This window comes from Chlorogloeopsis sp. ULAP01, assembly GCF_030381805.1.
Classification (GTDB): domain Bacteria; phylum Cyanobacteriota; class Cyanobacteriia; order Cyanobacteriales; family Nostocaceae; genus Chlorogloeopsis.
Genome location: NZ_JAUDRH010000002.1, coordinates 286,356 through 401,698, shown reverse-complemented (window position 1 = coordinate 401,698; position 115,343 = coordinate 286,356). Strand labels below are relative to the sequence as shown.

118 protein-coding genes, 1 tRNA gene, 2 pseudogenes and 1 riboswitch (2 of these 122 cut by a window edge) are annotated in these 115,343 nt (G+C 40.5%); of the genes and pseudogenes, 66 read left to right on the top strand and 55 right to left on the bottom strand.

What is annotated here, in order from left to right:
- Positions 1–231: the end of a WD40 domain-containing protein gene (locus QUB80_RS05425; RefSeq protein WP_289788463.1), read on the top strand. The gene continues 3,318 nt to the left of window position 1, outside the view; only the last 231 of its 3,549 coding nucleotides appear in the window; its start codon lies off the left edge, out of view; it ends in the stop codon at positions 229–231.
- A gap of 155 nt (positions 232–386) precedes the next feature.
- On the opposite strand, the gene QUB80_RS05420 is transcribed toward QUB80_RS05425, so the two are convergent.
- Complete coding sequence (locus QUB80_RS05420) at positions 387–599, bottom strand: hypothetical protein (protein ID WP_289788462.1); 213 nt, start codon at positions 597–599, stop codon at positions 387–389.
- A gap of 333 nt (positions 600–932) precedes the next feature.
- Between QUB80_RS05420 and QUB80_RS05415 the strand changes: the two genes are divergently transcribed.
- The 9 genes from QUB80_RS05415 to QUB80_RS05375 all read left to right on the top strand — a co-directional run bounded on the left by QUB80_RS05415 (position 933) and on the right by QUB80_RS05375 (position 10,029).
- A complete protein-coding gene (locus QUB80_RS05415) occupies positions 933–1,280 on the top strand; it encodes a hypothetical protein (protein WP_289788461.1) in 348 nt (115 codons plus the stop codon).
- Between the two features lie 46 nt (positions 1,281–1,326).
- Positions 1,327–1,908 (top strand): hypothetical protein, encoded by a 582-nt coding sequence (locus QUB80_RS05410; RefSeq protein ID WP_289788460.1) that lies wholly within the window; start codon positions 1,327–1,329, stop codon positions 1,906–1,908.
- Positions 1,909–2,194: 286 nt separating this feature from the next.
- Complete coding sequence (locus QUB80_RS05405) at positions 2,195–2,746, top strand: hypothetical protein (protein WP_289788459.1); 552 nt, start codon at positions 2,195–2,197, stop codon at positions 2,744–2,746.
- A gap of 390 nt (positions 2,747–3,136) precedes the next feature.
- Entirely contained in the window at positions 3,137–3,472 is a 336-nt protein-coding gene (locus QUB80_RS05400) for a hypothetical protein (protein WP_289788458.1), read from the top strand.
- 24 nt (positions 3,473–3,496) lie between these two features.
- On the top strand, positions 3,497–3,841 hold the full coding sequence (locus QUB80_RS05395; RefSeq protein WP_289788457.1) for a hypothetical protein: 345 nt from the start codon (positions 3,497–3,499) through the stop codon (positions 3,839–3,841).
- A 64-nt stretch (positions 3,842–3,905) separates the two neighbouring features.
- Positions 3,906–4,910: a sodium:calcium antiporter gene (locus tag QUB80_RS05390; RefSeq protein ID WP_289788456.1), complete on the top strand. Its 1,005-nt coding sequence runs from the start codon at positions 3,906–3,908 to the stop codon at positions 4,908–4,910.
- A gap of 699 nt (positions 4,911–5,609) precedes the next feature.
- Entirely contained in the window at positions 5,610–6,362 is a 753-nt protein-coding gene (locus QUB80_RS05385) for a response regulator transcription factor (protein ID WP_289788455.1), read from the top strand.
- 1,175 nt (positions 6,363–7,537) lie between these two features.
- Positions 7,538–8,068 (top strand): HMA2 domain-containing protein, encoded by a 531-nt coding sequence (locus QUB80_RS05380; protein WP_289788454.1) that lies wholly within the window; start codon positions 7,538–7,540, stop codon positions 8,066–8,068.
- 722 nt (positions 8,069–8,790) lie between these two features.
- Entirely contained in the window at positions 8,791–10,029 is a 1,239-nt protein-coding gene (locus QUB80_RS05375; protein WP_289788453.1) for a hypothetical protein, read from the top strand.
- An 18-nt stretch (positions 10,030–10,047) separates the two neighbouring features.
- On the opposite strand, the gene QUB80_RS05370 is transcribed toward QUB80_RS05375, so the two are convergent.
- From QUB80_RS05370 to QUB80_RS05345, 6 genes are all read right to left on the bottom strand, one after another.
- Positions 10,048–10,845, bottom strand: a complete 798-nt coding sequence (locus QUB80_RS05370) for an ABC transporter ATP-binding protein (protein ID WP_289788452.1) — start codon at positions 10,843–10,845, stop codon at positions 10,048–10,050.
- A gap of 24 nt (positions 10,846–10,869) precedes the next feature.
- Positions 10,870–11,718 carry an ABC transporter permease gene (locus QUB80_RS05365; RefSeq protein ID WP_289788451.1) on the bottom strand — a complete coding sequence of 283 codons (849 nt, stop codon included), beginning with the start codon at positions 11,716–11,718 and terminating at the stop codon, positions 10,870–10,872.
- Positions 11,715–12,734 carry an ABC transporter substrate-binding protein gene (locus tag QUB80_RS05360; protein ID WP_289788450.1) on the bottom strand — a complete coding sequence of 340 codons (1,020 nt, stop codon included), beginning with the start codon at positions 12,732–12,734 and terminating at the stop codon, positions 11,715–11,717. Before QUB80_RS05360 ends, QUB80_RS05365 begins: the two co-directional genes overlap by 4 nt.
- A gap of 379 nt (positions 12,735–13,113) precedes the next feature.
- Positions 13,114–13,824, bottom strand: coding sequence for a hydrogenase nickel incorporation protein HypB (gene hypB / locus QUB80_RS05355; protein WP_289788449.1), 711 nt, complete (start codon positions 13,822–13,824; stop codon positions 13,114–13,116).
- Positions 13,808–14,170: a hydrogenase maturation nickel metallochaperone HypA gene (gene hypA / locus QUB80_RS05350; protein WP_289788448.1), complete on the bottom strand. Its 363-nt coding sequence runs from the start codon at positions 14,168–14,170 to the stop codon at positions 13,808–13,810. The genes hypB and hypA overlap by 17 nt, the downstream gene beginning before the upstream one ends.
- Positions 14,171–14,173: 3 nt before the next feature.
- Positions 14,174–15,367: an agmatinase family protein gene (locus tag QUB80_RS05345; RefSeq protein WP_289788447.1), complete on the bottom strand. Its 1,194-nt coding sequence runs from the start codon at positions 15,365–15,367 to the stop codon at positions 14,174–14,176.
- A gap of 82 nt (positions 15,368–15,449) precedes the next feature.
- A riboswitch (guanidine-I (ykkC/yxkD leader) is annotated at positions 15,450–15,561 on the bottom strand.
- Between the two features lie 319 nt (positions 15,562–15,880).
- On the opposite strand from QUB80_RS05345, the gene QUB80_RS05340 reads away from it, so the two are divergent.
- Positions 15,881–16,108, top strand: coding sequence for a hypothetical protein (locus QUB80_RS05340; protein WP_289788446.1), 228 nt, complete (start codon positions 15,881–15,883; stop codon positions 16,106–16,108).
- Positions 16,109–16,328: 220 nt separating this feature from the next.
- Positions 16,329–16,814: a GNAT family N-acetyltransferase gene (locus QUB80_RS05335; RefSeq protein ID WP_289788645.1), complete on the top strand. Its 486-nt coding sequence runs from the start codon at positions 16,329–16,331 to the stop codon at positions 16,812–16,814.
- Positions 16,815–16,853: 39 nt separating this feature from the next.
- On the opposite strand, the gene QUB80_RS05330 is transcribed toward QUB80_RS05335, so the two are convergent.
- Positions 16,854–17,468, bottom strand: a complete 615-nt coding sequence (locus tag QUB80_RS05330; protein ID WP_289788445.1) for a class I SAM-dependent methyltransferase — start codon at positions 17,466–17,468, stop codon at positions 16,854–16,856.
- Between the two features lie 513 nt (positions 17,469–17,981).
- Here QUB80_RS05330 and QUB80_RS05325 point away from each other — a divergent pair.
- Positions 17,982–18,215 (top strand): annotated as a pseudogene (locus QUB80_RS05325) (con-10 family general stress protein); the annotation flags it as partial.
- 78 nt (positions 18,216–18,293) lie between these two features.
- Here the strand turns inward: QUB80_RS05325 and larC are convergent.
- Complete coding sequence (gene larC, locus QUB80_RS05320; protein WP_289788443.1) at positions 18,294–19,634, bottom strand: nickel pincer cofactor biosynthesis protein LarC; 1,341 nt, start codon at positions 19,632–19,634, stop codon at positions 18,294–18,296.
- A 147-nt stretch (positions 19,635–19,781) separates the two neighbouring features.
- On the opposite strand from larC, the gene QUB80_RS05315 reads away from it, so the two are divergent.
- Both QUB80_RS05315 and QUB80_RS05310 read left to right on the top strand, forming a co-directional pair.
- A complete protein-coding gene (locus QUB80_RS05315) occupies positions 19,782–20,441 on the top strand; it encodes an L-threonylcarbamoyladenylate synthase (RefSeq protein WP_289788644.1) in 660 nt (219 codons plus the stop codon).
- A gap of 355 nt (positions 20,442–20,796) precedes the next feature.
- Complete coding sequence (locus tag QUB80_RS05310) at positions 20,797–22,005, top strand: HetZ-related protein (RefSeq protein ID WP_289788442.1); 1,209 nt, start codon at positions 20,797–20,799, stop codon at positions 22,003–22,005.
- A gap of 108 nt (positions 22,006–22,113) precedes the next feature.
- Here QUB80_RS05310 and QUB80_RS05305 read toward each other — a convergent pair whose 3' ends face one another.
- Positions 22,114–22,314, bottom strand: coding sequence for a hypothetical protein (locus QUB80_RS05305; RefSeq protein ID WP_289788441.1), 201 nt, complete (start codon positions 22,312–22,314; stop codon positions 22,114–22,116).
- Between the two features lie 236 nt (positions 22,315–22,550).
- Here QUB80_RS05305 and QUB80_RS05300 point away from each other — a divergent pair, with 236 nt between their 5' ends.
- A complete protein-coding gene (locus tag QUB80_RS05300; RefSeq protein WP_289788440.1) occupies positions 22,551–23,060 on the top strand; it encodes a PD-(D/E)XK nuclease superfamily protein in 510 nt (169 codons plus the stop codon).
- Here QUB80_RS05300 and QUB80_RS05295 read toward each other — a convergent pair.
- Positions 23,057–23,899, bottom strand: a complete 843-nt coding sequence (locus tag QUB80_RS05295; RefSeq protein WP_289788439.1) for a DNA adenine methylase — start codon at positions 23,897–23,899, stop codon at positions 23,057–23,059. The genes QUB80_RS05300 and QUB80_RS05295 overlap by 4 nt on opposite strands.
- Positions 23,900–24,056: 157 nt before the next feature.
- Between QUB80_RS05295 and QUB80_RS05290 the strand changes: the two genes are divergently transcribed.
- From QUB80_RS05290 to QUB80_RS05275, 4 genes are all read left to right on the top strand, one after another.
- Positions 24,057–24,263 carry a DUF751 family protein gene (locus tag QUB80_RS05290; protein ID WP_289788438.1) on the top strand — a complete coding sequence of 69 codons (207 nt, stop codon included), beginning with the start codon at positions 24,057–24,059 and terminating at the stop codon, positions 24,261–24,263.
- A gap of 297 nt (positions 24,264–24,560) precedes the next feature.
- A complete protein-coding gene (locus QUB80_RS05285) occupies positions 24,561–24,752 on the top strand; it encodes a hypothetical protein (RefSeq protein WP_289788437.1) in 192 nt (63 codons plus the stop codon).
- A gap of 111 nt (positions 24,753–24,863) precedes the next feature.
- Positions 24,864–25,283: a 30S ribosome-binding factor RbfA gene (gene rbfA, locus QUB80_RS05280; protein WP_289788436.1), complete on the top strand. Its 420-nt coding sequence runs from the start codon at positions 24,864–24,866 to the stop codon at positions 25,281–25,283.
- Between the two features lie 967 nt (positions 25,284–26,250).
- On the top strand, positions 26,251–26,487 hold the full coding sequence (locus QUB80_RS05275) for a DUF4327 family protein (protein ID WP_289788435.1): 237 nt from the start codon (positions 26,251–26,253) through the stop codon (positions 26,485–26,487).
- A 401-nt stretch (positions 26,488–26,888) separates the two neighbouring features.
- Here the strand turns inward: QUB80_RS05275 and QUB80_RS05270 are convergent, their stop codons facing one another.
- On the bottom strand, positions 26,889–27,242 hold the full coding sequence (locus QUB80_RS05270; protein WP_289788434.1) for a hypothetical protein: 354 nt from the start codon (positions 27,240–27,242) through the stop codon (positions 26,889–26,891).
- A gap of 208 nt (positions 27,243–27,450) precedes the next feature.
- Here QUB80_RS05270 and cdf31 point away from each other — a divergent pair, with 208 nt between their 5' ends.
- Positions 27,451–28,356 (top strand): CDF family zinc efflux transporter Cdf31, encoded by a 906-nt coding sequence (gene cdf31, locus QUB80_RS05265; RefSeq protein ID WP_289788433.1) that lies wholly within the window; start codon positions 27,451–27,453, stop codon positions 28,354–28,356.
- Positions 28,357–28,838: 482 nt separating this feature from the next.
- On the opposite strand, the gene QUB80_RS05260 is transcribed toward cdf31, so the two are convergent.
- On the bottom strand, positions 28,839–29,285 hold the full coding sequence (locus QUB80_RS05260; RefSeq protein WP_289788432.1) for a response regulator: 447 nt from the start codon (positions 29,283–29,285) through the stop codon (positions 28,839–28,841).
- 479 nt (positions 29,286–29,764) lie between these two features.
- Between QUB80_RS05260 and QUB80_RS05255 the strand changes: the two genes are divergently transcribed.
- Together QUB80_RS05255 and QUB80_RS05250 are read left to right on the top strand one after the other, a co-directional pair.
- Positions 29,765–32,020 (top strand): ATP-binding protein, encoded by a 2,256-nt coding sequence (locus QUB80_RS05255; RefSeq protein ID WP_289788431.1) that lies wholly within the window; start codon positions 29,765–29,767, stop codon positions 32,018–32,020.
- Between the two features lie 5 nt (positions 32,021–32,025).
- Positions 32,026–32,514, top strand: coding sequence for a response regulator (locus QUB80_RS05250; protein ID WP_289788430.1), 489 nt, complete (start codon positions 32,026–32,028; stop codon positions 32,512–32,514).
- A gap of 70 nt (positions 32,515–32,584) precedes the next feature.
- Here QUB80_RS05250 and guaA read toward each other — a convergent pair whose 3' ends face one another.
- The 8 genes from guaA to QUB80_RS05210 form a co-directional block, all read right to left on the bottom strand.
- Complete coding sequence (gene guaA / locus QUB80_RS05245; protein WP_289788429.1) at positions 32,585–34,207, bottom strand: glutamine-hydrolyzing GMP synthase; 1,623 nt, start codon at positions 34,205–34,207, stop codon at positions 32,585–32,587.
- A gap of 446 nt (positions 34,208–34,653) precedes the next feature.
- Positions 34,654–35,226: a signal peptidase I gene (gene lepB, locus QUB80_RS05240; protein WP_289788428.1), complete on the bottom strand. Its 573-nt coding sequence runs from the start codon at positions 35,224–35,226 to the stop codon at positions 34,654–34,656.
- Positions 35,227–35,346: 120 nt separating this feature from the next.
- Entirely contained in the window at positions 35,347–36,690 is a 1,344-nt protein-coding gene (locus QUB80_RS05235) for an ABC transporter ATP-binding protein (protein ID WP_289788427.1), read from the bottom strand.
- A gap of 6 nt (positions 36,691–36,696) precedes the next feature.
- Positions 36,697–37,374, bottom strand: coding sequence for an energy-coupling factor transporter transmembrane component T family protein (locus QUB80_RS05230; protein ID WP_289788426.1), 678 nt, complete (start codon positions 37,372–37,374; stop codon positions 36,697–36,699).
- 266 nt (positions 37,375–37,640) lie between these two features.
- Positions 37,641–38,189, bottom strand: a complete 549-nt coding sequence (locus QUB80_RS05225; protein WP_289788425.1) for a hypothetical protein — start codon at positions 38,187–38,189, stop codon at positions 37,641–37,643.
- A gap of 209 nt (positions 38,190–38,398) precedes the next feature.
- Positions 38,399–38,647 carry a Precorrin-3B methylase gene (locus QUB80_RS05220; RefSeq protein WP_289788424.1) on the bottom strand — a complete coding sequence of 83 codons (249 nt, stop codon included), beginning with the start codon at positions 38,645–38,647 and terminating at the stop codon, positions 38,399–38,401.
- Between the two features lie 53 nt (positions 38,648–38,700).
- Complete coding sequence (locus QUB80_RS05215) at positions 38,701–40,029, bottom strand: cytochrome P450 (RefSeq protein ID WP_289788423.1); 1,329 nt, start codon at positions 40,027–40,029, stop codon at positions 38,701–38,703.
- A gap of 533 nt (positions 40,030–40,562) precedes the next feature.
- The gene (locus QUB80_RS05210) at positions 40,563–40,748 is read right to left on the bottom strand and encodes a DUF3096 domain-containing protein (protein ID WP_289788422.1); all 186 of its coding nucleotides are present in this window, start codon (positions 40,746–40,748) and stop codon (positions 40,563–40,565) included.
- Positions 40,749–41,085: 337 nt separating this feature from the next.
- On the opposite strand from QUB80_RS05210, the gene QUB80_RS05205 reads away from it, so the two are divergent.
- Both QUB80_RS05205 and frp read left to right on the top strand, forming a co-directional pair.
- The gene (locus QUB80_RS05205) at positions 41,086–42,045 is read left to right on the top strand and encodes an orange carotenoid-binding protein (protein ID WP_289788421.1); all 960 of its coding nucleotides are present in this window, start codon (positions 41,086–41,088) and stop codon (positions 42,043–42,045) included.
- Between the two features lie 130 nt (positions 42,046–42,175).
- A complete protein-coding gene (frp, locus tag QUB80_RS05200) occupies positions 42,176–42,502 on the top strand; it encodes a fluorescence recovery protein (RefSeq protein WP_289788420.1) in 327 nt (108 codons plus the stop codon).
- A 101-nt stretch (positions 42,503–42,603) separates the two neighbouring features.
- Here the strand turns inward: frp and QUB80_RS05195 are convergent, their stop codons facing one another.
- Positions 42,604–45,072: an ATP-dependent Clp protease ATP-binding subunit gene (locus QUB80_RS05195; RefSeq protein ID WP_289788419.1), complete on the bottom strand. Its 2,469-nt coding sequence runs from the start codon at positions 45,070–45,072 to the stop codon at positions 42,604–42,606.
- Positions 45,073–45,566: 494 nt separating this feature from the next.
- The gene (gene rimI, locus QUB80_RS05190; RefSeq protein ID WP_289788418.1) at positions 45,567–46,121 is read right to left on the bottom strand and encodes a ribosomal protein S18-alanine N-acetyltransferase; all 555 of its coding nucleotides are present in this window, start codon (positions 46,119–46,121) and stop codon (positions 45,567–45,569) included.
- Between the two features lie 57 nt (positions 46,122–46,178).
- Between rimI and QUB80_RS05185 the strand changes: the two genes are divergently transcribed.
- The 4 genes from QUB80_RS05185 to uppS all read left to right on the top strand — a co-directional run bounded on the left by QUB80_RS05185 (position 46,179) and on the right by uppS (position 50,080).
- A complete protein-coding gene (locus tag QUB80_RS05185; protein ID WP_289788417.1) occupies positions 46,179–46,577 on the top strand; it encodes a hypothetical protein in 399 nt (132 codons plus the stop codon).
- Positions 46,510–48,045, top strand: a complete 1,536-nt coding sequence (gene lysA / locus QUB80_RS05180) for a diaminopimelate decarboxylase (RefSeq protein ID WP_289788416.1) — start codon at positions 46,510–46,512, stop codon at positions 48,043–48,045. Before QUB80_RS05185 ends, lysA begins: the two co-directional genes overlap by 68 nt.
- 365 nt (positions 48,046–48,410) lie before the next feature.
- Positions 48,411–49,334, top strand: a complete 924-nt coding sequence (gene cdaA, locus QUB80_RS05175) for a diadenylate cyclase CdaA (protein ID WP_289788415.1) — start codon at positions 48,411–48,413, stop codon at positions 49,332–49,334.
- Entirely contained in the window at positions 49,331–50,080 is a 750-nt protein-coding gene (gene uppS / locus QUB80_RS05170) for an undecaprenyl pyrophosphate synthase (RefSeq protein WP_289788414.1), read from the top strand. Before cdaA ends, uppS begins: the two co-directional genes overlap by 4 nt.
- 154 nt (positions 50,081–50,234) lie before the next feature.
- On the opposite strand, the gene QUB80_RS05165 is transcribed toward uppS, so the two are convergent.
- The 4 genes from QUB80_RS05165 to dnaK form a co-directional block, all read right to left on the bottom strand.
- Positions 50,235–50,507 (bottom strand): DUF3143 domain-containing protein, encoded by a 273-nt coding sequence (locus tag QUB80_RS05165; protein ID WP_289788413.1) that lies wholly within the window; start codon positions 50,505–50,507, stop codon positions 50,235–50,237.
- Between the two features lie 233 nt (positions 50,508–50,740).
- On the bottom strand, positions 50,741–51,262 hold the full coding sequence (locus QUB80_RS05160; RefSeq protein ID WP_289788412.1) for a J domain-containing protein: 522 nt from the start codon (positions 51,260–51,262) through the stop codon (positions 50,741–50,743).
- Between the two features lie 124 nt (positions 51,263–51,386).
- Positions 51,387–52,379, bottom strand: a complete 993-nt coding sequence (locus QUB80_RS05155; protein ID WP_289788411.1) for a DnaJ C-terminal domain-containing protein — start codon at positions 52,377–52,379, stop codon at positions 51,387–51,389.
- Positions 52,380–52,734: 355 nt separating this feature from the next.
- Entirely contained in the window at positions 52,735–54,864 is a 2,130-nt protein-coding gene (gene dnaK / locus QUB80_RS05150) for a molecular chaperone DnaK (RefSeq protein ID WP_289788410.1), read from the bottom strand.
- A 115-nt stretch (positions 54,865–54,979) separates the two neighbouring features.
- On the opposite strand from dnaK, the gene QUB80_RS05145 reads away from it, so the two are divergent.
- Entirely contained in the window at positions 54,980–55,825 is an 846-nt protein-coding gene (locus tag QUB80_RS05145) for a M28 family peptidase (RefSeq protein ID WP_289788409.1), read from the top strand.
- Between the two features lie 421 nt (positions 55,826–56,246).
- Here the strand turns inward: QUB80_RS05145 and QUB80_RS05135 are convergent, their stop codons facing one another.
- The 3 genes from QUB80_RS05135 to QUB80_RS05125 all read right to left on the bottom strand — a co-directional run bounded on the left by QUB80_RS05135 (position 56,247) and on the right by QUB80_RS05125 (position 57,787).
- Positions 56,247–57,155 (bottom strand): bestrophin family protein, encoded by a 909-nt coding sequence (locus QUB80_RS05135; RefSeq protein ID WP_289788408.1) that lies wholly within the window; start codon positions 57,153–57,155, stop codon positions 56,247–56,249.
- 24 nt (positions 57,156–57,179) lie between these two features.
- Entirely contained in the window at positions 57,180–57,383 is a 204-nt protein-coding gene (locus QUB80_RS05130; RefSeq protein ID WP_289788407.1) for a hypothetical protein, read from the bottom strand.
- 221 nt (positions 57,384–57,604) lie between these two features.
- Positions 57,605–57,787 carry an FGGY-family carbohydrate kinase gene (locus QUB80_RS05125; RefSeq protein ID WP_289788643.1) on the bottom strand — a complete coding sequence of 61 codons (183 nt, stop codon included), beginning with the start codon at positions 57,785–57,787 and terminating at the stop codon, positions 57,605–57,607.
- Positions 57,788–58,229: 442 nt separating this feature from the next.
- On the opposite strand from QUB80_RS05125, the gene QUB80_RS05120 reads away from it, so the two are divergent.
- The 3 genes from QUB80_RS05120 to QUB80_RS05110 all read left to right on the top strand — a co-directional run bounded on the left by QUB80_RS05120 (position 58,230) and on the right by QUB80_RS05110 (position 61,779).
- The gene (locus QUB80_RS05120; protein WP_289788406.1) at positions 58,230–58,952 is read left to right on the top strand and encodes a hypothetical protein; all 723 of its coding nucleotides are present in this window, start codon (positions 58,230–58,232) and stop codon (positions 58,950–58,952) included.
- Between the two features lie 1,490 nt (positions 58,953–60,442).
- Positions 60,443–61,159, top strand: a complete 717-nt coding sequence (locus tag QUB80_RS05115; protein WP_289788405.1) for a carbonic anhydrase — start codon at positions 60,443–60,445, stop codon at positions 61,157–61,159.
- Positions 61,160–61,281: 122 nt separating this feature from the next.
- A complete protein-coding gene (locus tag QUB80_RS05110) occupies positions 61,282–61,779 on the top strand; it encodes a pentapeptide repeat-containing protein (RefSeq protein ID WP_289788404.1) in 498 nt (165 codons plus the stop codon).
- A gap of 226 nt (positions 61,780–62,005) precedes the next feature.
- Here QUB80_RS05110 and QUB80_RS05105 read toward each other — a convergent pair.
- Positions 62,006–62,079 (bottom strand) — tRNA-Arg (locus QUB80_RS05105).
- Positions 62,080–62,349: 270 nt separating this feature from the next.
- On the opposite strand from QUB80_RS05105, the gene QUB80_RS05100 reads away from it, so the two are divergent.
- From QUB80_RS05100 to QUB80_RS05090, 3 genes are all read left to right on the top strand, one after another.
- The gene (locus QUB80_RS05100; RefSeq protein WP_289788403.1) at positions 62,350–63,543 is read left to right on the top strand and encodes a phosphatase PAP2 family protein; all 1,194 of its coding nucleotides are present in this window, start codon (positions 62,350–62,352) and stop codon (positions 63,541–63,543) included.
- A gap of 190 nt (positions 63,544–63,733) precedes the next feature.
- Positions 63,734–63,859, top strand: coding sequence for a hypothetical protein (locus tag QUB80_RS05095; RefSeq protein ID WP_289788402.1), 126 nt, complete (start codon positions 63,734–63,736; stop codon positions 63,857–63,859).
- A 117-nt stretch (positions 63,860–63,976) separates the two neighbouring features.
- Positions 63,977–64,360, top strand: a complete 384-nt coding sequence (locus QUB80_RS05090; RefSeq protein ID WP_289788401.1) for a hypothetical protein — start codon at positions 63,977–63,979, stop codon at positions 64,358–64,360.
- A 138-nt stretch (positions 64,361–64,498) separates the two neighbouring features.
- Here QUB80_RS05090 and QUB80_RS05085 read toward each other — a convergent pair whose 3' ends face one another.
- Positions 64,499–64,900: a hypothetical protein gene (locus QUB80_RS05085; protein WP_289788656.1), complete on the bottom strand. Its 402-nt coding sequence runs from the start codon at positions 64,898–64,900 to the stop codon at positions 64,499–64,501.
- On the opposite strand from QUB80_RS05085, the gene QUB80_RS05080 reads away from it, so the two are divergent.
- Genes QUB80_RS05080 through QUB80_RS05070 form a run of 3 tightly spaced genes read left to right on the top strand, consistent with a single transcriptional unit; the run spans position 64,882 to position 67,608 of the window.
- Entirely contained in the window at positions 64,882–65,814 is a 933-nt protein-coding gene (locus tag QUB80_RS05080; RefSeq protein ID WP_336622309.1) for a 7-cyano-7-deazaguanine synthase, read from the top strand. The genes QUB80_RS05085 and QUB80_RS05080 overlap by 19 nt on opposite strands.
- A gap of 11 nt (positions 65,815–65,825) precedes the next feature.
- Positions 65,826–67,025 (top strand): XRE family transcriptional regulator, encoded by a 1,200-nt coding sequence (locus tag QUB80_RS05075; RefSeq protein WP_289788400.1) that lies wholly within the window; start codon positions 65,826–65,828, stop codon positions 67,023–67,025.
- Positions 67,026–67,044: 19 nt separating this feature from the next.
- Complete coding sequence (locus QUB80_RS05070) at positions 67,045–67,608, top strand: hypothetical protein (protein WP_289788399.1); 564 nt, start codon at positions 67,045–67,047, stop codon at positions 67,606–67,608.
- 32 nt (positions 67,609–67,640) lie between these two features.
- Here QUB80_RS05070 and QUB80_RS05065 read toward each other — a convergent pair whose 3' ends face one another.
- Positions 67,641–68,828, bottom strand: coding sequence for a murein hydrolase activator EnvC family protein (locus QUB80_RS05065; protein WP_289788641.1), 1,188 nt, complete (start codon positions 68,826–68,828; stop codon positions 67,641–67,643).
- A 302-nt stretch (positions 68,829–69,130) separates the two neighbouring features.
- On the opposite strand from QUB80_RS05065, the gene QUB80_RS05060 reads away from it, so the two are divergent.
- From QUB80_RS05060 to QUB80_RS05050, 3 genes are all read left to right on the top strand, one after another.
- Positions 69,131–70,396 carry an RNA-guided endonuclease InsQ/TnpB family protein gene (locus QUB80_RS05060; protein ID WP_289788398.1) on the top strand — a complete coding sequence of 422 codons (1,266 nt, stop codon included), beginning with the start codon at positions 69,131–69,133 and terminating at the stop codon, positions 70,394–70,396.
- A 577-nt stretch (positions 70,397–70,973) separates the two neighbouring features.
- Entirely contained in the window at positions 70,974–72,164 is a 1,191-nt protein-coding gene (thrS, locus tag QUB80_RS05055) for a threonine--tRNA ligase (RefSeq protein ID WP_289788397.1), read from the top strand.
- A gap of 298 nt (positions 72,165–72,462) precedes the next feature.
- Positions 72,463–72,774, top strand: a complete 312-nt coding sequence (locus QUB80_RS05050; protein WP_289788640.1) for a hypothetical protein — start codon at positions 72,463–72,465, stop codon at positions 72,772–72,774.
- A 156-nt stretch (positions 72,775–72,930) separates the two neighbouring features.
- On the opposite strand, the gene trmFO is transcribed toward QUB80_RS05050, so the two are convergent.
- Positions 72,931–74,253, bottom strand: a complete 1,323-nt coding sequence (gene trmFO, locus QUB80_RS05045) for an FADH(2)-oxidizing methylenetetrahydrofolate--tRNA-(uracil(54)-C(5))-methyltransferase TrmFO (protein ID WP_289788639.1) — start codon at positions 74,251–74,253, stop codon at positions 72,931–72,933.
- A 232-nt stretch (positions 74,254–74,485) separates the two neighbouring features.
- Here trmFO and QUB80_RS05040 point away from each other — a divergent pair, with 232 nt between their 5' ends.
- Positions 74,486–74,731: a type II toxin-antitoxin system prevent-host-death family antitoxin gene (locus QUB80_RS05040; RefSeq protein ID WP_336622307.1), complete on the top strand. Its 246-nt coding sequence runs from the start codon at positions 74,486–74,488 to the stop codon at positions 74,729–74,731.
- Complete coding sequence (locus QUB80_RS05035) at positions 74,712–74,870, top strand: type II toxin-antitoxin system YoeB family toxin (protein ID WP_289788396.1); 159 nt, start codon at positions 74,712–74,714, stop codon at positions 74,868–74,870. The genes QUB80_RS05040 and QUB80_RS05035 overlap by 20 nt, the downstream gene beginning before the upstream one ends.
- A 35-nt stretch (positions 74,871–74,905) precedes the next feature.
- Here the strand turns inward: QUB80_RS05035 and QUB80_RS05030 are convergent, their stop codons facing one another.
- The gene (locus QUB80_RS05030; protein ID WP_289788395.1) at positions 74,906–76,876 is read right to left on the bottom strand and encodes a protein phosphatase 2C domain-containing protein; all 1,971 of its coding nucleotides are present in this window, start codon (positions 76,874–76,876) and stop codon (positions 74,906–74,908) included.
- Positions 76,877–77,108: 232 nt separating this feature from the next.
- Between QUB80_RS05030 and QUB80_RS05025 the strand changes: the two genes are divergently transcribed.
- Positions 77,109–77,576, top strand: a complete 468-nt coding sequence (locus QUB80_RS05025) for an NfeD family protein (protein WP_289788394.1) — start codon at positions 77,109–77,111, stop codon at positions 77,574–77,576.
- A 99-nt stretch (positions 77,577–77,675) separates the two neighbouring features.
- A complete protein-coding gene (locus tag QUB80_RS05020; RefSeq protein WP_289788393.1) occupies positions 77,676–78,680 on the top strand; it encodes an SPFH domain-containing protein in 1,005 nt (334 codons plus the stop codon).
- Between the two features lie 57 nt (positions 78,681–78,737).
- On the opposite strand, the gene QUB80_RS05015 is transcribed toward QUB80_RS05020, so the two are convergent.
- Complete coding sequence (locus QUB80_RS05015) at positions 78,738–79,136, bottom strand: Fur family transcriptional regulator (RefSeq protein ID WP_289788392.1); 399 nt, start codon at positions 79,134–79,136, stop codon at positions 78,738–78,740.
- 146 nt (positions 79,137–79,282) lie between these two features.
- Here QUB80_RS05015 and purS point away from each other — a divergent pair, with 146 nt between their 5' ends.
- Together purS and purQ are read left to right on the top strand one after the other, a co-directional pair.
- Positions 79,283–79,561 carry a phosphoribosylformylglycinamidine synthase subunit PurS gene (purS, locus tag QUB80_RS05010; RefSeq protein WP_289788391.1) on the top strand — a complete coding sequence of 93 codons (279 nt, stop codon included), beginning with the start codon at positions 79,283–79,285 and terminating at the stop codon, positions 79,559–79,561.
- Between the two features lie 155 nt (positions 79,562–79,716).
- Positions 79,717–80,391: a phosphoribosylformylglycinamidine synthase subunit PurQ gene (purQ, locus tag QUB80_RS05005; RefSeq protein ID WP_289788390.1), complete on the top strand. Its 675-nt coding sequence runs from the start codon at positions 79,717–79,719 to the stop codon at positions 80,389–80,391.
- A 64-nt stretch (positions 80,392–80,455) separates the two neighbouring features.
- Here purQ and QUB80_RS05000 read toward each other — a convergent pair whose 3' ends face one another.
- Both QUB80_RS05000 and QUB80_RS04995 read right to left on the bottom strand, forming a co-directional pair.
- On the bottom strand, positions 80,456–81,136 hold the full coding sequence (locus tag QUB80_RS05000; RefSeq protein WP_289788389.1) for a uracil-DNA glycosylase: 681 nt from the start codon (positions 81,134–81,136) through the stop codon (positions 80,456–80,458).
- 119 nt (positions 81,137–81,255) lie between these two features.
- On the bottom strand, positions 81,256–82,236 hold the full coding sequence (locus QUB80_RS04995) for a tetratricopeptide repeat protein (protein ID WP_289788388.1): 981 nt from the start codon (positions 82,234–82,236) through the stop codon (positions 81,256–81,258).
- A gap of 300 nt (positions 82,237–82,536) precedes the next feature.
- On the opposite strand from QUB80_RS04995, the gene QUB80_RS04990 reads away from it, so the two are divergent.
- The gene (locus tag QUB80_RS04990) at positions 82,537–83,205 is read left to right on the top strand and encodes a class I SAM-dependent methyltransferase (protein ID WP_289788387.1); all 669 of its coding nucleotides are present in this window, start codon (positions 82,537–82,539) and stop codon (positions 83,203–83,205) included.
- A 56-nt stretch (positions 83,206–83,261) separates the two neighbouring features.
- On the opposite strand, the gene QUB80_RS04985 is transcribed toward QUB80_RS04990, so the two are convergent.
- From QUB80_RS04985 to QUB80_RS04975, 3 genes are all read right to left on the bottom strand, one after another.
- The gene (locus QUB80_RS04985) at positions 83,262–83,543 is read right to left on the bottom strand and encodes a hypothetical protein (protein ID WP_289788386.1); all 282 of its coding nucleotides are present in this window, start codon (positions 83,541–83,543) and stop codon (positions 83,262–83,264) included.
- Between the two features lie 232 nt (positions 83,544–83,775).
- Entirely contained in the window at positions 83,776–84,222 is a 447-nt protein-coding gene (ybiA, locus tag QUB80_RS04980; protein ID WP_289788385.1) for a riboflavin biosynthesis intermediates N-glycosidase, read from the bottom strand.
- A 422-nt stretch (positions 84,223–84,644) separates the two neighbouring features.
- Positions 84,645–84,971 (bottom strand): DUF6464 family protein, encoded by a 327-nt coding sequence (locus QUB80_RS04975; protein ID WP_289788384.1) that lies wholly within the window; start codon positions 84,969–84,971, stop codon positions 84,645–84,647.
- A gap of 570 nt (positions 84,972–85,541) precedes the next feature.
- On the opposite strand from QUB80_RS04975, the gene QUB80_RS04970 reads away from it, so the two are divergent.
- The gene (locus QUB80_RS04970; protein WP_289788383.1) at positions 85,542–86,870 is read left to right on the top strand and encodes a Sll1247 family protein; all 1,329 of its coding nucleotides are present in this window, start codon (positions 85,542–85,544) and stop codon (positions 86,868–86,870) included.
- Positions 86,871–87,126: 256 nt separating this feature from the next.
- On the opposite strand, the gene QUB80_RS04965 is transcribed toward QUB80_RS04970, so the two are convergent.
- A complete protein-coding gene (locus tag QUB80_RS04965; protein WP_289788382.1) occupies positions 87,127–88,041 on the bottom strand; it encodes a lysylphosphatidylglycerol synthase domain-containing protein in 915 nt (304 codons plus the stop codon).
- Between the two features lie 528 nt (positions 88,042–88,569).
- Between QUB80_RS04965 and QUB80_RS04960 the strand changes: the two genes are divergently transcribed.
- Complete coding sequence (locus tag QUB80_RS04960; protein ID WP_289788381.1) at positions 88,570–89,103, top strand: DUF6658 family protein; 534 nt, start codon at positions 88,570–88,572, stop codon at positions 89,101–89,103.
- A 124-nt stretch (positions 89,104–89,227) separates the two neighbouring features.
- The gene (locus QUB80_RS04955; RefSeq protein ID WP_289788380.1) at positions 89,228–89,794 is read left to right on the top strand and encodes a DUF6658 family protein; all 567 of its coding nucleotides are present in this window, start codon (positions 89,228–89,230) and stop codon (positions 89,792–89,794) included.
- Positions 89,795–89,915: 121 nt separating this feature from the next.
- On the opposite strand, the gene QUB80_RS04950 is transcribed toward QUB80_RS04955, so the two are convergent.
- Positions 89,916–91,337 (bottom strand): NADP-dependent isocitrate dehydrogenase, encoded by a 1,422-nt coding sequence (locus QUB80_RS04950; RefSeq protein WP_289788379.1) that lies wholly within the window; start codon positions 91,335–91,337, stop codon positions 89,916–89,918.
- Between the two features lie 547 nt (positions 91,338–91,884).
- Here QUB80_RS04950 and QUB80_RS04945 point away from each other — a divergent pair.
- Entirely contained in the window at positions 91,885–92,601 is a 717-nt protein-coding gene (locus QUB80_RS04945; RefSeq protein WP_289788378.1) for a GUN4 domain-containing protein, read from the top strand.
- A 154-nt stretch (positions 92,602–92,755) separates the two neighbouring features.
- A complete protein-coding gene (locus QUB80_RS04940) occupies positions 92,756–93,871 on the top strand; it encodes an ABC transporter ATP-binding protein (protein ID WP_289788377.1) in 1,116 nt (371 codons plus the stop codon).
- 262 nt (positions 93,872–94,133) lie between these two features.
- Here the strand turns inward: QUB80_RS04940 and QUB80_RS04935 are convergent, their stop codons facing one another.
- A complete protein-coding gene (locus QUB80_RS04935) occupies positions 94,134–94,550 on the bottom strand; it encodes a hypothetical protein (protein WP_289788376.1) in 417 nt (138 codons plus the stop codon).
- A gap of 130 nt (positions 94,551–94,680) precedes the next feature.
- Here QUB80_RS04935 and QUB80_RS04930 point away from each other — a divergent pair, with 130 nt between their 5' ends.
- The 8 genes from QUB80_RS04930 to QUB80_RS35190 all read left to right on the top strand — a co-directional run bounded on the left by QUB80_RS04930 (position 94,681) and on the right by QUB80_RS35190 (position 101,087).
- Positions 94,681–95,274, top strand: a complete 594-nt coding sequence (locus tag QUB80_RS04930) for a TetR family transcriptional regulator C-terminal domain-containing protein (RefSeq protein WP_289788375.1) — start codon at positions 94,681–94,683, stop codon at positions 95,272–95,274.
- Between the two features lie 192 nt (positions 95,275–95,466).
- A complete protein-coding gene (locus QUB80_RS04925) occupies positions 95,467–96,204 on the top strand; it encodes an SDR family oxidoreductase (RefSeq protein ID WP_289788374.1) in 738 nt (245 codons plus the stop codon).
- Between the two features lie 51 nt (positions 96,205–96,255).
- Complete coding sequence (locus tag QUB80_RS04920) at positions 96,256–96,681, top strand: acyl-CoA thioesterase (RefSeq protein WP_289788373.1); 426 nt, start codon at positions 96,256–96,258, stop codon at positions 96,679–96,681.
- A gap of 32 nt (positions 96,682–96,713) precedes the next feature.
- Positions 96,714–97,430 carry a glutathione S-transferase family protein gene (locus QUB80_RS04915; RefSeq protein WP_289788372.1) on the top strand — a complete coding sequence of 239 codons (717 nt, stop codon included), beginning with the start codon at positions 96,714–96,716 and terminating at the stop codon, positions 97,428–97,430.
- A gap of 210 nt (positions 97,431–97,640) precedes the next feature.
- Positions 97,641–98,726, top strand: coding sequence for an ATP-dependent 6-phosphofructokinase (locus tag QUB80_RS04910; RefSeq protein WP_289788371.1), 1,086 nt, complete (start codon positions 97,641–97,643; stop codon positions 98,724–98,726).
- A 279-nt stretch (positions 98,727–99,005) separates the two neighbouring features.
- Positions 99,006–100,649: a cation:proton antiporter gene (locus tag QUB80_RS04905; protein ID WP_289788370.1), complete on the top strand. Its 1,644-nt coding sequence runs from the start codon at positions 99,006–99,008 to the stop codon at positions 100,647–100,649.
- An 8-nt stretch (positions 100,650–100,657) separates the two neighbouring features.
- A complete protein-coding gene (locus QUB80_RS35195) occupies positions 100,658–100,798 on the top strand; it encodes a CrcB protein (RefSeq protein WP_502875276.1) in 141 nt (46 codons plus the stop codon).
- A 19-nt stretch (positions 100,799–100,817) separates the two neighbouring features.
- A complete protein-coding gene (locus QUB80_RS35190; RefSeq protein ID WP_502875281.1) occupies positions 100,818–101,087 on the top strand; it encodes a fluoride efflux transporter FluC in 270 nt (89 codons plus the stop codon).
- 290 nt (positions 101,088–101,377) lie between these two features.
- Here QUB80_RS35190 and folB read toward each other — a convergent pair whose 3' ends face one another.
- Positions 101,378–101,746: a dihydroneopterin aldolase gene (gene folB, locus QUB80_RS04895; RefSeq protein ID WP_289788637.1), complete on the bottom strand. Its 369-nt coding sequence runs from the start codon at positions 101,744–101,746 to the stop codon at positions 101,378–101,380.
- Positions 101,747–101,882: 136 nt separating this feature from the next.
- Entirely contained in the window at positions 101,883–103,184 is a 1,302-nt protein-coding gene (locus tag QUB80_RS04890) for a serine hydrolase (RefSeq protein WP_289788369.1), read from the bottom strand.
- A gap of 383 nt (positions 103,185–103,567) precedes the next feature.
- Here QUB80_RS04890 and QUB80_RS04885 point away from each other — a divergent pair, with 383 nt between their 5' ends.
- A complete protein-coding gene (locus QUB80_RS04885) occupies positions 103,568–103,885 on the top strand; it encodes a DUF8832 domain-containing protein (protein WP_289788368.1) in 318 nt (105 codons plus the stop codon).
- Between the two features lie 693 nt (positions 103,886–104,578).
- On the opposite strand, the gene QUB80_RS04880 is transcribed toward QUB80_RS04885, so the two are convergent.
- The gene (locus tag QUB80_RS04880) at positions 104,579–105,316 is read right to left on the bottom strand and encodes a 2-phosphosulfolactate phosphatase family protein (RefSeq protein WP_289788367.1); all 738 of its coding nucleotides are present in this window, start codon (positions 105,314–105,316) and stop codon (positions 104,579–104,581) included.
- Positions 105,317–105,813: 497 nt separating this feature from the next.
- On the opposite strand from QUB80_RS04880, the gene QUB80_RS04875 reads away from it, so the two are divergent.
- Together QUB80_RS04875 and QUB80_RS04870 are read left to right on the top strand one after the other, a co-directional pair.
- Complete coding sequence (locus QUB80_RS04875) at positions 105,814–107,028, top strand: ABC transporter substrate-binding protein (protein ID WP_289788366.1); 1,215 nt, start codon at positions 105,814–105,816, stop codon at positions 107,026–107,028.
- Between the two features lie 7 nt (positions 107,029–107,035).
- A complete protein-coding gene (locus tag QUB80_RS04870) occupies positions 107,036–107,986 on the top strand; it encodes a branched-chain amino acid ABC transporter permease (RefSeq protein WP_289788365.1) in 951 nt (316 codons plus the stop codon).
- On the opposite strand, the gene QUB80_RS04865 is transcribed toward QUB80_RS04870, so the two are convergent.
- The 4 genes from QUB80_RS04865 to QUB80_RS04850 all read right to left on the bottom strand — a co-directional run bounded on the left by QUB80_RS04865 (position 107,983) and on the right by QUB80_RS04850 (position 111,362).
- Positions 107,983–109,158 carry a hybrid sensor histidine kinase/response regulator gene (locus QUB80_RS04865; protein ID WP_289788364.1) on the bottom strand — a complete coding sequence of 392 codons (1,176 nt, stop codon included), beginning with the start codon at positions 109,156–109,158 and terminating at the stop codon, positions 107,983–107,985. The genes QUB80_RS04870 and QUB80_RS04865 overlap by 4 nt on opposite strands.
- Before the next feature lie 340 nt (positions 109,159–109,498).
- On the bottom strand, positions 109,499–109,723 hold the full coding sequence (locus QUB80_RS04860; protein WP_289788363.1) for a hypothetical protein: 225 nt from the start codon (positions 109,721–109,723) through the stop codon (positions 109,499–109,501).
- Between the two features lie 162 nt (positions 109,724–109,885).
- On the bottom strand, positions 109,886–110,737 hold the full coding sequence (locus tag QUB80_RS04855) for an FAD-binding domain-containing protein (RefSeq protein ID WP_289788362.1): 852 nt from the start codon (positions 110,735–110,737) through the stop codon (positions 109,886–109,888).
- 49 nt (positions 110,738–110,786) lie between these two features.
- Entirely contained in the window at positions 110,787–111,362 is a 576-nt protein-coding gene (locus QUB80_RS04850; RefSeq protein WP_289788361.1) for a Yip1 family protein, read from the bottom strand.
- A gap of 121 nt (positions 111,363–111,483) precedes the next feature.
- On the opposite strand from QUB80_RS04850, the gene QUB80_RS04845 reads away from it, so the two are divergent.
- Positions 111,484–112,503 carry a hypothetical protein gene (locus QUB80_RS04845; RefSeq protein WP_289788360.1) on the top strand — a complete coding sequence of 340 codons (1,020 nt, stop codon included), beginning with the start codon at positions 111,484–111,486 and terminating at the stop codon, positions 112,501–112,503.
- 241 nt (positions 112,504–112,744) lie between these two features.
- On the opposite strand, the pseudogene QUB80_RS04840 reads toward QUB80_RS04845, so the two are convergent.
- The 4 genes and pseudogenes from QUB80_RS04840 to sppA all read right to left on the bottom strand — a co-directional run.
- A pseudogene (locus QUB80_RS04840) lies at positions 112,745–113,223 on the bottom strand (cupin domain-containing protein).
- Positions 113,224–113,475: 252 nt separating this feature from the next.
- A complete protein-coding gene (locus QUB80_RS04835; protein ID WP_289788359.1) occupies positions 113,476–114,429 on the bottom strand; it encodes an RsmB/NOP family class I SAM-dependent RNA methyltransferase in 954 nt (317 codons plus the stop codon).
- A 413-nt stretch (positions 114,430–114,842) separates the two neighbouring features.
- Entirely contained in the window at positions 114,843–115,082 is a 240-nt protein-coding gene (locus tag QUB80_RS04830) for a hypothetical protein (protein WP_289788358.1), read from the bottom strand.
- 162 nt (positions 115,083–115,244) lie between these two features.
- Positions 115,245–115,343: the 3' portion of a signal peptide peptidase SppA gene (sppA, locus tag QUB80_RS04825; RefSeq protein ID WP_289788357.1), read on the bottom strand. 1,731 nt of this gene lie beyond the right edge of the window; 99 of the gene's 1,830 nt are visible here — the last part of the coding sequence; the start codon falls outside the window, past its right edge — the gene reads right to left on this strand; it ends in the stop codon at positions 115,245–115,247.

Sequence of the window (115,343 nt, the reverse complement as noted above, 5' to 3'; positions counted from 1 at the left end):
AGCAGCGTGAGCTTTAGCCCTAATAGTAAGACTGTTGCTAGTGCCAGTTTTGATAGTGAGATCAAAATCTGGAGCCTTGAGGGATTAGAACTACAAACTTTAAATTTGGATGGACTTTTATTATACAGTTGTAGTTGGCTACACGATTATCTAAAGACAAATACTCGTTTTAGAGAAACAAGTGAATATCGTCTTTGTGATGGCATGAAGACTAACACATCTCAATTTTGACCTTTTCAGTTATCAGTAACAGTTACAGTTATCAGAGATAGCTGTAGCTGTTAAAGTTTTTAAGAGATTTGGAATGAGGATTCGATAGTAACAAATCCATTTAACTCAGCCCTAGCTGCGCCATTCCATCAAAATTTACAATAGCTCAGAAAACCTCATTGAGGCGATCCATCACAAGTAACAGGACGGCACACGTCTTTTTGTTTAATCTTCTTAGCTGTGTATAAATCACCATCTTGCTGGGAATTACTCAGTACACTACCTTGAGTGAGTGACGTATTTGGCAACACCTGTGTAGCAAAGTTCAAACCTGTAATTGCCAACACTGATGGCATTGACATCAACATAGCAAATGTTTTCGTTCTCATGACAAGCCTCTTTTCCAGATCAATTGAGATTTTAGTCATAAATTAATTATTCAATCTCAATTGCCAGTTTTACGGATTTTTGAGACTTTATCGTTTTTTTTGCAGTATATACTTCACCTGGCGAAGCGATAGGCGATCGCGGCATATCGATACTTCTGAGCTAGTTAGATCCTACATTAATGCCATAGCTTCAAAGTCAGCCATACTCAGTCATTCTCAGGCTTTAACTCGGTCAGCAATCCTATTTCATGGAAATATCGCTACTGATAGCACTTCTTAAAAGCGCATATACAGGCGATTGATAAAGTTTCAATTTTTGACTGAGAGAAGATTATGAAAACTTTAGAGCGAAAAATGGTTCCGATGATTGCAGTGACAATAGCATCCTTGCTCTCAGCTATAGGCTCTGCATCAGCAGTTACAATTCCTCGACCTATTCCACCAATTAAGGGCTGCATCTGTAGAGGTCGCTATTTACCACCGAAAATATGCCAGGTAATTCGCTGCGCACAAGAGTTAAATTCTATCACTAGCAGCGAGCAAGCAGGTCTGGATCAACCATTGGGTAGCTCTCAATTATCACCAATTTCCACCGATAACAACAATTTTATTGCAGGACGCTATAGAACCCGTGGCCCTGGTAGTGGCATTAGCAGAAACGCCGATAGCAATCATAAATAGCGATTTGGTGTACAGGATGAAGCGAAAATATTACAGGAGAATTGTCATGTCTTTTCAAAAGTTTGGTTTTGGCTCATTATGTTTTATAGTTGTCAGTGCAGCTTCTACTAGCTTAATGAGTCAAGCTGGAATTGCTGCAACCTCTCAATTGCTGTCATATAAACCATTACCGCCAATAGTCTGCGGTTGCCCACAACCACCAGCCTGGGAAGGGCGCATTAAATCTGTCTACCGTCCAAGAATTTACTGCCCTGATAGCTCACCGCTTGTAAGCACAGTAAAACGTACGTGTCCTGACTTTCGTAAAGCATTCCAGAGTTATACAACTGATCCGAAAAGTTCAGTACACCTTGCCTACGATCCAGAGGCAAGAGAGGCAGCTCGTGTTGAAAGGGAAGCAAGAGATCGTGGTCATTCTCCGAAAGAAGCGCTGGATGCTGTTGGAAAGGGCATTGATACTGGAGAAATGCTAGGGGGAATGGCAGCAGGTGCAGCCATTGGCGGACGCATACTAGGGGGAACTGGTGTCGTAGGTGGAGCCGCGACGGGTGGCGTAGCTGCGGGTATTAGTGGTGCTGTTCGGGGAGGTTATAACTATTGTAAAAGTTGTCACAAGGAATGGCCATAATTTGTCAAGAGGACGAAAACTGTGCTGAATCGTTTAAACAGAAGGCTTTTGGTTCAATTTAGTCTAATAAAGGTTCAGTAGATTGATGTCCATTGATACATAGATTGGTGGGATGAGTATTTAAAAGGAATTTCTGCGGTAGTTGTTACTTAATTGAGTTGCTCACACCACCAATTTTTCTCAAAGGTTTAAAAGCTAAAAACCTCACCTAATTTAGGTTCTAATACGCTATCTAGCAACTTTTTCACTCCTGGCACTGAAGGTTCTTTTACACTATTAAATAAATATGTTTTCACATTCTTTGGCTAGACTTTTATCTCTATCAACCTTGATTTCAGCATTAACTGTTTGCCAGTCCGCAGGTGCAATCACTAGGATTGGCAATGCTCAATTTATACAGAAACAAGCTCTTGGGAATAGTTTGAAAGCTTCTAAAGGAGTTACCTTCCCTTATCAAAATAGTTCTCATCAACCAGATACATTATTATTTGCCTATAAGGAGCAAGCCGCTCAAAAAATTATTATTACAACAGGTTCCGTTCCCAAGGGTGATAGTTTCTCTTTATCCAACAGCAGAATTATCGGAAAACAGTTGAAAATTGATGTGTCCTATGGTGGTGGATGCAAGCAGCATAATTTCAATCTGTATTGGAATGGAGCCTATCAAGAATCATTTCCACCACAGGTAAGAATGAGACTGGTGCATGATGCTAATAAAGATACTTGCAAAAAGTTGGTTAAAAAAACTTTAGTCTTTGACATTCAGAGCCTCCAATCTTCTATCATTCGATTAACTACCAATTTTGGTGACTCTACGTCAATTGACTACACTAAGTAAATCTTCATTATTTAAGTCTACAGGATAAAGCTTGAACGGCAGTTGCTACAACGGGGGATCCCTGTCCACGGGACTATCCTCCGCAATACACTGCCACTCCTACGGTAAGCCGCTCTGCATCTACGCCTATCAGAACTAAGCCTGCCTAATGTAGTGTGATCGCGGAGCGTAACGTACCCTTTTCAAGGGTTGGGTGCGTTAGACTAAAGTCATAACACTTAATTTTTTCAGTAATCAAACCGGATTCCTATAGAAGAATTTTTAACTGAGCAGGATTTGAAAGAAGAGTAGTTGTGTTTAACTTAGATATTCAATCATCACTTAGAACAGATGTTCGCACGCAATTATAAAGATTACTATGTCAAGTAACCATTCATTAACCAAGAAACAGTGCATAAAATTTCAAATCATAGCGCCCAATTGGCTGTTCAGCACTCATTGATAGCACAGAAGCACAGTGAGTTAGTATTGGCTTGTGGAAAGTATCTGCAAAAACGTAATAACCAAACGATAAGAGAGTACGGCTATTTTATTGAAGAATACGGTCAAATTGTACAGCAGTACGCGCAAGAATCGCTAATGTATGCCCAGCTACTAATGCACGGTCAAAACTCAACACAAGTATACACAAAAGCTGTAGAAGCGCATACAAAAGCAGCAAAAGCCTACGGCATGGCAATGACAATGTATAAACGGGTAGTTGAGATGATAATTGAAGGAATGTAACAAACATTTCTCTTGGTAACAGCAATGTCGAAATTACAATCTCTTCAATCGAGTCATGCGAATACTGAATTGAACCTAAAGTTTATCAAGCAAAATTTTTCCACTCTTATAAAAGTTATATCTATATTTCTGATGGCAAGTGCCATAGGATTGGAACTTGGGAATATTTATACCGTAATCACCAACAGTAAACTACCAAGCAATCTGAATTCAATTTTTTGGATAGAGCGCTTTATCGTTGTGATCCATTTTCTTGAGGCAGTCGTAGCAGCTTTGTATGCACCCTTCAAAAAAAAGATGCCCATACAATACGGCATTTATACTTTTTTTGTGGGGACAGTTGGTTTGTTAGAACTCTTTCGAGAATAATTTAGCTAAAATCGACACAATCTCCGCGTCTCAACCGAAGGGGAGCATGGTAACGAGGGGAAGTATGCTGCTTTTGATTCAGGTTGTTATCTGCGTTATTTTAGTGATTTTTGTCGGTACCTGGCTTTCGCAGAGTGCCGATATTCTTGCTGAAAAGACGGGTTTGGGGCGTAGTTGGGTAGGCGCTATTTTGCTAGCTGGTGCAACTTCCTTACCAGAGTTGGCAGTGGGAATCAGTGCAATAGTTGTATTCAATGCTCCGGATTTGGCAGCAGGCGGTATCTTTGGCAGTTGTTTATTTAACTTATTTATTTTGGCACTATTAGATATTTTTACCGGGCCGAGTCCATTGTTGCAACGGGCGCAGATTAGCCATGCTTTAGCCGCAGGTTTGGGATCTATACTACTAGGTGTTGCAGCAGCTGGAATCTTGCTAGCTCAAAGCAACAACAATTTAATTGTTGGTTGGGTTGGTAGTCCGAGTATTGTGCTAATCTTGCTCTACTTAGTCAGCGCTCGAATTATCGCTCAATTTGAGCTACGACGCCGTACTGAAGTACTAGAACGAGAAGTAGAAGTTTTTCAATACGAACATATCAAGCGTCAGCAGGCATATTTGACTTTTGCCACTCTCTGTATAGCAATTGTGGTATTGGGAGTCTGGCTAGCATCACTAGGCGATCGCGTTGCCACAGTGACGGGATTAGGACAAAGTTTTATTGGAGCATTGTTACTGGCAGCAACAACTTCACTGCCAGAAGTCGTCACCGGATTGTCAGCAATTAGACTTAATGCTGTAGATTTAGCAGTTTCTAATATTTTTGGCTCAAATATTTTTAATATGGCAATTTTAGGCATCTACGATCTGGCATACTTCCAAGGGAATTTATGGTCAAATATAAATTCTGTGCATATCTTTACTGGTGTTGTGGCGATGATGATGACTTCCGTGGCAATTGTTGGGTTAATTTACCGTGCTGCCCGTCCATCAAGACTATACATTACTTGGGATGGATTGGCACTGATTTTGCTGTATTTTAGCAGTATGTATATTATTTATCGCAGTTGAGAAGTTGAGAAATTATTTATAAAGTACCTAGTACTCTGTCACAGCAACTTTGCTAAGTAAACAAATTTGTACAGCTAGGAATAAATCTCTTTCTTTATGTACTTTGTGTCCTATCGTGCGGGTAGACACGTAGACGGACTACGTCCGTCTACGCCCAACGCTGAACGGAAGACGCGGAGCGTCTATGTGGTTCCTTATTTAACTCCTCAAAGCTAGTATGACAGACCACTAGTCGTCTATCGCATTAATTCATGATGGTTATATAAGTTCGTAGTAAGGACTTTAGTCCTAAACTGTGAGAGCACTCTTTGTGCTTACTACAAACCTATCAAAACTTTTGCGACAGACCACTAGTCTTCTCCTCTTCTTAGTTTCTAGGAAAAGCTAGGAAACATACTTTTATATTTTCCTTATAAATATCTTATTTTTTAATTCTAAATTACTTAAAAAGCCAAACTTAGTATTCATCCGCTTAACGCCCATTTATATGGTGGGCTTTTTCTTTAGAAATTCGTAGTTAAGTACTAAAAGTACTACTTATAAGCAATGAGTTATGTTTTTATTGATGTTCTATTTCTTGATTCTATACTTAAATTTTAGTAGATGGTAGTTATGAAAATTATGGGTGTATTGGAATTAGTATAGTTGGCTTAATCACTGAAATTAATACAAGTATAGTCCCAAACTTTGGTGGTATAAATGTACGGTCATGAGTTTACCAAGGATTTCGGTATAGCTAATATCGGACAGACTAGTTGTATTTTGATTGTAGAAGATGAAGAAATAATCCAGGAAATGCTAGCTGTAGCATTACAAGAGCAGGGTTATAAAGTTGTAACTATTGCTGATGGACAGTCTGCTGTAGAATACCTTGAGAGTTTTGAACAGGATACAGAAGGGTTTTGCTGTGACCTGATTATTCTCGATCTGATGCTACCTGGTATTAGTGGATTAGATATTTGCCATTTATTACGTTATCAGGGAAACCCAGTACCGATTTTAATCCTTAGTGCTAGGAGTAGCGAAGTTGAACGTATTCTGGGGTTGGAAGTGGGAGCAGATGACTACATGAGTAAACCCTTTAGTATGCGTGAGTTAGTGGCTCGGTGTCGAGCGCTACTCCGCCGCCAACGCATAAGTACTTCACACCAAACAGCAATATTCAAGTTCAAGGAAGTCATATTGAATACTCAAGAGCGCTGTGTACTAGTTCGTGGTCAACAGGTGAATCTGTCACCCAAAGAGTACCGCCTGCTAGAATTGTTCATGAGTTCTTCTCAGCGAGTATGGTCGCGTGAGCAATTACTGGATACAATCTGGGGACTAGATTATGTCGGGGATAGTAAAACTGTAGATGTTCATATCCGTTGGTTGCGTGAAAAATTAGAGCTTGATCCTAGTAATCCTGAATATCTTGTGACTATAAGAGGTTTTGGCTATCGGTTTGGTTGATACTCTCTTGAGGTAATGCAGTTCCAATAGATAGTGTGTTACTTAATATTTTGTTTATCAATAGTCTCTAAGAGTGTGCAAAAAATATAAATGAGTAAATGAGGAATTTCAAGCAAATAAAAAATCCCAATTGTATACAATGCATTTAACTGAACTTTATAAGAATAAAATTTAATTAAATAAAAGCTTACTTTATATTAACTGTATTACAGGCAATTAAGAAGTAGCAAAAATATAGAAACTCCTTCTAAAAATGTGTTTTTCGGTTGTAGAAGTAGTACAATAAGAGTAATTTCAAAGATAAGATAAATCACAAAAATAAGTCAAAAATGTAGTAGATGCAAATTTATATTTTGCTAACAAAACTAAAACTATCACTCTTAAAAGTAAAAGCCCACTCATTCAACTCAAGTGGGCTAATATCAAGTTAACTAAGAGTGGCACAATAAGTTTAGAAAGAAAAAATAAAAAGCTTATAAGTAAATAATAAGAATAGCATTTCCAGCTATATCTATTATTTTTGTATATATCTGCTTATACTGATTTTAATATTCCTTGAGTAGGATAACTAGCTTTAAAATACGCCCTGATGCAAATTTACTTGGTGCTAGATTCATAAATCTGGTACCAATTTTATTTGGCTGATTGTGCTTTATGCTCAGTTAGTCTTTGAATGTTTTGTTAAGAGTAGCTATCACAGAGTCAGACCAATGCTTAAACTCAAATATTGATATCGCTTTCTTACTTCTGATCATACCAGGTGCTACAATCTTCACAACTACTGGCTCCCTTGCCTGGTTGTAGTAACCTTACAGTGGCATTATTCTTCAAGTGATTCCCAAAACAAGTCATTATAAAGATGAAAATTACAGTAATACCAATTTAAAAAATGATTAAGGGCAGATGGATTCACCCAACCCGGACAATGAAGGCGATTTTCAATCCAAAATCCGTCTTGAAAACCTTTGCTCGGAGGAAACCTCCGCACCCTTACGGGAAGACACTCCGCGTCTACAAACTTTTCGCAAAATCAAAAATCCAAAATGGTATAAGCTGAGCAGGAAAGGTGGTTACTGTTGGTAGGTATTCTTAGGTTATTTGTTATCTTTGCAAGATCATAATGTTGTCAAAACTTTGCTGTTTGACTAACAATACTCTATTCTGGAGAAAAATGTATGAAGGAATTATCACCAGATAACTCATTCACACCGATATATTTACAGGTTGTTAGTAATACACCGGGTCGAATCAGGTTGAGATTTTACCAGCAACATCAACAGGCAATTGGACAGATTGCTAAATCTATAGCAGTCTTTTTTCCTCAAGTTGATAAAGTTAAAACCAATTCTCAAGCAGGTACGATCACAATATACTACTCTGGTAGAATTGATAATTTTGAAGATGTTCAGAATAAGTTACAGGCTTTAGGCATTGTTCTCACTGATTCCTTAATCGAAAAACCTCAGTTACCAGCAAAGTTAACTTCAGTTCTGTCTACCGTAGGTGGGCAAGTAAAACAAATAACACAAGATACAGTGGATTTGCGTGTACTTGTACTCTATGCTGCTGTTGCGATCGCTCTTAGGCGAGTACTTCCTCAAGCAGCACGCTGGAAGACAACAGCGTTGTACCTTTTACTTTGGTATGCTTTGGAGAGTTGGGTTAAATTGAGCGATAACAAGGAATCGTCGCTAAACAAGCAATAAATCATCTCTAAAAATTAATTTAAATCTCTTGGCTAATAAGGTTTTTAAGCTTTCTGAGCTAACAGATGAAAGTTATCCTTACTTTACTTTCTCCTAAAAGATAATGACAAAATCAAATTAAATTCTGCTTCATCATAGCTCTAGTAATACCGGGTTTATTAATTTTATATCCTATATATTTGAAAATCACTTGTTCTGTATTTACGCAGATATCCCGCAATTTACTTTATTCCAGCAGCCACCAATATTGCTTGAAAGCGATCGCTACTGAAATTTAACATCTTTGGCTTCAAACGATGATGCTGTGTGAATATAGCTATTTTCCAGATTTAACAGCTTGAAAGTGTTGGTGAAGTAATAAACTCTTTAATTGTTAAGTAATTTTGATCTGGCATTTTGTTCTTTTCTCCTAGCTCACAATGTAGTAAAAATTGTCTATTGCTTTTGGGAGAAACGGCAAGTGTTTGAGCAAATATACACACATCTTGCACCATTTTCAATAGTCACCAGGCTAGCCCACAAATCCTCGTTACTAGGTTCAACCTGGTAACAAGAACTAGAGCATTCTGGCTCTCTCAAAAATTGATGGATTGAGGTTGACGCAGGAACACAGAGAATTTTTAATCTTGCAAAATTACTTTCACAAAATGGTAATAGGTGCTTTGATCAGAATTTGGTTCATGACATGATAAGTGTTTTAGATGAAAATTTATGGAGGTTAAATGCAGCACCTCAGCGAGTTATTAAATATTGAGGACTCAAAATTAGCTTGGGTACTGCGCTTGGGTTTGTGTGGGCTGCGATCGCAATTACAGGAAGCGCTAAAACAAACTACAACAGATCCAGGCAGTACTATGTGTCAGGAACTGTTGCAAGAGTTGGATGAAATTTTGCAATCAAAAATAAGAGAAGTAGGGGATAAAGGGAAAGAAGGGGATGCGGTGACACGCGATCGCGGTGACGCGGAGAAAGAAGGAGACGCGGGGAATATTTTTGATAAATTATCTGCATCTTCAGAGCCTCAAAACCCTTCATGGGAGGATGTGTTTGAGCCAGTTCTAGAGCCTGTTCTATCTGAGGTGACTGGCGAACTCCAACTAAAAGACATCAGTGAAGCTTTGCTTGCCGACAAGGAACTGTCGCCCTATATCGGTGAGTACCAATTTCACAGTAGCAATGATGCTGATTTGTGGAATGAAATGCAACGCTTGCTGCTACGAGTTCCTGAAAAGTTTGCTCACTTGAGACGAGAACGGATTTTGACAGAAGCAACTCAATTAGGTGCTTGCGAAGATAAAACTTCTCTGCGACAGTTAGCTTTCAATCGTAATGAATATATCTACTCTGGCTTGAAAGGCAATATCAGGGCTAATGGATTGTGTTTATCAGATAAAATTAACTTCGATCCGCGATTGACACTTCACACACGAGGCACTGAGTTAGATATCTTAGCAGGCATTGTCACTATATGTCTTAAATTTATCGAGATAGATACGAGTTTACACCATACTCTTAAAAGCGTGGATCGTTTTGGAGTGAGGTCTTTAAGTTTAGAGTCAGAAAGACTGAAGTATATTACAGCACTGATAGACAGATTCCACCGCGTCCTTGGTACTGTCAATGCCGATCCAATTACAGCTCTACGTGCCAAGCTCGATTTAGACGAAGCTATCCACTCTTTAGTATATCTGCCAACCTGCGATCGCTTTTCTTGGTGGGGCAAACTGCAACAAGAGGCACGGCGCACTCTAGATGGAGCAGTTGAAAAAGCGCGTGAAAGCGGCTACCAGGTGCAAATCCGTCCGTTATGGGGAATTTATGCCGATGTTTACGCTTTCTCAAAAGACGATTTACAACTAGATATTGGTGGCGTACCGGGAGAAGTATCCGCTTGTCTGCGAGTTTACGCCAAAATCAGCGATGAGATCCTGCCTGGGCGTGTACTTTTCCGTTCTTCTTGAAAAAAATCTGCCATCCTTTCAGATTGCTAAAGGTAATTCCTCTAGGCTGCTACTAACTTTGTATCCATCTTCGCACAGTAGTCTCATTACCTTGTCTTTGTATTGTTGAAATATAGGATGACGTTTAATTTGAGGATGAGATTCGCTTGGCAGTTGAATTTGTAATTCCTGCTTTACGGTACCCGGTCGTGAGCTTAACACATATATGCGTTGAGATAGAAAAATTGCTTCCTCAACATCGTGAGTAATCATAAAAATTGTGGTGTTGGTACTGCGCCAAATTTCCAGCAAAAATTGCTGCATTGCTTCTTTCGTCTGCACATCCAATGCGCCAAAGGGTTCATCCATAAGTAAAATTTTGGGTTGTGATGCTAAAGCACGAGCGATCGCCACCCGTTGTTTCATGCCACCCGAAAGTTCCTTGGGTAGCGCTTTGGCAAAACCTGACAAACCCACCACTTCTAGATAATAAACCGTCTGTTGTCGCCGTCTTTGTTTGGGTACACCTTGCAGCTTTAAACCAAATTCGACGTTTTCTACAACATTCATCCAGGGATAAAGAGTGTAGCTTTGAAATACCATACCGCGATCTGGCCCCGGCCCTGTCACCTGCATTCCATCAACTAAAATCTCTCCCGCTGTTGGAGTATCCAATCCGGCAATTAACCGCAGCAAAGTTGATTTACCAGAACCACTGGCTCCTACCGCGCAGACAAACTCCCCCTCTTCTATGTGCAAGTTGATGTTTTTGAGCGCAGTCAAGGAACCGCGTCTCGTATTAAATTGCTTGTGGAGTTGATTAACTTTTAAGTGCATATAATTACGATTCCCCCTTTTCTCCTAATCCTTAGCCCATTTACAAGCAACGCGCAGTAACAATCGAAACAAAAGGTCAATTGTTAAGCCAATTAAACCAATCACAATCAAGCCCGCAAAAATTTCATCGGTTTTAAGATATCTTTGAGCGACGCTAATTCTCCGCCCTAAACCTTCTGTCGCCGCCACTAATTCTGAAACTATGACTAAGTTCCAAGATGCTGCCATATTGACGCGGCAAGCATCAATAATATTGGGCAGAATAAATGGAAAAATGACTTGCAGTAAAACTTGTTTTCTTTCCCCACCCAAAGTATAAGTAGTTTCTAGTAATTCCTTGGGAACAAACTTAACTGCATCCATTACCATTAAGGTATTAAAAAATAGCGTGCCGATAAAAATCAGCATAATTTTGGGAGTTTCCCCCAGTCCAAAATATAAAATTAGTAGGGGAATAAAAGCTGGGGCTGGCATATATCGAACAATACCGATAATTGGCTCTAGCAATGCTCGAATGCTGGCAAACGTTCCCATTAAAGTTCCCAAAGGAATGGAAATAATTGCTGCTAGCAAAAACCCAGCCACGACACGAAACAAACTAAAGAAAATATCTTTTTGTAAATCTCCAGTTCCCAAAAGTCTTTGGAATGCATCCCAAACTTGAGTTGGAGTTGGTAGAAACAAAGGTGGAATTAACCCGGTATTAGAAATTATCCACCACAGCAGAATAGGAACAGCTATGGACAAAAACATTAAAGTCCAAGCCAATTTTTTGGGAATATCCTCAGCAATGCGCCAAAAGACAGTTTGTGATAACATTTTCTGAGGTTGCCTAGCGTTCATGACTTGCAAATCTTCAGCATATTGGTTCATGATTTCTGTTTTGCAGCATAGGCTTTGACAAAGCGATCGTCAAAGATTTGATTAAGATTAGGTGCTTGTTTAATCAAGCCAGTTTCTACAAGAAATTTGCTAATTTCTCCAGCAGCATAGTTCAAGGATGTCATGCTTTTACCAGGACTAAAAGCTTGCAAATTCTCCTGTAAAGTAAAGATTTTAGTGCCTGCGTCGTAATCCTTATATTCTGCAACCGAAACCCCAGCTCTTTTCGCCATAATTTCGTAAGCTTTTTCTGGATTTGCTTTCATAAAATCTAAAGTGGCAAACCAAGTATTCACTAAAGATTGCACATCTTGCGGACGTTCATTAATTAGTTGGCGAGTGACAACTAAATGGTCAGGAATTGCACCGGGAAACTCTTTAGAACTAAATAATTCTTTACTGCCAGGACGTGATAAAGCTCTTGTAGTAAAAGGTGCAAAAACTCCAACAGCATCAACTTGCCCGGCAACAAAAGCTGCTGCTGCTGCACCTGTTTCTAATGGTTGAAATTGAATATCAGCTGGAGTTAAACCAGCTTTTTTTAAGCCCAATAATAAAAGAAAATGGTCAACAGTTCCTTCTTCGGCAGCAATTTTTTTACCTTTTAAATCAGCAATACTATTAATCCCTTCTCTGACAATAATTTTGTCATTTCCAGTTGAATTATCGTTGACTAAAACGATAACTTGATCTGAACCTGCTGCAACTGAGCTAATCGTATCATTCAAGGTTTGAGTATTCGCATTTAGTTGCCCTGCCCTGAGAGCATTAATGGAATCTAAATAGCCATCAAACCACTTCAAATCGACATTAACTTTGTTTGCTGCAAATAACTTTTGTTCTTGGGCTACTTGCCAAGGAAACCAACCAGGCCAAGCACTAAAACCTAGTTGAATTGCTGTAGAGTTGTTGGATGTAGAGGTTTGCGGAGATGGTGTACAACTGACAGCAATAATAAGACTGAGTAAAAAGACTGTAAATAGAGATAGTAAAGTGCGAATTCTCATTGTACCTCACTACTAAATTGTGCATTGATGGAGGTATTGATTATGTTGGTTAAACCAGGTTGATATAGCAATTCTAAATCATTCATAAAGCTCTTTCTTCCTTTTTTATTCGTGTACTTTGTGTCCTTTGTGGTACCCTGCGGGAAGCCGCCTCCGGCATCTACGTTCTTACAAACATTTTTTATAAATCAGATAGGACTACTATAGTCATGCTAGTAGGGTGTTAGCCGTAACGTAATATTCCCAAAAGTTTAATGCGTTACTAAGCTATGAAAACTATAGTTTTTAACCAACCACGAAGCACACAAAGAGCACAAAGAAAGGAAAGAAAAGATTTGAGATACGAATTAGAAATGATGAATAAATTACGTAAGTTTTACTAACTTTTAGCTAGCAGGTGTAAAGCACCATCTTGCTGTTGTTGTGAAGTTTGCGATCGCACCCAATTAAACCAAGTTTCCAATCCCTCGCCAGTTTTTGCAGAAATAGGAATAATTGTCACATCAGGATTCATTTGCCGAACATTTGCTTCAATTCGGCTAATATCGACATCTAAGTAAGGAGCCAAATCGATTTTGGTAATCAAAAGACAATCTGCTTCTTGAAACATAATCGGATACTTGAGCGGTTTATCTTCGCCTTCAGTCACACTCAATAAAGCAACTTTGGCGTGTTCTCCAACTTCAAACTCGGCTGGACAAACTAAATTACCTACATTTTCTATCAACACTAAATCAAATTCGGCAGGATTATATTCATGTTCCAATCGATGAATTCCACCTGCTACCATTTTGGAATCTAAATGACAGGAACGTCCCGTATTAATTGCAATCACAGGGACACCATATTTCCGCAAGCGCTCTGCGTCTAAATCGGTTGTCATATCCCCTTCAATCACAGCAATTTTTAACTCATTACTCAAAATTGCTAGGGTACACTCTAATAGTGCTGTTTTGCCAGCACCGGGACTACTCATGATATTGAAACAAATAATTCCCCACTCATCAAAATGCGATCGGTTGTGATCGGCTCCTTGTTGATTGGCATGGAGCAAGTTAATTCCTAATGCTGCGTCAAAAGTTTGATGCATAATCGTACTCAATTTTGTCAATTTTCAATTCTCTACCTGAGCGAATATCTTCCATTGGAGAATGACAATCAGGACAGGTGTATTGCAACCCAATTTGAGGTGAATATTCTTGTTGGCAACGATGACAAAAGGCGATTAGTGAGGTTTCTTGAATTACTAGTTTTACTCCTTCTAAAAATGTGTTGTGTGTTTGGACTTCAAAAGCAAATTGCAAACTAGCAGGTTCAACGCAAGTAAACTTCCCAACAATTAAATGAATTTGGGAAATGTGAGGCTGTTTTGGTTGAGATTCCCACCAATCTTTTACTGTTAAAATTAGCGCTTTTGTCATGTCAGTTTCGTGCACAATTCACCTCCATTCTTCTACTAATTGCGGTTGAGCTTCAGGGTGAATATATGCAGGTTTTTCTTTACGCGGTAACTGTCCGGATACAACTAGATGCGCCATCGTATCACAAATTACTCGCGTTGCCATTAATGATGTCATATCGCTGATATCGTAGGGCGGCGACACTTCTACAACTTCCAGCCCGCACACAGGCGCATTTTGGACAATTTTACCCAACAAATATAGCGCCTCCCGTGGTAACAATCCACCAGGTTCCGGCCAACCAGTGCCAGGGACAAAGCCAGCATCAATGCAGTCAATATCGAAGCTGATATAAACGCAGTCTGTACCGTCTAATGCTCTTTCTAAAGCAAAATTGACGGCTGCATCTAGCCCCATTTCTGTAATATCTGTGACTGTTAAAATATTCGTGGCTCTTTCTCGACAAACTTTGACGCCTTGACGCGGTACTTGCCAGCCACCAATCCCTAATTGCACCAAGTTTTTCGCCGGAGCATTTTTGATATTTGTGGCGTGGAACCAGGGACAAGTATGCATTCTTTCATCTAAGTCTGTTTCCTGGGTATCGACGTGGCGATCGAAGTGAATAATTCCTACTTTTTTATCGCCTAAATGACGACAAACTCCCCGAACTGTAGGAAAACCAATTGAGTGATCGCCTCCCAAAATGATGGGAAATGCACCGGAACTAAAAATGTGGGCAATACCTTTGGAAATCTGATCGAAGGATTTTTCATTATTGGCGGGAATGGTGAAAATATCACCGACATCACATAGAGTAATCTGCTCGCGCAAATCCACGCCCAATTCAAAGTTATAAGGAGTATATAATGCTGAAATGCGACGGATGCCTTGAGGGCCAAAACGCGTCCCCGGTCGATAAGTTGTGCCAGAATCGTGGGGTACGCCGACAATTGCAACGTCGTATTCACCAACTTTCCGCACATCTTCTAAATAGGGTGCTTTTAAAAAAGTATTAATCCCGGCAAAATGGGGAAGTTCACCACGAGAAAAAGTCGGAATTGAGCGATCGCGTATACTTTCTGCTGCTTCTAATCCAAATTCTAATCCTTTAGAAACTTCCTGCTGCCAACCCGTGAGCGGCAAATTTGCTTCTTTTTCCAATGCCCGATTTGCTTGTGTATCAGGTGGTTGGAAATGAGAATTGGAGTTATTAGAAGATTGCTCAGTCATATCCGGGAAAAAGAATTTTCAAAATTTACAAGGCAAAAACCATAGCCCGGGCAAGTCATAACAGTTTGAGATTCTGTTATGTACCTCCCGGGCTTTTTTCCCGCCGTGTAGCCAGTTTTTGTAAAACTGGGTGCCTCTCTTGGACCAGTCGTTTAACTTTGGAGTGCTAAACCGGAACCCTAGAAGCTATTTGTATTTACCCGATTACTAAGTAGTTTTTGGGTGATTATTTTTATAATCAATTTTTATAGATATCAAAAAGTTTTCCACTAAAAAGTATCAATACTTACAAAATTTCTGAAGAAGCTTTGTACAAAAGGATGACATTGTTAGAATTTTAGATAAAGATTTATTAAGCTATAGCATGGTTAATTAATATAGCAATCCCAAATCATTTATGAAAAATTTCTGTCCCCTGTCCCCTGTCCCCTTGATTGTATGCTAGACCACTGTTCAACCTGTGAATTTATGCCAGCGTTATAGAGATGATCTAATCTCCGAAAGGAGAAAAATGTGGTCAAGGTTAAAGTTTTAGTCAAGACGAAAGACAGAGTTGATGTCAAAGTCAAAGTTGTAGTTAAAGGTGTTGTTAAGGTCAAAGTTCGCGTTCTCGTTAATCAAAAAGTTGGTATCAAAGTCAAAGTTGAAGTCTGCAATCTGCAAAAGTCTGGTGCCCTAACGAGTGAGGAGAAAACAGAGCGATCGCCTGAAAAATTGGTAAAACATTGGTATGACTATTGAAATATAGTTGTAAGCCAGCTTCATGACTCGAATTTTTGCTGAAGCACTTACCAGAGTCAAATCGTTCTGTACATCAATACTTGATGAGTGCAGACGAAGCTTTTTGGGGATGAGTGTTGTAGTATTGCTCAAATAATCTTTGCAGCTATTTGTTGCTAGAAGCAATCAAAAGAAAGCCTCTCAAACACAGCCACTGCTCGTGGGGTTTATCAGCACAATGATTAAACATAACAACTTATCCCTCCCAAATACTTGTATTATCCGCAAAGCAACTTCTGCTGATATTTGGTTAATTCGCAGGTTAGTACTGTCAGCAAAATTAGATCCTACGCAAATACGTTGGCAACAATTTTGGGTGATTGAATGTGACACAAAAGTAGTAGCCTGCGGACAGCTACGTAATTTTACTGATGCTCAAGAACTTGGCAGTTTAGTTGTAGCACCAGCTTGGCAGAATCGTGGTTTGGGGAGTTATCTGACGCAGCATCTGATGAACTCTGCCACTCAACCACTGTATTTAGAATGTCTAGGTAAGCGATTGGCAAAGTTTTACAGTCACTTTGGCTTTGTACCCGTTTCTTGGGGAGATTTACCGCGATCGCTTCAAAGTAAGTTTAGAATATCTGAGTTAGGCAGAAAACTACGTATTGTTCCTGTGGTGTTTATGCAGCATAGGGAACAGGGGATAGAAGACAGGGAACAGTGAAAAGAAAAAATTCAATTTATCTGTAACCTGTTAACTTTCTCAGACGGATTTAGTAAAAATTGTAAGTAAAACAGGGCCAAGTAAATAATGGTGAGCTACACATTTAAGTCCGCAAGAAGAGCCTAAAAGCTCGCGGTTGTTTTTGTTATAGAATCTAATGCCACCAGCATTCATAAGCTTAGAAAAAGGTTCTGTTTGACTTGAGTAGCTGAAGTCAACTAAGTAGAAGCATCCACCTTCTTTTAGTACCCGCGCCACCTCAGCAAAAACCTGTTTCGGTTCGGGATAATGCAAGAAACTTATGGTATTGAAAACAGCATCAAACTGCCCGTCAGCAAAAGGAAGAGATTTGGCTTTGCCCTCAATGTAAATTAAACGCGGATGGTGACGGTTACTGTGCCGTGCAACCCGCAACATCTGAGAGGATAGATCCAATCCCGTACCGTGCAAATCTGGAAAGTGATCTGCTAACCGAGTGAGCAGGCGTCCAGTACCACAACCCAAATCGAGTACATTTGCTTGGGGTGGTAAATTAACATATTCCAGTAACCGCTTGTGGATAGCTTGGTAAAATACTGAAGGAAATAGCCAGTCGTAGCTTGGCGCCCAGCGATCAAATAGTTGCTTTTTGTGACGAAAAAATTCTTGAGTCATAAGTTTTCAAGGACAGACAATACCTGATTTCAAGTGACAGCAACATAGGTATTCGCCTTGCCTCCAAGATATATTGATTTATCTATTCTTATTTTGTAACTCTTAAGTTATAGATAACAAGGTAATTTTTCCTGTAAATACGCTTAAAGTCGGATTGATAACTATGCTTTTGGAAAGACGTTGATATATTTTTGGATGTCTAAATTAGGAGTGTCTAAATTCAGTTATGGCTGTGTCCAGAGAAAAGACTCTGCAACCAGGTAATAAGAAACTTAATAATTGCGTGGATCAAAGCTAACAATTTTGTGAATTTCCAGTACCTATACCACATTCAGGGTAAGGCAAATTTTCTCACTAACAGACAATAGGCAATAAGTTTCTATCTCAATAGAAATAATGGTGGCAATTTTGAAGAGAAAACATAGCTTCAAATAGCTATTCATCATCATGCCGAGAAAAGTGGAAATTTCTGATTGTAATTGAAAACAATTACTTTAAATTAGGAAACAAATCATGTCAGATTCAAACAAACAGGGCTTTGCATCAATGGATGAGGATAAGCAGCGTGAAATTGCCAGCAAAGGCGGAAAAGCTGCTCATGAGAAAGGAACAGCACACGAATTTACATCAGAGGAAGCAAAAGAGGCTGGTCAAAAAGGAGGTGAAACAGTCAGTCAAGATCGCGAACATATGTCTGAAATAGGTCGTAAAGGTGGTCAGCATTCTCATAACAGCGATCGCGACAAATAGACAAATACAATACAGAGGTTAATCAAGTTTTAAGCTGAAGTTGATAGTGTTACTAATTGCCCTAGAGCTAGAAGTCTAGGGCTTTTTAAAATACCAATTATGTAGCGCTATCCTCTGAATTTCACGCAAAGAAATTTGATGTTTTCTTGCTAATTCGGCACAATCTTCGTATTCTGGCTGTATGTTATTTATAATTCTTTTTTCTGCTTGTTGCATCCATGCTACTTTGACGCGCACAACTCCATATTCTGTTTCTACTAATTGCATTTCTCGCTCTAAAATGGCTCGCTGTTGAGTCAAGCGCCTGATTCCTAAAGTAGTAGTTTCACGGAATAAAATTGATTCACAATTAGATAAATGTTCTGGATGACAAATTACAGTTAGCAAAATCCCTGGACGAGATTTTTTCATGCCAATAGATTGAGTAAAAACATCCACCGCCCCAGCAGTAAATAATGCTTCAAATACATAACCGATCGCTTGGGGACTTAAATCATCTATTTGGGTTTCTAGTACCGAGATAGTTTCTAATGTCGGATTAATGTTCGTAGCGTGTGATATATTTGTTGGGCTTAGAGGTAATATATCCCCGTTAAGAGTTCCCTGTTCTCCATTCCCCCAACCCTGTTTATGCCCAACTGCTTCGCCCAACCACAGGCGTAGTATATTAGGAATTGGTAAATTCAAAGAACCTGCTCCCAGTCCGACTTTTTTGATCGTCATTGGGGGTGGCGAACCAAAGTTTTGAGCTAAAGTTGTGGCGATCGCTGCTCCTGTGGGTGTGACTAGTTCCCGTTCTATACCGTTACTATAAACTGGGCAACCACGCATTTCCCACAACTTCAACACTGCTGGCACTGGTACAGGCATCTGCCCGTGGGCTGCACGCACTATTCCTCCACCAGTCGGGAATGCGGAGCAGTAAAGTAAGGGCAATCCTTGTTCATTGCTGTCAATGCCTAACCAATCTAACCCCAAGCAAGTACCAACAATATCTACAATTGCATCAACTGCACCCACCTCATGAAAGTGAACTTTTTCTGGAGCAATACCATGCACTGCTCCCTCTGCAATTGCTAATTGCCGAAATACAGTCAAACTCCAGCTTTCTGCTCTTTCTGGCAACCCAGCTTTGAGAATCATCTGTTCGATTTCGCCCAAGTGACGGTGGTGAGGATGATGGTGCTGATGACTGTGTTGGTGATCGCTATTGTGTAATAAATCTACATGAACTTTCGTTGCCTGCTGCCCATTGTGCAAGACAAGTTCAGCCCATAATTTATATTCATGCTCAATTCCCAAACCATTGAGCTTTTCTATTAAAAATTCCAATGGAACACCCAAACTTACTAATGTTCCCAGGCACATATCACCGGAAATACCTGTTGGGCATTGAAGATAAGCAAGCTTACTCATACAAAATACAATAGTTTTAGTAGTTAGTTGGTAGGGGCGGGTTTTGTTGATGATATGAACGGTGAAACTGATAATTTATCTTATGAACCCGCCCGTACAGTAGTTAGTAGTTGCTATTCGCCACTAACCACTATCCACACCAAATCTATGGCAAAAATTTTCTCAGTTCATCCTGATAATCCCCAAACTCGCCGAATAGAAGAAATTAAGGTGGCGCTCTGTGATGGCGCAGTCATGCTTTATCCTACTGATACAGTCTATGCGATCGGCTGCGATCTAAATGCGAAGTCGGCAGTAGAAAGAGTACGTAAAATCAAGCAACTAGCTAATGATAAACCACTGACGTTTTTGTGTTCATCCCTTTCTAATGTGGCGACTTATGCGGTTGTCAGCGATAGTGCCTATCGGATTATGAAGCATTTAATTCCAGGTCCATATACGTTTTTACTACCTGCCACTAAGTTGGTGCCGCGTCTGGTGCAAAATCCGAAGCGAAAAACTACTGGAATTAGGGTACCAGATCACAGTGTCTGTTTAGCGTTGTTGGCAGCGTTGGGAAATCCGATTATTTCGACTTCTGCCCATTTACCACCAGATGAGACGGGTGACGGAATTGTGGGAATGGAAATAGAGCCTATAGTGTCGCGGGCGGAGTTGTTTGATCGCTTAGACAAGTTGGTTGATGTGATTGTAGACACTGGTGAGGAACCAAGCTATGAAGTGTCTACGATTTTGGACTTAACAACAGATGAACCAAATATGCTCAGGCAGGGTTTAGGTTGGGAAAAAGCAGCTGTGTGGATATAAAATTATAGCTTCATGAGTTAGCTTTTTAATTTCGCAAACTCACAAGAAAAACACTCCAGTTTGACAATCGTCATACTTGCAAGCCCAGAAGCAGTTATGACAAAAATATAGTTAAATCTTGAGCGGACAAGGGTTGTAACTACTTGGGGATGAGAGCGAGTATCCATGTGTTATGCCTTGTCAGGATGCTTTTAGAAAAACCGACACATAGCTTTTACTGGAACTAGAGGAAATTTCTTACATTCTTAAATATCAGCAGAAAAAGCGATCGCTCTTGAGCAATGCAGATCAAGAGATTTACGCTTGCATCTGTTCCTATAAAAGTTTAGGTGCAAAAACCACTGCCACAAAAGCTATGAAACTCGCTACCGCCTTCGATCATCACTTAACAAGCGCCAATTCCTTCATTACCGACACAGATACTTTAATAGAATTATTGTGTAAAGAAATACAAGCACAAGTTAAGGCAGCGCCTGGGTGCGTACAAGCTGTAGCAAAGCGTATAGCTACAGAAGTAGAACGTATTTGCGAAAAAAGCCACCGTATTCAAAATTCCGGACAAATTAATTCTTGGCAAGCTACTTTAGCACGCTATCGTTGGCAAAAATGCCTACATTATTATCAACTCGGTTCTAAACAAGGGCGTGTGGAACTACATAGCTGTCTAGGTGCTATGGTTTATCGTCACATTTCCATTTCTGGCTCTGAGGTTGGATTTGGCGCTCGTTACAGCTTAATTGAAGATTTTCTACAAGCATTCTATATCGAAGCTATCAAGGCTTTTCGACGGGAAAATGAATTGCCTGAAGACTACACTCCACGCACTCAACTACAACTAGCTGAATACATAGCGTTCACTGAACAGTATGCCAAGCGTCGTATTAATTTACCTAGTGGCGCAAATCAGCAATTGATCATATTGCGTGCTCAAACTTTTGCCCGTCGCCAGCCTCAAGAAATCAGCGTTAATTTTGAAATGGCTATAGAATCTGCCAAAACTGAAGAAGCCGAATCCTACCTGCGTCACTCGGCTGTACAACAATTGCGATCGCAAATGATTGCCCCACAAAGTTTCGATCTGGCTGAAGACAGTGAGCGTGATCGCGTGATTTCTGAATTGATAAAATATTTAGAATCTCAAGACCAACATGACTGTGTAGACTATTTGGTATTAAAACTCCAAGACCTTTCTCCACTAGAAATTGACCAAATTCTTGGTTTAACTAACCGCCAACGGGATTATCTGCAACAGCGTTTTAAGTACCATATAGAAAAGTTTGCTCGTACCCACCAATGGCAATTAGTCCATCAGTGGTTAGGTATTAGCTTAGAACAAAAGTTGGGACTTTCTTCCGAGCAGTGGAAACATTTTTGGAATCAACTTTCTGTAGCCCAAAGACAAATTTTAGAACTGAAAATTGCTAAACTCAACGAACAAGCGATCGCCAAAGTTCTCAAGTGTACTCCCAAACAAGTACAAAAACGCTGGACTCAAATTTTAGAACTAGCATGGGAAATCCGCAACACTACCACTAAAGTTCAGATTAATTCACGTTTTAGTTAATTTTATTGCCCATCACCCTATCATCAATTTCACTTTTGACAGTTTTTGCTGATACAAATGTATTCCAAAAAATACAAACATACTAATTTAAAGATTGTAATCACTCACCTAGATTTCACTTTTCCTCAGGTAAGCAGTTGTAGATTTAATATGAAGTGCTTTACCAAAATGGACGAAAAGCTTTTTTACCTTCTGCCACGCCACTTGACGCCAGTCGCACTCGACGCGCTTAACCCGACGGCAGGTGACGCCAGGTGCTACCCTGCGGGAAGCCGCCCTCTGGGCGTCTACAACGCGCTTAACCCGCAAGGGCGCTTACGCTCCTTTATGCCGGGGAAACCTTTCGCCAGTCGCTACAAGTCGGCACTAGACGCGTTCGCCGTCAGGCGTTGCGTTAGCTAGCGGCTTCCCGGAGGGTAGCCGCCCAATGCACTGGCTCACCACCGCAGTGGCTCCTCTGCCTTCTGCCTTCTTACCGATTGAAAATTCATATTAAGTAACTGAATCTTGAGTGCTACTTCCGTGAAATCCTAGAATAGGTGCGGATGGCAGCTAAAGGAATTCAGATGATTAGAACTCAAGGCGCACGAGCTAATAAGTCTGGTGAAATATTAGAAAGTCATGTAGAAACCACATTAAGAGTACATGGATATTTTCAAGTTTGTTCTCATGTTCCTAAAAAGCAGAGACGAGAATTTATTCTAACTTCTACTTTATTACCGAAACGCTATGCCAAACAGGTTTATATCGGAACTGGTATTTATCAAACAGATATTTATGTTGATTTTTATCTTTTTGGTTTACCAGCAATGCCATCTGGATTAATTCTTGAGTGTAAATGGCAAGAAAGTGAAGGCTCTGTAGATGAGAAATTTCCTTATTTAAACTTAAATATTCAATACTCATATCCAGCACCAACTATCATTGTTATTGGTGGTGAAGGTATGAGAGAAGGTGCTGTTGGATGGTTAAAAGAAAGAGAAAGCGATAACAAAAATTTACTAGCAGTTCATAGCTTAGATAGATTTATTGCTTGGGCAAACAAATATCTTTAATAGGATGTTATTAATAACTCATAAATTATGCCGCGTTTTTTTGTATTCGAGTTAATAGAACGTGCTGCTTCTATACGATGTATATTAAAACCTATTTCTGTGTAGATTTTTTTGATAAATTCACTATTAGAGTTACATACCATAACTTTTACACCACGATTAGCTAATTCTGCGCAAGTATCTCTCAAACGCTCTTGGTCTTTTTCACTAAAACAATTACGACTATAAGCCGTGAAATAGCTAGTATTACTGATAGGATGATAAGGTGGATCGAAAAATACAAAATCATCTTTACTTGTGGCACATTTTAGCACATCTGCAAAATCTGCTTGATTTATTTTAGATGTAGTAAGAGTGGTAGAAGCTAAACGCAGCAAATGTTCTTGACAGATTTTAGGATTATCGTATTTACCTAAAGGAACATTAAATTTACCTTGAGAATTAACTCGATAAAGTCCATTAAAACAAGTTTTATTTAAATATATAAAACGAGCAGCTTGCTCTAAATCATTCTGAGTGGGATTAGCTCTAATGTGATAGTAATAATCTCGATTATGTTGGCGTTGATGCTCTTTGAGTATAATAATTAATTCTTCAACATTCTCCTGTACACAACGATAAGTAGTAATTAATTCTGCGTTAATATCAGTTAAAATAGCTGGGGTGGGTTGAATATATTGAAGATAAAAGAAAACTGCACCACCACCCAAAAATGGCTCATAATAATTCTTGTAATTTTTGGGAAAATAGGGAATATATTGGGAGATTAATTTACTTTTACCTCCAGCCCATTTTAAAAATGGACGGGGTAAAATTTGCTTTGGTAGTTGACTTAACATTTAACTAAAACTAAGCTGCTAAATATATAAATGAGAGGCTGGTGACACATATTTTATATCAATTTCCTAATTTCCCCACTGCTACGATTAGATTACAATTGAATTAATCTGGCAAAATAAATAAACGTACAGTAGATAATAAGCGGTTTTAAACCAGATGTTTGATGGATTTTGGGATAATGTATTTCGCTACCAACGCTACTTTGTTACTACTCTGTTGGGTGCTTTGTTAAGCTTACTTGCTCCATTAGCACCGTTATTGAAACGTCCTGTAACCTTAGTTGCCCTTTTGGGGTTAATTGTAGGCGGACTAGTCTTTATTAGCCTCACCTTACGTGCAATGCTAGGCTTAAGTACAATTTAAACTCAAGTAAAACCAAGGGCTATCTTTTCAGCTCCTCATCGTGGAGGGGCTATTTTCCATCTTTATTCCTTAACCCTGATTTTGAGGTGAGATAGAGGTTTATACCTCCAGTAGGTAGCCTCAATCATCTAAAAACACCATGATATAATCTATTTGGTCGAAAATGTATGAAAAAATAGTGTTAATTAAAGTTTTAGTTGAAATTCCGTTAGCGCCCTAGAATCGAAAATATTTTTGTTAGGGAGTGAAAATTTTTTTCCTTCAATGCAGTAAAGCTAATTTGAGCAAGCTGCAACAATGGAACCTCAGTTAGACTGGAAAGTGTCTGCGTTAAATGCAGAAAATGCCAGAGAACTCAGTATGATAGGAGAGTTGTGGTTATTCTACTTAACTACGACTGTGGTGAGCGCGAACTACAACAAAGTAGGATGTGTCTTAGCGGTAAAGCTTTTGAAAAGTGTATCAACACTAGAAAGCCAACGTTCATGACGTGCTGCATACAATAAACCTGTCTTCGGCAGGTTTAAAATCAAAAGCTCCACAGCTATTAAGCTGTGGCAAAGTCAAATAGTACAACCTCTGTAAGGAGGCATAGTTTTTATGGCTACAAGTCGCCGTGTTTCCCGCGTTGCCGAATTAATTAAGCGGGAAGTTAGCCAAATGTTACTCAACGGAATTAAAGATGATCGTGTGGGTACTGGCATGGTGAGCGTTACTGATGTCGATGTTTCTGGGGATTTACAACACGCCAAAATTTATGTGTCAATCTATGGCACAGAAGAAGCCAAAGCAGAGACAATGGCAGGCTTAAAGTCGGCGACAGGTTATGTTCGTAGTGAACTTGGCGCACGAGTACGCCTGCGTCGCACACCAGAGGTAGTTTTTATTGAGGATCGTTCTATAGAACGTGGTAATAAGGTATTGTCGCTATTGAACCAAATTCAACAACAGCGTCAAATAGAAAATCCAGATGAATACGAAGTTAACAGCACTTATGAGGATAATGAATTAGCCCAATAAGTAACTTTAACAACAATTAGCTCCACAAAATCAGCCACAGCTTTGACAGACGCGATAATATCGCGTCTGTTTCAATATGACTTAATATCTAATATTCACTACAAGGAGTAAGCGGCTGGTTTCTATGTAAATTCTTCATACCGCATAATTGCCTAAATCTTCATTTGAGTTAGTGGGGAAAGAAATAATTTTTTGAAGGAAATGGTAAAGAATATGATTTAAACAAAACTTCACAATTGAAGTATAAGTAATACACTCAACATCGATTAGGGATTTGTAAACTCTTATAATGCTATATTATGATACCTATAAAAACAGTAATTGTACGAGTTACAAGATGACATATACAATTCAAGGGTGGAATTCCCAAATCAGCTTTGCAACTCACATGGAGGTAGATCGCTTTTTTCAAAATTCTCATGATTCCCTGGAGAATTATAACTAGGAAGCACTGCCAGGTCTCAAGAGTTGCCAAAACTTTATTTAAGAAATTGTTAACGAATAAGTTTCTACAAACCTAAGTGTTGTATTGTAGCCTCTGTGACTTGCAGTAGTTTATACCATTGAATCCACGAGAAATTTATTTAGTGTTTTTCCATAGACTGGTGTCTGCCGTTGGAGAAAGTACTTTTTGTACTTCCTGGCTATATCACCCATGTTTCTTCTTAAGTCTAAGTTAAGGTGGTTAAAGCTTGGTTTGGAAGCAAACTGAGTTAGGCTACACAGCTATATTAGCTATCGGGCAGCAATTCTGTCTTATTGTTTGATAGACTTAAAACGAAATGTCAGGATTTTTTGATATTCTTAACATTTATTTACATATTTTGAGGGTATGTAGCGTCAAAATGAAAATAGTTCCGTATACCAAATTACAAATTGTTAGCGATAGTCCTGTTGCTTCCTATGTTTGTTCCTGATCATTAATTTTTGGAAACGTCATCTACGTATAAAGTTGTGAGCGAAGATCATGAGTGTGAATACGGTGCCTTCTATTAGCTACTACTCTTTGGATATAATTCAAGATGAAGCACGACGACTTGTGCAAAAAGGAGTGGTCAGCAGACAACAGCCAATATATACGCTATGTCAATACATCCCCGCACGGGAATGGGTATGTATCGAGTGTGAGCTAGAAAAGTGTGACTTTTTATTACGCGATCGGATTGGCGATCTGATTGGTCGGGAAGAATGGGATAACGACTAATGAATTAATTGACGATTTGAGATTTTGGATTGGGAATATATTTATTTAGATGTATTGAATGTGACAACAAAAATTCAATATGCAATCTCATGGATAATCTCTGCTTTTAATCAATTTTTCCCGATCTGAAATCTTTAGATACTCTATTTTTTGGATTATTAAACGTATTGCAATTGTTGGTACGTCAGTTTTTGAAATTTACTTGCATAGGGGCTGAAGTTTTTTCTGTTTTTGAGTAAGTTTATTGCTTGTGCCGGAGTAGTTTAACATTGGTAACTGCTCCGGTAATTTTTTGTTCTGGATCATGAGGGGTTAGTTGTACTTGGAATGATTTGTGTGTTATTACCCATGATCCAAACTTTATAAATTGGTTTTCAGTAACCAACAATAAACAATCAACATTACTCTGCTTGCTCTAAGTACAAGTTGACGTCTTCTATCACACGAGTTAGTTCAGCTTCTGTGCTTAAGCGAATTTTATCATCACGGACAGTAAGTAGGACTTTCGCAGCAAAAGGGGTTGCCCAGATATTAGGATTACAGAAAATCTCTAAAAATACTTCTCCTGTATAACGATATTCTATTGGCCGTTGCGGACTAACTTTATTGCTGCCAGAACTGGTTTTTGTCGCAACAGCTTTCAGACTATTCATTAATTGCTCTAGGGCTGCTTTTAATTCTTGTGCTGCTTGGGGTGAAAAGCTAAAGGAAACAGATCCCTCTACTAGGTTCAACGTCAGGTTACTTGCGGACATGAGCTAGGTGTTAAAACATTTTGGTACAAATACCATTTTCCTGGTGATGGGTCATAAAGTGCCGTTTTCTTATCTATTGCAACAATTAACTTAGAATAATATTCTGAGTTGTGGCAAGACAAAATTATTACAGTGTAAGAGTTCTATATATTTTTTTAGTGTGTTTACTTCTACACTTAAAGTCATAGAATATACTCTTTAAAAATCTATGACTTTAGATAACCGTAATCAAGTTAGAAAAGTTTTAATTATTACTCTACTGCTAAATATATTCGTAATGGGATTAAAAGCAGTTGTAGGTAAATTAACAGGTTCTCTCAGTTTACTAGCTGACGCTCTGCACAGCGTGACAGATAGTGCAAATAATATTTTGGGATTAATTGCCAGCAGCTTTGCTTCGCCACAACCCGATCGCGAACATCCTTATGGACATCTGAAATTTGAAGCAGTCGGAGCTTTAGGAATAGCTGCTTTTTTGGGCATAGCCTGCTTTGAGATTCTCCAAGGGGCTATTGAACGCATTCTCAATGGTGGTGAACCAGTCAAAATCTCACCATCAGAGTTATGGTTATTACTGATTGTACTGGGTGTGAATATTTTTGTAGCATTTTACGAACGGCACATAGGTATTAGAGTGGGTAGCCCAATTTTGATTGCTGACGCCAAACATACGATGAGCGATATTTGGGTGACAATTTCTGTAATTGGCGGTTTGATTGGGGTATGGTTGGGTTATCAGTGGTTAGATATAGTATTAGCTTTCCCTGTAGCTGTATTGGTATTTTGGAGCGGATGGACAGTTTTAAAAGAAAACTTACCCTGGCTTGTGGATCAAATGGCGATCGCTCCAGAAGTAATTCATGCGATCGCTGTTTCGGTGCCTGGAGTCATTAATTGCCATGACATTGCTTCTCGTGGTATTGTTGGCCGCCAAGTCTTCATTGAAATGCATTTAATAGTAAATGCTCAAGACCTAGAAACTGCTCATCGCATTACTGAAGAGGTTGAAATGGAACTAGAAAAACGTTTTGGCCCTGTCAGGATTTTAATTCACGTTGAGCCACCACAATACCAGTCTGAACAAATTAGCATTGGTCTTGATTCTAAGTCATGAATTGATTGAGTTTTAATTAATTTTCTATCTTTGGTTAGATGTTATTTATCACTTCAGATAGGTAAACCACAGCTAGATTCATTGGTAAATTGAGACTATAACAAAAAGTACTGGCAGGAAGTTTTATCGTTGTGTTCCTTTGCTGCGTCTAGAAGGAGAGCGGTGTCATAGAGGCAGACAGTACAAAATATTAAATAAATCTAGATGGTTGTGGAGTTTTTGTCGCTTCCTCCACTTTATTACGAGCAACGAGAGATTAAACTCTCTATCAGAACGGTCGAAGTTCGTAAACATCTAGTCTTATTCTTTTTCTAATCTTTATTTCATATCATCTATCTTTAAAATGAAATTTATGCCTGTAGATATATTTACAATTAATAACTGATAGATAAGAGTGAAGTATCTGGCTGTCAGTTATTAATTATTAATCATTTTTGTCTTTAATTCATTGAGGATTTATATATTCATAACTCACCATGTTGTTAACCCTTACCGGTAGCTAATACATTAATTACAGCCATAACTAAATCTGCTGGATCTACGGGTTTTGTCACATGACTTTGAAAGCCGGCTCCAAGAGCACGCACCCTATCTTCACTATCGGCATAGGCAGTTAATGCCACAGCAGGCACATTTGCTATCTGATCTATCTTTAAAGCACGCACTTTCTGAATTAAGGTGTATCCATCCTCATCAGGCATACCAATATCACAAACCAAAATATCAGGTTGCAATTGCGGTAGTACCTCTAGCGCTTCTGCTGCTGATTTGGTTGTGGTAACAATAGCTCCATCTGCTTCTAATACGGTAGAAATATAAAAACGGCTGTCTTCATCATCATCTACAATGAGGATTTTTAAATTAGTAAGAGGGAGAGAAGGCTGGGCGGAGTCTCCATCAATATTGGAAAAAAGAGAAAAATCCCTCATGATCTTATCCCTCATTTGTTCTCTGTTTCCTTCAGTAATTTTACTGCGTTAGTGTAGATGTGATGTATGCTGATAGAAATTTCTTGTAATTTCTATGGCATCTCATAAAACAGGGCTTGCTGTTAGATTTGTTTTGAGGAAAGATAGCTTGTGCAATACATCCAATTGGTCATAGTATTTCTTCACATAGCATAGTAGCGATCGCCCAAAAGCAGCACAAAAATCTCTGAACTAAATTACAGAGCCGACAAGTTTTTCATTGAATTATGTAAACTCTTTCAACAGAATTCTCTTAGATATATTACCATTTATTAAAAATATCTTAAGTAGTTAAAATCAAATTTTTTGCGTATAGCTGAGATATAAAAAAGCTGATCTCACAAAAGTGCAACCCATAAAATTACCTTGAACACATTTTTTACTATGTGTTATCAATACAGCCTTTTATACCTTCAATATTCTGTATAACTATCTAGAACGTGGCTACTGAGAAAAATTACGATTTCTTGCAATTAGATTTAAATACATATGAGCAAGAACCAATTCATATTCCTGGTTCTGTTCAGTCACATGGGGTGATTTTAACATTAAAAGAACCAGAGCTAATAATTTTACAAATTAGTAATAATACACAATATATTTTAGGTTTATCTCCCGAAGAATTACTTAATCAACCACTCAGTAAATTACTTGATTCTGAACAAATGGAACATTTTGTTGATTGTTTGAATCAAGAAACTGTACAGGTAGCTAACCCAATTGAATTGGCGATCGCATCATCTGAAAAAACTAGAAATTTTGATGGTATAGTTCATCGTCAGATGGAAGTGCTAATTCTGGAGTTAGAACCAACAGTCTCAGAAAGAAATAATTTTTACTTTAAATTTTACAATTTAGTCAAACAAGCTTTATCAAAACTGCAATCGGCTTATACTTTTACTGAAATTAGTCAGATTATTGCCAAAGAGATGAGGAGAATTATTAAATTTGATAGAGTAATGATTTATAAGTTTGACGAAGACAAAAATGGCATAGTTATTGCGGAAGATAAAGAAGAACATCTTACCTCCTATTTAGGATTACATTACCCAGCTTTAGATATTCCTCCATTAGCCAGAAACCTTTTTAAGCAAAACTGGCTTCGCTTCATCCCAAATATTGATTATCAACCAGCTGCAATTATCCCCGCCCATAATCCTTTAACTAACGAGCCTTTAGATTTAAGTCATTCAGTATTGCGGAGTGTATCTCCTTGCCATATTGAGTATCTGCAAAATATGGGTGTAAAGGCAACAATGACAATTTCTGTGATTAGAAACAATAAATTATGGGGATTAATTGCTTGTCATCATTACACACCCAAATATGTACCTTATGAAATTCGTCATGCTTGTGAGTTTCTAGGACAAATGACATCTCTAGAAATAGCATCCAAAGAAGATAATGAAGACTCCGAAGACAAAATTGCAATCAAATCTATTCAAACAAAGTTAGTGGAATATATGTCGGCGGAGGAAAATTTTATCAATGGCTTACTGAACAATCAGCCGAATATACTCAATCTCGTCAATGCTCAAGGTGCTGTAGTTTGTTTTGAAGACGAACTTTATTTCATTGGTAACACTCCAAATCAACAAGAAATTCAGGACTTAATTAAATGGATCAGTCAAAACGTAACTGGAGAAATTTTTTATACAGATTCTTTACCAAGAAGATATCCGGAAGCAGAAAAATTCAAAGATGTTGCTAGCGGTTTAATTGCGCTTTCTATCTCCAAAACTCATAATAATTATGTTTTGTGGTTTCGTCCAGAAGTATTACAAACCGTGAATTGGGGAGGCGATCCCAACCAATCTATAGAAGTAATTGAAGATGGTACTTTGCGCTTGTCGCCTCGGAAATCTTTTGAACTATGGAAACAAACTGTTCACCTTAAATCTTTACCTTGGAAACCTTGGGAAGTTAATGTAGCATTGGATTTACGAAGTGCAATTATTAGTATTGTGTTGCGAAAGATAGATGAGTTGGCAAAACTCAACTTTGAACTAGAACGTAGCAATCAAGAGTTAGATGCTTTTGCTTACATTGCGTCGCACGATTTAAAAGAACCATTACGCGGTATTCATAATTACTCTAATTTCTTAATCGAAGATTATGGCGAAATTCTGAATGAGGAAGGCAAAGCCAAGCTCAAAACGCTAATTCGTCTCACTCAACGGATGGAAGATTTAATTGATTCACTGTTACGGTTTTCCCGACTAGGAAGAGTGGATCTCATGTTGCAGCAGATTGACTTAAATATTGTTTTACAACGAATTTTAGATTTGTTGGGTGCTCGTATTGAAGAGACGGGTGCAGTGATTAGTATACCTAGACCACTACCAATAGTTTACTGCGATCGCATTCAGTTAGGCGAGGTTTTTAGTAACTTAATTACTAATGCCATTAAATATAATGATAAAGCCGAGAAATTAGTTGAAATTGGCTATATGGAAGCTTCAGAAACAGTAACATTTTATGTACAAGATAATGGGATTGGTATTCGGGAAAAACATTTTGAAGCTATTTTCCGGATTTTTAAACGATTGCACAGCCCTAACAAATATGGAGGTGGCACAGGCGCAGGATTGACGATCGCCAAAAAAATTGTAGAGCGACATGGCGGTAAAATTTGGGTGGAGTCAACCTACGGTGAAGGTAGTACATTTTATTTCACTTTGCAGAAAGCTAACTGAATCTAATGATTGGCAACAGTGCTCAACCCATACTGGTGATTGAAGATAGCGATGAAGATTTTGAAGCCTTACAGCGAATGATGCACCATCAACAAGTGCTAAATCCTATATTTCGCTGTACGGATGGCGATGAGGCACTTGACTTTCTTTATCATACGGGTGCCTATCAAGAGCCTCAAATTGCTCCCCGTCCTTGGCTTATTCTACTAGATCTGAATTTACCGGGAACTGATGGGCGAGAAGTATTAGAACAGATTAAACTGGATCAAAACCTCAAGAAAATCCCTGTTGTAGTGTTTACTACTTCTTCTAATCCTAGAGATATTGAAATCTGTTACGGATGTAGTGTTGCTAGTTACATTATTAAACCTATTGATATTAAGCGATTAAAACAAACATTTCACAGTTTCCTAACTTATTGGTTGGATATTGTGGTTCTTCCTGATACGTCAATAGGTGGTTATAACCCAACAAACAACTATCCTAATTATTAGTGATGTTAATAGTTAATAGCTAATTGTTCATTGTCATTAGCCATTAACTATTAACCATTAACCATTTCCTTTATTCCCACTCAATAGTTCCAGGTGGCTTCGAGGTGATGTCATAAACCACACGGTTGACACCTTTGACTTCATTGACAATCCGGTTGGAAATCACTTCTAGTACATCGTAAGGTACGCGCGCCCAATCGGCAGTCATGCCATCTTCACTAGTGATAATACGTAAAACTATAGGATAGGCATAGGTACGCTGATCACCCATAACACCGACACTCTTGATTGGCAACAAGACAGCAAATGCTTGCCAGTATTGGTGGTATAAACCACGCTGGTTAATTTCCTGCCGCACAATCAAATCGGCATCCCGTAAAATCTTCAACCTTTCGGCAGTAATTTCACCTAAAATCCGAATTGCCAAACCAGGGCCGGGGAACGGATGACGTTGTACAATTTCTTCTGGCAAACCAATAGAACGCCCGACTTTACGAACTTCGTCCTTAAAAAGTTTCCGTAATGGTTCTACCAGTTTGAATCGCAAATCTTTAGGCAAACCACCAACGTTATGATGGCTTTTGATTTTCACCGCTACCCTTTCGCCTGTTTGCGGATCGACGTTGGTATCGGCGGATTCAATTACATCTGGATAAAGCGTGCCTTGTGCTAGATAATCAAAAGGGCCAAGACGTTTCGACTCTTCCTCAAATACACTGATAAATTCGTGGCCAATAATACGACGCTTTTCTTCTGGATCGGTGACACCAGTAAGAGCAACAAGGAAGCGATCGCGAGCATTTACGTACTCTACAGGAATGTGAAACTGTTCTTGGAATAACTTTAATAACCGCTCTGGCTCATACTTGCGCATAAAGCCTTGGTCAATAAAGACACAAGTCAACTGATCGCCGATCGCTTTATGTAGTAAAAAAGCCAGAGTAGAAGAATCCACTCCACCAGATAGTGCCAATAACACCCGCTTGCTACCAACTTTGGCGCGAATTTCGCGAATTGCTTCTTCAACAAAGGCAGCAGTTGTCCAAGTGGGTTCGCATTCACAAATGTGGTAAACAAAATTACGGATTAATGCTAAACCGCCAACAGAATGCACTACTTCTGGATGGAACTGAACGCCATAAAGTTTCCGCTTGTGATCGGCGATCGCAGCACAGGGAGTATTTTCTGTATGTGCCAGCAATTCAAATCCAGAGGGCATGGCTGTAACAGAGTCACCATGACTCATCCACATAGTCGTGCCATCCTCAACATTGGTAAACAAGTCTGTTGGATCGTCTATGTGTAGTGATGCCTTACCATATTCACCCCGTTCAGCTCTTGCTACTTCTCCGCCTAACTGCTGTACCATCAGCTGCATACCGTAGCAAACACCCAGGATCGGGATTCCCAAATGCCAAATTTCTGGGTCACATTTAGGAGCACCTTTGTCGTAAACTGAATTGGGCCCACCAGAAAGGATTATTCCTTTCAGATTGAGTTGCCGCAATTGTTCGGCTGTGGTTCGATAAGAAAGTACTTCTGAATAAACTTGGGTTTCTCGAATTCTGCGGGCAATCAATTCAGAATACTGAGAGCCAAAATCGAGAATCACAATCATCTGGCGATTAATTTGCCCCAGAGATTCTACTGTTTGATCCTCTTGTTGTGTTGGTAGGGTCACCGCTGTGTTCATAACGGGGAGTGTGTGGATGGAAAAGTAAAAGAATATGGTTGTTGCTCTAGAATGTGGCTAATATCGTTATATGCTCTTTCTCAGGCTTGTAAGGTTAACAAATACCGTTACAAACGCTGTTTAGAACGCGCTTACCCTGCCTACATATCCATCAATGGTGTTAAGAAGAAAAAAATACTCTAGAGTAGCTACTTAAAAGTTTATTTATTTGGAATTGTTATGATTATTCATAATAAGTTAACATAATTTTGCGATTCGCGAACAAGCAGTTTTGGATTTGACAAGAAATTTAGGGACTAGAGACGCTTGAAGAGGACAAGGGGAGGGGGAGAGGAAGACGCAAAGACAACCAGACACGGTGACGCGGAGAAACTATCAAAAATATTCCCCATGTCCCCGTGTCTCCGTGTCCCTTTGTCCCTGTGTCCTCTTTACCCAATCCCCTTTTAGATAAATCCTATTCGGTCAAGGGGCCAAAAGCGAAACACCGCACGACCGATAATATTTTTTTCTGGTAAAAAGCCCCAGTAACGGGAGTCATTACTATCGTTGCGGTTGTCTCCCATAACAAAAAATTCATCTTCAGGAACAACTACTGGTGAAAATGGCTGATTTGGTGGTTCAGCAATATAGTTTTCTTGCAAAGGTTGTCCGTTAATGTAAACCTTGCCTTTAGCAATGGTAACTACTTTACCTGGTTCTCCAATCACGCGCTTGATAAAAGCTTGGTCTTTTGGGTATCCCCGTCGTTGTAGTTCATCGGGAGGACGAAAAACAACTATATCACCCAAGCGTGGCAGATGAAAAGAATAGGAAACTTTTTCTACTACCAAGCGATCGCCTGTATGTAAGGTTGGCACCATTGAATCTGAGGGAATGTAGCGAGGTTCGGCAATAAAAGTCCTGATTAAAAATGCCAAAACTAAGGCGATCAATACCAGAGTCAGATTTTCTCGCCAACTTTGCCATCCCTTTGATGAAGCTGGCACTTGTTTTGCATCACTTTCGCGAGGGATCATAGAATTTTAGAACCAGTTAAGAATGAAGTGAAACACATACCTTGATTATTTTGACGCTAAAAGTATATTTCCAAGCAAGTTAGATTTGCACTGTCAAAACAAACATTAGTAATTTTGAAGTTACAGTTCTATAACTTGAATATTCAGCACTTCTGATGGCAGAGGAACATGAGAGGTGAAAATCAAAGCCCCTCCTTGCTGAGTAAAGTTACTCAAGACATTAAGCATTAAAGATAAAGAGTTGGGATCTTGTCCTACCATAATTTCATCCAACAGGCAAATTTTCGGTTGTCTGGCTAAGACTGCACCCAGCGCTAACCGCCTTTTTTGCCCTTGAGAAAGTGCTTGGGGATGCTCGTTGGCGTGATCGCTTAAATTCAGTTGTTCTAATAACAAATCAGCGATCGCTTTTGTGACTTCGGGTTGTTGAATTTCCGCTCGCACGCTGTCAGCAAATAACTGATGATTGGGATTTTGAAGTACAAAACCAACATCTTTAGCAATTTGCACAACAGTGCGTTTGCTCGTATCTCTGCCCAAAATTTCTAATTTTCCTGTTGTTGGCTTGAGTAATCCACACAAAAGTTTCAGCAGTGTCGTCTTGCCGCAGCCATTACCTCCTTTGAGTAAAATAGTTTCCCCTGCTCCTACTTGCAAATCGGGAAAGGGAGGGTATCCACCCCAACTCAGCCCGTGAGTGCGAAGGAGATTGGGAGAAGAGAGGAGTGGGGGAGTGGGTGAAGGGGGGAGAGGGAGAATGGCAGAGGGGAGAGATTTCTCCGACTCAATGAGTTTGCCTTGTTGGAAATAGTAGGAGCGATCGCATATCTTTTTGACTACATCTATCCGATGTTCAACGATAATTACAGACTGACCTTTTTCTGCCCTTGATTTCAATAGTTGCAGCAGAAGTTCAACACCTTTAGCATCCAGGTAAGCCAAAGGTTCATCTAACAACATCACAGGTTGTCCAATTGCCAAAAGACAGGCAATCAGCAGACGTTGCTTCTGCCCTGCTGAGAGTTGGCGAATGAACCAATTTCGTTGTGCCTCTAAACCAAATTCTTGCAGTGAATTATCAGCTAATTGCAGTATTTGGTTCGGCGGTACGTTCCAGTTTTCCAAACCGAATACAAATTCTTCCCAAACTCGCTCTGTAAAAATTTGCGTTTCTACGTTTTGCAGGAGCACGCAGAAATGTTGCGATCGCTGTCGAACTGACCACTCTGCTAAGTTAATATCTTGGTAAAAAATACTACCATATAATTTTCCACCTGTGTGATTAGGAGTAATTCCAGCCAAGCAATTCAAAAACGTACTTTTTCCACTTCCGGTTGCTCCAGCAATTAAGGTAATCTCACCAGGATAGAGGCTAAAATTTACATCCTCTATCGTTGGCTGGGATTTTCCTGGATATGTAAATGTCAGATTTACTACTTCAACAAGCGGTTGGTTGGATGCCATGTGTTCTCAAGCTACCCATTCCAGATATCCCACAACTATCACAATCGCAGCAGCACTGACAGCAAAGATAGTATCTTTTAGTTGCCATCGCAAAGGTTGGCTATTACTGCGTGGAGCCTGGGGATCGTAACCTCTGGTTTCTAAACCTACGGTAACATCATCTGCATAGGCAACAATCCGAAAAATCAACGGCATCAACAAGCCAGAAAACCACTGCCTTGGCTGACGTACTACATTTATACCCCGCAACCAATTAGCTTCAATAATTCGCTGGGCTTCTTGTTGAATAACAGGCAAAAATCTCCAAATCAGCATCAAACTCAAAACAATAAAATTGGGTAAGCGTGCGGCTTGAATTGCTCTCACTAAATCGGATGGTGAGGTAGTACTGGCAAGGAGTGGGGTTGGTAACAGAATCGCAAACAGACGCAAGCTACTAATCACAGAAATGTGGAAATCCCTCAGCCAGGTGGAAATAGCCATGAATATAAGTAGAGCGATCGCCACATACGCAAAAATTTTCAGGTTGATTCGCACGGAAACTAGTACTAGTGTCAATAAGGTAATTACTAAGACACTAATAGCTTTGATATCGTGCAGGAGCAGAGCTACAAACAGGATGGTAATACAAACAATAATTTTGAGTAGAGGATTAATCTGAGTAAGGAAATTACGCTTCCTCATGTGGAAAATCAATTTACGTATAACTGATAACTTGCACCATTTTTAATAAGCGTAAGGTGGAGAGAAGTCCTGCAGTGAGGCAGTGCGTTGCGCGGGTTCCCCGCGTTGTAGCAACTGCCGAAAGGGTTTCCCACGCCCAGGGAACTTCGGGACACTATTCACAACGTAAAAATAAGGGTTTGAGGAAAAGTAAGCAGTACTCACTCTACAAAAATGTCATCAAGCTCTGTATTCCCTAGTACCGAGTCCCTAGCCCCCAATTCCTTTTAAACATCAACATCCATTTTCCCAGCTCTTTGTAATTGCTTAACTGCTGACTCTCCTAACCACCAACCAACAATACCTGCCATACCTGCTAGTACTGTGAGCAAGATAAGTACTCCAGGCTGCGTCGCAATTTTCACAAATGGATCTGCCCTCGAACCTTTAATCAAATACGCACCAAGAAGTAAACCACCTAAGTTGGCACTGGCAAAAAAGAGAACATTTCCCCATAAACGGTTGATTTTACGTCGATAATTCCCTAAAAAGAACATCACCAACTCAGTTACTAAAACAGTGACAGCTAAGTACAGAGAAATAATCGGTGAAATCAATCCTAGTAGCACTGCCAAAGGAAGAATCATCAAAGCTACACTGCCACGACGTTGTAAACGTGCCATTCCTAAAGTCAGGAAAATCCCTCCCAGAGGCGCCCAAAACAAAAGCTGTAGTCCAGGGGGTGCGAATGGGCCGACAATAAATACAGCAATTACCATGCCAATCGTCATGAAGGCAGCGAATACATAGTCTCTCAAACGCCAAGGACTTTTCATATTAAGTTTTGAAATTTGCTTTTAGTTATGAGTGGTATGTTTTTTGCCGAAAAACACACCTATCAACACATTTTTTCTGGCTGTTAAAAGATTGTCTTAGTATAACCAAAGACCCTTTTTCTACAAAAAAGTAGTGCTATAGTTATTTCCTTAAATCTTTCCTTAAATCATATTGTATATAAAAGCTCAATCTTGCGATTTAATCAGCTTTATTCTCTTTTTGTTCGGTGTTTACCAAAGTATTTCTCACTACGATAGCGCAGCCACACTCGCAACACTTGCGGAATCTGCTGTTTTTGTTCTTTGCTTAAGGTGTTGTAAAGGGCTAACGCACGCTCGCGTTCACCTCGGCAAGCAGCGTTGTTGTGAGCATCCCAATAGCTGCGGGCAACTCGAATCCGCCGACAGACTTCCTTAATCAGTTCTTCTCCAGCGAGTGGAGCATCTTGCTTTGCCATATTCAAATACTCTTAATTCCTATGGATTTCCTATCCATAAAAGCGATCGCTCTTTACAATCTTTGAAATTTTACCTTTAAACCATCTTTTGGATGAGGGGTTGGGGTCATAATCATTTCCAAGTTCTGTTCGGGTAGTAGTTCCCACTGATAATGACGTAGCAAGAGAACTGCAAAAATCTTCATTTCCAGTTTCGCAAATTCCTTACCCAAACATTCTCGTATCCCACCACCAAAGGGGATATAACCGCAGGGCTTAGATTTGTCTTCCACCCTGTCAAGACTAAAACGTTCCGGATCGAATCCTTCTGGGTGATGATAAATACTTTTATCTTGATGGGTTCTACCAATCTGGTACAGTACAGACCAGCCTTGAGGAATATAGTAACCATTAAATTCACAAGGCTCAATCACCTCGCGAAATCCACCACCTACAGGAGGAATAAGTCGCAACACTTCTTTCAAGACTTGCTCCAGGTAAGTCATTTGTTTGAGATTTTCTGAAGTCAGTGGTATGTCTACACCTAGTTGCTGTTGTTCGGCACGGGCAGTTGCCAAAACCTCTGGATTTTGTACTAATAATAGACACAACGAAGCCAGCGCCGATGTCAGAGTTTCATGACCTGCAAATAGCAAGGTTAGCAGTTGATCTTTAAGTTCATCAAGGCTGAGGCGTTTACCTTCTTCATCTTCTGCTTGTAGCAGCAGTTCTAAGGCATCCTGAACAGAATTTCCGGTTTCTTGACGTTGACGGACTATTTTTTCTATTTCAATGAGCAATAATTTTCGGCAACGCAACGCTTTACCAAAGTTAGTCCACGGTAAATTTATTGGCAGGCTGAATAAACCATCAACCCAAGTTTTGTACCACTCACCCAATTTGGTTTGGGAAGCGGAATCAGTACCTACAAGTAATTTGCAGGCAGTATCAAGAGTATAATTCCTGAGTTCTGGATACCAGGCAAATGTACCGAGTTTCTCCCACCTATCTAGATATTGGTGGGTAATTTGCTCCATTGTACTGGCATAACTAGCTAAAGCCCGTGGTTGAAAAGCTTGGGATAACAGTTTGCGGCGATTATGGTGTTCTGTACCTTTCTGAACTGATAAAGATGCAGTACCTAAAAGTGTTTTTGTGCTACGAGGCCAATTATTGGAAAAATATTTATTGTCATTACTGAATAGAAATCGGTTCCCATCTGCACCTGTGACAATTAAGGTTGGACGCCCAAATACTTGAGTTTTAAAGACAGAACCATACTTTTGCTGTCGCTTTTTGGTAAAGTCTGGATCGTTTAAAAACGGTATAGTTTCTCCAATCCAAGGCAAACCATAACTACCAGGAGGTAAAGGAAGGGAACTAAGGGTATTGCTGGTTGTCATCTAGTCCTACTTAAATTAATCGACATTCATATGGACTGACACAATTTATGCAGGTAAATACAGATAGATTTTTGTGTTCATCTGTATTCTCTCTGGTTAATTTTAAATGCACACGGATGAAATGTACCACAAATAGCAGAGGATTTGGATTGGGTAGAACAGACAACGGCAGACAATTCGACGCTAGCAATTTCAAGGTGGTGGCAACAATGGGCTTTGGAGATTCCCCTGATTTCGTATCACCGGATTGGTTGGGGCATCTTATGTTTTTTAGGCACTTTGATTGTGATACTAATCTTCTCTTCTTCAATTGGTACAGCAAATAGGCTTTAACGTTATTCATGCCGAAGATGAGATGGAATCGCAATACGGTAAGCCTGTTTGTTTCCGTTGGATTGTAGCTCGTAAGGCAGACATAGAGATCTAAATTAACGGCTCATTGCAGTTCTCTGTTGTGGCGTTGCTGATAACAGATGAAACAACAATAGCAACTCAGTTCTTTTCAATCTGGTTGTTGATTTGACTTGCCCAGTTTAAATACGAAGATTAAAAATCTGTACTAATCCAATAATTATCAAATATATTGCCACAATGTAGTTAAGCAGTCTGGGAAGTATAAGAATTAGTATTCCTGCTATTAAAGCAACAATTCCATTAATATTAATACCTACCTGAACAGTAGTAGTTTGTTGGGCAAGTAAAATTGGCAAATCAAACATAGTTAGTTGAGTAGGAAAATACCTAAAATCTAGTAACAATTTAATAATAAGTACACCTCTCTTAAGACTAATTTCTTTAATAAGACTGATATTTATATTTACATACTCTTATATACTCTCATGACTAAAAGTTGTGGGGTTCTAAGCTCAAACGCTTGTTTTGCCAGCCTTTTTAGGTATTGCCAACTCTAATGGAACTAGATTTCTGAGTCAAATGTAAAGAAAATTATTTTTTTGTAAACATTTGTGATATTTTGGTTTGAGAGCACAACTGTAAACTACAGATGTCTTGCTCCACGTTGGGTCAGTTGAAAACTTAGTGAGGTAGTTCTCTAATATGGCAATTACTATCGACTCTGCCCGTGGCATTTTCCCCAATACACTGTCGGCGGATGCCGTACCAGCTCTAACCGCTCGATTCAACCAACTCAGCGCCGAAGATCAACTGGCATGGACATGGTTCGCTTTCTTGGAGATGGGTAAAACCATTACCGTTGCTGCTCCTGGTGCAGCCAGTATGCAGTTTGCAGAAGGAATCCTGAACCAAATCAAGCAAATGACTTTTCCTGAACAAACTCAGGTTATGTGCGATCTTGCAAACCACGCAGATACGCCCATTTGCCGTACCTATGCTACTTGGTCACCTAATATTAAGCTAGGTTTCTGGAATCAGCTTGGGGAATGGATGGAGCAAGGCATTGTTGCGCCAATTCCAGCTGGCTATCAACTATCAGCTAATGCTAAAGCTGTATTGGAAACTCTCAAAGCCTTGGATCAAGGTCAACAGATCACCGTCTTGCGGAACTCCGTTGTGGACATGGGGTTTGATGTCAATAAACTAGGCAGCTACACCAAAATTTCTGAACCTGTAGTTCCGCCTAAAGAAAAGTCTCAACGTACTCAAGTCACTATTCAAGGTATCAACAACCCAACCGTGTTGAACTACATGAACAACTTGAATGCAAATGACTTTGATGAACTGATCAAGCTATTCGTACCAGACGGCGCTTTGCAGCCTCCTTTTCAAAGACCAATCGTGGGCAAAGATGCGATCTTGCGGTTCTTCCGAGAAGAATGCCAAAATCTCAATTTGCTCCCAGAGCGGGGTATCTCTGAACCCGCAGAAGATGGCTATACTCAAGTGAAAGTGACGGGCAAAGTTCAAACCCCTTGGTTTGGCGCAGCAGTGGGCATGAACATGGCTTGGCGGTTTTTGCTCAATCCTGAAGGTAAGATATTTTTTGTAGCCATTGACTTGTTAGCTTCTCCCAAAGAACTTTTGAACCTAGTTCGCTAGGCAGACAATAGAAATAACTAAATTGACGATGATCATAAATTGAGCGCTTTTGGTTAACAGAGCGCTCAATTACTCTAGAAAAACAAAAGACTTTAACCAAATAACTACGGCACAAATTTCAGGTTGAATCATGCAAGCAAGTGAAACTGAGTGGACGGACATCGAGAAGAAGATAGCTAGAACTGCCTTTGAACAAGCCTATAAAAGAGAAATTGATGCTTTGCTCAAACAAGTTCAAAAGCAAGCAACTACGCTTGTGGACTTGGGTGATCTCTGGCGGTTGCACGATTTCTTGAGTGCTAAAAGGCATGAAGTTGAGGGCAAGTATGACTACCAATACTCCGTTCTGCTCTTTGTCTTTGCTGAATTGATCAAAGAAGGCTGGTTAGCTCTGAACGAACTCGAAGGGTTGAATCAAGACAAGCTATCCAAGGTAGCTGTTCTGTCGCGGATGTAGCTTGTTAGCGTTAATGAAAATAATTCTATAAATAAAAACGGTAGAAGACTTTCACCTTCTACCGCTTTCAAATTTTAAATTCTAGATTTTAAATCTAAAATTTACTCCACACCGGGAGTCATCAATTCCCGGCGCTGTTCTGGTCTTACCGTTACAGTACCGCTTTCATCCACATCAACGATCGCAGTATCCCCTTCCTTAACACGACCGGAGAGAATTTCTTCTGCCAAGCTATCTTCAAGCAAGCGCATAATTGCCCGACGTAAAGGTCTTGCACCGTAGCTGGGGTTGTAACCCTCTTGCAGTAGGCGTTCCTTGAAGCGATCGCTCACTTCCAAAGTAATGCCTTTTTCGGTGAGGCGACCGAATACTTCTTTGAGCATGATGTCGGCAATTTGCATTACCTCTTCCTTGCTCAGTTGACGGAAGACGATAATTTCATCCAGACGGTTGAGGAATTCTGGACGGAAGTACTGTTTGAGTTCTTCGTTCACCAAAGACTTAATGCGGTTGTATTGCTGTTCGCTTTGGTCTTCAGCAAACTCGAAGCCGATTCCGCCGCCGCCTTTTTCAATTACCTTAGAACCGATGTTGGAAGTCAAGATCAGCAAGGTGTTCTTGAAGTCTACCGTGCGACCTTTGGCATCAGTTAAGCGACCATCTTCTAGAATTTGCAGCAGCATATTGAATACATCGGGGTGCGCTTTTTCGATTTCGTCAAATAGCACCACGGTGTAAGGACGGCGACGTACTGCTTCTGTCAATTGACCGCCTTCGTTGTAACCGACATAGCCTGGAGGCGAACCAATCAGCTTGGAAACGGTGTGACGCTCCATGTATTCGGACATATCTAAGCGGATCATCGCTTCTTCAGAACCGAAGAAGTAAGATGCCAATGATTTTGCCAACTCGGTTTTACCTACACCAGTAGGCCCGGAGAAGACAAAGCTGGCGATGGGTCGGTTGGGATTCTTCAAGCCGACACGAGCGCGACGAATTGCCCGCGAAACTGCCTTCACAGCGTCTTCTTGACCAATTAGGCGCTGGTGCAAGGTTTCTTCCATGTGTAGCAGCTTTTCGGACTCGGATTCGGTGAGTTTGTTCACCGGTACTCCTGTCCAGGAAGCGACAATGTGGGCAATGTCTTCTTCGTTAACGACAGGTTCATCACCATCATTGCGACCACCATTGGATTTGCTTTGAGCGATCGCGCGAATTTCGGCTTTGATTTCCATTTCGCGATCGCGCAGTTCTCCAGCTCGGTCAAAGTCTTGGGCGCGAACTGCATCGTCTTTTTCCTTCAAAATCTGGCGCAGTTCTTTGTCCAATTCCTTGGCTGCGGGTGGCAGTTGGGAGTTAATCAAACGTACCCGGCTTCCTGCTTCGTCAATCAAGTCGATCGCTTTGTCCGGCAGATAGCGATCGCTGATATAACGGTCAGATAATTTCGCTGCTGCAATCAAAGCTTCGTCGGAAATCTTTAGCTTATGGTGTTGCTCGTAGCGATCGCGTAGCCCGCGTAAAATTTCTATAGTTTCATCCACCGTAGGTTCACCGACCATCACTGGTTGGAAACGGCGTTCTAGGGCTGCATCCCGCTCAATGTGTTTGCGGTATTCATCTAGGGTTGTGGCTCCAATACACTGCAACTCACCTCTTGCCAAAGCTGGCTTGAGGATATTTGCCGCATCAATCGCGCCTTCTGCCGCACCTGCACCAATTAAGGTGTGTACCTCATCTATTACTAAAATTACATTTCCCGCCTGCCGAATTTCATCCATGATTTTCTTCAGGCGTTCTTCAAATTCACCTCGATATTTTGTTCCTGCTACTAGTAAACCAATATCTAAAGTAACTACGCGTTTTTCTTCCAGGATGTCGGGGACATCTTTGTTGGCAATACGCTGCGCTAAACCTTCAGCGATCGCGGTTTTACCAACCCCTGGTTCCCCAATTAGTACGGGATTGTTTTTTGTGCGGCGACCCAAAATCTGAATCACCCGCTCAATTTCTTTGGCGCGTCCCACCACTGGATCGAGCTTGCCGTCCAATGCCATTTGGGTCAAATTCGAGCCAAATTCATCTAAAGTCGGGGTCTTGTTGCCACGAGGTTGCCCACCGGCACTCACCTCAGCGGTTTCTCCCAACATCCGAATGACTTGAGTTCTTACCTTAGAGAGATCCACGCCCAGGTTTTCTAGTACCCTGGCTGCTACACCTTCCCCTTCTCGGATCAGGCCCAACAGCAGATGCTCGGTACCTATATAGTTATGCCCTAATTGGCGCGCTTCTTCCAAGGATAGTTCCAGAACTCGCTTTGCCCGTGGCGTAAACGGAATTTCCACGGCTACAAAGCCTGAACCCCGGCCTATGATTTTTTCTACTTCAATCCGAGCGTCTTTAAGATTGACGCCCATGGATTTCAGCACCTTGGCCGCCACTCCGGTACCTTCTCCAATCAGACCCAGGAGGATCTGCTCGGTACCCACAAAATTGTGTCCCAGGCGGCGTGCCTCTTCCTGGGCTAGCATGATTACCTTAATGGCTTTTTCTGTGAAGCGTTCAAACATGGCATTGTTTCCCATCACCTGCGTCGTGCCGGTACGCTGATTTTAGCACAGCAAAATCGATTGGATGTCTGTATAAAGAAATAGACATACAATCAGGGATCGCCCAGGTTTATGGGAACTACTAACTATTTATTATTTTTTGTGAACTGTGTACTGAGGAGCTTGAATTGACTGCGTTTGGGGAAATTAATTACCAACAAAAATTCTGGATTTACGAGATTGCGAAATCAATCCCAAAAGTAAAGTATATACTATAAAACTTTGCATTTGTCAATCTTGTTTTGAACACTATTATAATTTTTTATAAGACATAGGAGGAAAAATAACAATTAAGTAGAGTTTAAGTAGAGTTAAAAAAGTCATAACTCACCGTGAGACACTCAAGCATAGAAATAATTGCTCAATGCTTGCAGGATTTTATTAACAGTCTATAGCTAATAGTAACTAATCCCTATTGACTATTATCGGTGATCTAGGCACAGTTAACTGCATCTCTAACGAAGATTGGCTAAATCCCAAGAAAAATTATTGAGGCGATCGCTAATCAGGGCGTGTAAGTAGTGCAAAGTTTCTTGAAATTCTGGAGATTGCAAACCCCCCAGCCACAGAATCAGCGCATCTTCATCGTTATCTTTATAGTAACGTCGTCGCCGTCCAGCAACTTTGAAGCCGAATTTCTGATACAGAGAAATAGCAGCTTGGTTGGAAACTCTGACTTCGAGGGTTGCTCGTTCGCTGCCGCACTCACAAGACGTCTGGAGTAGAGAATACAGCATAGCCTGCCCCAAAGCTTGACCTTGGTATTGGGGATGAACTGCCAAAATTGTAATATGGGCTTCCTCTAAAATTGACCAAAAACAGCCCATTGCCACTAACTTTTGCGGAAATAAAGGCGAAAACAAACCAAGTAAGATGCTATTGGGACTGTCTATTTCTCTTTGGTATGCTTCCATTGTCCAAAGACCACCAAAGCAGGCTTTGTCCAGTTCCAATACAGCACCTAAATCTGCTGTTGTTAATGATTTCAGTTCTAGTTTGAATTTGCTCACACTTTTTGGTTAAGTCTACAGCATCAAAGAAAGGTTTCAGAGGGAACAGGGAAACCCATGCTTAAAAGCGTGGGATTGAAACAAGGACGCTTTGTTTTTCGGGCAACGCCAGACAAAACAATTCTTTTTTCTGACTGGGCTTTAAACCCAGAACGCGCATTTTTTTGGGGAACAGAGAACAAGACACATTCTGTTCCCTATTCCCTGTTCCCTGTTCCCTTTCTTTGTAACAACAATGAATTCACCTACACCCTCTACACCCGCAAACCCCTACACCCTTATTCAATGCCGAAAGGCAGGGGCGAAAAAGCACGTTATTCGGTAAACTGGGAATCACGAGACCCGCTTAAGCCTGTAAGTAAAATAACAAGGACAACTCTTAATAGTTATGGTATCGACTCAGCCTGCTGGAGTTCAACTTTCTGGTCGTCAGTATTTATCGTCAACAAGCACTAACAACGTAAATCTTTCACCCAATCAAGGACTTTTACCGCTGAGTGCCAAAATTAATCATCAAGATCATCTAGAAATAGGTGGTTGTGATGTGACGACTTTAGTGCAAAAGTTTGGTACACCGTTATATATTTTGGATGAAGAAACCCTGCGAACTGCTTGCCGTCAGTATCGTGAAAGTTTCCAGCGTTACTATCAAGGTGAAGCTCAGGTACTATATGCTTCCAAAGCATGGAGTTGTTTAGCAGTTTGCGCGATCGCTGCATCCGAAGGTTTGGGAATTGATGTTGTATCGGGAGGCGAGCTTTATACTGCCCTAAGTGCAGGCTTGAGTCCAGAGAAGATTTACTTCCACGGAAATAACAAATCACGCCAAGAATTACTTTTGGCAATTCAGTGTGGTTGCACGATTGTCGTAGACAACTGGTATGAATTGCGGACTTTAGTGGAGTTAGTAGGGGAAGAGGATGGGGGGACAAGGGGACACGGGGACACGGGGAATAGTTCTCTCTCCGCGTCACCCTTACGGGTTTGCCAGTCACCTGCGGAGGGAAACCCTCCCGCAGTGCTGGACTCACCGCGTCTCTCTGTCTTTGCGTCTTCTTCCCCCATCCGCATCATGCTGCGATTGACTCCAGGGATTGAGTGTCACACCCACGAATATATCCGCACCGGACACCTAGATAGTAAATTTGGTTTTGATCCGGGCGATTTGGATGACTTATTTACTTTTGTCAGTAACCAATCAGCCCTCAATTGCGTAGGTTTACACGCTCATATTGGTTCCCAGATATTTGAACGTCAACCCCATCAGGATTTAGCTGCTGTGATGGTGCAGTGGTTGAGTAAAGCTGCTAATTATGGGCTGTCGATTACAGAATTAAATGTCGGCGGTGGTTTAGGAGTTAAGTATATAGAATCAGACGATCCTCCCAGCATTGAAGAATGGGTAAAGCCGATTTGTGAAGTCATTCAAGCCGCTTGTACAGAAGAAAATTTACCTTTGCCGAAATTACTGTGCGAACCAGGGCGATCGCTAATTGCTAATGCGTGCGTCACAGCATACACTATCGGCTCATCCAAAGAAATTCCTGATATTCGTACCTACGTTGCCGTTGATGGGGGTATGTCTGATAATCCCCGTCCAATTACTTATCAATCAGTGTATCGTGTAGTGGTTTCCAATCGGATGTCAGATCCTTGTACAAAAACAGTCACAATTGCTGGAAAACATTGTGAATCTGGGGACATCGTGATTAAAAATGCCCAGTTGCCTAAAACGGAACCTGGAGATATTCTCGTAGTCATGGCAACTGGTGCTTACAATTACAGTATGGCATCTAATTACAATCGCTTGTCTCGACCGGCAGCTGTTGTAGTGGCGAATGGCGAAGCAAATTTAATTTTGCAACGCGAAACTTATGAAGATTTAATTCGACAAGATTGCCTACCAGAAAGACTAAAGAGTTAGTCATTAGCTCAGTAGTCATTAGCAAGTAGCGCTTTAGTAAGCCAGTACTCTTGAGAGGGAAATAGTCTTCCCTCTGAGCAACTATAGTAAACACGGAGTGATTTTTGTAAAGTAAGGGTTTTCCTACCAGTTTCATCTGGCACAAGCCCTTAGCCTTAGCATCTACAACGGGGAAAACCCCCAACGTACTTGGCTCAGTTTCTAGACGTCCTGAAGATGCCTGCGAGGGGATCTTTAAATTAGGAAAGATGGACTTTGCGCAAGAGTGGCGAGTGGCGTTCCTTCTCAAAACTATTGACTATTGACTGTCAATTGTTGACTATTGACTTACTTTATTTAGAGGCAGAAGGTTTAGTCCAGATGTCATGAGAAATTTATGGAGGCAATGGCTGATAAACCAAGGTTGGTCTCGGCCTTTGCTGATTGAGGCTCTGGATATTATTTTGGTACTGGCGCTAACGTACATGATACTAGTGATTATCAGTGAGCGCCGGACACTTTGGATGGTGCGAGGATTTATCATCTTGATGCTGGCATCAGCAATCAGTGGCAAATTGCAACTGCAACTGCTAAATTTTGTGCTGGAAAAGTTGGTGATTGGCTGTGCTGTAGCAATGGCGGTTGCTCTTCAGTCAGAATTTCGCCGATTTTTAGAACAACTAGGACGTGGAGAGTTTCGGCAGTTGTTTCAACCATCCCGTCTGGCAGTTCCCAAATCTGATAGTGTAATTGATGAAATTGTTGAAGCAGTGAAAGAATTGTCGAAAAATCGGATTGGTGCCTTATTAATTTTGGAAACATCCGGCCCGATTGACGAGCGGGATTTTTCCGTGCCAGGAGTAAAGCTGAACGCTGAAGTATCCAAAGAACTGATCCAGACAATTTTTCAACCAAAAACTCTTTTACACGACGGTGCTACATTGATACGAGGTTCGCGGATTGTGGCATCTGGTATAATTTTACCGCTTTCAGGACGTACAGCCTCGCGTCAGTTGGGAACACGCCACCGAGCGGCGATGGGAATAACTGAACGAGTCGAGAATTGCATTTGTGTCGTTGTATCTGAAGAAACAGGTTCTATTTCTTTAGCAGAAAGAGGAACTCTCAATAGACCACTGACGATCACAAAGCTCAAAGAGTCTCTGGAAGCTCGATTTTCGCCAACTGTAGACCGGGAAGCAGTTGCTCCTGGTTTGCTAAGTTTGGGTCGTCAGATTCGCAGTCAGGCATTAGCACTGGTTTCACGTTTACTCAGACTACCATCGACCGCTTCGCGAGACAAAAAATGACAGCACAACAAACTCAACTGGAATATTTGCCCCCTGATTTAAAACGAGAACTTTTGCCCAAGCACGTAGCGGTAATTATGGATGGCAACGGTCGATGGGCAAAGCGTCAAGGATTGCCACGAATTATGGGTCATAAACGGGGAGTAGACGCTTTGAAGGATTTGCTCCGTTGTTGTAAAGATTGGGGAATTGAAGCACTGACTGCTTATGCTTTTTCGACCGAAAATTGGGGTAGACCTCAAGAAGAAGTAGATTTTTTGATGACTCTATTCCAGCGAGTTTTGCGTCAAGAATTGCGGGAAATGGTCGAAGAGAATGTGCAAATTCAGTTTGTCGGGAATTTGAGTAGTTTGCCACGGGCGCTACAAGCAGAAATTTCCCGTTCGGTAGAAGAAACTAGAAATAATCGTAGTATTAGGTTTACGGTAGCTACCAATTATGGAGGTAGACAGGAAATAGTCCAAGCTTGTCGGGCGATCGCTTTTGAAGTACAGCAAGGATTGCTCCAGCCAGACGAAATTGATGAGGCAACCTTTGAGCGCCACCTTTATACCACTGGCATTTCCGATCCAGATTTGTTAATTCGTACTAGTGGGGAAATGCGAATTTCCAATTTTTTGCTCTGGCAAATAGCTTATTCAGAAATTTATATCACCGAGACTCTGTGGCCTGATTTTGATCGCAGTGAATTTCACCGTGCGTTGTGTGCCTATCAACAGCGAGAACGGCGGTTTGGAAAAGTGTAGGTTAGGGACTGGGTACTGGGGATTGGGAAGAAGAGGACACGGGGAAAGAGGATGGGGTACAAGGAGATGAGGGAGGTGAGGAAGTTAAGGAAGTAATAAGAGTAAATTCTTCCCCATCTTCCTTATCTCCCCCCTCTAGTCCCTAATCCCTAATTTACGGCCCAGAAAACACCGCTTGTTCAATATCTTGCCGACTCAGAGAATATTTAAATGCTCTTTGGATATCTTGCCCATTCTCACCGGCACTAATATATCTGACTATAATTTGCTCAACATCAAGTAAAATTTCAGCTTCCCATTTAGGTCGCTGCACACGCCAGCAGTGTAATTGGTTTTCATCTTGTTGACAGCCTTGTTCTTTCAACCATTGCTCTATATAAGGAAGTGGATGGTTGTATAGCGGTGTATCAGCAGAAGGAAGCGACATAAGTAAGTTAAAAGTCAAAAGTAAATTTTTGTTAAGTATTAATTTTAAATTTTAAATAGTTATTAGTCATTAGTTATTGGTTAGTAGTTAGTGGATAGTAGTTCTCTCCCCTGCTCCTGATGCTCCTTGTCGACAGACACTTTCCACCCTGCGGGAAGCCGCGCTAAGCGCGTCTACAAGTCGGGGAAGCCGCGCACGGAAGTGTCCTCCTTTTGTCTCCCCATCTCCCACTCTTATTGAGGGTTAGAAGGTTGGGAAAGCTGGTTGTTTTGTGGCTGTACGACAACAGGAGTGGGTTCGACTAACTGGGTTTGGAAAGCGGCTTCACCACGAGTTAAGCCAATGGCAATCGCAAGCAATAAGCAACCTAAAAAAGTCAAGCCCAAAATAAACAAAGCAAAAATTTCGCCTGCCGAGAGAGGGCGATCGCTAGCGTCGAGGTAAGCTGATTTAGACCAATCGTAAGAATAGGAAACAGGGTGGTTTAAATCGGGGGGTGCTTGAATTACTCCAAAGCGAGAATAGCCTATTTTTAAGTCGTATCTTAAGCGTCGTTCGGGGTTGCTCAAGGTGGCGTAGGCTTCGTTGAGTTGCTGAAATTTAACAGTGGCAACGGTGGTAGGCAAACTTGTAGTGTCTGGATGATAGCGTTTGCTCAATTCCCGATAAGCGCGACGGATTTCGATTGGCGATGCTCCTGGATGCAGTCCTAGCAGGGTGTAATAGGTGGATGTAGATTCACTGCTTTGTGGCATTGCCCCGTTCTGATTCACGGTTGTCTTGTTCACCTAGCGATAAATTTTATCTCTCTAATCTCTCATATTTTAAACCTACTAAGCTTTATGGAGCAGGGTTGGCGGGACATTTGCCATTAACTATTTATGAAAACAAATCAGCACGGGGTTTAAATGTTTCAAGCTGCCGGATTTTTTCGTACAGTTCCCTTTCCTCTTGACTAATATTTTTGGGAGTAACTATTTGAATTTCTACTAATTGATCACCGCGTTTACCCTTATTGGTGGGGTAGCCTTTGCCAACGAGGCGCAATTTTTGCCCAGATCTGACTCCAGGGGGAATTGTCATTTTTACCAACCCATCTAGGGTAGGTGCTTCTACCTGCCCTCCCAAGACTGCTTCACTGGGAGTAATTGGGACTTGGCATTGAACATCGGTGCCTTCTATTTTGAATATCGGATGAGGTTCGACAGTAATTTTTAGGTATAAATCGCCACCATTAATGCCTTGATTTCGCAGTCGGATAGTTTGTCCTGTTACCATTCCTGGGGGCATACTTACTTCTAGCGATCGCCCATCTTCTAAGCGAATTCTCTCCAATCCACCTTGATAAGCTTTTTCCAAGGGTAAGGATAGTCTCGCTTCGATATCCCGACGGCTAGGACGTTGGCTGGGGGAATATGAAACTTTTGTTCTAGGTGTACGAAATGGATCGGCGGTAGTAGTGTTACTGGAGCTAGCAGTAGCATTCTTGCCCACTTTCACACCGATGACTTCATTTATAAAGGTAGTAAAATCAGCATAGTTACCAGGATTTACATCCTGTGTAGCGCGACCGTTAGAACGATTATCTCCTCCCCAGGGTTTTGCCCGTTGCCCTTGTTTACCACTAAAGCCTTGTTGGTTCCAGTAACGGCTAAATTCGTCGTACTTGACTCGTTTCTCTGGATCGGAAAGGATTTCATAAGCCTCACCAATATCCTTAAATTTTTCCTCTGCGGCTTTATTTCCTGGGTTCAAATCTGGATGATACTGCCGTGCTAAACGCCGATAATTCTTTTTAATTTCTTCATTAGTGGCTTGTTTGGATACTCCCAAAATTTCGTAGTAATCGCGAAAATTCCGCAAATTTTGCATAAGTTCAGTCGTTTAACTTTAGATTTTAGATTTGATATTTTTTGAAGATATATTCTGTCGGTTGTTATTTGCTTAGTTATTCTCAGTAGTTAATATGGAAGATAATTTATCCTGATCTTACTTTTATGGGCAGCAATCAACCAAGCTCACTAGCACGGGCGGGTTTAGAAGATAAATTGTCTGTTTCAGCCTAAATATCATTGACAAAGCCCGCTCCTACAAACTAATAACTCTTTCTTTATTCCCAAATTACTAATAACTACAGCTACATTTTGAATCTATATTCATGGTATTTTTCAAAAGTATATAGATTTATTTTTACAGTTAAAGGACGGGAAAGCACCCGCCCTCTACTTTAGAGCCAATCATCGTCGTCATCCCAATTATCTTGGTAGCTGGGACGATTTTTGCGTGAGTAACCACCGTCTTCGTAGGGGGAACGACTGTCTTTGCCATAGTCTCTATCTCTGTCATATTCTCTGCCATAGCTTCTGTCATTGTTTTTGCCATAGCCTCTATCTCTGTCATATTCTCTGCCATAGCTTCTGTCATAGCCTCTATCGTAGTAATCGCGATCGCGAAATGTATCTCTGGCAGACTCACGTTCTTTATCTCCACCAGTGAAGATGTCTTTAATTGCGCCAAACAAGTCATCGTCTTCCTCTTCAGCGTAATACTGGCGGACTTCCCGGCTAAGATCTGATAAAGCATCTTGCAAATCAGCGTATGCTTGGTCTATGCCGCGATCGTCATTTTGCTGTAAACTTTCGCGTAATTCTCGGCAGATATTGTCAATTTGTTGACGTCGAGTGCGGGCAAATCCCATGCCAAATTCTAGCGCGACTTCTCTAAGCTGTCTTTCAGCTTGTAAAATTAAAGCTTCAGAGCGAGTGCGCTTTTCTATTTTTTCTTTACGTTGTCTGTCTACATCCGCATACTTCTGGGCATCCCGAATCGCCTGCTGAATTTCTCCCTCACTTAAGGTAGAAGCTCCTTGAATCGTGATACTTTGCTCTCTGCCTGTAGTTCTATCTAGAGCCGTTACCTGTAAAATTCCATTGGCATCAATATCAAAAGATACTTGTATTTGCGGTATACCACGAGGAGCGGGGGGAATGCCATACAGCTTAAAGCGCCCCAAAGATTTATTGTCTGCTGCCATTTCCCGTTCACCCTGAATGACGTGAATTTCTACGGTATTTTGGTTATTTTCTGATGTAGAGAAAATATCAGAACGGCGAACAGGGATTGTGGTGTTACGGGGGATAAGTACTTTTCTCACGCCACCAATAGTTTCTAATCCCAAAGAAAGAGGTGTAACATCTAGCAGCAAGACATCTTTCATTTCACCTGCGAGAATGCCTGCTTGAATGGCTGCACCTACCGCTACAACTTCATCGGGATTGACATTTTGGTTAGGTTCTCTACCAATCATGGCTCGTACTAGTTGTTGTACCATGGGCATACGTGTAGAACCGCCTACCAAGACAACTTCATCAATATCTGCGGGAGTCAAGCTAGCGTCTTTTAACGCTCGTTTCACAGGTATACGCAATCGCCCTAACAAGTCATCGCACAGCCCTTCAAATTGAGAACGAGTCAAGCGAGTTTCCAGGTGTACAGGTCCTTCTTCTGTAGCCGCAATAAAGGGTAAATTAATATCAGTAACGCTAACTGAAGAAAGTTCAATTTTTGCCTTTTCGGCGGCTTCCATTAGACGCTGTAAAGATTGTCGCTCGCGTCTTAAATCTACTCCTTCTTGTTCTAAAAATTGTTCTGCTAACCAATCGACAATTTTTTTATCAAATTCATTTCCACCTAGTTGGGTATCGCCGCTAGTGGATTTAACTTCAAACACGCCATCGCCGACATCCAAAATCGAAACGTCAAAAGTGCCACCACCCAAATCAAATACTAAGATTGTTTGGCTGTCAGAGCGATCCAAACCGTAAGCCAAAGATGCAGCAGTAGGTTCGTTGAGAATCCGCAACACTTCTAACCCCGCAATTCTGCCAGCATCCCGTGTTGCTTGTCGCTGAGAATCATTAAAATAAGCAGGAACGGTAAGTACTACTCCTGTGACTGGTTCACCTAGATATTTACTGGCATCTTCTGCTAATTTCTTGAGAACCATTGCCGAAATTTCTTCGGGGGCGAACTCTTTATTCAAGCGAGGACATACTATTTTTATATTGCCGATTTCATCTTTACGGATGGTATAGGGTATTCGCTTTGATTCTGGACTAAGTTCGCCATACTTGCGCCCAATGAAGCGTTTGACTGCAAAAAAGGTATTTTGGGGATTAAGAACAGTTTGCCGCCGTGCCATTTGCCCGACTAAGCGTTCGCCGTCTTTGCTAAAGCCAACTACGGAGGGAGTTGTGCGCATACCTTCTGCATTGGCAATCACCACCGGCTTGCCTCCCTCCATGACGGCGACTACAGAGTTAGTTGTACCCAAGTCGATGCCGACTACCTTGCCCATGCGTTGCTGTTCTCCTGGCGTGTCTTATAAATTATTTGTTTAGAACTAATGCTTGATTTATTGTATCTTGCACTTGATAAATACACGGTGAACCAATGTTAGCTGTTAGATTATTGTGAATTTAAAAACGCAACTGGAAACTCATCTTACTCAAATAGCTCGCGATCGCGATCCATATCTGGCAAGTGGAGGACATTTTTTTGTCCAAGAATACATTCGCGCTTCATTTGCACAATGGGGGAGTGTGGATATCCACACCTTCTATGTAGGTGCTAAAGCTTGTAAAAATCTCATTTTAAATCTACCTGCTGCTGAGTCTCAAAAGGAAGATTTGCCATTAATTTTAATTGGCGCTCATTATGATGCTGTACCAGGAACGCCAGGTGCTGATGATAATGCCACTGGTGTGTCAGTGTTGCTGGAATTAGCAAGAATGTTTGCCATAGAACCAATCAGATATCCAATCCGACTGGTGGCTTTCGATATGGAAGAATATGGCTTGTTGGGTAGTACCGAATATGTAACTAAGTTACGGCAACAACAACAAGCGTTACGTTTAATGATTTCGCTCGAAATGTTGGGTTATTGCGATTCTACTCCTGGTTCCCAAAATTACCCGCCTCCTTTAAAACATATTTACCCCGATCGCGGTAATTTTATCGGTTTAATTGGCAACTGGCGAACATTACGGGATTTAATTTCTATTAGTCGCTGCATTCGCAAAGCCGGCGTACCAAGTCAGTGGCTACCAGTACCAAATAAAGGACACATAGTCCCTCAAACACGACAAAGTGATCATGCGCCGTTTTGGGATGCGGGTTACCCAGCAATAATGGTGACAGATACAGCATTTATGCGGAATCCGCACTATCACAAACCTACCGATACAATTGCAACTTTGGATTTAGATTTTCTGACGAGTGTTTGCCAAGGCTTGGAAACTGGAATTAGGCGGTTGTAAGAATAGTTAGCTAAGTTATGTGCATCTACGCTAACTCATGCTTTTGTGTGTGCGATCACTCTTTTTATATGTTAGCTATAATCATCTCAATCCCAACTTCAAACATTCAAATACCTGTCCAACAGTTAACTGCAAATCGAGAAAATTTGGAACAGGTAAAATTTCATCAGATTGACGTTTGATTTCAGGTAATTGATTGGGTAAAAAACAAATTATTGCCTTTTATTCTGGCTCGATTAACCATCCTAAAGTAGTTTGATTTCGCAAGCAAAAAAGTATATTATCTGTTACTCTCGTTTAAGATTGTTCTAGAGAGAGAATTTCAATTAGTAAACGTAACCGTTTATAAATTCGTTGGTGAGTTTTGTCTTAGGAAGTTTGAGAAATTCAGCTAATGTGAGGGGTTTAATTGGTGTTTGCATTAGTTATGTGATTCTCGATGCGAGCGTGTGCTAGGACTTAGGCTCATTAAATCATCAATATTACGCTTCATTGTATTACAAATATTATCTAGAGGTAAGTCATTAGCATCATAACCAAATGGGTTTTCTATTTCTAAACCAATGGCTTCAATCCCAAACAAAGTAAAACTAATTAAAGCCACAATTACACCTGTCCACCAACCAAGTTCTTCTACGATTTGAAAAGGCAATAATAAACAATAAAGTAGTAATAGTTGCTTTAAATGAATTGCATAAGCTAGTGGTATAGGTGTTTTTAAAATGCGTTCACAAATACCTAAATTATCTACCAATAAATTTAATAATTCTCGCATTGCCGTGAATTGATAAATACTCAGACAATTACGGTTATATTGCTGTTGTAAGTAATCATCAATCCAAAAAGCCACCTCCAAGGGTGGATTGTTCATCATTTTTAATTTGATATATTTAGAGTGCTGCATTAATTCTTCTAATTCTGGATTGACAGGTTCGTTACGCAGGTGTAATTTAGTTGCTACAGCAAATGCCACTAATAAGTTTAATGCTGCGATTTTATCTTTTTTGTCTTCTGGAGATATTTCTCCAGTTGATACCCAAATCTGTCTTGCTAAATTCCGAACAGTATTGACTATACTACCCCAGCTTTTTCTACCTTCCCAAAAGCGCTCATAAGCTGTATTTGTACGAAAAACAAGTAATAAACCTAAAACAATACTAGGAATTACACTGCCTAAAATTGGTTGCGAAACAGGAATTTCAAAATAGTACAGCAAAGAAACCAAAACACCAAAAAAACCGCATCCTAATACGCGCTTATAAATTGCCGTGATGACTGAACCTTTCAGTTGAAAAGCTGTTCGCCACCATGTCAGTTTTTCAGTTGCCATGTTGTTATTAGAAATAATATTTAGTTATTTTGTTGATACATTAAAGTTCGCGACACGAATGCGTAATTTCGGATGAGGGTAACCAGCCTGAAGTTTAGCAATAATATCACCGTCTAGATGAGTTCCGACTAAATGAACTATATGACCATTATCTGTGAGAGGAACGCTAAAAGCAGTTCCCATCACACCAGCACCTAAAATCACAATTTTTGCTTTGCCATATCTCAATCCCTAAGCGATCGCGGTACGGAAGTCAAATCTGGTAATCTTTCCACCAATGACTTTAGGGTGAGAAATAATGGCCTGTAGACTTCGCTGTAAAGTTTTTCATAAATAGCTTGCGGTTGCGAATTAGGTATAAAACATTGCGCAGTGCTAGCAATAGATGAAGCAGCGATGCTAATGTCAGGATACCATCCGATTGCTACAGCCGCGAGAATACCAGCTCCTCAACAAGTAGCTTCAACAGTTAGAGAACGCATAATTGGCACGCCAGTAACATCAGCTAAAATTTGACACCAGAGATTGTTTTTACTAGCACCCATAACTATATATTCGCTAAAGGGTTGGTTGATAGCTGCCATTACTGCATCTCCCACCAGTTTTTGTTCAAAAGCGATACCTTCTAAAATCGCCCGATAAATTAAGATGCCCGCCCTTCGTCTATAGATTTCCCTTCAGGGTTCCAGGCAATTGTTTTACTGTTGTACTACAGTTGATACCTATTATTAATCGCTTGTTATTAATCATTAATGTGCATTAGTGCTGGTTGGACACGGTATTACGTTAAATATTGGTTGATTAATTACTAAGTTTTGATTAAAAATGTCAAAATTTTGCTAATTTAAACCTAATAATTACTGCTCACGAATCCTGGATATAATAAATTCATAAAACAGTGGAACACTACCTTATAGGAACAGTGCGATAACATAATCTAACGACCGGACAAACTACTTAGTTAGAAATAATTTTTATTAAGAACATCGTTTCCAAAGGAGAATTCAATTCCTGTACCATAAACTGGATTGAGATATAATACTTGAAAAACTATCTTCACAGGATCGGGAAACTGTGCGTGATGATTTACAAGGCTTAGAAATTCGTCAAAATGAACTCCAATTATTGACTAATTTACCTGTTGATAATGAGATGACGAATATTATTCATCCTCTAAAAACCTTTGTTAGAGATTGGATTGCAAAAGTTCAAGGACCAGAAGGTGCTACAGTAGTTTTTATTGGAACAGCCATCTTTGTATTATGCTATATTATATTTGATGTTTTTATTGGCAAAAGCTTTGCAAATCTGACGAATCTACCTTCGTGGATGATATTAATATTATTTTGCTTTTTTGGTGGTTTTGTAATTCAAGTCTTACTATATATTATCTGGAAACAAAAACTTAAGATAGTTGAAGAAAATATGACGCATTCGCTCAATATTCTCTTAAATGACGTAAATAGATATAATGCAGTTGTTAAAGCTATAGATATTAATGACCAAATAGAAGCTGCTGGAAATTCTGGAGTAGAAATTAAAGAGAGAAGTAAAGTTATTGAAGCATTACAACTAACAAGAACAGATTTAATTAGAGCTTTAAAAACAGAAAGGATTTTAAGAGAAAACAAAAAGTTTATTATTAAAAATAACGAGTTATTTACAAATAATTTGGCGGCTTTAACAGCAATGCAAGTCACCGAACAAGCTAGTGAACATGGTAGGTTATTAAATGAAGCTTTGCAAATCGCATTAGATGTACAGCACGAAATGAGGCGACTAGAGAGTCAACATTGAGTGTATGACTTCTGCAAAGGATAACTTTTGTTGCTATTTTTCAAGTCTATAGCTGCAAAAGATACATTAATTTGTAGTAAAATTGCCTATAAAAATATTTGTAAAAAATATTTTTGTATTATTTGCTACTTAATTAGCAGTTAAGTTTTTTAGAAAATAACAGAGTTTAAAATTTTAATTTAGTTAGAAAATATCAAACAAAAACTTCTAATTGTAATAATAACAACACCAATCACAAGAAATATAGCAGTGATTGCGAGAAAAATATTTTCGCTCTCAGTTACTGTTGCTTTAATTGTTTTAGATTTGATTATTCTCTAAATATATGGCGACTGAAAGTTAAAAAACTATACTGCTATTTTAATAGCACTGATGGGAACACGTCGGTTGAAAATAATTCTACGCTTGTAAAATTTAGACCTTATTTTTCTCAGTGTGTTTTAAATAACTTGTCATAAAGTAGACACAAATCTCTTTAAACTTCTTGTTGAGATTTTTCTAATTCATGATTCTAATTTCCTGTTCGTTCTGTTGTTGCCTGTAGATGGAATTGAAGAACCATAGATCGTTAGGGAGCATCTATGATTAACGATGACGATCGCGGTAGCGGCAGATTTAATCGCTAAAAAGCTAAATAACACGCCATCTAGATAGCCATGATAGCGGGGCTGTTGCTTGAGTACACGCCTGCATCCAAGAGGATTCGGAATTAACCTGAGGGATAATTCTCTGCCCACATCAGCGAAGATTTTGATTTTTAATCCTCATCCATGACTAAATGTACTTACATAGCAATGGAATTTGATTTTGGCATTTTGGCAACTTTCCGGATTGAAGCAAAAGTACTATAGATGAACAATCCGTTCTTGCACAGAACATAGAGAATTAGAAAAGTCTCCTCCCCTGTTTAACCACAGGGGTCTTTTATTGTGCAAAATTATGCATATAAACTGCTGTGAAGTACTCATATACTATTTACCTTGTTTAAACCTATTTAAAAGCGCCAAAAACAATACATATAAAAAACTGCCATGTAACTTGATCCCATGGGTTTTGGCATTTTGGCAAGTTTATGGGTTTAAGAGTGAGTATCGTAGGTAAATCAAGTGCAAGAGTGTCAAAACACTAACTTCCCCGACGATTTGTCGGGGATTTTTATTTAAGACTGCCTTTAGGGAGATCAAAGTTACGATGGCTCATGCTTAGACTTTATGCTTAAGCGATCGCAATCTTTAGGGAGGACTATGTAATTGTTTAGTGAAGAATATCACATTTTTTTGGATTGTTGTGTACGCATTTCATGACTTACCACTAGGTATTAAAAATCCATAATCTAAAAAACTATAGATTTAAGTATATGAATACCATAGATTTATTAACTTTATTATCTAAATACAAATTTTAATAGCTCAATATTAAGTCATATTTACTAGCTATCTCGAACATAAGTAAGCAAAATAAATTAGAAGCATGAGTGTCTGGACTTATGAATGAAATATCACAAGATTGAACAACTCCTCGAAAATAATCAGTCTTGGGTAGCGGAAAAACTAGCTATAAACCCCACTTACTTTCAAGATTTGGCTAGAGGACAAAAGCCACCGTTTCTCTACATCGGATGTTCCGACAGTCGCCTGCCGTTGACAAATTTCACTCGCACAGAACCGGGAGAATTATTCGTACATCGCAATATTGCCAATCAAGTTTCTCTGACGGATATTAACTTGTTAGCGGTTTTAGAGTACGCGGTTTTCCATCTGGAGGTTCAACATATAATTATTTGTGGACATTACGGTTGTGGTGGAATTAAGGCGGCATTAAAAGGAAGAACAATTGGCCTGATTGATAACTGGGTAAATCCAATTCGAGAATTGTATTTACAAAAACAAGACGAAATAGATGCCTTGCCGACGCCAGAAGAACGTTTGAACCGCCTGGCGGAATTGAATGTCTTGGCACAAGTGAAAAATATATACCAAACTTCTATCATACGCAAGGCAATGCACGAGCAGAAGGCACCTACAGTACATGGTTGGGTTTTGGACATACATACTGGCTTGATCAAAGACTTAAACGTCTTAACTGAGCAATGGCACTTTTATCCGTCTTGCTTGCTTACTGAAATACCTGTAATTAATATGGCAAAAGTCAAACCGATAAATGATGTGGCGGGTTGTCGCTGCCATGAAGCAATAGAAATACGTTAGCCGCAATTAGCAAGATTTCTGGATCGGGCGATCGCAAGAACTTAATACTCATCACTACTGAACGCTCATCGTGCGGTTTAATAATTAATGGTATGACTGTTGAGATTTATTAAGTCGGCATTATGAAATTTTGGCGAGTATTAGCTAGCTTTGTCTTAGCTACTATGCTGCTGTTGTTTCCCCTATCCGCACAAGCAGCAAATTCTTCGAGCATGAATCGTGTGGCAGGCTATAAAGAACTATCCAATCAGGATTTCTCTAATCAAACTCTAATTGGTGAGGAATTTTCTAAAGTCAAATTGGAGAAAGCAAATTTTAGTAACGCTGATTTGCGAGGTGCTGTTTTTAATGGTGCATGGTTACACGATGCAAACCTACACGGCGCTGATTTGACAAACGGCATAGCTTATTTAGTTGATTTTCAGGGTGCAGATTTAAGTGATGCTATTTTTATAGACGCAATGATGTTGTATTCTACTTTTGATAATGTTGATATCACAGGTGCCGATTTCACCAATGCAGTTTTAGATGGCCCAGAATTGAAAAAACTTTGTGCTAAAGCAAGTGGTATTAATTCTAAGACAGGTGTTTCCACTCGTGAGTCTTTAGAATGTGATTGATAGAATCTAACACCCTAATCCCTCTCCGCAATCGGCTAAGGTGTACACACAAGATCTTATAAATTCGCGCCACAGGCATTCGATCCCCCCAACCAGCTTAAAAAGGAGGCAAAAACCCTTTAAAGTCCTTAATAAAGGGGGATCTACGACTATTTTGGTTTTGTAGAAAGATGTGTATACACGGTAGCCGCAACCGGAGAGGAAAAACTAGTTATTAAATAAAAAACGAGCGCGGAGGGATTCGAACCCCCGACCTACAGAACCGGAATCTGACGCTCTAATCCACTGAGCTACGCGCCCTTGTACTGTTTATTTATATGAGCTTAACAGAAAAATTGTAGCATATGAAAACTGGATGCTAAGATTTCGCTTTCATCTAGATATCAAGTTCCAGTCTCTTGGGAGTTTAGCGATCGCCAATACATCGTCAAAACCTACGATAGGATTTAAATATTGCTCCGAACGCGCTGTTAGCAGATTGCTGTGATGAGAGCTTTTTTAGTTCTTAAAAATCCTTTGAGGGTGATTCTTTACTCCCAAATCGCAACAAAAATCAGCTTATTTAGAAAAATGGGTACTCATCTCGATAAACTTCCCAATGACAATCCTTTGGTTCAACCATTACACACTGCTGTTAAAGGAAGAGCTAGATATAGAGTAAATGGACTTTATGGCTCTCAGGCTCTCAAAAAATACTTAGAATTGAGATTGTCGCAGGAAGCAAAAATCGCAGAAGTTCGTGCCAATAATTTCACAGGAAACATTCTTGTGATTTTTAATTCATCTCAAAGTCCAAATGCGATCGCCTCACTCATTCAAGATATTGTCTTAGATTACAGAATACAAGGTGGAAAATCACCAGTAAGAACAACTTCGCTTCAGAAAGCGTTAGAAGAAGCAAAAAATTTACAATTCCAAGAAAAACGCAATAATTTTATACAAAAATTTAAATTACCATCACTAGCCTTACTTACATCTGCTGGGCTATCGATTGCAACTGGGGGATTCACTAATGCTGTAGTAATTAGTGGAATTGCGATCGCTAATGTTGTCATTGGTTACGCCAAAAGCCAAATGGTTGACTCAGCTGTCATAACCCAAACACCTACCCAAAGAAAAGTACAAGCAGGCAGACAACTGGCAATCGTATCTGGGGTTATTTCTAGCTTAGTCTTTGGCACCTTCCTAATGCATATATCTGGTCTTGATGCAGTAATTTTACTAGCAATTCAAAGGCTGCACACGCCATTTCTAGATACCATCATGCTAGGTATCACCTCTGTTGGCAATCCACCAGTTTTGCTATTAATTTGTTTAGGTTTAGCAATAGGGCCGTTGTTTTATAAACGTGGTATAGAAGCAACTAGCTTGGGTATAGCCGCAGTTGGTGCGCTCGGTTTAAATTATTGGCTGAAAATATTATTTGCTAGAGCACGCCCAGCACTGTGGGATTGGATTATTCATGTAGGGCATCATAGCTTTCCGAGTGGACACGCAATGGGATCGATGGTAATTTACGGCTTTTTAGCTTATGTGCTGGCAAAGCAGTTTCCGCAATGGCGCAGACAAATTTTTGCTTCAATGACTGGCTTAATTATTGCGATCGGTTTTAGTCGGCTTTATCTAGGCGTACACTGGCCTACTGATGTAGCAGCTGGCTATGCCGCAGGTTTAGTATGGTTGATTGCCTGCATTATCGGCATGGAACTGTGGCAAAAATATCGCTTTTTAGGTGGGCATTCGCAAGCAGAGTGTCTGGTCTGAATGTCAGAATTCCACAACTAGAATATTTTGACTGTACTTATCTGGAGTGCGGAAGGCACTATCCATATTATTTTCCTATTGCCTAATCAAACCTGACATTAAAAGCAAAAAACCATCTTAAGAATTGACATTGTCAGATTATTGAGCTATCTTCATCATAGAAGTAAGCTCCGAGCTTAGAGGTCGGATCATGCCTGACGGAGATATCGTTCACAGCCAGCTTTCGGGGCTATACCAAAAGCCGTACTTAGTAGTCTGTGAAGGAAAGCTTGACCGCAACGAATGCGTCCGGATTACAATGGGAGCCGTGATGTAAGACATCAAGAAAAAAGGTGTCGATCCTGTTGCACTTGCCAAGTGCATAGGGGAGATTTTACGCCAGGGTATCGAAAAAGTTGGTGAGAACGAATCTGTAGATTGGACTGCTTTAAGCATGGAGATTGACAGGCAGGCACAACCAGCGAAAGTTCCGCATTGTGTGAAAGAGCTAGTCCTTCGTGTTGGCAAAGCCATTCTCCATGAACTCCGTTATAACCAGAGGGTGGACACCAGTAACTTGCCGCAAGCTGTTGTGGAGCGGTATATGCAGGAAATGTACAAGTCGAATTTTGAGGAACGCATTCCGCTGACTTCCAAGCACCATGCTGGTGTTGATAACGCAACCGTTAGAGAGCGTGTTAAGGGGCTTCGCCCAGATATGTTGGCCGAGATCAGCAAATGGGCAAAGAAGGCTACTGTGGATGAGGATGTGAAAAACCTGCGACGCTCTCCACGCAAGAGGATGAAAGAGATAGACCTTGATGAGGATCTGCTATGAACTACGAGCCTTCGATTGAGCAGAAACTTCACAGCAGTAATTACAGCAATTATACCTTGCACTTTGGATCGATATTAAACAGTAATGGATCTGTGCGCTTAATCGATCACTCCCAAGGCAAGGAGCTAACTGTTGGCATCAATGTGAATGATAAGGCATTCGAGTACCGGGTTCAGGCAGAATTTCCAACCATCGTTGCCGATCTCGTTGACCTTGCCGTTGCAATTCATGCTTCGGATCGCCTTGCTTACCACAATCTGCGTCAAAAGCAGCGTCGTCTTCATGTGGTGCTTCCAGTACGTCATCCAGAATTACTGAACGCTGAACCGTTCCGAACAAAATTGGAAGACCTGCTTGAATGGGCGACTGGAAGCTTATGGGTTTTTGACTTTCAAAGACGGAGCGCACGAAAACGCCTCGTTGAGCAGCAATTAGCTTTTCCAATAGCACCCAAAGGGTGTGAAGTGGCACTGTGGAGCGGTGGTCTTGATGCCCTTGCGGGTCTGTACACTCGTCTTCGGATGTATCCAGAAAAGCCATTCGTGCTGTTTGGAACTGGCAGCAGCGATATTGTTTATGCTCGCCAAGGATCGGTAGCGAAGAAGGTTCAGTCTATTTTCCCCAGCCGTTGCCATCTTTTCCGCGTCCCGATCCGCTTCCACGATAGCGGTATGCAGCACAAGAACAAGCTTTGCCGTGCACGAGGTGTTGTGTTTACCCTGCTTGGTGCCGCGTGTGCGTACCTTATGAACCGACGAATACTTTATGTCTACGAGAACGGCATCGGGGCGATTAACCTTCCTTACCGCGCATCTGCCGTAGGACTAGAACACTCCCGCTCTGTACACCCGCTGACTTTACTTAGAGTGGGCGATGTCGTTTCAGAGCTTCTAGGAGAGGAGTTCCGTATGCAGAACCCGTTCCTTTTCTGGACTAAAGCCGAAATGTGCAAAGCATTGGCTAAAGACGCGAGAAATGACCTGCCACCGCTGACTATGTCATGTGACAGCCCACATCGCCAGCAGCCAGTTCAATGTGGGTACTGCTCCTCTTGTCTTTTAAGGCGACAAGCGCTTGCTGCCATTGGTATAGAAGATAAGACTCGCTACGTAGTGCTACACGGAAACCGCCCAGTGGGAGACTCGAGTTTAAATCTTTGCCATATGCTTGTGCAAGTCAACACCCTACGCCATCTGCTTAGTATCCTAGATGAACCTAGTTTTCAGTGGGAAGCTCTGACTCGAGAGTTTCCAGTGCTCGATGACATTGTTGATCGAAGCGCTGCGGCAGAAAACATATTGCCTGCCGATATGCAGGGTCGCCTGATACAGCTTTATCGAACCTACGTTTCGGAATGGGATGTTGTGGAATCTCTAATTGCAGAGGGACTTTTGAATAAACACGGTGACCAGCAGGCATTGGGCAGATGCTGGGTTACTGCTCAACAAGGTTGAGGGAAAATGCTATGGCTACCAACATCCTTGATAACATTGACCTGCGGGTATTAGGGGAACTCCTTCAACAGGCGCGTAAGAAGTGCGGCATGACTCAGTCTGATGCAGCTAAAGTCATTGATGCTGCACGCACCACTATGGTTGCCATTGAGAAAGGAGAGCGCCGCATTAAACCAACCGAACTGATTAAGCTTGCTCGTGCCTATGGGCGATCGGTCAGCGACTTCGTTCGACCACGCCCTGTGATACAACCTTTTGAGGTACAGTTCCGGGCAGCCTATCAGCGCAGTGAAGAAGAGGAGGTGCAAATTGAACCAGCCATTCTGCGCCTAGAGGAGTTATGCCGGAATTACCTGGAGCTTGAAGAGATTATGGATGCACCACTTCCGCAGAACTATCCTTGTGAATATGAGGTAACCAATATGCCGATAAGGGCTGCTGCGGAAAGCATAGCGGTTGCAGAGCGCCAACGGCTCGGTCTGGGGGACGGCCCTATTCCACGTCTTCGGGACATCCTAGAGCAGGATGTGGGCCTGCGCATATTTTATCTGGAAATGCCACAAAAATACTCAGAAGTGTACAGTTACGACGAACGACTCGGCGGTTGCATGGCAATCAACGCTAATCACCCAGAGGAGCGGCGACGTTGGTCGCTGGCGCATGGGTATCTTCATTTTCTTGCACATCGACGAAAGCCTGTGTTCCACTTTGAAGGTCAGTACCAGCGAGTTCCAGAAAGCGAACGACTAGCCGATACCTTCCCAAAATACTTCCTGATGCCGACAAGTGGCTTGCTCAAGCGGTTCAACGATATGTACCGTATGCATGGCAAGTTTACTCCGACTAATCTATTCACTCTAGCGCATTACTATGGTGTGTCTGTGGAAGCGCTTGTTTATCGGTTGGAGGAAATGGAGCTTCTACCGTCCGGAACTTGGCACCGATTGCGCGACCGTGGGTTAAAAGTCAGAAAGGTACAACAGGAGCTGGGCTTAAAGGAAATCCCGCAGCACACTGACATGACCCCGCTCCACTATCAGCACCTCGCGATTGAGGCGCTGGATCAGGGACTCATCACTGAAGGGCGCTTTGCAGATTTCCTCAGCGTTGACCGCTTGGAAGCCCGCCGCATCGCAGAGGCTTTGCGGGAGTATTCAAGCGGAATGGCGGAAGAAACCACTCATTTTGACCTGCGCCAGTTGCAGGAATGATGGGAAGTGAGGTTAAGTTATGCGCATTGCTCACTCCCACGTTCTTCTTGACGCCTGCTGCATTTTAAATTTTTGTGCTTCGGGCAATTTACTAGCAATCTTGAAGTGTATTCCTGCTCAGGTTGCAGTTACTCAGGTTGTGCAAGAGAGTGAGTTAAAGACGCTCCAACGGCTTGAGAATGAGGATAATACGGGTGCGGTTCAGTTCGAGGCAGCCATTGAGCAAGGTCTACTTATAGTCGTGGACTTTGAGTCAGAAGAGGAGGCGGAATCATTTGTGAACTATGCTGCTGTTCTCAGAGACGATGGCGAGTCTGCAACTTGCGCGATCGCTGTTCACCGAGGATGGGCAATAGCGACTGACGATAAGGCGGCGATCTCGTTTTTTCAGCAGACGGCACCATACCTTCAGATTTTATCAACCCCAGAAATAATTAAGTATTGGTCAGAGGAAGCTGATCTGGATTCTTCAGCACTACGTAATTTGATCAATGCAATTCGGGTCAAGGGTCGGTATTTCCCACATAAAAGCCATCCTTTACGAAGTTGGTGGGAAGCTGCTTCAACAGGTGTCGATCGGTGATGTTTGTTTGCGCGAGGTTGGGATGAAATTAATCAAAGGTAAGCCATCGGATCTACTGGTGTACCATTTTTCCTTACTTCAAAGTGGAGGTGAGGCCCAGTAGATAAGCCCGTAGAGCCAACTGCGGCGATCGCTTGTCCTCGCTGTACTGATTGCCCTTCTGTAACATACAATTCGCTGCAATGTCCGTAAAGAGTAGTGATGCCGTTACCGTGGTTGATAATTACTGCTCTGCCATAACCACCATACCAGCCTGCAAAAATTACGGTTCCCGAATCTGCGGCTCGAATTGTACTGCCGTAGCTAGCGGCAAAATCTAAACCTGCATGAAAGCGGCGATAACCAAGTATAGGATGGATTCGCCAACCGAAGGGGCTGCTAGTGGGAGCATCACTAGGATATGTAAATATTCCAGTTCCTTGAATAAAGTTTTTCCGGCTGTTTGTTTTGGCTGCGGCGGCTGCTATCTTTTGTTGAATTAAAGCTGCTATTGCTTGTGAATCTTTCTCTAATTGCGTTTGTGCTGCTTCTAATGCCAAGCGATCGCTATTGAGACGCTGCATTAATTCCTGTTGCAATCCTGCTTGGGCTTGAGTATCGGCTTGTTGAGCTAGTAGTTGTTGTTGAATTAAGGCAATTTGATTTTTTTGCTGTTCTACTTGGGTTCTTTGTTTATTAATCTGGTTGGCTTGTGTTGCCAGCTTTGCTAAGATTTTTTGATCTGCCTGATAAATTAATTTCAAAGAACGACGGCGGCTGATAAAGTCGCCAAGATTTTGACTTTGCAGCAAAACTGCCCATCCCTGGCTGGTGGGAGAGCGTTGCAAAAAGCGCAGTCGGGCAATAGTTGCCGCTTGTTGTTCGTAGTAAGAAACTTCTGCTGCTGCTAATTTAGCTTCTAGTTGTTGCAGATATTCCGTTGCAAGTTTTAGCTGTAACTGAGTATGTTGAATCTGGCTGTTGGTAGCTTTTAGGTTTTGCTGCAAGCCGTTGAGCCGCTCTTTGACGACTTGTTGTAAATTGGTGAGGCGATCGCGCTGTTTTTTGATACTCTGACGCTGTTGGTCGATTTGTTGCTGCTGTTGTTGCAGACCCTTAATTGTATCAGGCTTTGCTGTCAGTGCTGGTAGCTCTGAGAAGAAAATTAAGCATAAGATGACACAAAATACAACACATAAATAGCGAAAAGTTTTCTTTTTTCTTAGAAATAGCACTCTCATGTTGTTAGATTGAGGACAGCGATCGCTCAAAACATCACGAGTAGTGTTCCCAAAATTCGGTTCACTTATTTCAACCTCCGTTGAAATTAAACTGCATATACCAGAACACATGAAAAAACTTTCTTCCCTAGCCTCTAGCCCCTATTTTTTTAATCAGAAATTTGTTTAACTTCAACGGCAAGAAGTCCCACTACCATAACGCGAAGCGCTTGGAGATGGGATGAATTGCCGATCAGATCTATACTAAAATCTATACTACAAAACACTTTACCACCATCATGAAGCTGTGGTAGAATAACTTCATGCTGACACTCAACTACACCTACCGAATCTATCCCGACTCCGAACAGCAAGCCCTTCTAAACGAATGGTTAGAAACTTGTCGGCTTTCTTACAACTATGCATTACGCGAGTTAAAGGACTGGATAGCTTCGCGAAAATGCCCGATAGATCGGTGTAGTTTAGAGTCGGAATATATCATGGCGGCAAGCTATCCCTTCCCTGGATATCATCAGCAACAAAACAACTTACCCAAGGCAAAGAAACTATTTCCTCGTCTGGCGGCAGTACCTTCTCAAGTCCTGCAAACCAATATTAGAAGACTGCACGATGCTTGGGATTTCTTTCAAAAGCGCGGTTACGGGTTTCCTCGCTTCAAAAAGTATGGGCAAATGAAATCCATACTTTTTCCTCAGTTCAAAACTAATCCCATTACTGGATGGCAAATTAGCCTGCCGAAGTTGGGGAAAGTGCAAATCAACTTGCATCGTCCCATACCAGATGGCTTTATGATCAAACAGGTACGCATTGTTAAAAAAGCGATAGGATGGTTTGCGATTGTTTCTATCTCGTCAGACATAGAAATACCGCAACCTTTGCCTCACGGTCATTTTATCGGTGTGGATGTGGGATTGCTCAACTACTTGGCAACCAGTGATGGTTTTGTAGAAAAGACGCGTAAATTTTTCAAAACCGAACATCGTCGGCTGAAAGTGCTACAACATCGGTTAGCGAAGAAAACTAAACGTTCTAAAAACTACGAGAAAGCCAGAATTAGGGTTGAGAAACAACACAATCACATCGCGCTCATTCGTAAAGATTACCAGTTCAAGCTTGCCCATAAATTATGTGACATGGCTGATTCTATATTCGTTGAGGATATAGATTTTAGAATTATGGCAAAGGGTTTTTTGGGCAAACATACAATCGATGCGGCATTCGGACAGTTTAGATCCATACTCAAGTATGTTGGATGGATGCGAGGTAAATTCGTCGCTGAAGTTGACCATAAAGGAAGTAGCCAGGTCTGTCCTAATTGTCGCATCGAAGTGAGAAAACAGTTGGGGGATAGAATTCATTCCTGTCCCGAATGTCTTTATGAAATTGATAGAGATATAGCTTCAGCCCAAGAACTGTGTAACCGAGGACAACAAACGTATCCAGGGACTCTGGAAAAGCAAGAAATTGGCTCTCAAGTCGTACTGTCGGGGAACTTTGTTCTAGATAAGTGGCGTTTTAGGGGAGCAATGCCCAATAGTAATGTTGGGAAGCCCGCACTATACCCGTAGGGTTAGCGTCGGGAGGATGTCACATGGATTTGTATTAGGTAATATCCACTTTTAAAAGCTTTCAACTAGCAATGCAAGTCAACGTATCTCTAACAACAATTACCACTACCACCCAAACTACCAATTCGGGAGGGTTGTGAGGCGATCGCGTTGATTTTAAATTCGACAGCACCACATTTACCCTCCAGGCACTGCCCAGGAGGGTTTTGAGTTTTTATGGCAACACCAATTAGGAGCAAACAAATGTCGATTTGTTGGTTTATTTACCTCACTACCACAACTACCACCACAATCGCGCCTGGAGGGACGTGAGGATAGTTGCGGGAGCATCCCACTTTTTTAATCAATACCCTGGAAGGATATTGCTACACAAACAAAGCCTGCCTTCGCAGGCTATAAACACTCATAGACTGCGAAGGCAGGCTTCGTATTTATAGCCCCAGGCTTATAGCCTGTGGGCAACTTAAAAACTGGGATGCACCCGATAGTTGCTGCCTTGCAATTAACACTCAACTGCCCCTCTAGGTTCTTTCTAGAGGGGTTTTTCATTAGCAAACAATTCACAGGAGACACAACAATGTCCGATCATAGAGAACTGGCAAAAGTAATGGATTTATTTCACTTTGAAGAGCATAGTCCGGGAATGGTATTTTGGCATCCCATCGGGCTTCAGCTATTCCGGCTAATTGAAGATTTTATGCGACGGGTATATCAGGCTCACGACTTTGAGGAAGTGCGATCGCCTTTAGCATTGAGTCGATCACTTTGGGAGCGATCGGGACACTGGGAAAAGTTCCGTCAGAATATGTTTTTCGTGGGGAGTTTTGATGGTGATGCAGAACCGGATTATGCATTGAAACCAATGTCATGCCCAGCACACATTGCCATCTACAAATCCCACAAGCGGAGTTATCGGGAAATGCCGATGCGATTGATGGAATTTGGCATCGCCCATCGCAACGAACCGTCTGGAACGCTATCCGGCTGTATGCGTCTGCGCCAATTTGTGCAAGACGATGCTCATATTTTTTGTCGAGAAGCCGACATTCGAGATGAGATTGGCAATTTTCTTAGGATGGTTAAGCAGGTTTACGCAGCATTTGGATATAATAACTTTTCGATTCGCATTGCTCTACGTCCAGAGCAACGTCTTGGCTCAGATGAACTATGGGATCGGGCTGAATCTGCTTTGATTGAACCAGTTCAATCCCTGGATTATGACTATGACTTAGCGCCTGGTGAAGGATCGTTCTACAGTCCCAAAATTGAAATCAATATGCAAGATCATCTGGGAAGATTTTGGCAGTGTGGCACGATTCAGGTTGATTTTAACCTGCCTCAACTTTTTGACTTGTCCTTTGTTAATCACCAAGGAGATTTAGAGCAGGTAGTTATACTACACCAAGCAATTCTAGGTGCTTTGGAACGCTGGATTGGCATTTTGTTGGAAAATCACAATGGAGTTTTACCATTTTGGGTTGCTCCCGTACAAATTGCCGTGGCTTCGGTTTCTGAAAAATCGGCAGATTGGGCAGAAGTGATTTTCAAAAGGCTAAAACAGATAGGAGCTAGAGTAAAACTCGATGTAGGCGATCGCACAATTGCCAAAAAAATTCGGGAACTTTCGGCACGCAAGATTCCACTGATTGCTGTTGTTGGTGAGAAAGAAGCGATTAATCAGTCTCTCAACTTGCGTCGTCTGGGAATTGCCGGGCAGCAAGAAATTCTGCTTGCTCACCTAGAAGCAGAATTAGCTAACCTGATTTGAAAATAAGGCAGCTATGCTGGAGTAGGGTGTGTTAGGACAATAGTCCGTAACGCACCATCAATCCTCTCAAAAATGGCGGGTTACGCTTCGCTAACCCACCCTACATTTACTAGAGGCTAGGGGCTAGCACTCCACCAAATTAATTTTGACAATTTGCAGGTGTTCAGATCCCGAATTTTTAAAAAAGTCAGGAGCTATAACTTCTCATAATTTTATCCACAATTTGTTCGTTATATACTAATGCAAAAGTTTAGCTATGCCAGCATTAAATTTAGACATATCACCTGATCGAGGCTGTATGAATATAGGCAGAGCTATTCTTTTAATTGCTTTGGTTTTTCCAGGCTTAATGATAGTAGGAACATCGATTTACGCTTATAACGCTGAATATGCAGCGATGGAAAGAACTGAAAGATATATAGAAAGACTAGCCAGGCAAAGAAGAGGTGATAGTAGGCAGCTAGATTTAGCCTACCATCGCAGTACTGTTCACCGCATCAATGCATTTACTAACAGCACTTGGGGATTTATTGGCGGTATTATCGCTGCTATTGGCATACATGGGTTAGCAGTTACTAGAGACGATTACACTCAAGATCGCAAGTCATGAGCTTTGTATACAATTGACATCAAGTCCGGCTAATTACTTACGACTAAAATCTTTCCGCGTCCGGTGCGTTTGCCTGAATGATAAGTCTTTAAGCGGATATGATATGACAGGTATCTAGCCTATTTCAATTAAGCAAAAAAGATGCCTTGACTGAGCTTAAGACAAATATTGATTTGCTTTCCAAGTTGCTAAGTCAGCAAGAGCGCGATCGCGGTAACGTCCGTAGCGCTGTTGTTTATTTTTAATTTTCTGTTCTAGTTCCGGCAAAATCCCAAAGTTAGGCGGCATAGGTTGAAAATGCTTTGGTGAAGCTGAACTGATAAATTCAAATAATGCCCCCATCATCGTTGTTGGCGGTAGAATCAATGGTTGTTTGCCTAAAGCTAGCCGCGCAGCGTTTATGCCAGCTAAACAGCCACCAGCAGAGGCGGCAGTGTAGCCTTCAGTACCAATTAACTGCCCAGCACCCAACAATGTAGGATGGTTTTTAAATTGCAAGCTAGGCAGCATTAGCTGTGGAGCGTTAATAAAAGTGTTGCGGTGCATCACCCCTAGCCGCACAAATTCAGCATTTTCTAAACCCGGAATCATCTGGAATACCCGCTTTTGTTCACCCCAACGCAGGTTTGTTTGAAAACCAACCATGTTCCAAAGTTGACCGGCTTTATCTTCTTGCCGCAACTGCACGACAGCATAAGGGCGTTCATCCGTACGACTATCGGACAAACCAACTGGTTTTAGAGGCCCATAACGCATGGTATCTTCTCCTCGTCGTGCCAGTTCTTCTATCGGCAAACAAGCTTCAAAAAACTTTGCAGTTTCTCGCTCAAAATCCTTTAATTCCGTTTGTTCGGCGGCACAAAGTTCTTGCCAAAATCGTAAATACTGCTCTTTATTCATCGGGCAGTTCAGATAGGCAGCTTCGCCTTTATCGTAGCGAGACGCAAGAAAAGCAATATCACGATTAATTGTTTCTCCAACAACAATCGGGCTAGCAGCATCAAAAAAGCTTAAGTATTCCATCCCTGTAAAGCGGTGCAAATCTTCTGCCAAGTCAGGGCTGGTAAGCGGGCCAGTGGCTAAAACTACAATTCCTTCCGGTATATTACGTACTTCATCTCGAGATAATTCAATTAACGGATGCCCAGACAAAGTTTCTGTCAATTCTTGACTAAATTGTCCCCGATCCACAGCTAGCGCTCCTCCGGCGGGAACTGCGTGTTCATCAGCTTTGGCAATTACAATAGAACCGAGTTGACGCAATTCTTCATGCAAAAGCCCTGCGGCGCGATCGCTATTAGCTGCACCAAAAGAGTTGCTACATACCAATTCTGCAAGGTGTTCTGTATGATGGGCAGGGCTAAAACGTTTAGGGCGCATCTCATACAAAATTACAGGCACTCCCGCCTGGGCTATTTGCCATGCTGCTTCTGTTCCAGCCAGCCCACCTCCAATAACTTTTATAGGTTGTTCCATAATTAAATACTCAATTTTACTTTCTTTACTTAAACTAGCCTGTTTGAGAAAATCTATTTTTTTATTTGAGCATCTTTGCCAATTCTTGGTGTCGTAACGACAGCTTGCTGTGGAATCACAAATGTTCTACCTTATTGCAGAACAATACAGCAAATGAGCGATCGCACCTTTAAATTATGAATCTCTTAGAGTAACATTTAGTAGAGCTAGCGTCGTCAACTCGACAAAGAGAGTTATGATGTCTAGTCTTCCTGTCAACGAGGCTCAAAATCAGCTCAAACAACTTATCGAGCAAGTTGTCCAATCTCACAAGCCTGTTCTGATTAGGGGTGAACATAGTAATGCAATTCTTATTTCAGAAGAAGATTGGTCAGCGATTCAAGAAACTTTATACTTGCTATCTGTCCCTGGAATGGGAGAATCTATCAAGGTAGGGTTAGCAACTCCTATCGAGGAATGCGATGAGGAATTGCATTGGTGAGTTGGAAGTTAGTTTACACAAAGCAAGCTCAAAAGGACGTTACTCTCGAAGAATAAATATTCAACACCGCTTAGTATATGAAGTTGTTGAATCCGAGCAAACAGTTAAAGTCATTCGGATGTGGATGCATTATGAGTAGGTTAGATTTAATTCAATTGAGAATCAATATCAAACCTATTTTTGAGGCATACAAAATTGCCGCACTATTTGAGGAAGTTGTCGGCACGTTTGCAGGAACGATTGCGGTTGAAATCGCCACCAAGCATAAAATCCTGCTGTTGTTCCTCCTAGCAATACAACCAAAAATCCTATGAGCCTCAACTTTGCTTTATACTGAGGAGATTTACCTTTGGTAGGGGTTTGGGTTGCTGTGGCTTTGGCAGGTTCCGAAATTTCTAAATCCAAGAGGAACTGAGAACTTTCTGCTAATTCGGGTTCTTGTGCTGCTTCTAGTTGTGTTTCTGTGACGATTTCTACTTGCTTTTGTTCGACAACTTCGATTTGCGATCGCGTCTTAGTAACCAGAACCGGATAATCTGGAGAAACACGGTATTGAATCAAAACCAGTGATATATTATCGTGACCATTTTTCTCACTAGCTAGTTTCATCCAAGAGTAGAGAGCGTCTTCTAGGGAAAATTCACCTGTTAACGCTGGTACAGCATACTCTCGCCAAGACTGTTCTACCAAGTTATTGTCACTGAAGCCATCAGAACACAATAGCAATATGCCGTCTTCTTCAACAATCAAACGTTGCATCCAAAGGTGAAGAAATTCTCCATCTTTTGTCCCCAATGCTTGAGTGAGGGCAGCAGCATCTGGGCGTTGTAGCGCTTTGTGATAAAAACTGCGAACATTGCTTACTTCTCGTGCTACTACATCATCATCGACTGTAAGTAATTGACAGTAGTTGTAAGTAATCCAGTAAGCACGGCTATCACCGATGCTCGTTAAGTAAAGTTCATGGGCATTCTCTGACTGCAATCCAGAAGCATTGGGGATATTTTGCGGCACTTGCACTGCCATGACAGCAGTTGTAGCCATGCGTTGAGTACCTCCGCGCTTTTGCTCGTTATTACAGTTGCAAATTACGTTATTTACAACTCGCAAACTAGCTTCTAATTGTTTTTGCACAACATCGGGTGGTACAATTTCGGTCTGTTCAGCGATATCTTTGAGTAAAGCGCGGATTTGCAATTTTAAAGATTGCATTGCTAAAAGACTTGCGACTTCACCGCCTTCATGTCCACCAATACCATCACAAATAATTGCTGCTTGTAGGAGTAAAGGATCTTCTATTGAATCATTGGCAGTGGGAAAACAAGAATCTTCATTTTGCATCAGTTCTTGCGAGCCAATATCAGTTGCACCAGCCATTTTTATAGTTAAGGGTAATTGGACAGCAGATGCTAGTAAAAAAGTATTGAGTTGAGTAGAAATTGCCACTAAATCGGCGTCAGGATTAGCCATTTGTCTGACTATTTTCTCCAACCCTGCTGCGACTGGAGTTTTGGCAATATTTACCCAAGGTTGCCAACACTCTGCCAAATTCTGTAAACTGGGTTTCTTTGTTGTTGAATGCTGAAGTTGCAACAGCCGCACACACCAACCTTGCACTCGTATATTGTCTGGTTTCAGTAAACTGGCTGCAACTCCCAATTCTGATAAAGGCGTCCATAGTTGTAAAATTTGCCATAGCCAGTAAACTTGTCTGATTGCTGTTACTTGCTGCCATGCAGAAGCGATCGCCGGGTAGAGATTTCCCACCTCATCTACAGGCACATTTTCCAGCAAGAGAATATCAACTCCGTCTTGTGCTGGGGAGCGAACAAATCCATAGACTTGCGGTAAGTGCAACCGATGTGGATATAAGCGCAGATAAGGAATAATTTCATCTGATATTTCTTCAGGGATGTCTGGTAATTTTCCCGGTTGAGTATCTAGCCAGATTTGAGGTGCAATTACCTCATACCTTTGAGCCACCATTTCTCCAGGTGAAATTTTGGTTGGAAATTCGCCAACTGCCCAGAGATAGCGCTTAATCAATGGAGTTTGACAACTTGCACAAAGACTATTGTCTACAGGATTGATGGGGTTAGCACAGATGGGATTTGGACAATAAATTAACTGCTGGGTAGAAATCATGCAGGTGTAAATATCCGAACAAATGGATAGGTGAAGTTCGATTAAATCTAGCTGTCAAAGACTAAAGGGTTAGATTAGACTGGATTTAACTGTTTTCGATTCAACACTGGTTACTTAAATTAACCAAAACTTACGTAAAAATTCTAGCTTCCAATTTCTGGAAATAGTTAGTGTATGTCTGTATTTGAAAACATAAATACATTTACGCAAATGTAGTGTCTAGGATGGCGCTATGCCAATTTATACTGCAACATCAATATCCAGTTCTACCATAATCTGGCTCATGCTAGGAGCAGGTTTATGTTTAATGGAACTGTTGCTACCAACGGCTTCTGTCGCTTTCATGATGGGAATTAGCGCCTTTGTAGTAGCGTTACTCTCTGGGGTGATTTTAGGGAAGTTATGGCTGCAAGTGGTGGTTTGGCTATTACTTTCTGTGGTGTTAATTTTGCTTTGCCGTCGGTTTGTGAAACCACGGCGAGCAAAATCAAAAATTCAGGATGCTGTTATGGGCGAAACTTTAACAGAGATACCAGCCGGGAAAACAGGGCGAGTGCTATACGAAGGCAATTCTTGGCGCGCCCAATGTTTTGACGATCAATTGGCGATCGCATCCCACCAACGAGTTTATGTAGTCAGGCGCGAAGGTACAACTTTAATTGTGATGCCAGAATATTCTTCAATCTCCGGTATTGATTAACACCACAAACATTTGCAAGCAAGATTTTATCTGCTTAAAACCATTTATAAATAGTTGTTTCCAGCTTATTTACTACTTAAAAATTCCAGGGATAAATTTATGGAAGGTATATTATTCCTAATTAGTGTAATTTTGGGCGGTTCTGCTGTTGCGGGTTCTGTGAAAGTAGTCAATCAAGGCAATGAAGCTTTAGTAGAACGCTTAGGTAGCTTTGACAAAAAGTTAGAACCAGGGCTGAACTTTGTTGTTCCTTTTATTGATCGAATCGTTTACCGTGAGACAATCCGCGAGAAAGTTCTAGATATTCCACCACAACAATGTATAACCCGCGATAACGTCAAAATCGTTGTTGATGCAGTGGTGTATTGGCGCATCGTTGACATGGAGAAAGCTTACTATAAAGTAGAAAATCTCCAAGCGGCGATGGTGAATTTGGTGATGACGCAAATCCGCGCTGAAATGGGCAAACTGGAGCTAGATGAAACCTTTACCGCACGTTCGGAAGTAAATGAACTTCTATTACGGGATTTGGATGTTGCTACCGATCCTTGGGGAGTGAAAGTGACGCGGGTAGAATTGCGGGATATTCTTCCATCTCAGGAAGTGCAGCAATCAATGGAATTGCAAATGTCAGCAGAGCGTCGCAAGCGGGCAGCGATTCTAACTTCTGAGGGCGAACGAGAATCTGCTGTTAATAGTGCTAGAGGCAAAGCAGAAGCCCAAGTTCTAGAAGCAGAAGCACATCAAAAAGCAGTCATTTTGGAAGCAGAGGCTCAACAAAAAGCCCTAGTTCTTAAAGCCCAAGCCGAGCGTCAACAGCAAGTTCTTAAAGCTCAAGCAATTGCCGAATCTGCCGATATTATTGCCCAAAAAATCAAAACTAGTCCTAGCGCCCAGCAAGCTTTAGAAATTTTGTTGGCATTGGGTTATCTAGATATGGGCGCGACTATTGGTAAGAGCGATAGCAGTAAAGTGATGTTTATGGATCCGCGCACTATTCCCGCTACTTTGGAAGGTATACGCTCTATAGTTTCAGATGTTCCCACAGATCACCCTATATTAGACAACCAAATCTCCCCAGGAAATAACAACCGTCTGGGTTAAGGTATCAGTTATCAGTTATCAGTTTTTTCACTGTTAACTGTTAACTGATTGATCCCCCTACTCCACACTAGCTTGATCTATTTGACATTGATTGCACAAACCAAAAAACTCTAAGGTGTGATAAAAAATCTTAAAATTATGACTAGTTTGTAATTGTACTTCTAGTTCATGGACTGGACATTGATAAATTGGAATAGAAGTGCCACATTGCAAACAGGTAAGGTGGTGTTTGTCTTGCTGTACTAAACTGTAGAGAGCTTCGCCGTTAGCTAATGTCCGCATTTGCACCAAGCCTTCCAGCTTTAAAGCTTCTAAAGAGCGGTAAACAGTTGCCAAACCCATGCTTTGATTGCGATTACGTAATTCCACGTAAATATCTTGGGCAGAAATGCCTTGTTTGAGGGTTTTGAGAAGGTTAAGAATACGCTCTTGAGAGCGGGTGTGCACGGATTTCATAGCAATTTTAGACAGAACGTTAATTTCGTTCAGATTGTATATTTTAGGTAAGCTTATAGCTTAAGGCTAATGGCTCTGTAATATTATTGTCGCTCAGTAGCAACAGAAAGATATAGTATAGCGATCGCAGTGTTCAGTAAAAGTCAGTGCAAAGGAAGTATCGAGCCAAAATTTTAGTTACCCTTCGTCCTTCAGTTTTAGATCCTGCTGGAGTGGCGGTACAATCTGGGCTGAAACAGTTGGGATACAATAATGTCGAACAAGTGCGGATTGGTAAGTACATTGAATTAAATATTATTTCACCTGATGAAACTTCCGCTCGTAAAGATTTAAATCAGATATGTGACCAAATGTTAGCAAATCCGGTAATCGAAAATTATAAGTTTGATTTGATTGAGGTGGAATCCCAGACGGGAGTGTATTAAGGGATAGGGGATAGGGTTGGGGGAACAGGGAAACAAGCACCAAGAGCCGAGGAGCAGAGGAGCTTCAGGGGCTATATCCAATACCCAATCCCCGATCCCCAATCCCCAATCCCCAATCACCTATACCCTACTTAACCACTAACTCTTAACCAAAAATGAAATTCGGTGTTGTTGTTTTTCCAGGTTCTAATTGCGATCGCGATGTTGCTTACGTTACCAGAGATTTACTGGGACAACCAACTCGGATGGTTTGGCATCAAGAAACGGATATTGCCGATTTGGATGTAGTAATTATCCCTGGTGGTTTTAGCTATGGAGATTATTTGCGTTGTGGTGCGATCGCTCGATTTTCGCCCGTAATGCAGCAGGTAATCGAACACGCTCAAAAGGGTAAATTTGTTCTTGGTATTTGTAATGGCTTTCAGGTATTAACTGAAGCTGGGCTTCTGCCAGGAGTATTAGCAAGAAATCGAGATTTGCATTTTATCTGCGATCGCGTTCTCCTCAAAGTTGAGCGTAACGATTTACCTTGGACAAAAACTTATTCTGCTGGTGAAGTCATTCAACTGCCCATTGCTCACGGGGAAGGAAGATTCTACGCTGATAAGGTGACTGTATCAAAACTTGAAGATAACGGTCAAGTTGTCTTCCGCTACACCCAAGAGAACCCCAATGGTTCAGTGAGAAACATTGCCGGGATTTGCAATTCTGAGGGCAACGTGTTGGGAATGATGCCGCATCCAGAAAGAGCAGCAGATTCAGCGCTAGGCAATACGGATGGATTGAAGTTGTTTGCTGGCTTAGTAGAGAAAGTTATAGCATTAGTTTAAGTAAAAACTCCGCTCTTGTTACCCAAGCTCAAGAGCGGTATCCAACTCTCAAAACAGTAAATTGTTAGCTGCTTTGGCAAAGTTCATCATACTTGGCACGTACAGCTTGAATATCTTGCCACATTAACCATTTGGGGCTATTAACTTCGCGAGAAGGATTACGCAACAAATAAGAAGGGTGAAAAATTGGCATACACAAATGCCCTTCCCACTCCATCCAAGTTCCACGAATCTTGGTAATTCCTCGCTTATCACCAAGTAATCCTTTGACGGCAGTTGCACCCGTCAACAAAATAATTTTGGGAGCAACTAGGCGAATTTGTTCTAACAAATAAGGTTTGCAAGCCTCTATCTCTTCGTTTGTAGGAACTCGGTTATTCGGGGGACGACATTTGTTTATATTGCATATGTATACATCTTTTTCTGTGTCCAGTTTTACAGAAGCCAAGATTTTTTCTAAAAGTTGTCCTGCTCGCCCGACAAATGGTAACCCTGTTTCATCTTCGTTTTGTCCTGGTGCTTCTCCTATAACCATAATTTGTGCTTCAAGGTTGCCCCTACCGACAACGGCATGAGTACGAGTGTTTCCTAATTCACAGCGATGACACCGGTTGCAATGCTGTGCCAATTCCGCCATATTGCCATAGGTACCAGAGGGAATCGGGATTTTGCTGTCAGTGGGAATCAGTTCTTTTTGCTCGGAATTGGGTTCTTCAAAAAGGCTTAGTTGTTGTTCGCTACTCATGAAACTTTAAATACTAAATGTAAGCGCCAGCTGTTAAATCTAAATTAAAGATTTAGATTGCAATAAAGTTATGTTATAACAAGCAGCACTGAGTATTATGTCTGTTAATAGTGATATTTCTACTTAATCTGCTGTTGGTATTCCATTGCTTTGACATAATCTCCTAAGGCGTAGCAAGCTACCCTGAGACTAGCAAGAATTTGTTGCTCGCTGCTACGGCGATTAAGACTTCTCGCTAACTCTAAACGTTTTTCATAATAAATTATTGCTTTGGCATAATCTCCCAAGGTTTCACAAGTAATTCCTAAACTGTCTAAACATTGTTCTTGAGTACGTATGTCCTGGATTTGTTGAGCTAGTAGCAAACGTTCCTCATGATATGTAATTGCTTTGCTATATTCGCCGATCGCATGGCAAGCATTACCTAAATTTTTAAGTAGCTGAATGGCGCTGCGGCTGCGATTTAAGGAACGCGCTATTATCAGACACTGCTCATAGTAATCGATTGCCTTTGCATAATACCCAAAAGCATAAAAACAATTGCCTAGATTCTTTAGCACTTGCTCCTCGCCCCAATGATCTTGGATTTGTCGTATAATTTCTAGGCTTTGCTGTTGCAATTCTATAGTCTGGGGTATGTCGTTCAAAGCTTTATAAACTAATCCCAGGTTGTTTAGTGTTGCTATTTGACTTCGCTCATCTTGCAACTTTTGGGCAATCTCTAAACATACTCGTAAAGATTCGATAGCTTTATGATTGTCTCCTAAATGACGATAGGCATTACCTAAATGGGACAAAGCCTGCACCTGCATCTGTAAGTCTTTTATATCTTGTGCTAGAGATAAACACTGGTGAGAGTAAGAAATTGCATTCTCGTAGTCTCTTAAATTGTATGTAACCAAAGCTAAACAACAAATTACTTGTGCTTGTTTGTGACAATCTCCAACTGTCTGAAATAACACCAATGACTGTTGTAAAGACTTCAAAGCAGCAGATAATTCACCCGCTTGTTGCTGTTGAGTGGCTTGTTGCCATAGCCTCGATGCTTCCAATTTACAATCGTTTTGCTCCTGTGGATTTGGAGTGCTGCTTGTGAACATTCTTTAAAATTTTGGCTAATTGTAACGCGTTTGCTGTGTTTGAGGTAGTTTTCTAAGTAGTTGCCAAGGAAGTGGGTTTTTCGGGCTAGGATAAAATCCACCTTTGCCTAATTAATTTTGGTGATATATATTTAGTCTTCCCTAGAAATTGGATGTATCTTTCATCTACCACAGAGAGATAGAGGGAAAGACAAGGGGACAAGGGAGAAGGAGAATAAATATGACTAATGACTACCACTAACCACTCACAAATGTACAGACGTACAGACGTGCCAGTGACTATTGACTAACAAACCAACAATGGAAAGAGTTTTAGAACCAGAAGTAATGGATTGCCTCGAAGAAGCCATTGAGTATGATGAGATGGACTTCACTGAGGTAAATACTGCCTTTGCCGAAGAAGCGATCGCCCTTGCCCCACTAGAAAATGCTTTAGTATTAGATGCTGGTACCGGAACGGGGCGTATTCCAATTTTAATGGGTCAGATGCGATCGCAATGGCAAATTATCGCTATTGACTTGGCTAAAAGTATGCTGGAAATTGCCTCTCACCACATCGAGCAGGCTAGATTACAATCGCAAATTCATCTGGAGTTGGTGGATGCCAAACATTTACCTTATGCGGATGGACAATTTGATCTGGTTATGTCAAATAGTCTTATCCACCATTTACCTGATCCTTTGTCCTTTTTTTCGGAAATCAAGCGCGTACTCAAACCTAACGGCGGAATCTTTCTACGTGATTTATTTCGCCCTGCTGATGAAGCCAGAATGAATGCTTTGGTTGATAGTGTTGGTAGAGAATACAACGAGAATCAAAAAAAATTATTCCGCGATTCTCTCAAAGCTGCATTGACTTTAGATGAAGTAAAACAGTTGATTTCTCTGGTAGACTTGCAAGGAGTGGAAGTTTATCAATCAAGCGATCGTCACTGGACAGCCAAAAGAAATTGGAATTGCGATAACTGACTGATAAAGGTTAATAGTTAATAGCAATTAACTACTTAATTTAAGTCAACTTTCATTTATCTATTCGTTGGTATTTTTGTCTGCCAAACATCTTCAAATTCTGCTTTTGTAATTTCAAACTCTTGCATCTCCTCTTTACCTATTGGTTTATCGCAAAGCATTCCATAATCATCCCAAAAATGAGTTTGGTCGTAAAATAATACATTGCCATTCTCATACACTTCTATCTGCCTAGCTGCATATAGATCCTCACGAATTTCAAAAAAGTAAGTACTAGTACCCCAAGCATCAAATTCTCCGCCTAAGGGTTCATCCCAAAACCATTTGTAATACTTCATAAATTTGTTAATCTAAATTCTACTAAAAATCATACTTTAAACTATCTGTTTCTGTCTTTGATATCTGCTTGATTTTAGATTTTATGTAAAAACTAATTGGTATGCATTATCTCTAAGTACCTGGAGGCTAAAGTCTTGTCTTCGTCTCACAAAATATAATTAAAATTTAAACTCTATTGTTAAAGAATATTTTAGAAATACTATTTAATAAAATTCCACTGATTTCAACATCTTATTGCGGTGAGTGCTCACGTAATATTTCTCGAACTTCCATTAAAATGATTCCTAACATATTTTTACCACTACCATCAGCACCACAACCCCAATAATCATCAATTGGAGAATTTTCTATAATTTCTTCATCACCTGTAGAAAGTAAAATTTTTTGAATATCAGTATGGATTTCAAACTTGCGTAACACTGCTTTGCGCATAATATCGTCTTTGACTTGTTCCCAATCTGTACGCAAAGGGCGTTTACGATCTCGTCCCATTCTTGCCGCATCCTTTGGTGTTTTTATGAGACGAATTTCTTCTAAATGAGGTGTACCAATAAACTTTTGAGCTTGAAAATAGTGTTCGCTAGTATGCCAATATAAATTATCTAACTCGAAGCCGTGGTATGAGAAATTCGAGAAACAGCCATATTGTTCGCGAGTGTTATAAAAATAGATTGTCATATCTAGTAGTCCTATTTGAGTTGGAAATTATCTCATGAGGTCAGAGAAGAGAAATTATTTATAAATAATTTAGGATTGCTATAGTCATATTTTGCTGTCTAACATTAATTTAGCTATATTTATAAAATTTATCTATCAACCCATAGAATATATTTAGATATATTATTTGTTAATTTAATATATAGCTTCTGTGAAACTACTAATTTTGTAAATATGAGTATAAGAATTACTGCTAGCAGAAGATGACTATGAAAAACTTTAATAAGCTGCTTAACCAAAATCAATTGAAGATGACGTAGTGGCGTAACGCAGCTAAATCGTGTGATATTAAAAGACTGTCAGTCAACAGAAAAGTAAACTGTTTGTAACCACAACTTCTCCTAAACTCTCTTGTGAGAACGACGCTAAGGATAAAAGACTGTTTAAGAGTTTTTGTCAATGCTTTTGAAGTCTCTAGGTTCATAATAACGGCAATTCTCACATGGCCCATCAGGATTAACAGCGCAGCGCAAATATCCAGAACGAGCATTATATCGACAGCTAATATCACCTATCAAATAACCCACTCCTTCTAAATAATAGCGATCGCCCTCATCTGTTCTGGTATTGATCCGAAGCTGCTCCATAGGTAAAGCCACAGCAGTACGTCTAAGCAGCAAACGTGTTCTATTCCGGGTTTTACGCATCAACCACAGAGAGAATAGAGACGGCAAGAAACCAATGGCAATTACCAAAAGTGTCTTTAACACCTTCTGTTTACCTCTTTTATGCACTTAATCCTCGCTGGTGTTGCATTCTCTTACGAGAGTGCAATCTCAATGGTAGTTTTGCTACTACAGTGTGGAGTCAAGGCAAAACAAACATATGCCTGTTACCACTTAGATTCAGCATAACCGTTACAGCCCAAATAGGGAGTTTCGGACATATGTTTAGTAATTTAAGATTTGTTTACTACTGTGCCAAAAAGTAATACTTATCTGTATTCATGCAACTTCATCTAAACGTTTAATCCTCAATATGGAGAGCCAGAGGCTCTAATTCTTATTATTAGGTTGAACCTAGTAGCAACGGTTTGTGAGCTTAGGTGTACAAGATGTGAATCAAGGAATTAAAGACTATAGTGATTTTTGACACTACAAAGCTAACTTTATACTTAGACTCAATCAATCAAATACTTTATCTATTTCAATATATAAATCTGTATATCAATCTTTGATGAAGAAAAAGTTTAATTATTCAAGAGTCGATTGATACTCTTTTTGAGCAGAGTTAAGCTAATAAAAATGTAACTACGCTACCTTTAAAACTTTTAAGTAATAATGACGGCAAATAGTTTACCAATTACTCATACAGAACAGCCTTTTTTTAAAGAAAAAGTAAAGAATATAGATATACAAGTTATACAGGAGAAAATTTACATTTTTCTGATTGAAATTGTAAAAGTATGGTCTCCTGAAGATGTTTTGCGAGAATTTAAGCGTTTATTTATAGAAAATTTTGATTCAGTAAGTTTAGATTCTGCACCAGGAATATATAGACTTTTGTATCTTATAGATAATGAGCAAGACTTTCATCATACTCTAAAACGTTGTTGTTACATATTAGTGAATAATTGGGAAAATAATAGAAAATATAAACATATCCAAGAATTAGTTCAAATTTTTATTGATTATAAATCAAACAAACAGCAAGCTAAAAGTTATAATCAAGATAATATTTACCGAATCTGGTTAAAAAGATTTATTAAAAGCAAGGATTTTCAGGAGCTTAAATTATTTGCCTTTAAGAATGAAGATAAAACTAAAATTCACTGGAGAAATCGTTATACTTCTTATTTATTAGTAGCTCAATCTGTTGATAATAATAATTCTCCAGAACAACAAGAAGCAGCAAGAAAAGCTTCAAAGCAACTAAAAGATAAGTATAAATTTGAGCTAGCAATGTATATTGCTCGTTCTCAGTCTAATAATTCTGGTAAGACACGTTACCAAAATCCAAGTATTTTAGGTGATGAATTACTACGTTTAATCAAGGCGATTGTTGTCAAGAAAGGTGTATTTAGTTATGAGAATATTGCTAATATATTTTTGAAACAAACTAAAAATCAAACTTTTAGAAATTTTAAAAAAAGCTTACAAAAATATCTCATTTATTCTGTTCGCCAGCAAAACTTTGTAGAAACTTTAAATCAACAGCTATTAGATAGGCTATTAAATTGGAAATCAGAATATGACGAAGAAATTATTGATAAAGATTTATTATTAAGAACTTGTAATCGAATTATTGATTATCTCACAATAGAAAATACTCAAGAACCCTCACCTTTATTTGTTTTATTACTTTCCCAAGGACATCCACTCACTTTAGTCATTGTCTTACTAAAAATTATTCTAATTTCTCCAAATTCTCGCAGTCATCTAGAAGCTCGTATAGCTCATTTAATTCATCACTATGAACAATATTCAGAAACAGAATGTAAGTGGCTGATAAATTTTATTGAAATTTTTAGTATCACATTTGCTATCTATGCTGAAAATGTTGAGTATAACTTGGTTAAAGTTGAAGAAAAGCAGCATCAGCATACTTGTAAATCTCAATTTAATCCAGATGCTTATCGTGTGTTTTCTCAATTAAAGCTAGATATATAGGAATCCAGTTTAATTATTGAAAAAATTAAATATTTGTAGGGGAGATAGTTTGCGGTGTAGGTTTCCTTCCTGCAAAACTGTCGTTGTGCTATGACTTTAGTACCTAACCCTTGAAAACGGTGCGTTACGCTTCGCGACAACACACCCTACGTATTTTTCAAAAATCAAATATGAGTCCTATAGAATAAAAAAGACTAATGAAACACTCTCTAATCTCCCTGACTTTTTAGAAAAGTCGGGGATCTGTATTTTTAGTTTATTTAAAAAAGCGTTCGTCTAAGGTAGCTAGGACTGCACCACTAGTTTCGGCTACTATACTCATCAATCGATATACGCCCATTGCACTTATTACTACTGCCGCAGGAAAATTATTTTGTAATAGTGCGATCGCTGTTGTTTCAAACACACCTAACCCACCTGGCGCACCTGGAACAACTAACCCTAGTAACCAAGCGAAACTGAAAGCCCCCAGCAATATAGGAATTTGACTCCAATTCAAAGGCTCCAAAGCATATAAAATTAAAATAAAACCTGTACCACGTAATCCTAAAAAACCTATCTCTCCTAACAAAGGTTGGAGTGGATAGTTTTTCATGGCTAAATTGACATCGGAAGTAGCAGTATGAGATTTTCTAGTTTTCAATCGGTGTAAAAAGCGAATTAATGGGTTCAAAAAACGGGGATGGATTGCACCAAGAACTATAACCAAACCAATTATTTGCACTACTCGTACAGCTAAACTAGTATTAACTGTAACTACAAAACCACCCAGCAGGACAATAACCAAAGCTGCTGCTGCCATTAGTAATGGTTCTAATAATACGCTCAGAGTAGCTGCACTAGCTGAAACATTTGCATTTTTCGCTGCCATAATTCGCCCGTAGTAATGCCAAACATTACCAGGTAAATACTTAGCAATATTAGTTTTTAAGTAAACATAGATGAAGGAGGAAGACTGCACTGAGTGATTTAAATCTTTGAGAATCCAAGTCCATATCCAACCTGCCCAAGTGTGTGCTAGTAAAGTTACACCCGTAGCGATCGCGATAATTGCCCATCCTGCTGCATCAATGTGAATAGCAGAAATTTCTTGCCAATTATTTTTTAAAGCTGTTGCTAAAAAAAATAATGTTCCACCCAAAATTAGCCAGCGTAAAATTTTCTTGATCATTGTGGTGATTTAACTGAGCAGCTACTCTTATAGTTGAACACCTCAAATCATATGTTATGTCAGCAATAATTCCCAAATTTCCCTTTTGTGGTATTGTTGTAGCTCATTAATAATAATTTAGTAGCAGCTATCAGTGCCTCGTAGACAGCTTATCAAAAATAACTATTAACTACTAAAAATTCCTGTTTGAGTGTTACTTTAATTTTTTGAGTTGATTGCTCTTATTTCTCTTTTAGTCGATTTTTTAGCCAACTGATTTAGTCTATCCATAACAGAAATTTAAAAATTTAATATTCACTAACTAAAAGCAAAAGCTAATTATAGAAACTTATATCTCTCTTAAGTAAGAGATACAGAACATATTCTTACAAACAAGAATGTGACTTCGGCTAGAGGAAAAGGTTCCTTTTTACTACGTATTCTTAAAAATCGATTGTTACTTCTAATCAATTAAATCCAGCAAGAAATTTTGGCAGAATTTTATAGAATTCGGTGCAGAAGCTTGTTTGGAGTATAAAGGAGGAATTGGTGAACAGTTTAACTGCTTTTTTAAAAAAACTGCAAATTCGCCAAGTTTTAACTGTATTTTTGGCAGGATTATTGTTGATAGTTGGTACTGCTTGTAGTAAACCCTACCCTAACGCAGCAAATCCCAATAATCCACCTGTACAAGCTGGTGGCGCAAATAATCCCTACAAAAATGGTGGAGACAGTTACACAAATTTGAAAATGTCCAAGTCTGGACGTGATCAAGCTAGTTCACAGCTAAATACACAACTAATTGCTACCACCAATAGTGAAGAACTGCTTTACCCAGGTGCAGAAACCCCCGTAGGTAGAGCATACAAAGAGGGTGAATTGCCATTGAAATCTGAAAGAGATTTTCAGCAACCTGAACCTGGTGGACAGATTCAATACGAATCAAATGTAGGCGAAAGAGTTAAAGGAAGACTTGAGACTGTCAAAGAGGCAGTTGAAGAAGCATCTGGCTTTTTGAAAGATAAGGCAGACGAAGCTGGTGCTAGACCTGAATTAAAACCGAATCCAGCAGTGAATAGATAATATTCATTCCTACTCTTAAATATTTGGTTGAAGGACTATCTTAATAAATCCGAAAACCTAATATTCTCCAATTGATTGCTACCAAATTTTTTAACTTAGTCAAATAACTGCAAGGAGTTGCATAATGAACAAAGTAATTGCTTGGATCAAGAAAGTTAACTTGCGTCAAATTCTGATGGTTTTTGTAGCAGGAATTCTATTATTCTTTACTCAGGCTTGTGGTAGTGCTGGTGCAACACTGCCTGGACAAAATGGTGTACAGCCCCGCCAAGCTTCCCAGCCTAATGTTAGACCGAATTCAGAAATATACGTTCCCAAAGGTGACAATGTCCTCAATCCTCCTGAAGGTGGGATGAATAACTTTAGTGATGTAGATCCTAGATCCAAGGGAGGGGCTAGCCAAGCAAAAGCAAGAGCTGAGTTTCTCAAGGAAAATTCTGCTCAACTACAATCAGAGAAATCAACAAATAATCCAGGTGAAGCTGCTAGTCGTATTGGTTCCGATGCAGGAAGATTAGGCAGAAATATTCAACAAAAAGCTGGAGATGTAGGAGAAAAAGCTCAAGGAACAGCTGAAGATTTTGCTAAAGGAGCTAGAAAAGGACTGGAAAATATCAAGGAAAATATCCAGGATGCTGGTAACTACGCAAAAGAAGTTGGTAGAGATACAGTTGGCAATCCTCGCAGTTAACAGCAAATGAAGAAACGCTGACTGAAGTAGTTAATAAGTCTGTTTTTTATAGATCCCCGACTTTTTCAAAAATTCGGGGATCTGAACATCTGCAACCGAAGTTTGAGGACTTTTATTTGATTTAACTAAAGTGCTTGATAATCGCCTCAGCGAATTCAGAACACTTCAAGGGTTCTACTGGTGGTTCCATTAATCTTGCCAAGTCATAAGTAACTTGCCGATTAGCGATCGCATCTCCTAAACCTTTCTTAACCAAGTTTGCTGCTTCTTGCCATCCCAGATACTCCAGCATCATCACACCAGATAAAATTACCGAGCCAGGATTAACTCGATCTAGCCCTGCATGTTTTGGTGCTGTACCGTGGGTAGCTTCAAAAACGGCACATTGATCGCCAATATTAGCACCCGGCCCCATGCCTAATCCACCAACAACTGCTGCTGCCGCATCAGACAAGTAATCACCATTCAAATTCATTGTCGCCAGGATAGAATATTCATCCGGTCTGGTTTGGATTTGTTGGAAAATACTATCAGCAATGCGATCGTTTACCATCACCTTATCTTTCCACTTGCTATTTCCGTGCGTTTCCCAAATTGCATTAACAACTGTTTCCACTTCCTTGACAATTTGAGCTTTTTTCTCCTCAGTCATGGCATCAAACCCAGGATCAATCATCCGTGCATTTGCTTGTGGAGTTAGATCGGGGTTTTTTTCTTTGTTGCTCAAAATCCAAGATTCTCGCTCTGTAACGCATGAAGCGCGAAACTCGCTCGTTGCCAGTTCGTAACCCCAATCACGGAAAGCGCCTTCGGTATACTTCATAATATTGCCCTTGTGGACTAAAGTCACCATTTGCTTGTGCTTGGGTAATTGCAAAGCGTGTTTGATGGCACGCCGTACTAAACGCTGAGAACCTGATTTACTAATGGGTTTAATGCCAATACCAGAATCTAGGGGAATTTGCTTTTTACCGTGTTCTGGTGTAGCAGGAATGAGTTCTTTGTTGAGATATTCGATTAGGGTGTTGGCAATTTCGCTACCTTGTCGCCACTCGATCCCCAAATAAATGTCTTCCGTATTTTCTCGATAAACAATCACATCAAGTTTTTCTGGATTTTTATGAGGAGAAGGGGTACCTGCATAGTAACGACAAGGACGCACGCAAGCATAAAGGTCAAAAATTTGACGTAAAGCTACATTAAGTGAGCGAATGCCACCGCCGATTGGAGTTGTCAAAGGCCCTTTGATGGCGACACCATATTCTTGAATTGCTGTTAAGGTATCCTGTGGTAAATACTGATAAGTTCCGTATAATTCACAAGCCTCATCACCTGCGTAAACCTTAAACCAGCTAATTTTCCGCTCGCCCTTGTATGCCACTTCCACAGCAGCATCAAGCACTTTTTGGGTAGCAGGCCAAATATCAATACCAGTACCGTCGCCGCGAATAAACGGGATAATTGGATTGTCAGGAACAATCGGCTCACCGTTGTTGAAGGTAATTTTTGATCCAGTTGAGGGGGGGGTAATTTTTTCGTACATTCACACACTCCTGATTGTGACGCAGCGACATCAATGGACTTTGGGCTTTCAGCTTCAATATGTTACTGAATAGTGGTTAGTGGTTAGTGACTACTAACCAACTTTACTGCCTTGTTTGGAAGGCTAGCAGATTTGTCTTGTCCCGTTTTGATAAAGTTAGAAAGCGGGGCATTTCTTTTCAGGAGTTAGCAGAGTCTCTGGATGCTATCTTATCGCTTGCAGGCGCAATTAGTGTACTCTGGATATATACAGCAAAATAGCAGCAATGAAGAATAAAAGAGAGATTACCATCAGGGTGAGCGAGCAAGAGTTCGCAATATTAGAAACCCACTGCCAAGCTGTAGGTAGAACCAAAACGGATATTTTGCGAGAGTTTATCAGGTCTTTAGGTGCTGCACATATTAATTTAATTCATGAAAGCACAAGTATGAATGAGTAGGTTTCGCAGACAATTTCCTGTAAACTACTCTACGCTATCAGTACTAACCAGTTCACAAAATTTGTTAGTTAATTGCTTGTTCACCGATCGCGTTTCCACAAGAATAGCATGACAGACCCAATGATTGTATCAGGCTCCTCTTCTGACATCGAATCCCTGCGCCGCCAGTTAATTGCTGGGTCAATTCAAGTCCAACAACAGTTGATCCCGCAGCTAGCTGTCTTGGATAATGGGGGATTAGATATCCTGATGGAATTTTTGCTGCAACGTCGTGACTTAACCACAACTTGGGTTGATGGCAAAGCCTACCAAGCTCTTTACAACTCTGATTCACCCCAAGCCAAAGAATTTCTGCAAACTCATTTTCCTGAAGGTGTTGTACCTCTAAAATCAGAGTGCGGGATTGATTACCGTCCCTTACAAACTTTACTCGCAACTCAGGATTTTCAAGCTGCCGATCGCATAACTCTGCAAAAAATGTGTGAAGTTGCTGGAACTGAGGCTGTAAAACGCAAATGGCTATATTTTACTGAAGTAGATAAGTTCCCAATTACAGACTTACAAACTATTAATAATTTGTGGTTAGTCCACTCTGAAGGCAAGTTTGGCTTTTCAGTACAGCGAGAAATTTGGTTGGGTTTGGGAAAAAATTGGGATAATCTTTGGGCGAAAATCGGTTGGAAAAAAGGTAATAATTGGACACGCTATCCAAATGAATTTATCTGGGATTTAAATGCTCCCAAAGGTCATTTACCTCTTTCTAATCAACTGCGTGGAGTGCGAGTAATTGCTTCTTTATTTGCCCATCCGGCTTGGACAAAATAAAACTATTAGGTAAAGGACTGCTGGGCAAAATATTTCGGGATGCTGAACTTACAAGGGAGGAGTTAATAGCATGACTGGAATGAAATTAAAGAAAAGCTAAATTTCTTGATTTCAGGATAAAATGCGATCGCTCCCACCAATCCAAAATCGAACAATGGCCAAAGTTCGTCTAGAAAGTATTAAGCGTAAATTTAACAACGTCACCGCGATTGAGGATATTAGCTTTGAAATTCCTGATGGTGAATTTTGGGTTTTGGTGGGGCCTTCAGGATGCGGTAAATCTACTATATTACGAACCATTGCCGGCTTAGAAACTGCCACCTCTGGTAGACTTTACATCGGGGATGAGTTGATGAATGATGTCCCGGCAAGACAACGGGATGTGGCGATGGTGTTTCAAAACTATGCCTTGTACCCCCACATGACAGTGGCAGAAAATATTGCCTTTGGGTTACGAATGCGCAAAGTCGATCCCAAGATTATTAAAGAGAGGGTGGTGGCTGTAGCGCGATCGCTTTCACTAGAACATTTAATAGAGCGCAAACCCAAACAACTTTCTGGCGGACAGCAACAACGAGTAGCATTAGGTAGAGCGATCGCCCGTCAACCACAAGTATTTTTATTAGATGAACCTTTGTCTAATTTAGACGCTCAATTACGAGATGATACGCGAGCTGAGTTAAAAGAACTACATCAAAACTTAGGCGTTACTACAATCTACGTCACCCACGATCAAGTAGAAGCGATGACTTTGGCTGATAAAATTGTGGTGCTAGAGAGGGGACGAATTCAACAGATTGGCGAGCCGCAAACAATTTATGCCAAGCCTGCTAATCGCATGGTGGCGACTTTTTTGGGCAGCCCACCGATGAATATTTTTCCTGCTAGATATGTAGCTGAAGGTTTTGATGTCAATGGCCAAAATATACTAGCTTCAGCAAAGATGAAAGAGAAGTTGCATCTGCGGGAAGGGCAAGGGTTTGATTTGGGTATTCGTCCGGAACATATATATATAATTAACGAATCACACAGAACACAAACAGAAGAATTGGCAGAGTTAGTGGTTGATGTGAAGGTGGTGGAACCACTGGGAAGGGAGACTTTAATTCGTGCGGCTTTGCCTGGTTCGGGGGTAATGGTAAACGTACAAGCTGGTGCAGATGTGCATCCGCACCCAGGCGATCGCTTGTTGTTAGAGTTAGATTTAAGTAAATTGTTTGTGTTTGATACTACCACTGGAGATAAGTTGTATCCGCACGTGAGTAGTTAGCTGGAATTATAAATATAAGGCACAAGGAAAGGACAAGGAGACAAGGAGTTAAGGGAGGTGAGGAAGTGATAAGAGTAAACTTGTCCCCATCTTCCCTATCTCCCTCATCTGTTCCTCCCCTGCTCTCCTTTATTTTGGATGACTCAATTTCCGTAGCAACAAAGCCAGGCGGATCTGCACTGCATCTGGCTCATGCAATCACATTTGTCGCTATCCATGCATCGCACTATCGCCTCAACCCGAAATCTTTTCTGTTTTCCACTTATTTTTCACCCTGGAGGTTACTATTTTGACTCATCAAGTATTCCCAAATACGGAGAATTTGTTGATTATTCTCACTCACAAGCTGCATGGTTTCAGTGGTAGAAGTCTTTACCAGTTCGGCTAACTGATCTACACTTTGTTCTAATTTGTTAAGAGTCACAGCATTTTGCAGAGATTGTTCTGCAAGACGAGCTAATATCTCATCATGTCGAGCCACGCTCTCAACGGTGCTAGTGGCTATCTGTGCCACCTGTGTCATTAGCGGAGACAACTGATTAAGCATTTCAGCATGAGTTTGCAGCATCCGCTCAATTCGGTCAAGTCTATCCTGTCGTCCGTTCTGAGTCATGGTGTCCTCTTGCCGTAATTGGCGGTGTGGGGAATTTGTTGTGAATTTCTTCTCAATATTTTGCACAATTGTATAACGCGATCGCACTCATATAGTAAGAGGGAACGGGGAACAGGAAACAGCACATAGAAGACTTGACTATAAACTATCCATCAAGTTAAGCTAATACAGACCAATCGGTCGCAAACAAATTTAGATGTCGAAAGGCGAACAAACAAAAGAAAAAATTCTCCAGTTAGCAGCCGAACTGTTTAATCAACAGGGGTATGCAGGTTCGTCTATTTCAGACATCATGCAGGTGACAGGATTGCAGAAAGGAGGTATCTACAACCACTTTCAAAGCAAAGATGAATTGGCACTCATGGCTTTTGATTATGCGATCGCTCAAATGAGACAGTTGCATAGAGTTGCTTTGCGAAGCAAGCGTCATGCTGTTGAGCGTTTACAAGCAATCATTAATGTATACTACACCTTAATAGAAAATCCACCGATTAAAGGAGGATGTCCTCTACTGAATACAGCTATTGAGAGCGATGATGCTCATCCAGCTTTACGCGATCGTGCTCAACAAGCAATGAATTCATGGCGCGACATGATTTGCCGAATTATTCAAAAAGGAATTGCAAAAGGTGAAATTCGTCCAACCGTGGATGCCGATGAAGTTGCAACTATTATGATTGCTACATTGGAAGGCGGTGTGATGATGAGTAAGTTATATGGAGATGCAATTCATATCGAAAGATTAATCAAGCACTTAAATGATTACATTGAAACCCAATTATCAATTTAAGTAGGTTAGTACAAATAAAGTTAACTAGTTTAAGTTGTCATTAGTCATTGGTAAATTTTCAGCCATTTTAAATTTTTGACGCGGGTTGCTTTTATTCTTGCCCTACCTAATTAAGCATATTGAACCTCTTTTTTTTGAAAAAAACAGACCGTTTGGTCTTAAAAGTTTGATATTAGTAAATGGAGCAAAGTCATGAGTGATTTTCGCAATCAAGTAGCTCTGGTAACTGGAGCATCACGAGGGATTGGTGCAAGTATTGTCCGGATGTTAGCTGAGGGTGGAGCCGATGTAGTAATTAACTACCGCAGCAAAAGTCATCGTGCTCTTGAAGTAGCCAATGTTGTTCGTGCTAATGGTTGCCAAGCCCTCCTTGCTCAAGCAGACATGACTAACGAGAGCGAAATGAGGCAGATGATGAATTTAGTAGAAAAGCAATTTGGTAAAGTGAACCTCCTCATTCTCAACGCTAGCGGTGGAATGGAGAAAGATAAAGCTGCTGACTATGCTATGCAGCTCAACTTGACTGCCCAGTTGCGTGCTGTTGATATGTTTTTACCACTCATGCCAGCAGGTGGACGTATTGTTTTCGTCACCAGCCACTTAGCTCATTTTTATAATCAAAAGCCTGTCTATCCAATTTATGAAACAGTAGCAAAGAGTAAAAAAGCAGGTGAGGAAGCTTTGCGTGCGCAAATACCACAACTGGCAACCAAAGGAATAAAGTTAGTTGTAGTTAGTGGTGATTTGATTGAGGGTACTATTACCCCGAAACTAATGCAGCGCCAAGATCCAAAGCTGATAGAGTCTCGTCGCGAATCCGCAGGTTGTCTACCCAATGTTGAAGATTTTGCCCGTGCAATTGTCAATGCTGCCCGCGATCGCAAGTTAGAGAGTGGGGCTACCATTTTCGTGGGAAGTACTGAGTGGTAAATTGCCAGAAGAAATTTTTGGTAATTAATTGGATAAATTAGGGAACATTTTATGATGAGCGATCGCAGTTTACACAGACCATTAGAAATAGAACTTGTAATCCCTGTACGAACATACGACATTGATTTTGTTGGTATTGTTCACAATAGTGTCTACATTCGATGGTTAGAAGACTTACGCATAAAACTTTTAGATGAACATTTACCACTTGCTCAACCTTTAAAAGCAGGATGCTGTCCCATAATTGCCGGAACAGAAATTGAATATAAACGTCCAATCAAACTATTTGATCAAGTTATTGGACGCTTGTGGTTGAGTAATTTAGGCAAGATGAAATGGACTGTGAAAGCAGAAATTTTATCCAATCACGAATTGGCAGCAATAGCAATGCAAAAGGGTGCTTTTATTAATTTGCAAAACGGTCGTCTCATTCCAATTCCAGAAGAATTACAGAAGAAATATTGTGAATATCAATAAGTTTAAAAATATTTAATTTCATTAATACAACTATGAATCAGACTATCGATAGTTCAACAAAATCATTTCGTTTAATTACGATTTCCGTCAGTCATTATTGTGAAAAAGCACGCTGGGTACTTGACAAACTGAAATTCCCTTACGTGGAAGAGAGACATACGCCACCGTTTCATCTGTTGGCAACAGGTAGAGTTGGCGGAAAAACAACTCCAGTTCTAGTAACAAAATCGGATGTTTTTACTGACTCAACTACTATTTTAAAATATCTGAATTCTATTGCTCATGCCAATACCAAGCTTTATCCCACAGACTCAATTTTGTGTAAACAAGTAGAAGAATTGGAAGATTTATTTGATGAGCAGCTTGGCCCCGCTACACGACGCTGGGGCTATTTTCATGTTATGAATAACTATAAATTTATGCAAAAAAGATGGTGTGAGGGTGTTCCTTTTTATGAACGAATATTATTCCCGCTAGTTTATCCCATAACTAGCTCGATAGCTCGTCAAAAAATGAATATAACTCCAGAAGCTACTGTCCAAGCCTACGAAACAATTAGTAGAATTTTTGCAAAAGTTAATGAACTGTTGGCTGATGGACGCACCTTTTTAGTTGGAAATAATTTTTCGGCAGCCGATCTCACCTTCGCACTGGCTCCTTTATGCCGGGGAACCCTTTCGCCAGTCGCTTCAAGTCGGCAAAGCCGCCCAACGCGCTGGCTCACCACCGCAACACCCAATGAAACCTAGTCCTTTACAGGATTTGCCGCCCAAGATGGCAGCTGAAATTAGCGCCTTTCGTGAAACTCCTGCTGGAGCATACGTACTACGTCTTTACCGCGATCGCTAAAGTTTCCCCTTTACTCCAACCATATTTTAATTTACTAACTTAGGTTAATTTACACCCTCAACGTTGCATCATATATTGTGCAACGCCGACGTTTGAAATATAAAAAACATATGGGAGAATGTAAGCGAATAGGCATTCTTACTAGTGGAGGAGATTGCTCTGGTTTGAATGCGGTAATCAGAGCCGTAGTCCACTGTGCTTGTGGAAAAGGTTGGGAAGTACTAGGAATTCGTCAAGCAACTTTGGGCTTAATGGCACGCCCACCGCAATTCACAAAACTAGAAATCGACCAAGTAGATCCGCTATTAACTTCTGGTGGGACAATGTTAGGAACCACCAATAAAGGCGATCCTTTTGCTTTTCCTATGACTGATGGTAGTGTATGCGATCGCTCCGAAGAAATTATTGCAGGTTACCATCAACTAGGTTTAGATGCTTTGATTGGAATTGGTGGTGATGGTAGCTTGGCTATTCTCCGTCGCTTGGCACAACAAGGCGGCATTAATTTAGTGGCTATTCCCAAAACCATTGATAACGATATTGGCATTACCGAACACGCGATCGGTTTTGATACGGCAGTTAATATAGCCACAGAAGCACTTGATCGCTTACATTTTACTGCTGCTTCTCACAGTCGAGTCATCATTTTAGAAGTGATGGGGCGTGATGCAGGACACATTGCCATTGCTGCGGGAATTGCTGGAGGAGCAGATGTGATTTTAATTCCAGAAATTCCCTACAGGATTGACCACATTTGCGAGAAAATTAAAGAGCGACAAGACAAAGGCAAAAACTATTGTTTAATCATAGTTTCCGAGGCTGTTCGTACTCAAGAAGGCGAAACTGTCACAATGACAAATCGCTTAGGACAATCCCGATATGGTGGTATTAGTCAATACCTAGCAGATCAAATTAGTGATTGTATTGGCGCAGAAACGCGAGTTACAGTGTTAGGACACATCCAAAGGGGGGGAACAGCTTCACCACTAGATCGGTTAGTGGCAGCTGCTTTTGGTGTAGCGGCAGTAAATCTCATAGAAAAAGGTAAATATGACTACATGGTTACCTGGCAAAATCGCCAGGTGATGACTGTACCCATTGCTGAAGCGATCGCTCAGTACAGAGCTGTCAATCCAGAGGATACTTTAGTGAAAACTGCCCGTGGTTTGGGTATTTATTTGGGAGATTTGCAGTAAGCTTTCAAGAAACAAGGTACTCGTGACTGAAGATTGGGAAATTAGGAATTGGGGACTAGTGATTGGGGAGCGATCTGCGTGCGGGGGTTTCCCCCCAACCCCACTCCGTGGGCAGGGTGGCGTGATTGGGAAGGGTTTCTTTCCCAGTACCTAATACCTAGTACCCAGTACCTAGTACATGGCTCCTACTTTTCCGACTTGCGATGGAAGAGTGGGGCTATTTGCTTTTAACTTCCATTTGCAAGTCACGCTGCCCACTAATGATTTTGTCGCTGCGTGATGTTAGAAAGCATTGTTTGGATTTTACTTGCAGGTTTTTTTGTCGGACAAATAACTCGACGGTTGAAAGCACCCGCACTTGTTGGCATGGTTTTGGTTGGAATTATACTGGGGCCACAAGTCACTGATACAATAAGCCCTGATGTACTGGCAGCATCAGCTCCATTGCGAGCGATCGCTGTGATGATCATCTTGATGAAGGCTGGATTAGGGTTAGATAGAGAAAAACTCTTACAGCAAGGAACAGTAGCACTGCGATTAGGATTTTTACCTGCGGCGTGCGAAGCTGTATTTATTGCCCTGGCTGCCATGTGGATTTTCAAGTTCGACTTTCCAACTGGATTGCTACTGGGTTGTATTATTGGGGCAGAGTCACCTGCGGTAATCGTGCCAGCAATGCTGCGATTAAAAAGCTTGGGTTGGGGAGTTACTAAGGGGATTCCTGATGCAATTCTTACCGGCAGCGCTTTGTCAGATGTATTGCTACTGTTGGTATTTAACTTATTGTTGAGCTTTCTAGCACAAGAAGCAGATGGAGGAGTCACATTACCTTTTGGCATTACTTTGAGTGCAATTCAACTCCTTCCCCTGCAAATAATTTGCCAAATTCTGATAGGAGTCATTCTCGGTTTGGTAACAGCACGGCTATTGGTAGTATTGCTAGCAAAGCAGAACTGGACTCAAAATTCAGTACAAGATACTCTTGTAACAGCAAATTTTGCCTTGTTACTGGTAGTTTTAGCCGAAAAATTTCCTTTTTTCTCTGGCTACCTAGCAGTAATGGCAACAGGGTTTTTCTTGATTGAACTCGATCCTCCTTTAGCACGGCGCTTACGTTCAGGTTTTGATAGCTTGTGGATTGTAGCAGAGATTTTTTTGTTTGTGCTTTTAGGTGCAAGCATTCAACTACAAGTTTTAGAACAAACTTTACTTCCAGGATTGCTGATTATAGTAGTTGGGACATTGATGGGACGTGCTCTAGGATGGTATTTATCTACCTTAGGCAGCAACTGGAACTGGCGAGAGCGGTTATTTTTACTACCAGGCAACTCTGCAAAAGCTACCGTTCAAGCGGCAATTGGTGCAATTCCCTTAGCACAGGGAATTCAGGGCGGAGAGACAATTCTGGCAATTGCAGCCTTATCGATTCTGGTGACTGCGCCTTTGGGAGCCTGGGCTATTCCTACCTTTGCACCAAAACTGCTAGAGCGGGGTGAAGTCGATCCAACTAAGGTAGCGATCGCTCGTCGTATTGTCATACTGGCTGCTGTTGATACCTCCCCTCTAGCTAGTCAAGTATTGATTAAAGCCGCCGATCTTGCCCGTCGTAGTGATGCCGAAGTGATTGTATTACATATTATTCGCACCAACGATCCTCACGCAGTAGAATATCTGCGAGAAAAAGCTCAACGACTTTTAGCAGACATTCGCCATAAATTTATTGCTATTACAGGCTCAATTCCAGAGGAAATTATCCGTGTGGCTCAAGACTATGAAGTTACTGATATTGTCATTGGTAAGCGAGGGCATCAGCCTTGGGATGAGGTGCTGGTGGGTTCTGTATCCCAGGCAGTACTGGAAATAAGCCCCGTTCCCGTCATTTTAGTTGAAGATGAGCGCATATCTGTTCGAGATAGTAAATAAGACTTGTCATGCTGCAAAATTCTGCAATTCGTACTCCTGTTGCAATTAGTCTCGGCGCAATTATTGGGGCGCTCTTGCGTTATTACTTAAGTTTGTGGATTAACCAGCTTTTTGGTACCGGGTTTCCTTACAGCACACTAAATTATTAACGTCAGTGGTTGTTTTGTGATGGGTTTGTTTGCCACATTGTCACTAGAAAGATTAATTGCAATTCATCCCGATGTTAGATTATTAGTCATCACAGGCTTTTTAGGTTCCTACACTACCTTCTCAACCTATGAGTTAGATCTAGCCAAATTGCTTCAACAACACAGTTTTGAAATGGATTTGCTCTACTGGTTGAGCAGTGCCTTATTGGGGTTAATAAGTCTCCTGTTTGGGAATGCCTTAGTTGAATTTATCCGTATCAAAGTTCAGTCAAAACATAGCTTGGGATAATCACGAGCATTCTCAAATCATAACAGCATAGAAAAAAGCCAGTGCGAGGAACTCCACTGGCTATCAGAAACGCAATACAGGATAGTGCTTTAGAGAGTGATGATATGAGAATAAGAATTCCATATAATTTGTTGTCTTGTAAAGTTAGATGCAACTTTCATGCAACACGATGTGAAATTCTGAGTTATCTTGTTTCAAAATATAGAAAAATTAGGATAGTTTCATTCCAGTCAAAAATCCTATCGCTTCCATAAGAATTAAATTAATATGCTGAGAAAGGAAATATCAATCTACACATGAGGCTTTGTTCTAGTCACTTCAATGCTAATTTTGCCATCAAAATCAGGAATGGGTGCAGCAGGTTTACTAAGAATAACTTGAACTTGAGTGAGTTGCTCGCACTCTTGCAAGATAGTGTCTGCAATTGTACTTACTAATCGTTCGATTAAAGCAAATTTTGATGTCTTGATTAGATCTTGCACCAAGGTGATCGTGCGGCGGTAGTCTACTGTATCTGCGATCGCATCACTTTTCGCAGCAGAGTTTAGATCTAGCCATAACTTGACATCTACCTCAAACCATTGTCCTAAAACTTGTTCTTCTGGCAAATACCCAGTGTAGCCATAGGCACGAATACCCGTTACATGAATACAGTCCATAATCTGGGTGAGCATCTAGTGTTGCATAAGAGTTGCTGTGGAGTATCTCACAAAGGTAATGGGCAACGGGTAAAAACATAGAGCCATGTCTAATTTCCCATTCCCGATGCCCCTACATCATACCTTAGCAGTGGTTTCACTTGGGTAGTTGAGTGAACCTTGAATGCTCTAAATACCCGTAAACTAAGCGGGAAACTTCGCCAATAAAAGACTTGGCTCTTGCATCACCAAAAGGCCTTCGTACCATAATTCCTGCTAGATAACGTTTACCTGTTGGCATCTGAACAATACCCGCATCTCCGAGAATTATACCAAGAGTTCCTGTTTTATGAGAAATTACCGCTCCTTTGCCAAGACCCTTTGGCAATAAACTTCTGTTCTGAACACGACTCATGATATCCAAAACTTTAGAGCGACTGCTATTACTCAGCAACTGATCATTAGTAATTAATGCCGACAAACGCACTAAATCTTTAGCACTAGTTGTGTTGGTTCCTTTAAAGTCACCGAGTAAATTGCGGATGATAGTATTTTGCAATCCCCAAGTACGGAAACGCTGATTTAATTTAGCTTTACCACCCAAGCGATCAATAATCATATTGGTAGCGGTATTGTCGCTGATGGTAATCATTTTAGTTGCAGTTTCCAAAAGACTAAACTTGCTTCCTGGACGTTTATAACGCATTGTTCCTGAACCTCCTGTCATCAAGTCGCGCCGCATAACTAAGGTGTCGTTCAGTTTAACTCTGCCAGCGTCTATTTCCTGAAACAAAGCAATCAAAATGGGAAACTTAATTGTGCTAGCTGCCGGAAATATTTTCTCTCCATTGATGTCTAAATAATTACCTGTTTCTAAATCCAAAAAAAACATTCCTGGCTGGAGGTAGCTGTAACGAGTCATTAAAGCCTTTACTTGAGAATTTAGCTGTGATATTTCCTTACCTAAAGAAACAACTCCAGCAAAGGTTAAATTGTCACCAATCAAGACAGGAGTCTGTTGTTCTGTTGACTTGGTATGGGAAACTGAATCAAGCGAATTCTTAACGGCTACACGCTCAATAGATGAAAATTGTACTACCCAGTGGGAAGAAGAATCACCTTTAATCAATAATTTGTCAGGAGAAACCGTATAACCAGGTGCTAATTCAACTACGATCCTGGTTGTTTTAGAGTCAACTTTGCCAATGCGGATCTCCCGAACAGCGGAACTAAAACTTTGACGGATTGTATCGCTTTTTAAATGAGTACCCGGTAAGTCAATTACTAGTCGGGTTGGGTTATTAATTAGAAAAGCTTTAGGTTTAACTCCAGAGTCAGTAGTTAAGTTCAGCTGATTCTGACTGGGATCAAAGCGCCAAGATTCCAAACGGGCTGCTTTTGCTGGAGAAGATAAAAGTAAGATACTGATTACACTGAGTAAAAAAAACCGTAGCTTCATCCGTGTTATTTCTGGGCTATTATAAAATTTGCTTGCACACCTTTTCAGGTGTATCCCAGTATATCCGGAAAAATAACCGTGTTTTCCGAAACAAACTAAATTTGGTTGGAAAAGTTTTTAACAGCTTTTTAGGTAATCTCATTTAGACGTTGAATTAATAAAATAGTTCCGCTTTGAGAATGTTACTTATCTATTATTGAGTATGGAAGAATTTTATGAAATATTCTGTTGCTGGAATTTCTACATTAGCAGCTTTATGACTTAGTCAAGGTTGCTCATCAGTTATTAACTCTAAGCAAACTTCTCATGATGGACATTCAACAGAAGATAAAGACAAAAGCTCTATAATCACACAGGCAAAATTAACTGCTCCTCAAAAACTTTTGCCGAATCAATCTGTACCTTTGGTAATTACTATCCAAGATATTCAAGGAAAACCTATCCTGAAATTTGATAAATTTCAAGAAAAATTAATGCATTTAATTATTGTTAGTGATGACTTGAAACTATTTAATCATCTAGATCCAACTTACAAAGGAGAGGGACGTTTTGAAGTTAATACTAATTTTTATGAGCCTAATAATTACACTATTTTTAGCGACTACAAACCAACCAAAGACAAAGAAAAGGTTGCTGTGATGAATATAAAAGTTTCTGGTTCTACTCCACTTCCTACAGTTCTGGCAAAATATAAAAGTTAATTTGAATTTTGCTCAACCAACTATCAAGGCTAGTGAGAAAGTCAACTTGAGATTTGATTTAAAAGATACTACGAGTAATCAACCCGTCAAAGACTTACAGCCGTATTTATGAGAAAAAGCACATTTAGTGATTATCAAAAGTTCATCGCCTTTGACAGAGTCTGATTATATTCATGCTCATGCTATCAATGATTCACCAAAAGGACAGGTGAATTTTATCACTAGCTTTCTTCAGCCAGGTAGATACAGCGGATTGCAAGTTAATGGAGTACACCCCTCCCTAACCCTCCCCTTACTAAGGGGAGGGAACCCGATAGGGTGGGTGGGGTAATATACTTCATCTAGATGAAATGCGCTGTATAAACTTTGGATGCAATTTAATCGTAAAGGGAAAGTAAACACGGCTGATTTTTGGGTCAATGTTAAATAACATTGATTTTACGGAAAAGGGAAAATGGAATTTTAAGGAAGAACTCAGAACACAGAACTCCGAATGCAATTAATGAAAATAACTAGGCGAATTTAATTCACTGCTGCACAGATAAAGTCCATATGTATGGACTAATCAAAAACCTGCACGCCTGCTGGTTTTTCTTGTCTGGCTTACGCCCTGAGAATTTCCCTCCTTAGATTGCAACTGGCTTCAGGATGTTCAGAGTTCTTTAGTTGATAAAACAGAATTGTTTACTTTGATTAATAGTACCTTTTTAAAACTCCTGGTTCTTGCTGCATGGGCAAGACATCTAAAATATCGGCTTGGGAACAATATTTTAAGTCTTCATGACAATTTAATCGCAATAAGCGTTTGCCATGACTAGCATGGTGAAAAAGTCCCAATAAATTGTCTTGCCACTGAGAGTAAAGAGCGATCGCATTAATTACTTCATCGTTACCAGCGATTTCATCGGGTGACAATTGAGTTTTTTGGCATATACTATGGGCGATCGCACCAGCACAAGCAGTATCTTCTAGAGAAAAATTGCCTTCCCAACCAGAACCGACAATCCATACTGTCTCTGGCTGAATTTCCAGAAGATACTTCACTACGGCGCTACGGTTAATAAATGCTGCTGCCAAAACAGACTGGGCATCCTGTACTCGCTGTAAAGTACGAGTGCCATTAGTAGTACTGATAAACAAGCGCCGTCCTTGTACAATATCTGGCGTACAGTCTAAAGGGGAGTTACCCATGTCAAAGCCAGGAACTTTTGCGCCTCCTCGTTCTCCCGCTCGTAGCCGTTTTTCAATAGGCCAAGATTCGCTAACTTGCATGAGATGATCTAAATCGCTGAAGACTTGAACAGCCTCGCCTCCAGCTGCTAACACTGTCGCCATTGTGGTGGTGGCTCGCAGTACATCGACTGCGATCGCACATTCTGGCACTTTACCCGTTGGAGTTAATTCCGGAGTGTGATATACAAATAGCTTCACGCGCTGGATATACCTGATTTATACTGCCGAGATCACATTCACTCTAATTGATATGCACTCTGTCAAGTGCTAACTCATTGATAATTTCTTTGATCAGCATTTTGACTGCCTTGCTTGCAAAATGAAATCACACCTACCTACGGAGATAGCCGTAAATTCGCCTATGACTTCTCAAGACGCCAGCACAAAACTTTTCCCACCAGAGGCGATCGCACTAGACGCATGGGTTTATTAGCAGCGTTTGCAAAAGCTAAATATTCATTAAGATTTTGGTAAAAAGCGATCGCATCAGATTGATAGATCTTAGCGAGAGTAAAAGCTTGTCAAGTTGCTATATAAATTAACATCTGTATGCAACAAAACCATTGCGATCGCTTGCTACACTACTGAGTTAATTCCACTAAAGAAAAACCTGAAAATAAAAAATGTCAACTTCAGATTAATATACCAAATTTTTACCTGTATATGGTCAAATAAATATGATTAAAGGAGTTTTTATGAAAAAATTTACTGCTCTGACAACCACATTGTTTGCTTCTTACACTGTATTGTTAACAGCTTGTGGAGGCACAACTAGTAATACTACTACCAACACATCAGCAAGCCAAGGTGTATCTGGCTCTATTCCCATCGGTATTGCTGTTGCACAGACAAGTAATGTAGCATTACTCGGTCAAGAACAAGTGACAGGGGCAAAAATTGCAGAGAAGTATTTTAACGCTCAAGGTGGTATTAACGGTACACCAATCAAATTGGTGTTCCAAGATGCTGGTGGTGACGAAAACAGTGCTATTAATGCTTTTCAAACATTGATTAACAAAGATAGGGTTGTAGGTATTGTTGGCCCAACTTTATCACAACAAGCCTTTAGCGCCGATCCAATCGCCGAGCGTGCTAAAGTACCAGTAGTTGGCCCCTCAAATACAGCTAATGGGGTTCCAGAAATTGGAGATTATGTTGCGCGTGTGTCTGCACCAATTTCTGTAGTTGCTCCTAATGCCGTCAAGGCAGCGCTCAAACAAAACCCCAACATTAAGAAAGTTGCTGTTTTCTATGCCCAAAATGATGCATACAGTAAATCTGAAACAGAGATTTTTCAGAAAACAGTCAAAGATTCGGGACTAGATTTAGTAACAGTACAAAAGTTTCAAACTACAGATACAGATTTTCAAGCTCAAGCCACTAATGCATTAAATTTAAAGCCAGATTTAGTAATAATTTCCGGTTTGGCTGCTGATGGTGGAAACTTGGTACGGCAACTACGAGAATTAGGTTACAAAGGCATAATTATTGGTGGCAATGGATTGAACACTTCTAATGTGTTTAAAGTGTGTAAGAATTTTTGTGATGGTGTGATGATTGCCCAAGCCTATAGCCCTGAACATCCTGGGGAAATTAATAAAGCATTTCGCCAAGCTTACCTACAGCAATATAAAACAGAACCACCACAATTTAGCGCTCAAGCTTTTACAGCTGTACAGGTATATATAGATGCTCTAAAATCTCTAGATAAAAAGACCAAAATTAGTACTCTTCCTCTCAATCAAGTGCGCACAGAGTTAAACAAAGAGTTATTAGCAGGAAAATATAATACTCCCTTAGGTGAAATTGCTTTTACACCAAAAGGTGAGGTGATTCAAAAAGAGTTTTATATTGCCCAAATTAAAATGCAGCAGAATGGCAATGATGGCAAATTTGCATATTTAAAATAGTTGCAACATGGATATATCTCTGATTTTGCAACAATTTTTAAACGGGTTATCTATTGGTAGCGTCTATGCTATTTTTGCTTTAGGGTATACCCTAGTTTACTCAATTTTGGGCATCATTAATTTAGCTCACGGTGCAATTTTCACCCTGGGAGCTTATTTTACCTATGCACTGATGGGTGGTAGGTTTGGATTTAATGGCTTGTTAGCAAATGCTGCACTACCTATACAATTACCATTTGCATTGGCATTAGTTGTGGGAAGCATTCTCGCAGGAATAGTTGGAGTAATAGTAGAAAGAATTGCTTTTCTACCTTTGCGCCAGCGTGGTTCCGATCCCTTGCTCACAGTGGTTTCTAGCTTGGGTGTGGGAGTCGTGATTGTCAACTTAATTCAGTATTTAGTAGGTGCAGAAAGTTATACTTATCCTGCTGATACTTATGGTAATTTACCACCCGCTATTAACTTTGGTAGCTCAGATAGTCCAATTCCTATTCGCACTGTGCAGGTAGTAATTTTTGGTGTTTCAATGGTGTTTGTCGCCATTCTTACCTATTTTATTAGCCGCACTAAATACGGTAAAGCAATGCAGGCGATCGCTGAAGATGCAACTACCGCCAGTTTATTAGGAATTAATAGCGATCGCTTTATCGTGCTGACATTTTTTATCAGCAGTTTTTTAGCAGGATTAGCAGGTACTTTAGTTGCCTCCAGTGTTAGCATAGCAGGGCCGTATTTCGGCATTGCTTTTGGGCTACGGGGGCTAGCAGTGATTGTTTTGGGTGGCTTGGGTAGTATTCCCGGTGCGGTATTGGGAGGTTTGCTCATCGGATTGGTGGAGGCATTTGTTCCAGCCGAATACTCCGGTTACAAAGACGCTGTTGCCTTTGGGATTTTGTTTATTATGCTTTTAGTTCGACCTCAGGGTTTATTGGGACGACGATTGATTCAAAAAGTTTAATGTAATGGCAGGGTTACTGTTACGATTGTGCCAACATTTTCCTCGCTTTCTACTTGGATGTAACCATGATGTAAATCCACACACCTTCTGACAATTGCAAGTCCCAATCCCGTACCTGAAATTTTACCCACATTACTACCACGGAAGAAAGTTTCACATAGATGGATTTGGTCTTTTTTGGGAATACCTATGCCATTATCTTTGATCTGAAATTTTGCCATGTTATCTTGACAAGTCAAATAAAAATAAATAGTACTTTCGGAAGGAGAATATTTAATAGCATTAGAAAGTAAGTTATTTAAAATCGAACCGAGCAATTCTTCATCCATTTCTGCTTCAAAACATTCTCCAGACGCAGCAAATTCAATCTTGTGGTTCTTTCCTTCGCTGAATTGTATACTTTCTACAATTTCGTAACAAAAATTGATTAAATTTAAATGAGCAATTTGTAATTTAAATTGGCTGACTTCATTTTTACTTAGAAACAATACCTCATCTAAAAGCTTAAGCATTTGTTTCAAAGCATTTTCTATACGTCTAAAAAATTGCTCTCGCCACTCTTGTGTCAATTTATCGCTAGTTTGCAGCAAATCTAAAGATGTGCAAATAGTGCTCATAGGAGTGCGGAATTCATGCGAAATCATCGCCACAAAATCAGATTTGAGCTTGTTAAGCTCCTGTTCTTTTAGTAATGCCTTACGAGTGTGTTGTTCACTTTCTCTTAGCTGTTTAAGAATTTCTGCTCGTTCGATGGCATAACGAATAGCACGCGGCAAACTTTGAATCGTAATCTCGTCTTTGACAAGATAATCCTGCGCACCTTCTGCCATTGCTTGCAGTGCCATCTCCTCATCATTCAATCCTGTTAGCACCACAACTGGAATATCCGGTACAGCGATCCGAAATTCTTTTAACGTGTCTAGCCCCATAGAATCAGGTAGGCTCAAATCCAATAGCACGACGTCAATACTGTTAGGATTTAATGTCAATGGAGAAGAATTATCACAGCTATGAATAGTTTGTCCAGTGCAAACATCGATTGCCTCACTCAATTGTTCTACATTTACTATTTCCCATTCTTGTTGATGGGCGCGAATAAATAATTGTTGTAAAAGTTCAGTGTCAAAGGGGTTATCTTCTACGAGAAGAACTTTAATTTGTATCTTTTCCATAGAAAAGAATTTACAGGCTAATCCTGTTATTTGAACAAAAATCTATAACTATTTGCTATTTTTTCAATAAGTCCTGACAATTATAAGCATAAGTAGTTTAGTTGTAGGACTACAGCTATTACTTAAAAATTTTACCCTACTTTATAATCTGGATAATCTTTAAGAATCTATCAATAGGATGTTTTCAGATTAATACTTGAAATCTGGATATATATTATTTTTTTACTTTTAGCAGAGTATTTTCAGAGATAAAAACTATAAATTTAACTGTTAATTTTCTCAATAAATTTCGATTACAAGGTAAGCAAAGCCAAACACGCTCTATAGCTAACTTTGGGATCTAAGTTGTGTACCTTGCCAAACTTATATGCGCTGTCAAAGTTAAGCTCATCCCCCGACTGAAGTCTGGGGGATGAAAGCGGGCCGAAGTGAATTGGGAATTGGGCATTGGCCAATGCATGAATGCCCCTTGCCCCAAGACGACGGACGACGATTCTGAGCGCCCCTTAAAGGAACGGGCTTCCCCGTCGTCTTTTGGTGAGATTGAGTTTAGTGCAAATTTCACAACGATTAGACCATTAATCGTAAGTAATACCAATGCGTGGATACTTCGACAAGCTCAGTACAAGTTTTAGATTTTGGAGCCACTGCGCTCTTGTGGGTTAAGCCTAATCACTAACCTCCTATCACCGACTAAAGCATGGGTTACAAGATTTTTTAGCTACCTTTAACGCCGTTTCTTGCCTTTCTGCCAGCTTTGGCTATTGGGCTTTTTAGCAAATTCTCCTTTGGGAAATAGCTGCTGTTCTAATTCTTCATAGCTGCCTTCAAAATCACAATTTCCGTAGAGGGGGCATCCTTTACAGTAGACACTGGCAGTATAGCGCTCTAAGTTCTCGCGGTTGAAGTAATAGGGTTTGTGGCTAAAGGTGCTAGCTACCCATTGCCATGAAAGATTGTTGCTAGCAGGATCGCCATCTAAAAGATGTTCGAGAAACCATTTAGCTCCAGCTTGCCAGCGAACACGTCGCCAATGAATGATGTAAGCTGCCAGCCACATTCGAGCGTGATTGTGAAGATAGCCAGTTTCTTTTAGTTGCTTGCTAAAACTGTCGATGCAAACTCTGCCTGTTGTACCTTGTTTGATGTCATTTGACAATTCAGGTATATATTCGCTGAGAGTATAACCTGTTTTATATTCTTCTTGGTCTTGCCAAATCCCATCTCCCAACTTGGCATACAGGCGTTGCCAGTAATCGCGCCAACCTAACTCGTTAATTAATTTGGTTGCATCGTCTAGATTTTGAATGCGATCAAGGACATACTCTCGAATTTCGCGCAAACTGAGAACGCCATAGCGAATGTAGGGAGAAAGTCGGGTTACAGCCCCCGTGAAAAAATTACGTGTTTGACTGTAGCGTTGTGGATCTACTTTTTGCAGTACTTTTTGAGCAGCTTTGCGCCCACCTACTGTTTCGCTAATGCGATCGCTACGTTCAGCTGCTTGGGGAAATTGTTGGCGCAGATAGGCTACCAACTCATCGCGGTTGGCAAACTCGCGCTGCATATCTTCACTCATGTTGCACCGAATAAGTTGGACAAACCTTAAATTATTTTACTAAATCAGTTCAAACTGACAACCTTACCAATTCTTGCTGCAAAATTTGCACAGAACCAATTGCAATTTGCACTAACGGCCAACCCACCAAACAGATAAACATAGCTCGACGAGTGCTAATATCTAATCCTTGGCGCACTGCTATAATTACCGCCAAAAGACTCCATACTGCCAATACTAACTCTACTGGTCTTCCGAGCAAGGGAATAAGAGTGAGAAAATTTAGTACTTGCGGTGCATAGGCAAAGCCAATTGGACTCAGTAAATCGCCGTAAGTTGGATCGATTGGCTTCAGCCATTGTCCTATTTTCCAAATTGTAAACGTCCAAAAATAGTACCCCGCGACAACAGCGATCGCATCAATCAACAGCCCTACCAACAAGGCAAAAATGGTAGCTCGATTGATTAATAAAATCACCGCAGTACCTATGGCATGAGAAATGGCAGCCAAAATTACAATACTGAGTGCTAATCTACGATTATGAGCAGTGTTGTGAGCATTTTCGTAGAAGTCGGCATTCAGAACTAAAGCGTACTTAAGAGTGCTGCACAACCCTTGCTTTGACTTTTTGTGATGTTCGCTCATTTTTCTAGCTAAACATTCATGTAATAAATCACAAAAAAAGGAAGTTTAATAGGCTACAACAAGCTAACATATACTTTTTTAGAAGTATTTTATTTTTTGAAAATGTAAAAATTTATTTCAAATGCTAAAGTTCTTAGGATGGATACTGCTAAAGCTGCGAGGTGAAACTCTAAAGTTGTTGATTTTAGCAGGAGTAATACTACTGGTTTGGGGAACATTAGCTCCTGTCGGAACCTTAGTATGGTGGTTAAGTCAAAGCGCTGAAAGTTTGGGTTTAAAGAGTAGCCAGAATAAGAAATTATTATCAGGCGATCGCTCAAGTAAAGAAACCGACTCTGGAAACATAGATTGTTATATTATCTACTTGTCTGGAGTGGGAGATTTTTCTGCCAATCAACTAACTCCAGGTGAAGAAATTTTTCTCGATAGGTTAGTGCAACTTCATCCTAACTGTGTAGCGGTTTCGGATGTGTTTCCCTATTCTGCTGCTAACGAGAGTCTAGGTGGACAGAGGTTACTGGCTCCTTTATGGCGTGCTGCTGAAAATGCTGATGGTTGGCTTGCCAATGCAGATATCATTATCAAGATTCGCAATCTTTGGCGATTCGCTATTTCTGCCGATGATCGCTATGGTGATGTTTATAACTTAGGAATTGCCAACGCGATCATTGATCGCATGAATGCCGCCCATCCCATCCCCAAATACCCTAAAGAACGCCTGAAGGTGATTTTGATTGGCACTAGTGGAGGAGTACAAGTTGCTCTGGGCGCAGTTTCCTATTTGGAGCAATGGCTGAATGCTCAACTCATTGTAGTATCTGTTGGCGGTAGCTTTGATGGCGAAGCTGGCTTTGAGTCTGCTGACTATGTTTACCACCTCAAAGGTAGTCGAGACTGGGTTGAGGATATTACCAGTATTGTATTTGCTTCACGCTGGCCTGTTACAGTTGGTTCTCCTTTTAACCAAGCCCGTCAGCAGGGACGTTACACTACTGTAGACACAGGGCCTCATGCTCACGATGGTGCTGAAGGCTACTTCGGTACAAAATTTATAGAAGAAAGTCAAACCAAGTATGTAGAGTTAACTTTAAAAAAAGTGAATCAACTGCCAATCTGGTCTGAGCCAAGTCAAGCACAATAGTGAAGGCACTGTCTCTACAGATAGGCATTATATCATGTCCGGTTAATCAAACTGAATCAAAATGTTTGCTCGTAGTGAGGACTTGAGTCCTCAAGTAGGAACTTCAGTCCCTACTACAAACTGTTTATTATGGGTGATTTGGCGGACATCAAGGCGTGGCAAGATACGAACCCAAACTGTGCAGTGTCTACGCTATTGGAAGCTAGATGCTACGCTGATTAGTTACCTGATGCTGCTGTAGTCAGTACGGCGTGCCGTCTTTGTGGGCAAATTTCCACGTGCCATCCTCCATCAGGGCTTTGAGATCATCATCAGGATAGCTTCCTTCGTCTCCCGGTGTTCTATCCCCGATTTCAAGGTAGAGGACGTCCTCTGAGGTTTCGTTGATTAAATGGTGTCCGTTGCCAGTGCCAGCCTTGAAGCCCGCACACATACCCGGAGAGAGTTGTGTGCAACCTTCGTCGGTATATAGCGTTGGGTACCCCTGCAAGATATATACGAACTCGTCTTGCTTAGTGTGAGCGTGACGAAGGGCAGAAATTGCCTGGGGGCTAGGCGTGTCAAGTTTACACCAAAGTTCGTGAGGCCAAATAAGTCACTAAGTGAGCGTTTTTCCCTGCCTATCATGCGCGACGCGAACGGTTCAGGATAGTTTGAGGGCTTGGTTCTTGTTGGTGCGTCACAGGCAATGATGGCGATCAATATTGCTTTTTCTGACATAGGAACTTTGTCAAGGTGAATTGTGAGGGCTAACTGGTTATTATACGGAAAATTTCTGTAAATCTATCCATGACAGGATTAAAAACCGAATTTTTCTAGATAGTATCATCTGTCTCAATTCGGTATGAATCTCAAAATCTAATGCTTTGAGATTGTCCTCTCGTTGCATTCTTGCATTCGTTACCGCCTACATTTAGACTACTTATATCTGCTCACTGTCAACATATCCACTACTAATTGTAGACAACCATCTCAGGACTTTTCATTGACCCAAATTCCAGATACAAGCTCTGCATCTATTTCCCTTTTCTCACCATCGTATGTATTTTTAAATAAGACTGTAAACGCGCCTGCACCTAAGCTATGTTGAGGAAACATTCGGTAACACGGAATATTTGTCAAATGAGATTGATAATCTTTTAAGTGCTTAACTTCTACTGCTTGAAATTGAGGAAATTTTTTTAATAACCACTCACAAACTTCCTCATTTTCTTCTGAGGAATAGGTACAAGTCATATAAGCAAGATAGCCCTGTGGTGACACAATTTGAGCAGAGTTTGCTATGATCCGTTTTTGGCGATTTGCACTTTTATTAATAGCACTAGGGTGAAAACATCCTGGTACTTTTTCGCCTTTAGCAAGTAAAGATTGTCCAGTACAAGGGGCATCGACTATAACTAAGTCATTAGATAATGGTATCTTTTCTGCAAAAAAACTTGAATCTCTACTGACAACAATAGAAGGACTAATATGACAACGCTTTAAATTAGAAATTAACATTCCAAGACGTTTACCAATCACTTCATTACTAATAAGTAACTCTGGTTGCAAAAGTTTCCAAGCAAAGATACTTTTTCCTCCTGGCGCAGCACACATATCAAAAACTAACTTTACTGATTGATTAATTTCTAATAAAATTGAAGCTGCAAATACAGAAGAAAAATCTAAGCAATAGAAATATCCTTGTTGATGTAGGATAGTTTGACCAGGTTTTTCTCCTAGTAGTAAACGGTCTACAAAATGTGGTTGCCAAAGCTCTGGTTGTTCGACTACAAAACCAGAAACTTCTGGTTTTTCTTGACACCAAAGTATACAAGGATGAAAAGGTTTGGGATTAATTAAAGCTTCAACAAACTTTTCTTGTTCCTCTATGTTATGAAATAAACGTTTAGTAAGTTTTAGTAATAATTTTGAAGGTGCATCCATAAAAGTGGCTAGTTGGATATCTATTGTGATATCTTGTATCATCCAATTAAGATAGCCAAAGTGCTTGAGTTCTTCTGGTTACGGGATTCAACCTAGTAAAGAGGAGCATGGGGCTGCTGCCAGGTGGCTATTGGGACTAGTACAAGATGTAAATCTACAAATAGAGATAAAATTAAATCAAGGCAGCTTTAATAATATAAATCTAATTACTAGCACCAAGATAATTTTCGCCGCAGTTACTTTAAAACAGGTAACTGCGGCGTCATGAAGGGTGGATTGAGAATTCACAGTACAGGTAATCTGTCAAATCCTATCAATCTTAATCATCTAGGATCTTGGAAAGCGATATTAATCCTAATTTACCTCACACCAGTAGCGATCGCTTTTTTACAGATTTAGAGATTTCCCAAAAACTAATCTTTGTGACGGTGTTGCCATGCTACACCGAAAGCCGCCCCAGCCCCAGCTAATAATCCGGTACTCATTCCTTGTATGGTTTTGGTAATTGGATCTTGAGTCAAGCACTCATTTGTAACTTGATTGGCTTGCAAGCAAGTGTTGCTCTCTGCCCAGCTGGTGGTACCCCCTAAAATTACACCAGCTAGACTACAGGAAACAATGAGTAATAAAAGGCGTTTGTTTTTTCTATCCATAGATAGTTGCTAAAATTTTCAGGCTGCAAAGATTCATCAACTACTTTACACAACTGCTGGCGGGATGTCAGCAAATAGGATCATAAAGTTTGGCAGCGATCGCCTAAAAAAAGTGGGTATTACCCACAAAATTTCCACAAATTTAAATTTTAGGAACTAGATTTACTCAATTTTGAAGTTAAAAGGTAAACGGGCATATATACCTTGCGGATCGTTCATTTTTTGCAGAGTTGCAAGTTCTGCTTGCAGTTTTTGGAATTC

Coding starts and splice junctions, on each gene's coding strand:
- QUB80_RS05420 (WP_289788462.1), bottom strand. CDS start 599: ATGAGAACGAAAACATTTGCTATGTTGATGTCAATGCCATCAGTGTTG.
- QUB80_RS05415 (WP_289788461.1), top strand. CDS start 933: ATGAAAACTTTAGAGCGAAAAATGGTTCCGATGATTGCAGTGACAATA.
- QUB80_RS05410 (WP_289788460.1), top strand. CDS start 1,327: ATGTCTTTTCAAAAGTTTGGTTTTGGCTCATTATGTTTTATAGTTGTC.
- QUB80_RS05405 (WP_289788459.1), top strand. CDS start 2,195: ATGTTTTCACATTCTTTGGCTAGACTTTTATCTCTATCAACCTTGATT.
- QUB80_RS05395 (WP_289788457.1), top strand. CDS start 3,497: ATGTCGAAATTACAATCTCTTCAATCGAGTCATGCGAATACTGAATTG.
- QUB80_RS05390 (WP_289788456.1), top strand. CDS start 3,906: ATGCTGCTTTTGATTCAGGTTGTTATCTGCGTTATTTTAGTGATTTTT.
- QUB80_RS05385 (WP_289788455.1), top strand. CDS start 5,610: ATGTACGGTCATGAGTTTACCAAGGATTTCGGTATAGCTAATATCGGA.
- QUB80_RS05380 (WP_289788454.1), top strand. CDS start 7,538: ATGAAGGAATTATCACCAGATAACTCATTCACACCGATATATTTACAG.
- QUB80_RS05375 (WP_289788453.1), top strand. CDS start 8,791: ATGCAGCACCTCAGCGAGTTATTAAATATTGAGGACTCAAAATTAGCT.
- QUB80_RS05370 (WP_289788452.1), bottom strand. CDS start 10,845: ATGCACTTAAAAGTTAATCAACTCCACAAGCAATTTAATACGAGACGC.
- QUB80_RS05365 (WP_289788451.1), bottom strand. CDS start 11,718: ATGAACCAATATGCTGAAGATTTGCAAGTCATGAACGCTAGGCAACCT.
- QUB80_RS05360 (WP_289788450.1), bottom strand. CDS start 12,734: ATGAGAATTCGCACTTTACTATCTCTATTTACAGTCTTTTTACTCAGT.
- hypB (WP_289788449.1), bottom strand. CDS start 13,824: ATGCATCAAACTTTTGACGCAGCATTAGGAATTAACTTGCTCCATGCC.
- QUB80_RS05345 (WP_289788447.1), bottom strand. CDS start 15,367: ATGACTGAGCAATCTTCTAATAACTCCAATTCTCATTTCCAACCACCT.
- QUB80_RS05330 (WP_289788445.1), bottom strand. CDS start 17,468: ATGACTCAAGAATTTTTTCGTCACAAAAAGCAACTATTTGATCGCTGG.
- larC (WP_289788443.1), bottom strand. CDS start 19,634: ATGAGTAAGCTTGCTTATCTTCAATGCCCAACAGGTATTTCCGGTGAT.
- QUB80_RS05315 (WP_289788644.1), top strand. CDS start 19,782: ATGGCAAAAATTTTCTCAGTTCATCCTGATAATCCCCAAACTCGCCGA.
- QUB80_RS05310 (WP_289788442.1), top strand. CDS start 20,797: ATGAAACTCGCTACCGCCTTCGATCATCACTTAACAAGCGCCAATTCC.
- QUB80_RS05300 (WP_289788440.1), top strand. CDS start 22,551: ATGGCAGCTAAAGGAATTCAGATGATTAGAACTCAAGGCGCACGAGCT.
- QUB80_RS05295 (WP_289788439.1), bottom strand. CDS start 23,899: ATGTTAAGTCAACTACCAAAGCAAATTTTACCCCGTCCATTTTTAAAA.
- QUB80_RS05290 (WP_289788438.1), top strand. CDS start 24,057: ATGTTTGATGGATTTTGGGATAATGTATTTCGCTACCAACGCTACTTT.
- QUB80_RS05285 (WP_289788437.1), top strand. CDS start 24,561: ATGGAACCTCAGTTAGACTGGAAAGTGTCTGCGTTAAATGCAGAAAAT.
- rbfA (WP_289788436.1), top strand. CDS start 24,864: ATGGCTACAAGTCGCCGTGTTTCCCGCGTTGCCGAATTAATTAAGCGG.
- QUB80_RS05275 (WP_289788435.1), top strand. CDS start 26,251: ATGAGTGTGAATACGGTGCCTTCTATTAGCTACTACTCTTTGGATATA.
- QUB80_RS05270 (WP_289788434.1), bottom strand. CDS start 27,242: ATGTCCGCAAGTAACCTGACGTTGAACCTAGTAGAGGGATCTGTTTCC.
- cdf31 (WP_289788433.1), top strand. CDS start 27,451: ATGACTTTAGATAACCGTAATCAAGTTAGAAAAGTTTTAATTATTACT.
- QUB80_RS05260 (WP_289788432.1), bottom strand. CDS start 29,285: ATGAGGGATTTTTCTCTTTTTTCCAATATTGATGGAGACTCCGCCCAG.
- QUB80_RS05250 (WP_289788430.1), top strand. CDS start 32,026: ATGATTGGCAACAGTGCTCAACCCATACTGGTGATTGAAGATAGCGAT.
- guaA (WP_289788429.1), bottom strand. CDS start 34,207: ATGAACACAGCGGTGACCCTACCAACACAACAAGAGGATCAAACAGTA.
- lepB (WP_289788428.1), bottom strand. CDS start 35,226: ATGATCCCTCGCGAAAGTGATGCAAAACAAGTGCCAGCTTCATCAAAG.
- QUB80_RS05235 (WP_289788427.1), bottom strand. CDS start 36,690: ATGGCATCCAACCAACCGCTTGTTGAAGTAGTAAATCTGACATTTACA.
- QUB80_RS05230 (WP_289788426.1), bottom strand. CDS start 37,374: ATGAGGAAGCGTAATTTCCTTACTCAGATTAATCCTCTACTCAAAATT.
- QUB80_RS05225 (WP_289788425.1), bottom strand. CDS start 38,189: ATGAAAAGTCCTTGGCGTTTGAGAGACTATGTATTCGCTGCCTTCATG.
- QUB80_RS05220 (WP_289788424.1), bottom strand. CDS start 38,647: ATGGCAAAGCAAGATGCTCCACTCGCTGGAGAAGAACTGATTAAGGAA.
- QUB80_RS05215 (WP_289788423.1), bottom strand. CDS start 40,029: ATGACAACCAGCAATACCCTTAGTTCCCTTCCTTTACCTCCTGGTAGT.
- QUB80_RS05210 (WP_289788422.1), bottom strand. CDS start 40,748: ATGTTTGATTTGCCAATTTTACTTGCCCAACAAACTACTACTGTTCAG.
- QUB80_RS05205 (WP_289788421.1), top strand. CDS start 41,086: ATGGCAATTACTATCGACTCTGCCCGTGGCATTTTCCCCAATACACTG.
- frp (WP_289788420.1), top strand. CDS start 42,176: ATGCAAGCAAGTGAAACTGAGTGGACGGACATCGAGAAGAAGATAGCT.
- QUB80_RS05195 (WP_289788419.1), bottom strand. CDS start 45,072: ATGTTTGAACGCTTCACAGAAAAAGCCATTAAGGTAATCATGCTAGCC.
- QUB80_RS05185 (WP_289788417.1), top strand. CDS start 46,179: ATGCTTAAAAGCGTGGGATTGAAACAAGGACGCTTTGTTTTTCGGGCA.
- lysA (WP_289788416.1), top strand. CDS start 46,510: ATGGTATCGACTCAGCCTGCTGGAGTTCAACTTTCTGGTCGTCAGTAT.
- cdaA (WP_289788415.1), top strand. CDS start 48,411: ATGAGAAATTTATGGAGGCAATGGCTGATAAACCAAGGTTGGTCTCGG.
- uppS (WP_289788414.1), top strand. CDS start 49,331: ATGACAGCACAACAAACTCAACTGGAATATTTGCCCCCTGATTTAAAA.
- QUB80_RS05165 (WP_289788413.1), bottom strand. CDS start 50,507: ATGTCGCTTCCTTCTGCTGATACACCGCTATACAACCATCCACTTCCT.
- QUB80_RS05160 (WP_289788412.1), bottom strand. CDS start 51,262: ATGCCACAAAGCAGTGAATCTACATCCACCTATTACACCCTGCTAGGA.
- QUB80_RS05155 (WP_289788411.1), bottom strand. CDS start 52,379: ATGCAAAATTTGCGGAATTTTCGCGATTACTACGAAATTTTGGGAGTA.
- dnaK (WP_289788410.1), bottom strand. CDS start 54,864: ATGGGCAAGGTAGTCGGCATCGACTTGGGTACAACTAACTCTGTAGTC.
- QUB80_RS05135 (WP_289788408.1), bottom strand. CDS start 57,155: ATGGCAACTGAAAAACTGACATGGTGGCGAACAGCTTTTCAACTGAAA.
- QUB80_RS05115 (WP_289788405.1), top strand. CDS start 60,443: ATGAAATATCACAAGATTGAACAACTCCTCGAAAATAATCAGTCTTGG.
- QUB80_RS05110 (WP_289788404.1), top strand. CDS start 61,282: ATGAAATTTTGGCGAGTATTAGCTAGCTTTGTCTTAGCTACTATGCTG.
- QUB80_RS05100 (WP_289788403.1), top strand. CDS start 62,350: ATGGGTACTCATCTCGATAAACTTCCCAATGACAATCCTTTGGTTCAA.
- QUB80_RS05095 (WP_289788402.1), top strand. CDS start 63,734: ATGCCTGACGGAGATATCGTTCACAGCCAGCTTTCGGGGCTATACCAA.
- QUB80_RS05090 (WP_289788401.1), top strand. CDS start 63,977: ATGGAGATTGACAGGCAGGCACAACCAGCGAAAGTTCCGCATTGTGTG.
- QUB80_RS05080 (WP_336622309.1), top strand. CDS start 64,882: ATGTATCCAGAAAAGCCATTCGTGCTGTTTGGAACTGGCAGCAGCGAT.
- QUB80_RS05085 (WP_289788656.1), bottom strand. CDS start 64,900: ATGGCTTTTCTGGATACATCCGAAGACGAGTGTACAGACCCGCAAGGG.
- QUB80_RS05075 (WP_289788400.1), top strand. CDS start 65,826: ATGGCTACCAACATCCTTGATAACATTGACCTGCGGGTATTAGGGGAA.
- QUB80_RS05070 (WP_289788399.1), top strand. CDS start 67,045: ATGCGCATTGCTCACTCCCACGTTCTTCTTGACGCCTGCTGCATTTTA.
- QUB80_RS05065 (WP_289788641.1), bottom strand. CDS start 68,828: ATGAGAGTGCTATTTCTAAGAAAAAAGAAAACTTTTCGCTATTTATGT.
- QUB80_RS05060 (WP_289788398.1), top strand. CDS start 69,131: ATGCTGACACTCAACTACACCTACCGAATCTATCCCGACTCCGAACAG.
- thrS (WP_289788397.1), top strand. CDS start 70,974: ATGTCCGATCATAGAGAACTGGCAAAAGTAATGGATTTATTTCACTTT.
- QUB80_RS05050 (WP_289788640.1), top strand. CDS start 72,463: ATGAATATAGGCAGAGCTATTCTTTTAATTGCTTTGGTTTTTCCAGGC.
- QUB80_RS05040 (WP_336622307.1), top strand. CDS start 74,486: ATGATGTCTAGTCTTCCTGTCAACGAGGCTCAAAATCAGCTCAAACAA.
- QUB80_RS05035 (WP_289788396.1), top strand. CDS start 74,712: ATGAGGAATTGCATTGGTGAGTTGGAAGTTAGTTTACACAAAGCAAGC.
- QUB80_RS05030 (WP_289788395.1), bottom strand. CDS start 76,876: ATGATTTCTACCCAGCAGTTAATTTATTGTCCAAATCCCATCTGTGCT.
- QUB80_RS05025 (WP_289788394.1), top strand. CDS start 77,109: ATGCCAATTTATACTGCAACATCAATATCCAGTTCTACCATAATCTGG.
- QUB80_RS05020 (WP_289788393.1), top strand. CDS start 77,676: ATGGAAGGTATATTATTCCTAATTAGTGTAATTTTGGGCGGTTCTGCT.
- QUB80_RS05015 (WP_289788392.1), bottom strand. CDS start 79,136: ATGAAATCCGTGCACACCCGCTCTCAAGAGCGTATTCTTAACCTTCTC.
- purQ (WP_289788390.1), top strand. CDS start 79,717: ATGAAATTCGGTGTTGTTGTTTTTCCAGGTTCTAATTGCGATCGCGAT.
- QUB80_RS05000 (WP_289788389.1), bottom strand. CDS start 81,136: ATGAGTAGCGAACAACAACTAAGCCTTTTTGAAGAACCCAATTCCGAG.
- QUB80_RS04995 (WP_289788388.1), bottom strand. CDS start 82,236: ATGTTCACAAGCAGCACTCCAAATCCACAGGAGCAAAACGATTGTAAA.
- QUB80_RS04990 (WP_289788387.1), top strand. CDS start 82,537: ATGGAAAGAGTTTTAGAACCAGAAGTAATGGATTGCCTCGAAGAAGCC.
- QUB80_RS04985 (WP_289788386.1), bottom strand. CDS start 83,543: ATGAAGTATTACAAATGGTTTTGGGATGAACCCTTAGGCGGAGAATTT.
- ybiA (WP_289788385.1), bottom strand. CDS start 84,222: ATGACAATCTATTTTTATAACACTCGCGAACAATATGGCTGTTTCTCG.
- QUB80_RS04970 (WP_289788383.1), top strand. CDS start 85,542: ATGACGGCAAATAGTTTACCAATTACTCATACAGAACAGCCTTTTTTT.
- QUB80_RS04965 (WP_289788382.1), bottom strand. CDS start 88,041: ATGATCAAGAAAATTTTACGCTGGCTAATTTTGGGTGGAACATTATTT.
- QUB80_RS04955 (WP_289788380.1), top strand. CDS start 89,228: ATGAACAAAGTAATTGCTTGGATCAAGAAAGTTAACTTGCGTCAAATT.
- QUB80_RS04950 (WP_289788379.1), bottom strand. CDS start 91,337: ATGTACGAAAAAATTACCCCCCCCTCAACTGGATCAAAAATTACCTTC.
- QUB80_RS04945 (WP_289788378.1), top strand. CDS start 91,885: ATGACAGACCCAATGATTGTATCAGGCTCCTCTTCTGACATCGAATCC.
- QUB80_RS04940 (WP_289788377.1), top strand. CDS start 92,756: ATGGCCAAAGTTCGTCTAGAAAGTATTAAGCGTAAATTTAACAACGTC.
- QUB80_RS04930 (WP_289788375.1), top strand. CDS start 94,681: ATGTCGAAAGGCGAACAAACAAAAGAAAAAATTCTCCAGTTAGCAGCC.
- QUB80_RS04925 (WP_289788374.1), top strand. CDS start 95,467: ATGAGTGATTTTCGCAATCAAGTAGCTCTGGTAACTGGAGCATCACGA.
- QUB80_RS04920 (WP_289788373.1), top strand. CDS start 96,256: ATGATGAGCGATCGCAGTTTACACAGACCATTAGAAATAGAACTTGTA.
- QUB80_RS04915 (WP_289788372.1), top strand. CDS start 96,714: ATGAATCAGACTATCGATAGTTCAACAAAATCATTTCGTTTAATTACG.
- QUB80_RS04910 (WP_289788371.1), top strand. CDS start 97,641: ATGGGAGAATGTAAGCGAATAGGCATTCTTACTAGTGGAGGAGATTGC.
- QUB80_RS04905 (WP_289788370.1), top strand. CDS start 99,006: ATGTTAGAAAGCATTGTTTGGATTTTACTTGCAGGTTTTTTTGTCGGA.
- QUB80_RS35195 (WP_502875276.1), top strand. CDS start 100,658: ATGCTGCAAAATTCTGCAATTCGTACTCCTGTTGCAATTAGTCTCGGC.
- QUB80_RS35190 (WP_502875281.1), top strand. CDS start 100,818: ATGGGTTTGTTTGCCACATTGTCACTAGAAAGATTAATTGCAATTCAT.
- folB (WP_289788637.1), bottom strand. CDS start 101,746: ATGGACTGTATTCATGTAACGGGTATTCGTGCCTATGGCTACACTGGG.
- QUB80_RS04890 (WP_289788369.1), bottom strand. CDS start 103,184: ATGAAGCTACGGTTTTTTTTACTCAGTGTAATCAGTATCTTACTTTTA.
- QUB80_RS04875 (WP_289788366.1), top strand. CDS start 105,814: ATGAAAAAATTTACTGCTCTGACAACCACATTGTTTGCTTCTTACACT.
- QUB80_RS04870 (WP_289788365.1), top strand. CDS start 107,036: ATGGATATATCTCTGATTTTGCAACAATTTTTAAACGGGTTATCTATT.
- QUB80_RS04865 (WP_289788364.1), bottom strand. CDS start 109,158: ATGGAAAAGATACAAATTAAAGTTCTTCTCGTAGAAGATAACCCCTTT.
- QUB80_RS04855 (WP_289788362.1), bottom strand. CDS start 110,737: ATGAGTGAAGATATGCAGCGCGAGTTTGCCAACCGCGATGAGTTGGTA.
- QUB80_RS04850 (WP_289788361.1), bottom strand. CDS start 111,362: ATGAGCGAACATCACAAAAAGTCAAAGCAAGGGTTGTGCAGCACTCTT.
- QUB80_RS04845 (WP_289788360.1), top strand. CDS start 111,484: ATGCTAAAGTTCTTAGGATGGATACTGCTAAAGCTGCGAGGTGAAACT.
- QUB80_RS04835 (WP_289788359.1), bottom strand. CDS start 114,429: ATGGATGCACCTTCAAAATTATTACTAAAACTTACTAAACGTTTATTT.
- QUB80_RS04830 (WP_289788358.1), bottom strand. CDS start 115,082: ATGGATAGAAAAAACAAACGCCTTTTATTACTCATTGTTTCCTGTAGT.